This window comes from Planctomonas psychrotolerans (assembly GCF_008642235.1).
Lineage (GTDB): Bacteria > Actinomycetota > Actinomycetes > Actinomycetales > Microbacteriaceae > Planctomonas > Planctomonas psychrotolerans.
In genome coordinates this window covers 1,268,774-1,381,142 of sequence record NZ_SJEV01000001.1, presented here as the reverse complement: position 1 = coordinate 1,381,142, position 112,369 = coordinate 1,268,774, and the positions used below count along the sequence as shown (strand labels likewise).

General features: G+C 68.5%; 112 protein-coding genes and 1 riboswitch (1 of these 113 only partly in view). Of the genes, 47 read left to right on the top strand and 65 right to left on the bottom strand.

The genetic code is table 11. The annotated features are described in order from the left end of the window. The 5 genes from EY822_RS06200 to EY822_RS06180 all read right to left on the bottom strand — a co-directional run. On the bottom strand, window positions 1-460 hold the 5' portion of the coding sequence (locus EY822_RS06200) for an NAD(P)-dependent alcohol dehydrogenase (protein WP_150307471.1). 641 nt of this gene lie to the left of the window's left edge; 460 of the gene's 1,101 nt are visible here — the first part of the coding sequence; the start codon lies at window positions 458-460; the stop codon falls past the left edge of the window. A gap of 155 nt (window positions 461-615) precedes the next feature. Then, the gene (locus EY822_RS06195) at window positions 616-1,545 is read right to left on the bottom strand and encodes a cyclase family protein (protein ID WP_150307470.1); all 930 of its coding nucleotides are present in this window, start codon (window positions 1,543-1,545) and stop codon (window positions 616-618) included. A gap of 41 nt (window positions 1,546-1,586) precedes the next feature. Beyond that, window positions 1,587-2,816: an MFS transporter gene (locus EY822_RS06190; RefSeq protein ID WP_264674005.1), complete on the bottom strand. Its 1,230-nt coding sequence runs from the start codon at window positions 2,814-2,816 to the stop codon at window positions 1,587-1,589. 264 nt (window positions 2,817-3,080) lie between these two features. Next, a complete protein-coding gene (locus tag EY822_RS06185; RefSeq protein WP_150307468.1) occupies window positions 3,081-4,409 on the bottom strand; it encodes an ammonium transporter in 1,329 nt (442 codons plus the stop codon). A gap of 124 nt (window positions 4,410-4,533) precedes the next feature. Next, window positions 4,534-5,286: a TetR/AcrR family transcriptional regulator gene (locus EY822_RS06180; RefSeq protein ID WP_150307467.1), complete on the bottom strand. Its 753-nt coding sequence runs from the start codon at window positions 5,284-5,286 to the stop codon at window positions 4,534-4,536. Window positions 5,287-5,497: 211 nt separating this feature from the next. Between EY822_RS06180 and glnT the strand changes: the two genes are divergently transcribed. From glnT to EY822_RS06155, 5 genes are all read left to right on the top strand, one after another. After that, window positions 5,498-6,859 (top strand): type III glutamate--ammonia ligase, encoded by a 1,362-nt coding sequence (glnT, locus tag EY822_RS06175; protein WP_150307466.1) that lies wholly within the window; start codon window positions 5,498-5,500, stop codon window positions 6,857-6,859. 6 nt (window positions 6,860-6,865) lie between these two features. Next, entirely contained in the window at window positions 6,866-7,855 is a 990-nt protein-coding gene (locus EY822_RS06170; protein WP_150307465.1) for an alpha/beta fold hydrolase, read from the top strand. A gap of 78 nt (window positions 7,856-7,933) precedes the next feature. Next, on the top strand, window positions 7,934-8,239 hold the full coding sequence (locus EY822_RS06165) for an ArsR/SmtB family transcription factor (RefSeq protein WP_150307464.1): 306 nt from the start codon (window positions 7,934-7,936) through the stop codon (window positions 8,237-8,239). Window positions 8,240-8,420: 181 nt separating this feature from the next. Next, window positions 8,421-8,717: a hypothetical protein gene (locus tag EY822_RS06160; RefSeq protein WP_150307463.1), complete on the top strand. Its 297-nt coding sequence runs from the start codon at window positions 8,421-8,423 to the stop codon at window positions 8,715-8,717. 279 nt (window positions 8,718-8,996) lie between these two features. Then, a complete protein-coding gene (locus EY822_RS06155; protein WP_150307462.1) occupies window positions 8,997-9,890 on the top strand; it encodes a DUF808 domain-containing protein in 894 nt (297 codons plus the stop codon). A gap of 44 nt (window positions 9,891-9,934) precedes the next feature. Here the strand turns inward: EY822_RS06155 and EY822_RS06150 are convergent, their stop codons facing one another. The 3 genes from EY822_RS06150 to EY822_RS06140 form a co-directional block, all read right to left on the bottom strand. Further along, window positions 9,935-10,810, bottom strand: a complete 876-nt coding sequence (locus tag EY822_RS06150; protein ID WP_227497066.1) for a GNAT family N-acetyltransferase — start codon at window positions 10,808-10,810, stop codon at window positions 9,935-9,937. Between the two features lie 8 nt (window positions 10,811-10,818). Continuing rightward, on the bottom strand, window positions 10,819-11,385 hold the full coding sequence (locus EY822_RS06145; protein WP_150307460.1) for a hypothetical protein: 567 nt from the start codon (window positions 11,383-11,385) through the stop codon (window positions 10,819-10,821). Between the two features lie 132 nt (window positions 11,386-11,517). After that, complete coding sequence (locus tag EY822_RS06140) at window positions 11,518-11,805, bottom strand: DUF1905 domain-containing protein (protein ID WP_150307459.1); 288 nt, start codon at window positions 11,803-11,805, stop codon at window positions 11,518-11,520. Between the two features lie 160 nt (window positions 11,806-11,965). Here EY822_RS06140 and EY822_RS06135 point away from each other — a divergent pair, with 160 nt between their 5' ends. Then, window positions 11,966-12,616 (top strand): maleylpyruvate isomerase family mycothiol-dependent enzyme, encoded by a 651-nt coding sequence (locus EY822_RS06135; RefSeq protein ID WP_150307458.1) that lies wholly within the window; start codon window positions 11,966-11,968, stop codon window positions 12,614-12,616. A gap of 37 nt (window positions 12,617-12,653) precedes the next feature. On the opposite strand, the gene EY822_RS06130 is transcribed toward EY822_RS06135, so the two are convergent. Continuing rightward, window positions 12,654-13,217, bottom strand: coding sequence for an XRE family transcriptional regulator (locus tag EY822_RS06130; protein ID WP_227497065.1), 564 nt, complete (start codon window positions 13,215-13,217; stop codon window positions 12,654-12,656). Between the two features lie 22 nt (window positions 13,218-13,239). On the opposite strand from EY822_RS06130, the gene EY822_RS06125 reads away from it, so the two are divergent. Together EY822_RS06125 and EY822_RS06120 are read left to right on the top strand one after the other, a co-directional pair. Then, window positions 13,240-14,193 (top strand): DMT family transporter, encoded by a 954-nt coding sequence (locus EY822_RS06125; protein ID WP_150307457.1) that lies wholly within the window; start codon window positions 13,240-13,242, stop codon window positions 14,191-14,193. A gap of 380 nt (window positions 14,194-14,573) precedes the next feature. Then, window positions 14,574-15,791 carry a mandelate racemase/muconate lactonizing enzyme family protein gene (locus EY822_RS06120; RefSeq protein ID WP_150307456.1) on the top strand — a complete coding sequence of 406 codons (1,218 nt, stop codon included), beginning with the start codon at window positions 14,574-14,576 and terminating at the stop codon, window positions 15,789-15,791. Window positions 15,792-15,990: 199 nt separating this feature from the next. Here the strand turns inward: EY822_RS06120 and EY822_RS06115 are convergent, their stop codons facing one another. Then, a complete protein-coding gene (locus EY822_RS06115; RefSeq protein WP_150307455.1) occupies window positions 15,991-16,944 on the bottom strand; it encodes an SDR family oxidoreductase in 954 nt (317 codons plus the stop codon). A 32-nt stretch (window positions 16,945-16,976) separates the two neighbouring features. Continuing rightward, window positions 16,977-17,612, bottom strand: coding sequence for a DUF3159 domain-containing protein (locus EY822_RS06110; RefSeq protein ID WP_150307454.1), 636 nt, complete (start codon window positions 17,610-17,612; stop codon window positions 16,977-16,979). A gap of 334 nt (window positions 17,613-17,946) precedes the next feature. On the opposite strand from EY822_RS06110, the gene EY822_RS06105 reads away from it, so the two are divergent. Further along, window positions 17,947-18,762 (top strand): helix-turn-helix transcriptional regulator, encoded by an 816-nt coding sequence (locus EY822_RS06105; protein WP_227497309.1) that lies wholly within the window; start codon window positions 17,947-17,949, stop codon window positions 18,760-18,762. Between the two features lie 70 nt (window positions 18,763-18,832). Here EY822_RS06105 and EY822_RS06100 read toward each other — a convergent pair whose 3' ends face one another. The 5 genes from EY822_RS06100 to aztB form a co-directional block, all read right to left on the bottom strand. After that, window positions 18,833-20,281 carry a threonine/serine exporter family protein gene (locus tag EY822_RS06100; protein ID WP_227497064.1) on the bottom strand — a complete coding sequence of 483 codons (1,449 nt, stop codon included), beginning with the start codon at window positions 20,279-20,281 and terminating at the stop codon, window positions 18,833-18,835. Window positions 20,282-20,365: 84 nt separating this feature from the next. After that, window positions 20,366-22,006 (bottom strand): BCCT family transporter, encoded by a 1,641-nt coding sequence (locus EY822_RS06095; RefSeq protein ID WP_150307452.1) that lies wholly within the window; start codon window positions 22,004-22,006, stop codon window positions 20,366-20,368. A 60-nt stretch (window positions 22,007-22,066) separates the two neighbouring features. After that, window positions 22,067-24,238, bottom strand: a complete 2,172-nt coding sequence (aztD, locus tag EY822_RS15560) for a zinc metallochaperone AztD (protein WP_319803495.1) — start codon at window positions 24,236-24,238, stop codon at window positions 22,067-22,069. 2 nt (window positions 24,239-24,240) lie between these two features. Then, window positions 24,241-25,494 (bottom strand): ABC transporter, encoded by a 1,254-nt coding sequence (locus EY822_RS06080; RefSeq protein WP_150307451.1) that lies wholly within the window; start codon window positions 25,492-25,494, stop codon window positions 24,241-24,243. A 67-nt stretch (window positions 25,495-25,561) separates the two neighbouring features. Then, window positions 25,562-26,431: a zinc ABC transporter permease AztB gene (gene aztB / locus EY822_RS06075; protein ID WP_227497063.1), complete on the bottom strand. Its 870-nt coding sequence runs from the start codon at window positions 26,429-26,431 to the stop codon at window positions 25,562-25,564. A 77-nt stretch (window positions 26,432-26,508) separates the two neighbouring features. Between aztB and aztA the strand changes: the two genes are divergently transcribed. The 4 genes from aztA (at window position 26,509) to EY822_RS06055 (ending at window position 30,472) form a co-directional block, all read left to right on the top strand. After that, window positions 26,509-27,168, top strand: a complete 660-nt coding sequence (gene aztA, locus EY822_RS06070) for a zinc ABC transporter ATP-binding protein AztA (RefSeq protein WP_150307450.1) — start codon at window positions 26,509-26,511, stop codon at window positions 27,166-27,168. Between the two features lie 153 nt (window positions 27,169-27,321). Further along, window positions 27,322-28,614, top strand: a complete 1,293-nt coding sequence (locus tag EY822_RS06065; RefSeq protein ID WP_150307449.1) for an ABC transporter substrate-binding protein — start codon at window positions 27,322-27,324, stop codon at window positions 28,612-28,614. Next, complete coding sequence (locus tag EY822_RS06060) at window positions 28,611-29,567, top strand: carbohydrate ABC transporter permease (protein WP_150307448.1); 957 nt, start codon at window positions 28,611-28,613, stop codon at window positions 29,565-29,567. The genes EY822_RS06065 and EY822_RS06060 overlap by 4 nt, the downstream gene beginning before the upstream one ends. Window positions 29,568-29,575: 8 nt before the next feature. Then, complete coding sequence (locus EY822_RS06055; RefSeq protein WP_150307447.1) at window positions 29,576-30,472, top strand: carbohydrate ABC transporter permease; 897 nt, start codon at window positions 29,576-29,578, stop codon at window positions 30,470-30,472. 7 nt (window positions 30,473-30,479) lie between these two features. Here EY822_RS06055 and EY822_RS06050 read toward each other — a convergent pair whose 3' ends face one another. Further along, window positions 30,480-31,475, bottom strand: a complete 996-nt coding sequence (locus tag EY822_RS06050; protein WP_150307446.1) for a DMT family transporter — start codon at window positions 31,473-31,475, stop codon at window positions 30,480-30,482. A 73-nt stretch (window positions 31,476-31,548) separates the two neighbouring features. On the opposite strand from EY822_RS06050, the gene EY822_RS06045 reads away from it, so the two are divergent. Further along, window positions 31,549-32,109, top strand: a complete 561-nt coding sequence (locus EY822_RS06045) for a CGNR zinc finger domain-containing protein (RefSeq protein WP_150307445.1) — start codon at window positions 31,549-31,551, stop codon at window positions 32,107-32,109. A gap of 86 nt (window positions 32,110-32,195) precedes the next feature. Here the strand turns inward: EY822_RS06045 and EY822_RS06040 are convergent, their stop codons facing one another. Continuing rightward, window positions 32,196-33,473, bottom strand: a complete 1,278-nt coding sequence (locus tag EY822_RS06040) for an MFS transporter (RefSeq protein ID WP_227497062.1) — start codon at window positions 33,471-33,473, stop codon at window positions 32,196-32,198. 986 nt (window positions 33,474-34,459) lie between these two features. Between EY822_RS06040 and EY822_RS06035 the strand changes: the two genes are divergently transcribed. Further along, window positions 34,460-35,737, top strand: a complete 1,278-nt coding sequence (locus tag EY822_RS06035) for an MFS transporter (RefSeq protein ID WP_150307443.1) — start codon at window positions 34,460-34,462, stop codon at window positions 35,735-35,737. Window positions 35,738-35,767: 30 nt separating this feature from the next. On the opposite strand, the gene EY822_RS06030 is transcribed toward EY822_RS06035, so the two are convergent. The 6 genes from EY822_RS06030 to EY822_RS06005 form a co-directional block, all read right to left on the bottom strand. Next, the gene (locus tag EY822_RS06030) at window positions 35,768-36,610 is read right to left on the bottom strand and encodes an ATP-binding cassette domain-containing protein (protein WP_150307442.1); all 843 of its coding nucleotides are present in this window, start codon (window positions 36,608-36,610) and stop codon (window positions 35,768-35,770) included. Then, window positions 36,607-37,413 carry an ABC transporter ATP-binding protein gene (locus EY822_RS06025; RefSeq protein ID WP_150307441.1) on the bottom strand — a complete coding sequence of 269 codons (807 nt, stop codon included), beginning with the start codon at window positions 37,411-37,413 and terminating at the stop codon, window positions 36,607-36,609. The genes EY822_RS06030 and EY822_RS06025 overlap by 4 nt, the downstream gene beginning before the upstream one ends. Further along, window positions 37,410-38,324, bottom strand: coding sequence for an ABC transporter permease (locus EY822_RS06020; protein WP_150307440.1), 915 nt, complete (start codon window positions 38,322-38,324; stop codon window positions 37,410-37,412). The genes EY822_RS06025 and EY822_RS06020 overlap by 4 nt, the downstream gene beginning before the upstream one ends. Further along, a complete protein-coding gene (locus EY822_RS06015; protein ID WP_150307439.1) occupies window positions 38,321-39,382 on the bottom strand; it encodes an ABC transporter permease in 1,062 nt (353 codons plus the stop codon). Before EY822_RS06015 ends, EY822_RS06020 begins: the two co-directional genes overlap by 4 nt. Before the next feature lie 4 nt (window positions 39,383-39,386). After that, window positions 39,387-40,979 (bottom strand): ABC transporter substrate-binding protein, encoded by a 1,593-nt coding sequence (locus tag EY822_RS06010; protein ID WP_227497061.1) that lies wholly within the window; start codon window positions 40,977-40,979, stop codon window positions 39,387-39,389. A 108-nt stretch (window positions 40,980-41,087) separates the two neighbouring features. Further along, window positions 41,088-41,450, bottom strand: a complete 363-nt coding sequence (locus EY822_RS06005; RefSeq protein ID WP_227497060.1) for a hypothetical protein — start codon at window positions 41,448-41,450, stop codon at window positions 41,088-41,090. Window positions 41,451-41,500: 50 nt separating this feature from the next. On the opposite strand from EY822_RS06005, the gene EY822_RS06000 reads away from it, so the two are divergent. Then, window positions 41,501-42,517 (top strand): alpha/beta hydrolase, encoded by a 1,017-nt coding sequence (locus EY822_RS06000; RefSeq protein WP_150307438.1) that lies wholly within the window; start codon window positions 41,501-41,503, stop codon window positions 42,515-42,517. Here EY822_RS06000 and EY822_RS05995 read toward each other — a convergent pair. Then, window positions 42,505-43,578 carry a hypothetical protein gene (locus EY822_RS05995; RefSeq protein ID WP_150307437.1) on the bottom strand — a complete coding sequence of 358 codons (1,074 nt, stop codon included), beginning with the start codon at window positions 43,576-43,578 and terminating at the stop codon, window positions 42,505-42,507. The two genes, EY822_RS06000 and EY822_RS05995, sit on opposite strands and share 13 nt — an antisense overlap. A 78-nt stretch (window positions 43,579-43,656) precedes the next feature. Between EY822_RS05995 and EY822_RS05990 the strand changes: the two genes are divergently transcribed. The 9 genes from EY822_RS05990 to EY822_RS05950 all read left to right on the top strand — a co-directional run bounded on the left by EY822_RS05990 (window position 43,657) and on the right by EY822_RS05950 (window position 52,488). Beyond that, a complete protein-coding gene (locus EY822_RS05990) occupies window positions 43,657-44,244 on the top strand; it encodes a DUF1349 domain-containing protein (protein WP_150307436.1) in 588 nt (195 codons plus the stop codon). A 79-nt stretch (window positions 44,245-44,323) separates the two neighbouring features. Next, window positions 44,324-44,998 carry a GntR family transcriptional regulator gene (locus EY822_RS05985; RefSeq protein ID WP_150307435.1) on the top strand — a complete coding sequence of 225 codons (675 nt, stop codon included), beginning with the start codon at window positions 44,324-44,326 and terminating at the stop codon, window positions 44,996-44,998. Window positions 44,999-45,058: 60 nt separating this feature from the next. Beyond that, window positions 45,059-46,066 (top strand): 1-aminocyclopropane-1-carboxylate deaminase, encoded by a 1,008-nt coding sequence (locus EY822_RS05980; RefSeq protein ID WP_150307434.1) that lies wholly within the window; start codon window positions 45,059-45,061, stop codon window positions 46,064-46,066. Between the two features lie 104 nt (window positions 46,067-46,170). Beyond that, entirely contained in the window at window positions 46,171-47,223 is a 1,053-nt protein-coding gene (locus EY822_RS05975; protein WP_150307433.1) for a LacI family DNA-binding transcriptional regulator, read from the top strand. A gap of 153 nt (window positions 47,224-47,376) precedes the next feature. Continuing rightward, window positions 47,377-48,657 (top strand): extracellular solute-binding protein, encoded by a 1,281-nt coding sequence (locus EY822_RS05970; RefSeq protein ID WP_227497059.1) that lies wholly within the window; start codon window positions 47,377-47,379, stop codon window positions 48,655-48,657. Beyond that, window positions 48,654-49,592 carry a carbohydrate ABC transporter permease gene (locus tag EY822_RS05965; RefSeq protein WP_150307431.1) on the top strand — a complete coding sequence of 313 codons (939 nt, stop codon included), beginning with the start codon at window positions 48,654-48,656 and terminating at the stop codon, window positions 49,590-49,592. The genes EY822_RS05970 and EY822_RS05965 overlap by 4 nt, the downstream gene beginning before the upstream one ends. A gap of 2 nt (window positions 49,593-49,594) precedes the next feature. Next, complete coding sequence (locus EY822_RS05960; protein ID WP_150307430.1) at window positions 49,595-50,503, top strand: carbohydrate ABC transporter permease; 909 nt, start codon at window positions 49,595-49,597, stop codon at window positions 50,501-50,503. Next, on the top strand, window positions 50,500-52,089 hold the full coding sequence (locus tag EY822_RS05955; RefSeq protein ID WP_150307429.1) for a glycoside hydrolase family 43 protein: 1,590 nt from the start codon (window positions 50,500-50,502) through the stop codon (window positions 52,087-52,089). Before EY822_RS05960 ends, EY822_RS05955 begins: the two co-directional genes overlap by 4 nt. A gap of 117 nt (window positions 52,090-52,206) precedes the next feature. Beyond that, window positions 52,207-52,488 (top strand): hypothetical protein, encoded by a 282-nt coding sequence (locus EY822_RS05950; RefSeq protein ID WP_150307428.1) that lies wholly within the window; start codon window positions 52,207-52,209, stop codon window positions 52,486-52,488. Window positions 52,489-52,633: 145 nt separating this feature from the next. Here EY822_RS05950 and EY822_RS05945 read toward each other — a convergent pair whose 3' ends face one another. After that, window positions 52,634-53,467: an aldo/keto reductase gene (locus tag EY822_RS05945; RefSeq protein WP_150307427.1), complete on the bottom strand. Its 834-nt coding sequence runs from the start codon at window positions 53,465-53,467 to the stop codon at window positions 52,634-52,636. Between the two features lie 147 nt (window positions 53,468-53,614). Between EY822_RS05945 and nhaA the strand changes: the two genes are divergently transcribed. After that, window positions 53,615-54,979 (top strand): Na+/H+ antiporter NhaA, encoded by a 1,365-nt coding sequence (gene nhaA / locus EY822_RS05940; RefSeq protein WP_150307426.1) that lies wholly within the window; start codon window positions 53,615-53,617, stop codon window positions 54,977-54,979. 392 nt (window positions 54,980-55,371) lie between these two features. On the opposite strand, the gene EY822_RS05935 is transcribed toward nhaA, so the two are convergent. Next, window positions 55,372-55,614: a zinc-ribbon domain-containing protein gene (locus EY822_RS05935; RefSeq protein ID WP_150307425.1), complete on the bottom strand. Its 243-nt coding sequence runs from the start codon at window positions 55,612-55,614 to the stop codon at window positions 55,372-55,374. 259 nt (window positions 55,615-55,873) lie between these two features. Here EY822_RS05935 and EY822_RS05930 point away from each other — a divergent pair, with 259 nt between their 5' ends. Together EY822_RS05930 and EY822_RS05925 are read left to right on the top strand one after the other, a co-directional pair. After that, window positions 55,874-56,239, top strand: coding sequence for a hypothetical protein (locus tag EY822_RS05930; RefSeq protein WP_150307424.1), 366 nt, complete (start codon window positions 55,874-55,876; stop codon window positions 56,237-56,239). Between the two features lie 50 nt (window positions 56,240-56,289). Then, the gene (locus EY822_RS05925) at window positions 56,290-56,937 is read left to right on the top strand and encodes a dienelactone hydrolase family protein (protein WP_150307423.1); all 648 of its coding nucleotides are present in this window, start codon (window positions 56,290-56,292) and stop codon (window positions 56,935-56,937) included. 99 nt (window positions 56,938-57,036) lie between these two features. Here EY822_RS05925 and EY822_RS05920 read toward each other — a convergent pair whose 3' ends face one another. From EY822_RS05920 to EY822_RS05910, 3 genes are all read right to left on the bottom strand, one after another. After that, window positions 57,037-58,041, bottom strand: coding sequence for an aldo/keto reductase family protein (locus EY822_RS05920; RefSeq protein ID WP_150307422.1), 1,005 nt, complete (start codon window positions 58,039-58,041; stop codon window positions 57,037-57,039). A gap of 85 nt (window positions 58,042-58,126) precedes the next feature. Then, a complete protein-coding gene (locus tag EY822_RS05915; protein WP_150307421.1) occupies window positions 58,127-58,804 on the bottom strand; it encodes a class F sortase in 678 nt (225 codons plus the stop codon). A gap of 35 nt (window positions 58,805-58,839) precedes the next feature. After that, a complete protein-coding gene (locus EY822_RS05910; RefSeq protein WP_150307420.1) occupies window positions 58,840-59,559 on the bottom strand; it encodes a CHRD domain-containing protein in 720 nt (239 codons plus the stop codon). Window positions 59,560-59,793: 234 nt separating this feature from the next. Between EY822_RS05910 and EY822_RS05905 the strand changes: the two genes are divergently transcribed. Next, window positions 59,794-60,333 carry a sigma-70 family RNA polymerase sigma factor gene (locus tag EY822_RS05905; RefSeq protein ID WP_227497058.1) on the top strand — a complete coding sequence of 180 codons (540 nt, stop codon included), beginning with the start codon at window positions 59,794-59,796 and terminating at the stop codon, window positions 60,331-60,333. After that, entirely contained in the window at window positions 60,326-61,111 is a 786-nt protein-coding gene (locus EY822_RS05900; protein ID WP_150307419.1) for a hypothetical protein, read from the top strand. The genes EY822_RS05905 and EY822_RS05900 overlap by 8 nt, the downstream gene beginning before the upstream one ends. 8 nt (window positions 61,112-61,119) lie before the next feature. On the opposite strand, the gene EY822_RS05895 is transcribed toward EY822_RS05900, so the two are convergent. Next, on the bottom strand, window positions 61,120-62,646 hold the full coding sequence (locus EY822_RS05895) for an FAD-dependent monooxygenase (protein ID WP_227497057.1): 1,527 nt from the start codon (window positions 62,644-62,646) through the stop codon (window positions 61,120-61,122). Window positions 62,647-62,782: 136 nt separating this feature from the next. Between EY822_RS05895 and EY822_RS05890 the strand changes: the two genes are divergently transcribed. Both EY822_RS05890 and EY822_RS05885 read left to right on the top strand, forming a co-directional pair. Then, window positions 62,783-63,478, top strand: a complete 696-nt coding sequence (locus tag EY822_RS05890) for an SOS response-associated peptidase (RefSeq protein ID WP_150307418.1) — start codon at window positions 62,783-62,785, stop codon at window positions 63,476-63,478. Next, window positions 63,475-63,843: a TraR/DksA family transcriptional regulator gene (locus tag EY822_RS05885; RefSeq protein WP_150307417.1), complete on the top strand. Its 369-nt coding sequence runs from the start codon at window positions 63,475-63,477 to the stop codon at window positions 63,841-63,843. Before EY822_RS05890 ends, EY822_RS05885 begins: the two co-directional genes overlap by 4 nt. 13 nt (window positions 63,844-63,856) lie before the next feature. Here the strand turns inward: EY822_RS05885 and EY822_RS05880 are convergent, their stop codons facing one another. Continuing rightward, the gene (locus EY822_RS05880) at window positions 63,857-65,953 is read right to left on the bottom strand and encodes an MMPL family transporter (protein WP_150307416.1); all 2,097 of its coding nucleotides are present in this window, start codon (window positions 65,951-65,953) and stop codon (window positions 63,857-63,859) included. Window positions 65,954-66,035: 82 nt separating this feature from the next. Between EY822_RS05880 and EY822_RS05875 the strand changes: the two genes are divergently transcribed. After that, window positions 66,036-66,527, top strand: coding sequence for a MarR family winged helix-turn-helix transcriptional regulator (locus EY822_RS05875; protein ID WP_150307415.1), 492 nt, complete (start codon window positions 66,036-66,038; stop codon window positions 66,525-66,527). A 19-nt stretch (window positions 66,528-66,546) separates the two neighbouring features. On the opposite strand, the gene EY822_RS05870 is transcribed toward EY822_RS05875, so the two are convergent. Then, a complete protein-coding gene (locus tag EY822_RS05870) occupies window positions 66,547-67,065 on the bottom strand; it encodes a DinB family protein (RefSeq protein WP_150307414.1) in 519 nt (172 codons plus the stop codon). Window positions 67,066-67,280: 215 nt separating this feature from the next. Between EY822_RS05870 and EY822_RS05865 the strand changes: the two genes are divergently transcribed. Continuing rightward, window positions 67,281-67,715, top strand: a complete 435-nt coding sequence (locus tag EY822_RS05865) for a DUF4383 domain-containing protein (protein WP_150307413.1) — start codon at window positions 67,281-67,283, stop codon at window positions 67,713-67,715. Between the two features lie 96 nt (window positions 67,716-67,811). Further along, the gene (locus EY822_RS05860) at window positions 67,812-68,357 is read left to right on the top strand and encodes a hypothetical protein (RefSeq protein ID WP_150307412.1); all 546 of its coding nucleotides are present in this window, start codon (window positions 67,812-67,814) and stop codon (window positions 68,355-68,357) included. A gap of 39 nt (window positions 68,358-68,396) precedes the next feature. Here EY822_RS05860 and EY822_RS05855 read toward each other — a convergent pair whose 3' ends face one another. Then, window positions 68,397-69,695, bottom strand: coding sequence for an ATP-dependent DNA helicase (locus EY822_RS05855; RefSeq protein WP_150307411.1), 1,299 nt, complete (start codon window positions 69,693-69,695; stop codon window positions 68,397-68,399). A gap of 112 nt (window positions 69,696-69,807) precedes the next feature. Here EY822_RS05855 and EY822_RS05850 point away from each other — a divergent pair, with 112 nt between their 5' ends. Then, window positions 69,808-70,839, top strand: a complete 1,032-nt coding sequence (locus EY822_RS05850; RefSeq protein ID WP_150307410.1) for a hypothetical protein — start codon at window positions 69,808-69,810, stop codon at window positions 70,837-70,839. 62 nt (window positions 70,840-70,901) lie between these two features. Here the strand turns inward: EY822_RS05850 and EY822_RS05845 are convergent, their stop codons facing one another. From EY822_RS05845 to EY822_RS05780, 14 genes are all read right to left on the bottom strand, one after another. Next, window positions 70,902-72,869, bottom strand: a complete 1,968-nt coding sequence (locus EY822_RS05845) for a cytochrome c oxidase assembly protein (RefSeq protein ID WP_227497056.1) — start codon at window positions 72,867-72,869, stop codon at window positions 70,902-70,904. 107 nt (window positions 72,870-72,976) lie between these two features. Further along, on the bottom strand, window positions 72,977-73,264 hold the full coding sequence (locus tag EY822_RS05840) for an HU family DNA-binding protein (protein WP_150307409.1): 288 nt from the start codon (window positions 73,262-73,264) through the stop codon (window positions 72,977-72,979). A 108-nt stretch (window positions 73,265-73,372) separates the two neighbouring features. Continuing rightward, complete coding sequence (rpsN, locus tag EY822_RS05835) at window positions 73,373-73,678, bottom strand: 30S ribosomal protein S14 (RefSeq protein ID WP_150307408.1); 306 nt, start codon at window positions 73,676-73,678, stop codon at window positions 73,373-73,375. 2 nt (window positions 73,679-73,680) lie between these two features. After that, window positions 73,681-73,848 carry a 50S ribosomal protein L33 gene (gene rpmG, locus EY822_RS05830; RefSeq protein WP_011187086.1) on the bottom strand — a complete coding sequence of 56 codons (168 nt, stop codon included), beginning with the start codon at window positions 73,846-73,848 and terminating at the stop codon, window positions 73,681-73,683. Then, window positions 73,848-74,084, bottom strand: a complete 237-nt coding sequence (gene rpmB / locus EY822_RS05825; protein WP_150307407.1) for a 50S ribosomal protein L28 — start codon at window positions 74,082-74,084, stop codon at window positions 73,848-73,850. The genes rpmG and rpmB overlap by 1 nt, the downstream gene beginning before the upstream one ends. Window positions 74,085-74,255: 171 nt before the next feature. After that, a complete protein-coding gene (locus tag EY822_RS05820) occupies window positions 74,256-75,944 on the bottom strand; it encodes a BCCT family transporter (protein ID WP_150308782.1) in 1,689 nt (562 codons plus the stop codon). Between the two features lie 284 nt (window positions 75,945-76,228). Continuing rightward, window positions 76,229-76,624: a Fur family transcriptional regulator gene (locus EY822_RS05815; protein ID WP_150307406.1), complete on the bottom strand. Its 396-nt coding sequence runs from the start codon at window positions 76,622-76,624 to the stop codon at window positions 76,229-76,231. After that, window positions 76,621-77,421, bottom strand: coding sequence for a metal ABC transporter permease (locus EY822_RS05810; RefSeq protein WP_150307405.1), 801 nt, complete (start codon window positions 77,419-77,421; stop codon window positions 76,621-76,623). Before EY822_RS05810 ends, EY822_RS05815 begins: the two co-directional genes overlap by 4 nt. Beyond that, window positions 77,421-78,299: a metal ABC transporter permease gene (locus EY822_RS05805; RefSeq protein ID WP_150307404.1), complete on the bottom strand. Its 879-nt coding sequence runs from the start codon at window positions 78,297-78,299 to the stop codon at window positions 77,421-77,423. The genes EY822_RS05810 and EY822_RS05805 overlap by 1 nt, the downstream gene beginning before the upstream one ends. 5 nt (window positions 78,300-78,304) lie before the next feature. Next, a complete protein-coding gene (locus EY822_RS05800) occupies window positions 78,305-79,108 on the bottom strand; it encodes a metal ABC transporter ATP-binding protein (RefSeq protein WP_150307403.1) in 804 nt (267 codons plus the stop codon). Then, on the bottom strand, window positions 79,105-80,364 hold the full coding sequence (locus EY822_RS05795; RefSeq protein ID WP_150307402.1) for a metal ABC transporter solute-binding protein, Zn/Mn family: 1,260 nt from the start codon (window positions 80,362-80,364) through the stop codon (window positions 79,105-79,107). The genes EY822_RS05800 and EY822_RS05795 overlap by 4 nt, the downstream gene beginning before the upstream one ends. 137 nt (window positions 80,365-80,501) lie before the next feature. Continuing rightward, window positions 80,502-80,672 carry a CsbD family protein gene (locus EY822_RS05790; RefSeq protein WP_150307401.1) on the bottom strand — a complete coding sequence of 57 codons (171 nt, stop codon included), beginning with the start codon at window positions 80,670-80,672 and terminating at the stop codon, window positions 80,502-80,504. Between the two features lie 134 nt (window positions 80,673-80,806). Continuing rightward, window positions 80,807-81,937 carry a glycosyltransferase family 4 protein gene (locus EY822_RS05785; protein WP_150307400.1) on the bottom strand — a complete coding sequence of 377 codons (1,131 nt, stop codon included), beginning with the start codon at window positions 81,935-81,937 and terminating at the stop codon, window positions 80,807-80,809. A 586-nt stretch (window positions 81,938-82,523) separates the two neighbouring features. Beyond that, entirely contained in the window at window positions 82,524-83,972 is a 1,449-nt protein-coding gene (locus tag EY822_RS05780) for an HNH endonuclease signature motif containing protein (RefSeq protein ID WP_150307399.1), read from the bottom strand. Between the two features lie 542 nt (window positions 83,973-84,514). Between EY822_RS05780 and EY822_RS05775 the strand changes: the two genes are divergently transcribed. Further along, on the top strand, window positions 84,515-84,910 hold the full coding sequence (locus EY822_RS05775) for a VOC family protein (protein WP_150307398.1): 396 nt from the start codon (window positions 84,515-84,517) through the stop codon (window positions 84,908-84,910). Between the two features lie 62 nt (window positions 84,911-84,972). Here the strand turns inward: EY822_RS05775 and EY822_RS05770 are convergent, their stop codons facing one another. Genes EY822_RS05770 through EY822_RS05755 form a run of 4 tightly spaced genes read right to left on the bottom strand, consistent with a single transcriptional unit; the run spans window position 84,973 to window position 89,645 of the window. Continuing rightward, window positions 84,973-86,373, bottom strand: a complete 1,401-nt coding sequence (locus EY822_RS05770) for a dihydrolipoamide acetyltransferase family protein (protein ID WP_150307397.1) — start codon at window positions 86,371-86,373, stop codon at window positions 84,973-84,975. 51 nt (window positions 86,374-86,424) lie between these two features. After that, window positions 86,425-87,408: an alpha-ketoacid dehydrogenase subunit beta gene (locus EY822_RS05765; protein ID WP_150307396.1), complete on the bottom strand. Its 984-nt coding sequence runs from the start codon at window positions 87,406-87,408 to the stop codon at window positions 86,425-86,427. A 2-nt stretch (window positions 87,409-87,410) separates the two neighbouring features. After that, the gene (locus EY822_RS05760; protein ID WP_150307395.1) at window positions 87,411-88,535 is read right to left on the bottom strand and encodes a thiamine pyrophosphate-dependent dehydrogenase E1 component subunit alpha; all 1,125 of its coding nucleotides are present in this window, start codon (window positions 88,533-88,535) and stop codon (window positions 87,411-87,413) included. A gap of 9 nt (window positions 88,536-88,544) precedes the next feature. Further along, window positions 88,545-89,645, bottom strand: coding sequence for a histidinol-phosphate transaminase (locus EY822_RS05755; protein ID WP_227497055.1), 1,101 nt, complete (start codon window positions 89,643-89,645; stop codon window positions 88,545-88,547). A gap of 97 nt (window positions 89,646-89,742) precedes the next feature. Here EY822_RS05755 and EY822_RS05750 point away from each other — a divergent pair, with 97 nt between their 5' ends. After that, window positions 89,743-90,147: a phage holin family protein gene (locus EY822_RS05750; protein WP_150307393.1), complete on the top strand. Its 405-nt coding sequence runs from the start codon at window positions 89,743-89,745 to the stop codon at window positions 90,145-90,147. Here EY822_RS05750 and EY822_RS05745 read toward each other — a convergent pair. Together EY822_RS05745 and EY822_RS05740 are read right to left on the bottom strand one after the other, a co-directional pair. Then, window positions 90,119-91,612, bottom strand: coding sequence for an alpha/beta hydrolase family protein (locus EY822_RS05745; protein ID WP_150307392.1), 1,494 nt, complete (start codon window positions 91,610-91,612; stop codon window positions 90,119-90,121). The genes EY822_RS05750 and EY822_RS05745 overlap by 29 nt on opposite strands. After that, complete coding sequence (locus EY822_RS05740; protein ID WP_150307391.1) at window positions 91,609-91,881, bottom strand: hypothetical protein; 273 nt, start codon at window positions 91,879-91,881, stop codon at window positions 91,609-91,611. Before EY822_RS05740 ends, EY822_RS05745 begins: the two co-directional genes overlap by 4 nt. A gap of 195 nt (window positions 91,882-92,076) precedes the next feature. Here EY822_RS05740 and purB point away from each other — a divergent pair, with 195 nt between their 5' ends. Continuing rightward, a complete protein-coding gene (purB, locus tag EY822_RS05735) occupies window positions 92,077-93,462 on the top strand; it encodes an adenylosuccinate lyase (RefSeq protein WP_150307390.1) in 1,386 nt (461 codons plus the stop codon). Window positions 93,463-93,548: 86 nt separating this feature from the next. Here purB and EY822_RS05730 read toward each other — a convergent pair whose 3' ends face one another. From EY822_RS05730 to EY822_RS15335, 3 genes are all read right to left on the bottom strand, one after another. Beyond that, window positions 93,549-93,791, bottom strand: a complete 243-nt coding sequence (locus EY822_RS05730; RefSeq protein WP_150307389.1) for a hypothetical protein — start codon at window positions 93,789-93,791, stop codon at window positions 93,549-93,551. 2 nt (window positions 93,792-93,793) lie between these two features. Next, a complete protein-coding gene (locus tag EY822_RS05725) occupies window positions 93,794-94,417 on the bottom strand; it encodes a DUF308 domain-containing protein (RefSeq protein ID WP_227497054.1) in 624 nt (207 codons plus the stop codon). Between the two features lie 336 nt (window positions 94,418-94,753). Next, the gene (locus EY822_RS15335; RefSeq protein ID WP_227497053.1) at window positions 94,754-94,927 is read right to left on the bottom strand and encodes a hypothetical protein; all 174 of its coding nucleotides are present in this window, start codon (window positions 94,925-94,927) and stop codon (window positions 94,754-94,756) included. 71 nt (window positions 94,928-94,998) lie between these two features. Between EY822_RS15335 and EY822_RS05720 the strand changes: the two genes are divergently transcribed. The 3 genes from EY822_RS05720 (at window position 94,999) to EY822_RS05710 (ending at window position 99,212) form a co-directional block, all read left to right on the top strand. Further along, window positions 94,999-96,645 (top strand): MDR family MFS transporter, encoded by a 1,647-nt coding sequence (locus tag EY822_RS05720; protein WP_150307388.1) that lies wholly within the window; start codon window positions 94,999-95,001, stop codon window positions 96,643-96,645. Window positions 96,646-96,728: 83 nt separating this feature from the next. Further along, window positions 96,729-97,580 (top strand): SMP-30/gluconolactonase/LRE family protein, encoded by an 852-nt coding sequence (locus EY822_RS05715; protein ID WP_150307387.1) that lies wholly within the window; start codon window positions 96,729-96,731, stop codon window positions 97,578-97,580. 144 nt (window positions 97,581-97,724) lie between these two features. Further along, a complete protein-coding gene (locus tag EY822_RS05710; RefSeq protein ID WP_150307386.1) occupies window positions 97,725-99,212 on the top strand; it encodes an NCS1 family nucleobase:cation symporter-1 in 1,488 nt (495 codons plus the stop codon). Between the two features lie 54 nt (window positions 99,213-99,266). On the opposite strand, the gene EY822_RS05705 is transcribed toward EY822_RS05710, so the two are convergent. After that, window positions 99,267-99,590: a DMT family transporter gene (locus EY822_RS05705; RefSeq protein ID WP_150307385.1), complete on the bottom strand. Its 324-nt coding sequence runs from the start codon at window positions 99,588-99,590 to the stop codon at window positions 99,267-99,269. A 10-nt stretch (window positions 99,591-99,600) separates the two neighbouring features. After that, a riboswitch (guanidine-III (ykkC-III) riboswitch) is annotated at window positions 99,601-99,666 on the bottom strand. A 76-nt stretch (window positions 99,667-99,742) separates the two neighbouring features. On the opposite strand from EY822_RS05705, the gene EY822_RS05700 reads away from it, so the two are divergent. Then, window positions 99,743-100,729, top strand: a complete 987-nt coding sequence (locus EY822_RS05700) for a squalene cyclase (protein ID WP_150307384.1) — start codon at window positions 99,743-99,745, stop codon at window positions 100,727-100,729. Window positions 100,730-100,772: 43 nt separating this feature from the next. On the opposite strand, the gene EY822_RS05695 is transcribed toward EY822_RS05700, so the two are convergent. From EY822_RS05695 to EY822_RS05665, 7 genes are all read right to left on the bottom strand, one after another. Then, window positions 100,773-101,519, bottom strand: a complete 747-nt coding sequence (locus tag EY822_RS05695) for an HpcH/HpaI aldolase family protein (protein WP_150307383.1) — start codon at window positions 101,517-101,519, stop codon at window positions 100,773-100,775. 105 nt (window positions 101,520-101,624) lie between these two features. Next, complete coding sequence (dnaB, locus tag EY822_RS05690) at window positions 101,625-103,004, bottom strand: replicative DNA helicase (protein WP_150307382.1); 1,380 nt, start codon at window positions 103,002-103,004, stop codon at window positions 101,625-101,627. A gap of 438 nt (window positions 103,005-103,442) precedes the next feature. After that, window positions 103,443-103,895 (bottom strand): 50S ribosomal protein L9, encoded by a 453-nt coding sequence (gene rplI, locus EY822_RS05685; RefSeq protein WP_150307381.1) that lies wholly within the window; start codon window positions 103,893-103,895, stop codon window positions 103,443-103,445. 11 nt (window positions 103,896-103,906) lie between these two features. Next, window positions 103,907-104,170 carry a 30S ribosomal protein S18 gene (gene rpsR / locus EY822_RS05680; RefSeq protein WP_150307380.1) on the bottom strand — a complete coding sequence of 88 codons (264 nt, stop codon included), beginning with the start codon at window positions 104,168-104,170 and terminating at the stop codon, window positions 103,907-103,909. A gap of 78 nt (window positions 104,171-104,248) precedes the next feature. Then, entirely contained in the window at window positions 104,249-104,773 is a 525-nt protein-coding gene (locus EY822_RS05675; protein ID WP_150307379.1) for a single-stranded DNA-binding protein, read from the bottom strand. Window positions 104,774-104,776: 3 nt separating this feature from the next. Next, entirely contained in the window at window positions 104,777-105,214 is a 438-nt protein-coding gene (gene rpsF / locus EY822_RS05670) for a 30S ribosomal protein S6 (RefSeq protein WP_150307378.1), read from the bottom strand. Between the two features lie 231 nt (window positions 105,215-105,445). Then, complete coding sequence (locus tag EY822_RS05665) at window positions 105,446-106,870, bottom strand: CCA tRNA nucleotidyltransferase (protein ID WP_150307377.1); 1,425 nt, start codon at window positions 106,868-106,870, stop codon at window positions 105,446-105,448. Window positions 106,871-106,961: 91 nt separating this feature from the next. Between EY822_RS05665 and EY822_RS05660 the strand changes: the two genes are divergently transcribed. From EY822_RS05660 to trxA, 4 genes are all read left to right on the top strand, one after another. Then, on the top strand, window positions 106,962-109,187 hold the full coding sequence (locus tag EY822_RS05660; RefSeq protein ID WP_150307376.1) for a DUF6049 family protein: 2,226 nt from the start codon (window positions 106,962-106,964) through the stop codon (window positions 109,185-109,187). Next, window positions 109,180-110,802, top strand: coding sequence for a murein biosynthesis integral membrane protein MurJ (murJ, locus tag EY822_RS05655; RefSeq protein ID WP_150307375.1), 1,623 nt, complete (start codon window positions 109,180-109,182; stop codon window positions 110,800-110,802). Before EY822_RS05660 ends, murJ begins: the two co-directional genes overlap by 8 nt. Window positions 110,803-110,912: 110 nt before the next feature. Then, the gene (gene trxB / locus EY822_RS05650; RefSeq protein WP_150307374.1) at window positions 110,913-111,932 is read left to right on the top strand and encodes a thioredoxin-disulfide reductase; all 1,020 of its coding nucleotides are present in this window, start codon (window positions 110,913-110,915) and stop codon (window positions 111,930-111,932) included. Window positions 111,933-111,992: 60 nt separating this feature from the next. Next, a complete protein-coding gene (trxA, locus tag EY822_RS05645; RefSeq protein ID WP_150307373.1) occupies window positions 111,993-112,313 on the top strand; it encodes a thioredoxin in 321 nt (106 codons plus the stop codon). The last annotated feature ends 56 nt before the right edge of the window (window positions 112,314-112,369 follow it).

The window sequence follows — 112,369 nt, the reverse complement described above, 5'->3', positions numbered from 1 at the left end:
TGACGACGCTGCGCTCGGCGACGTTGCTGACCGAGGCGAACGACGACTGGCCGAAGAAGTGGGAAGAGACGGCCGTACCGTCCTCCGCGGTGAACGCGGTCGACCCATCGGTGCGGGAGCCGCCGAAGTCGAGGTCATAGAGGTGGATGCAGTACGAGGGGTGGCCGGAGACGCACGAGGAGCACACACCGCAACTGGAGAAGCTGAGCAGCACATGATCGCCCACGTCGACGCTCGTCACACCGTCACCCACCGCGACAACGACCCCGGCGCCCTCATGCCCGAGCACGGCGGGCAACGGCGTGGGATACACCTGGTCGCGCACAATGGCGTCGGTGTGACACACACCCGACGCGACCATGCGCACCTGCACCTCAGTTGCGCGGGGAGCGTCGAGCGTGAGTTCCTGGATGACGAGTGGTTCGCCCTTCGTCTGAGCAACAGCAGCCGTTACCTTCATGGTGTCTTCTCCTTCGACCACGCTTCCGTGGTGCGCTAGTGACCACCAGTCTGCGCCTGTCACGCGACGCATGGGTTCGGGGGTGCTGATCCATCCGCGCTTGTTCTTGCCCGTCAGCACATAGGTGAACGATTCCTTTTCGATGGGCCATTCCGTCACGGGGTGGTTCGAGGCGCTTTGGCGAAAGCGCGTACCGGAAAGGTGCCGAACTTCTCGATCTTCGGCGGCACAGCGGTGAACAGCGCCCCACTCGGCGGAAGGTCTCCGAGATTGGTGAGGTGCTCGACCACGGGGATCCCGGATGCCAGGAACACCGAGTGCGCCGGACGAGCACCCTGTGCGTCGTCGGACATGTCGTCGACGTTCACCGAGTCGATTCCTACCAGCGTCACGCCCTGTTCCGCGAGGTAGTCCACGCCGTCGCCGGCGAGGAACGGTGCGTCGATGCCGTACGCAGGAGTACCGAAGCGGCGATCCCATCCGGTGTGCAGCAGTACGGCCTTCCCCCGCACGTCGCGGTCGTGGAACACGGACGCGGGAATGCCGCGCGTCCTGGCGTCGGTCAAGTGGAACACCTCGGTCGGTAGATCAACGACCGTCTCGAGTGACACCGCTGCGAGGTCGGCACCGTCCGCATAGCGGTGGAATGCGGTGTCGATGTAGGTTCCCGTGTTTCCGGGCAGTGACACGATGTCCATCACGAACGTCGTCCCGGCCGCATACCTGCTCTCGGCTTCCGCGCGGGTGAGAAGCGGACTGATCACCGGGGCGGGCACGCCGGGGAGGGTGACAAGGCCCTCCCGGATGGTGTGGCTCAGATCAACAAGCCGTTGCGGCCCACCCGGGACGGTTGCACCGGTCACAGCGATACCTCGACTACCGCGGTGCTGCTCGGCGACGATGTGGAGACCGGTCAGCTGCACCTCGCCGACGAGGGTGAGACCGAGATGCTGCACCAGCAATCGGGCGACCTCCGCCTCAGAGACGTTCGCGCCAGCGACGTCGAGACGGAACCCCTCCGCGCTCAACCCACCGCCGTTCACGAAGGAGATACGGGCATCGAACACGGCACGGTAATCATCCACGGCGCGAACCTACCAGCGACTCGGGTCGGGCACCGGCAGCGTCACCTCTCACCTGCGGATGGTTCAGCGGCCATCGTTGCGGAAGTCTTTGGGACTGGCGGACTTGGGCTTCCTCGCAAGGTTGCTGTCGCGACGAGGCAACAAGCGACGAACACGGCGGCGCCGACCGCAACAGGGATCACGAGGTCGATGGCGCCCAGCACTCCCCCGAGGGCGGAACCCGCTGCAAGACCTAACAGCCCAAGCACTCGGGCAGCGCCGCCGACCCGACCGAGCAACTCGTCGGGTACGAGCCGCTGGCGCAGGGAAAGAGCGCAGATGCTCCAGACCACCGCGTGAAGTATGTAGAGCGCCAGAAGTAAGCCCGCGACGTACGGGTTGGTCGTGAGAGCAAGCCCCCCGAGAGTCACCGCACCCAAGAGCAGACTGCCTGCGATCGTCCACCGATATCCGAGAAGTTTCCGCAGACGTGGGGTGAGGAACGAGCCCAACAACCCGCCGAGAGCAGAAAAAGCGAGCAACAGGCCGTAACCCGCGCCATCCAGCTCGAGTCGTTCCTGCGCGAAGAGGACGAGGATGGAAAACGGCAGCATGTAGCCGACGCTTGCAAGTGCCCCGATGAGCGCCAGACTGCCGACAACACGGTGGCGCCTCAGCCAGATGATTCCCTCGCGCGCCTCGGTATACACGGAGGCCCGGATCGCAGATGCCGTGACGGACGGTCGCGACAAGTGTCGGACCGGTAAGGCAAGGGCGACGAGCCCGGCAAGTGCCCACAATCCGCCCATTGCAAAGACCGGCGCGGACGCTGCCAACCCGAAAAGGAACCCCCCGAGTGGTGGGCCGGCGAATTCATCAGCGACGAGCTGCGCGGCCGCGATCCGCCCATTCGCGGTGTCGAACTGTTCACGATCGACCAGGGAGGGCACGATGGCGACCGCGGCGCTGTCCGCCATGCTCTCCAGCGTCCCGACGACGGCCATCGCCGTGTAGAGGACCAGCAGCGAGGAGACACCAACCTGAAGCGTCAGCGCCAGTCCCAACAGGGTGACGCCACGCAGTACATTCGCCGTGACCATCAAGGTGCGCCGGTCGATCCGGTCGACCCAGACGCCGATCGGTAGCGCGACCAGGAGACGGACCAGCGCGTAGACCGTGGCCAGTCCCGCAACAAGGCGGGGATCATCGGTCATCGAGGCTGCAAGTAGCGGCATGGACACGAACGCGACACCGTCAGCGAGGTTCGACAGAGCATTCGCGCTCCACAGCACGCCAAACCTACGACCAAGTGGCATCCGTCAACCCTAGGGACGCACCACCGAGTGAAGCTATCGGCCGCGATTCAGCCGGGCGCTCACTGCATCTGATGGAGAGTCGCTGACGGACGCCTGTCCGCATCCGTACGGGCATCATTCGCGCAACACACGCACAGGGCATCGTCGATCAGCTGCTCCACGAACATGTCGACTATGTCGAGTGCTAGCCCCGACCGCGCTTCGATCCCGCCTCCGCTGCGACGATGGTCGCGTGGCCACCTAGAGGGCAGGGTCCGCTTCCAGGGTGTGCAGTTGTTCGGCATGGCCGCGCGGGGAATGGGCCTTGTCGGAGCCGTTCTCGTAGGCGTTCTCCGCGTGCAGTTCGATGTCCAGCCCGCGTGCCTCGACCTCGTCGGGCACGCGGATGCCCATCGTCTTGTTGAGGACCGTCGCGAGGACCCACGTCACCGTGAACGTATAGACGAGCACCGCGAGGATCGCGAGCGCCTGCCGACCGAGGAGGTCGAAGCCGCCCCCGTAGAGCAGGCCGGCACCGCCGCTCGGCGCCTCCGGCGTCGCGATGAGCCCGATGAGCAGACCGCCCACCACGCCCCCGACGAAGTGCAGCGCCGTGACGTCGAGGGCGTCGTCGACGCCGAGCTTGTACTTGAGCGCGACGGCGAAGTAGCAGACGGCACCGGCTGCACCGCCGATGGCCAGCGCTCCGAGGGGAGTGACCGCACCGCAGGACGGCGTGATGGCGACGAGGGCGGCGATCGCCCCGGAGGAGGCACCGAGGGTCGTGGGATGTCCGTCGCGAAGGCGTTCCACCAGGAGCCAGACGCAGACGCCGGCACAGGTTGCGGCGACGGTGTTGAACACGGCGACTGCCGCGTTGTTGTCGGCGGCGCCGAGACCGCTGCCGTCGAAGCCGATCCACCCGGTGAACAGCAGTCCCACGCCCAGCAGGGTAAAGGGCAGATTGTGCGCCTTCGGCTGAACGGGCCAGGTGCGCCGCTTGCCCAGGACGATAGCCAGCGCGAGGGCGGCCACCCCCGAATTCACGTGGATCGCCGTGCTTCCGGCGTAGTCGATGGCGCCCAGCGTGTTGGCGATCCAGCCGCCCTGAACCGCTCCGTCGGCCGAGTCGAAGGCGAAGACCCAGTGCGCAACCGGGAAGTACACGAGGGTGACCCACAGTCCCGCGAAGACGAGCCAGGCACCGAACTTCATGCGGTCGGCGGCGGCACCGGCGACGATCCCGACGGTCAGTCCGGCGAACATCAGATGCAGTGCCGCCAGCGCGAGCGGCGGCAGCGCCGCGTCTGCGGGAGCGGTGAGCAGTTGCCCGAGTCCGACGTATTCGAGGGGATCACCGAGGAGACCGATGCCCCCGATCGAATTGCCGAAGACTGCCGAGTAGCCGAACACCACCCAGAGCACTCCGACCACGCAGAACGCGCCGAACACCATGAGCATCATGTTCATCGTGGTCTTGCGGCTCACCATGCCGCCGTAGAAGAGGGCGAGTCCCGGAAGCATCAGCGCCACGGCGATGACCGCGGTGAGAATCCACGCCGTGTTGCCCGCTATTGCAGCAGTGTCCATTCGAATCTCCATGACCGTGAGAAGCATGCGTTCCGCGTCGATCGCGGGCACGAGCGTTTCGATACGCTATCCAAATGGTCGGTGGCAGCCTTTTCGATGCCGTATCACCGTCGTTACAAGCGCGTTAACTCTCGGCCGACGCGCTTTCGGCCGGAGCACTCTCGGCCCGCGCGTTCTCGACCGGCGTGCTTTCCGCCGCCCGCAACCCCGCCGCCTGGCTTCGGACCGCCGGAAGAGCCTCACGGTCGGCGAGCAGTGAGGCGAGCGTGGTGTCGGCGCTCAAGCTCGAGACTTCGTCGGCGGTGTAAGCCCGGAGGCCCGGGAGCGGCTGACGGAAGTGGCGCTGGAGGCCTTCGCCGAGCCCGAGGGCAGCGGTCGCGGCCACGTCGGGATCGACGGGGCGGAGTTCCCCGGATTCCGTCCCCTGCCGGATGATCGACGCGGTGAGCCGGTGCAGTTCGCTGTAGTCATCGAAGAACGCACCGAAGTTCTGCGGTTGCGAGCGGGCGACGCGCTCGAACTCGTAGAAGTCCAGGGGCGACGCGCACAGCTGAACGGCGTCCGCGTGGAGCACCGCGTAGAGCCGCGCGGCCGCAGCATCCCGCGCGTGGTGCAGGGCCTTCGCCACCGAGAGAGAACCGCGGTTGTCTTCCAAGAGGGCCTGGAGGATGTGCTCCTTGCGCGCGAACCAGTAGTAGACCGAGGACTGCCGAAGCCCGGCATTACGGGCGATCTCGCTCATCGTCGTCTCCGCATACCCCTTGGCAACGAAGAGCGCCGTCGCCTCGCGGATGACGTCCAGGCGCGGAGACTCCCCCACGGATCCGCTCAGCCGGGGTCGACCCGCAGTGGCTCTCGCGCCGTCCGTTGATGCCATGCTCGCTCCTCGCGTCTTCCGGTGTGCAGCCTATGCGGTGCGGGCGCCCCGTTCCGCGCTGTGACGATAGCCCGACACCGAAGCCTCGACGGCAGAGTTTACGGAGCGGAAACAAAATCGACACTGTATAGAAACTGCGGAGGCGCATCCTTTTCCATAGGTTATCGAAACCGCGCGACGAGAGCTGCGGGGATACGAACAGGAGATCAACATGAGTGTGACAACTGCAGACGCAGCTGTGGAGACCGTGCAGCGCAAGCTCCGGGAGGCGGGCGTCAAATACGCGATGTCGAGCTTCGTCGACCTCCATGGCAACATCAAGACGAAGTTCGTGCCCCTGTCGCACCTGCCTCGGATGGCAGCGGGCTCCGAGTTGTTCACCGGCGCCGCCCTCGACGGGTTGCCCCAGGACATCAGCGACGAGGAGCTGTCGGCGCGCCCCGACCTCGATAGCGCCGTGCAGCTGCCGTGGCGCAAGGAGGTCGCCTACTTCTCGAGCGACCTCTACCACGAGGGCAAGCCGTTCGAAGCCGCGTCGCGCAACATCCTGAAGCGCCAGCTGGAGGCCGCGAAGGAGCTCGGGTTCACGTTCAACCTGGGGATCGAGACCGAGTTCTTCGTCCTCAAGGACACTCCCGAGGGGCCGGTCGAGGTCAGCGACCGTGACAACCTGAGCAAGCCGTGCTACACGGCTCCGGCCGCGCTCGACAACTTCGATTGGCTCACGGAGATGGTCGAAGCGATGAACGACATGGGGTGGGGCGTCTACTCCTTCGATCACGAGGACGCCCAGGGCCAGTTCGAGATCGACTTCACGTACTCGGATGCCCTCACCATGGCCGACCGCGCGGTCTTCTTCCGCCTGATGGCGAACGAGATGGTGCGCAAGCACGGCTACTTCGCCACATTCATGCCGAAGCCGTTCGCCGACCGCAGCGGATCCGGTGCCCACTTCAACATGTCCCTCGCCGATCTCGAGACCGGGCAGAACCTCTTCGAGACCGACGACGATCCCCGCGGCTGCGGGATCTCCGAACTCGGGTACCAGTTCATCGCTGGTGTGCTCAAGCACGCCCCCGCCATCTGCGCCGTCATCGCCCCGACCGTCAACAGCTACAAGAGGCTGGTGCGCAAAGGCAGCATGTCGGGGTCCACCTGGGCCCCCGTCTTCGTCAGCTACGGCAACAACAACCGCACCAACATGATCCGCGTGCCCCTCGTGGGAGGACGGGTCGAATGCCGCGCCGCCGACATCAGCGGCAACCCCTATCTCGGCGCCGCGATCATCCTCGCCGCCGGCCTCGAGGGGATCCGGGAGAACCTCGACCCGGGTGAGCCGCACACGGAGAACATGTACAACTACACCGAGGCCGAGATCATCACGAACGGACTCGGCCTCCTGCCGCGCAGCCTCGGAGAGGCCATCGAGGAGTTCGCCGCCGACAGCCTGTCCCGCGACGTGTTCGGCGAAAAGATGTACAACGCCTACATCGATTACAAGAGCCAGGAATGGGACGAGTACCAGGCGCACGTCTCGGAGTGGGAGACCAAGCGGTACCTGAAGTTCTTCTGATCCCCGATGCGCTCGAATTTCAGCCTCGGCAGGCTCGAACTGGTCTCCGGTTCGAGCCTGCCCTCGGCACAGCTCAGCTATGAGACCCACGGCGAGCTGAACCCCGAAAGGAGCAACTGCATCCTGCTCCCCTCCTATTACACGGGTACGTCGTCGAGCTACGAACCGTGGATCGGACCCGGCCGGATCTTCGATCCGGCACGGTGGTTCATCGTCGCGGTCGACCTCTTCGGCAACGGCGTTTCGACGTCTCCGTCCCGGGCCAGCACGGAGATCGCCGGAGCGCGCTTCCCCGATGTCGACATCGTCGACAACGTGATCGCCCAGCACCGGCTTCTCACCCACCTCGGAGTCACCCGGATCCGCTTGATCGCGGGCTGGTCGATGGGTGCGCTCCAGGCGTACGAGTGGGCGGTGCGCTATCCGGAGTTCGTCGATGCGATCCTTCCGATCGCCGGAGCCGCACGATGCTCACCGCACAACATGGTGTTCCTCGAAGGCGTGAAGGCAGCGCTTCTCGCCGACCCGGCATTCCGGAACGGCTGCTACAGCGATCCTCCCGTTCAGGGCCTCCGAGCATTCGGGACCGTGTACGCCGGGTGGGCCTACTCCCAGGAGTTCTTCCGACGGGGCACGTACCGGGAGCTCGGATACTCATCGGTGGACGCGGTCCTCCGAGGGTGGGCGGCCGACCATGAACGCGAGGACGCGAACGATCTCCTGGCCTGCCTCGGCACCTGGCAACGGGCTGACATCGGTAAGCACCACTCGAGCGGGTTCGAGGGCGCATTGCGGCAGATCGCCGCGCGGGCCATCGTGATGCCGGGCAGTTCCGACCTCTACTTCCCGCAGGCCGACAGCGAGCGGGAAGTGAGCCACCTCCCGCGAGGCGAGTTCCGTCCGCTGGTCTCCGAACTCGGTCACGTCGCCGGTCGCCCCGGCATCCGAGCCGCTGAAACAGCGCAGATCCGCGCGGCCGTTCAGGACCTGCTGTAGGACGGCCGCAGCCCACGGGGTTCGTCGATCCCCCATCGGCGCATAACTCCGCATGCATGGATGTGCTTACCTAGAGGAATGACCGACGTCCGACCGAACGACGGCAGTATCGCCCGGGCGGCCGAACTGTTCAAGATCCTCTCGTCGCCGTCGCGCTTGACCATCCTCACCCTGCTTGCCAAGAGTCCGTCTACGGTGAGCCACCTCGTAGCGATGACGGGCCAGTCTCAACCCCTGGTCTCCCAGCACCTCCGCACACTCCGCGTGGCGAAGGTGGTCACCGTCGACCGTGTTGGTCGTGAAGCCACCTACTCGATCGCCGATACCCACGTGACGCACGTCGTGGAGGACGCCATCAGCCACGTGCTGGAAGACACGCCCTAGGCGATCCGCTGGTTGTTCGGTCGCTCTGTCGACGCCGTTGACGCACTCCACACCGTCGACGCACTCCAGCGGCCGATGACCAATTGCGAACCATTCCTGATTGCATAAACGAATTGCTATCTGTTTATGAGTGTGTTTGGCTGGGAGCATCCCCCTCCCGCCGACACCCCGAAGGAGCACCATGTCCCTCACCGAGATTCACGCCGAGCACGCGGTCACCGACCATCAGCACGGCGACGACTGCGGCCACGAAGCCATCACCCACGACGACCACACCGATTACCTGCACGGCACTCACCGCCACGCCCTGCACGGCGACCACTACGACGAGCACGAATCGGAGGCGGAGCACACCACCGACGCGCACATCCACGGTGCCGACTGCGGCCACGAGGCCGTGAGCCACGATGACCATGTGGACTACGTGCACGACGGGCACAAGCACGCCGAGCACGACGGCCACTACGACGAGCACTGACCTCGCGTCGACATGAGCTGAGGCTCGGCCGAGGAACTCGAGTTCCGGCCGAGCCTCAGTCCGTGCAGTAGGCGAGATAGCCTTTCGGCCCGCCGAGCACGCCCACCCAGGGGCCGATCCGGAATGAAGATGCTTGGTGACGACGCCCGGAGCGCGCCGAGTCCCGACTGCTCGACATTCAGACTGGCGGGCGTCGGCATACCGCATCCGTCCGGCTACTGTGTACAGAGCCGCCGTCGCTATGACGGCAGATCAAGGCCCTCGTCTAAGGAGAAACGCATGTCGGTCGGCTTGCTTGCGATAGTCGATGACATCCTCACCGCCGCCCTCAAAGCGAGCGCGAAGACCGCGGGCGTCGTCATCGACGATGCGGCCGTCACGCCGCAGTACGTCCAGGGCCTCACACCGGCGCGAGAACTGCCCGTCGTATGGCGCATCGCGCTGGGCAGCCTCTTCAACAAGTTCGTCATCATCATCCCGATCGCGCTACTGCTCTCCGAATTCGCACCATGGGTGCTGCCGTTCCTCCTCATCATCGGTGGCACCTACCTGTGTTTCGAGGGTGCCGAGAAGGTCACGGAATGGTTCGGCGTCCACCACAGCAGCGACGCGACGGAGGCGCGGGACGAGCGCAAGCTCGTCTTCGGAGCGATCCGCACCGATCTCATCCTCAGTACCGAGATCATGCTCATCGCGCTTGACAGCCTCGATCCCGATTTCGGTTTCGGGATGACACTCGGAGCGCTGGCGAGCATCGGCCTCGGCATGACGGTGCTCGTGTACGGCGCCGTCGCGCTGCTGGTGAAGATCGATGATGTCGGGTTGCGACTGATGAAGAGCCCGTCGAAGCAGGTGCGCCGTACCGGTGCACGCATCGTCGCGTCGATGCCTGCCGTGTTCCGCTTCATCAGCATCGTCGGCACGGTCGCCATGCTGTGGGTCGGCGGGCACCTGGTCATCGCGAACATGGGAGAGACGTTCTGGAGCGCGCCCTACGACCTGCTGCATACCGTGACGCACGCCATCGAAGCTGCTGGCCCGGTTGTCGTCTGGGTGGCGGACACGGTGATGTCCGCCATTTTCGGGCTTGTTCTCGGCCTGATCATCGTCGCCATCACGCTCGGGCTGTCACGCCGAACCCGACGCAATCAGGCCGACACCGTCGCCCACTGATCCCGGAGGGCGTCCTCTTTCGGCGGACTCGACTCCGTCGTGAGTCAGACAGTGCGGCGCCAGTCGGCGACCTCGGGGTGAGCGGAGAAACCGGCCGCTTGGTACGTGGCGACCGCGCCTCGATTGGAGCTCTCGGCGCACACCGTGGCGCTCGATGACCCCATCTCCCGAAGCGCCGCTGCGGCTGCGCGCGTCATGATCGTGCCGTACCCGCGACCGCGGTGCTCCTCGTGCACCCCCATCGGTTCGATGAGGCCGGGACGCCCGACGCCCGCCGACCACACCGCCGCAACAGCGACCGCATGGCCGTCATCGTCGTGGACCGACAGGATGCGCGCCGAAGCGAGGAAGGGACTTTCCGTCGCGGCCCGCCATCCGGCCACGAACGCACGCTGCCGATCGTCCGGCATCGGAGTCCCGCGAAAGGCCGACCAGTGCACAGACACCCACTCGTCGGTGCGATCCGGATCGACGGTATCGACCCGGAGGCGCGAAGGCTCGACGGGCGCTGCCAGATCGCGGTGGAGCGGAATCCATGGCTCGTCGGGCACCCACCCTGCCTTCGCGAGTTGCTCGCAAAGGGCCTGCGCGCCGCGCGCCTCGATGGTCGCGTTTCCTGCATCGATCACACCGGCCGCCGGATCACCGAGATCCGCGACGATGCACCGGGCGAGAGCCGCGTCGCGCTGAGACACCGGGTCCATGGCGAAACGCATCAGGTCGGGACCGTCGCGGAGCGCAATCGCCAGGATCGAGTCGCCGTCCGCCCACACCCGTATCGCCGCGGCGGTGGCGGCGGGTCCCCGAAGCGAGTACCAGCCCAGATCTCCCGGATGCAGCTGCAGTGGGCCCCCGTCGTACTGCCACCGCTGCAGCACGAGGCGAAGGTGCTCGAGCTCGACAACGGCGGGGGTTCCCACAGCGACACTCAAGAGCTCGCACCCTCGTCCCCTGGGGTCCCGGATCGTTCGAGGCCCTTGCGGAGCTCGTGCACCGCCGCGCGTCGAGATCGCGTCTCGAAGGGTGCGTAGATCGCCATTGCCGCGAATATCGCCACTCCGAACCAGGGCAGGAGCCCGAGTTCTGGCGCTGCGCGGGTGAGCGCGAAGACCGTGTTGAGAATGGCGGCAGCGATGAGGATGGCGGTGTACCACCGCGCGCGGTGGATGCTGACCTCCTGCAGGTCCAGGAGCGCCGACCATTCCTGGGGGTCCGCGTCATCGGGCAGTCGACGCTTGCGGAGCGCGGTCTGCAGCGACCGGGCCTTCGTGTAGCCGCCGGCGTCCTCCCACCAGCGCGAGATGAACCACGTCATACCGGCGCCGAACAGGGATCCGGAGATCGCGCCCATGAGTACGCGACCCCCCCAGGGCGTCGGCGACCCGCTGAGCACGGGCTGGAGGAGCCCCATGAAGGTTCCGAAGAAGATGGCCGACACGATGAATACTGTCCACCGCGGGTGGCGTTCGACCTTCTCCGGCCTCGTTCCTGTCATCCCCGAAAAGATACGGCATCTCATCGCTGGGCCAGGTTCGAGATGGAGTACGGCGCGCCCAGCGGTACTGACCACGCAGGGGTGCCGGAATGCGCTGCCCGCTTGGATCGACGGCGCGCGCTCCGCGCGCGATCAGGGAAGTCGCTCCATCAGGTGCACGGTGACCGGGTCGCCCAGTTCTTTGCCGAGCTTCTTCCGTAGCTTCGCGCTGACGGAGAGCATGTGCCCGCCGGACCCGGTCGGCATCAACCCGGCCGTGACCGGTTCACCGTCGATGCTGGCGACGACCTTCACGGCCTTCCCCGTGCCGAACAGCTCGACCGAACCGGGGATCTCGACGCACGACCAGAGGTCGCCCTTCACGGTGATGCCTATCGGCGCGGTGAACGTGAGGTCGACGGGGCCGGGGCTTGTACTCACGAGGTGCTCCTCCTGCTCGGTCGCCGCGTGTCCTTGGATCGGAGCCTATCGAGGACAGGAAAAGCGCTCCATGTCCGGCGGATGAATCCCACCCGCACGCTGCATATCGCCGCGAAACAGAAGCCTGCGAGCACCACAGCGGCTGTGCTTTCGTTACGGTATGGCTTCTCGGAAATGGTCGGCGGTCTGGACAGCGGTGCACGAGGAACGGCGAGCGCTGAGCGCAGACCTCTCGAAGGTTCCTGCGCAACGGTGGGCGGAGGCGTCGCTCTGCCCGGGATGGGACGTTCACGACGTCGTGGCACACCTGATCGATACGGCCAAGACGACCCGGCTCGGTTTCGCTCGCCGCCTGGTGGCGGCTCGGTTCGATTTCGACCGTGACAACGCGGTCGGCGTCGCTCGCGAACGGCGCGCAAGCCCCGCGGAGACCTTGGCGGAGTTCGACCGGGTCGTGACGATGACGAGAACGCCGCCGGCTGCGCCCGCGACGCGTCTCGTCGAGGCCGTCGTGCATGGCGAAGACGTGCGTCGACCACTGGGGGTGCGGCGCGAGTACCCACTGAATCGTGTGCTTCCGGCGCTGAAGTATCAGATCCGCACGTCCGGCTCGATAGGCGGCGGCGAGGAGCGCGCGGCAGGCTTCCGACTGCTCGCCGTCGACGCTGATTTCTCGTCGGGTGCAGGCCCCGAGGTTCACGGCACCGCGCTGGCGCTGCTGCTCGCGATCTCCGGGCGTCCCCTCGAGCCGGGCGAGCTGTACGGACCGGCGGCACCGGACTTCGCACATCAGCTCTCCGTGCGGGGCTGATCGCGCGGCCGGGGAGTGCGGCGGCGATGGGGGCCGCTCAGCGCACGACGACGCGGGTGAAGAGAGCGAGCCGGTCACCCGTGTTGACGTAGGAGTAGTGCTGCGACGTTGGGAACGCGAAGTGCTCGCCCGTCTGCATCTCGGAAACGCCGCTCTCGTGTTCGATGCGCAGCGACCCCTCGGAGACGAGAATCAGCTCGGACCACCCGACCGGGTCGGGTTCGGCGTCGTAGCGGTCACCGGGTTCGAGCGCCCACGCCCAGAGCTGCGCGTCCGTGCTCGCGGGAACGGACGCCAGCAGCGTCGCCATGCTGCCGGGGCCGGCTCCCCTCCACACGATCTCGCTGATGTCGGAACGCGGTGCGGCGGGCGCGGCCACGAGATCGATGAACGTGACGCCCAATGCATCGGCGAGGTGGTCGAGTCCGGTCAGGCTGATATTCGCCTCGCCCGCTTCGAGCTTCACGACCGTGCGGCGACTGATGCCCGATCTGTCCGCCAGCGCAGCCTGGCTGAGGTCCGCCGCCAACCGGAATCGGCGCACGTTCTCGCTGACATGCGCCAACACCCGCGAGCTCACCCCGGTTTGCATGTGCATCATTCTGCACCATACAGTGTGCACTATGTTGCACACTTGGTCGCGATGGCGTCTGTTGTCCCGGCAGGAGACGGCGCTCGTTCTGATCACCGCCGTGTGGGGGGCGACCTTCCTGATCGTCCACATCGCGGTGCAGTACAGCGGACCGTGGTTCTTCGTCGGCACCAGGTTCCTCGCCGCCGGTATCATCAGCGCCCTCCTCTTCGCGCGCCTCCTTCGGTGCATCACCGGAAAGGAGGTCGCGGCCGGAGCGGCGATCGGTTCGATGATCTTCCTCGGCTACGGGCTGCAGACCGTGGGGCTGCAGACGATCAACAGCAGCACGTCCGCGTTCATCACCGCCCTCTACGTTCCGATCGTCCCGGTCCTGCAGTGGATCGTGTTCAGGAAACCGCCTCGGTTCCTGACCTGGATCGGCGTCGCGCTCGCCTTCGCCGGCCTCATCCTGCTGGCCGACCCGGGAAGCGTCGGCTTCACCTTCGGCACGGGCGAGATCGCGACGGTCATCAGCACTCTCCCGATCGCTGCCGAGATCATCCTCATCGGCTGGTTCGCCGGCAAGGTGAACCTCGGCCGGGTCACCGTGGTGCAGCTGCTCGTCGCAGGGTTTCTCGGGTTCCTGACCATGCCCGTCGTCGGAGAGCAACTGCCGACGTTCTCCTGGGTGTGGGCGGGAGCGGCGCTCAGTCTCGGCGCCGCCAGCTGCCTCATTCAGCTCACGATGAACTGGGCCCAGCGGTCGGTGTCGCCGACACGGGCCACGATCATCTACGCCGCCGAACCCGTGTGGGCGGCGATCATCGGAAGGGCGGCGGGCGACCGCCTCCCACCCGTCGCGATCATCGGCGCCGTGTTCATCGTTGCCGGAGCCCTCGTCAGCGAACTCCGCCCTCGGAAGGGAACCGAAAACCCGAGCGCCTCCGCCGGGAGCATTGATGAGACCGCGCTCGCCTCCGTGCAACTCGAGCGAACGGACTGACCCACGATCGGTCCGTCACAATCTCCGGCGGCCGGGGGTGCTCCCGGCAACCACGCCGGCATGAGCTGCAGCACGTCGGGAACCGGCCAAGAGCCGGTCGTCATCACGCCGGGCAGGCCTTCGCTGCCGCATGGCGTCGCTGTCCAGCAGTCTCCGCGTCACGACTTCGCGCACGTGTGCCGCGGTTCGACGAGCCAACAAGCCCCTTCATGCACCAGCCGGGGTGTCGCGGGATGCGGCGTGGCCGTCGACGTCGCCCCGTCGATACGATCATCCCGGTGGCGTCCATGGTCACGCTTCCCGCCGTCGCGTCCGACTTTTTCGCTCGGAAATTCGTCGTTCCCGGGACGACCGCCAGCGCTCTCAAGGGATAGGGACACATGAGAATCACCACGCTTCGCACCGTCACGGTCGATTTCTACCGGACCAACCTGATCTTCCTCGTCGTCGAGACGGACGAGGGGATCACCGGTGTCGCGGAAGCGACGCTGGAGGGTCAGGAGTTCGCCGTGCACGGGGCGGTCCGGCTCCTCGAGCAGGCGGTAGTCGGCAAGGACCCGACCCGGATCTCGCAGCTCATCTACGAGACGGCCCGGAACGGGTACTGGCGCGGCGGTCCCGTCACGGGCACGGCGTTCAGCGCGCTCGAGATGGCCCTGTGGGACATCTCAGCGCGCGCCCTCGGCGTTCCCGTGCACCGTATGCTCGGCGGCGCGATCCGGGATCGCGTCCGCGCGTACGCGAACGGTTGGTTCTCGGGAGCGTCGAAGCCCGAGCACTTCGCGGAAGCCGCGGTCGCCACCGTCGCGTCAGGGTTCCGCGGCTTGAAGTGGGACCCTTTCGAGGCCACGGACCTCCACCTCACCGACCGCGATATCGACCGCATGCTGGAGCCCGTCGCTGCGGTGCGGGACGCGGTCGGCAGCGACGTCGAACTGTTCATCGAGGGCCACGGCCGGTTCGACGTGCCCACAGCGATCCGGGTGGCCCGGAGGCTCGAACAGTTCAACCCGATCTTCTTCGAGGAACCGTGCCCGCCGGAAGGAGTCGACGCGATGATCGAGATCCGCCGCCACTCTCCTGTGGCGATCGCCGCGGGAGAGCGGTGGTACGGCCGTCAAGGATTCGTCTCAGCCCTCGAGCGCGGCGCCGTCGACTTCGTCCAGCCCGACGTGACGCACGCGGGAGGCTTCCTCGAGTTGTCCTTCATCTCCACTCTCGCGGCTCACCACTACGTGCCCTTCGCTCCGCATAACCCCAGTGGCCCCCTGAGCACCGCGGCGACGCTGCAACTCGGCGCGACGCTACCGAACTTCCGCTACCTGGAGATCATGGCCATCGACGTCCCCTGGCGATCCGACATCTCCAATGAGCGCCTGCAGCTGACCGCTGACGGCGACGTGATGATCCCGGAGGGGGTCGGGCTCGGCATCGAGCTCGACTTCGACGCGATCGCCGAGCACCCGTACGCCCCGCACCCCATGCGCATCTTCCAGGACGCGATCGCGGATATCCGTCCCCCGGACGCACGGTCCTACTTCACTCGTCCACCACAGGACGACGCGACGGTCGGTGAAACGGCTGCAGTACCCGAGTGACTCCGTGGAGGGGACCAACGCCCACGAGAGTGATGGGCTGCTCGAGGGCGGCGAGCTCAGCGCTGACATTCGCGCGGTTCGAGCTGCCGGGTGTCCGGTCCGCTCGTCAACGGGGCTGACGGGATGCGCTTCCATCCCGGCGTCACCGCGAGGATTTCCCGATCGCCCTCCGCCATGGCGGCGGAGGGCGATCGGCAGGTCAGGTCGTCCGCGCAGAGGTGGTGAAGGACACTCCGGCGAGTTCCTGGGAGACCCGCCAGACGCGCTCGGCCTCGTCGGCGCTGCGCAGCGGGCGGTAGAGCGGCTGCTCCCCCGGGCCGCCGCCGAGGTGGCCCGGTCCGGTGGGGCCGTAGAGCCGGCCGCCGTGGGAGTGCGGTGACGTTGCGGCGTACAGGGCGGGCAGCTGGGCACTGTCGACGGTGCCCACCAGGATCCCCGCGCGAGAAAGCCTGCGGATCACCGCGATCTGCGGAGTGTTGCGCTCGCGCTGCAGTTCCGGACGCGCGGCGAGCAGGCTCGTCGGGGCGACGCCCGGGTGGGAGAGGTTGCTGGTGATGCCCCACCCCTCGGCCCGGCTGCGCCGTTCGAGCTCGAGACCGAAGAGACCGAACGCGATCTTCGACTGGCTGTATGCGCGCATGCCGTGATAGCTGGTCTCCCAGTTCAGGTCCGCCCAGTTGATCGCACCGCTTCTGGCCGCGACGCTGATCTGCGAGGTGACGCGTGCGTTCCCGGCACGCAGCAGGGGTAGCAGGTGTGCGACCAGCGCGACGTGTCCGAGGTGATTGGTGCCGAGCTGCAACTCGATGCCGTCGGCGGTCGTCTGCCGTTCGGGCGGAGTCATGACTCCGGCGTTGTTCACCAGCAGGTGCAGCGGATTCTCCTCGCCGATGAGCTGCCGCCCGAGGGCGGCGACGGACGCGAGCGAGGACAGGTCGAGATCGCGGAGGGAGACCCGGGCCGACGGATGCTCGGCGCGGATGCGATCGAGGGCGGCTTCTCCCTTCCTGCGGTTGCGGACGGGCAGGATCACGTCGGCTCCGGCGGCGGCGAGCTGGCGGGCGATGCCGTAACCGATGCCGTCGCTGGCGCCGGTGACGAGGGCGCGGCGACCGGTCAGGTCGGGAAGGGTGAGGTGCGGTGTGCGAGTCATGGTCGTTTCTCCTGGGGTGGGGTGGTGCGTGGTCAGCGGATGGGGGGAAAGGCGGGGTCGTTACGGAGGAGAGTGGTGGCAGAGGAGCCGGATGCGCCCGCGATCCGACGGGCCAGCACCACGGTCACGGCGAAGTGGAGCGCGAAGACCGTGGTGGACGTCACCTGCACCACCGCCAGGGCTCCGGGTTGATCGGCGGTGTAGAAGACGATCCGTATGGCGAGGTTCACCACCGCCAACCCCATGCCCACGAGCGTGCTGGCGGTATACAGGCGGCGCAGGGGGCGGTGCGTGCGCCAGCCGCGGGGTGCGCCGGAGAGCGGATTGACGATCAGGCCCATCAGGGGGCGCCGTGCGACGAGCGAGACGGTGTAGGCGACGACGAACAGGACTGGCAGCACCATGCTGGGCAGGAAGAAGGCACGGGCCTCCCCGGCCAGCGCCGCGACCGTCGCGCAGATCGCGGCGACCACGAGTCCGGCTACCGCTGCCGCCGGGGACTCGCGCCGCGCAAGGCGCAGCACGCAGGCGGCCACCGCGGCGAGCGCCAGTGCGATGATCGCCGGGGCGAGTCCGGCGGCGAGGTCCGTCACGACGAAGGCGATGGTCGGCGCTGCGGCGGACGCGAGTCCGATCGGTCCACCGATGCGCTCCAGGGTCCGCTCCATCGTCGCACGGGCTACGGAGGTCTCTCTCGGGTCGGGAAGGCCGAGCGCTCGACGGGCCCTCGTGCTGGGACTCCGCGTTTCGGCCGCGGCAGCGGGTCCGCCGGGGTGGATGGATTACTGGTTCACTTGTTCCTCCAGGGTCACGGGCTGTGAACCGAGCGTCTACGACCCGACGGGCGGTAGCCACGGCCTGACGATCCGCCCCTCCGAGCACACCCTCCCGGACGTCATCTCCGGCATGGGGGGATCAGGAGGTCGTGGCTGACCAGGGGACGGGGAGGTAGAAAGGGGTCACCAAGAGGAGGGAGCACCCGTGGCGATTGACAGGACGGGAATGGCGCAGTTCCTGCGCCAACGCCGGGAGGCCCTGCAGCCGCGCGACGTCGGCTTGCCGCACGGTCAACGTCGACGTACGTCGGGCCTGCGACGGGAGGAGGTCGCCGCGCTGTCCAACATGTCGACGGACTACTACGCGAGGCTCGAGCGGGAGCGCGGACCTCAGCCCTCGGAGCAGATGGTCGCCTCCATCGCGCAGGGTCTGCACCTCAGCGTCGACGAACGCGATCATCTCTTCCGCCTGGCGGGCCACCACCCGCCTGCTCGTGGAGCGGCCAGTGATCACGTCAGCCCCGGCCTGCTCCGCATCCTGGACCGCCTCGTCGACACTCCCGCGGAGATCGTGACCGAGTTGGGAGAGACGCTCCGTCAGACTCCCCTGAGCGTGGCCCTCACCGGGGATGCCTCCCGCTACACCGGCCCGGACCGGAGCCTCGGATACCGGTGGTTCACGGACCCCGGCACGCGGAGCGGGTACGTGCCCGAGGACCACGAGTTCCTCTCCCGCCTCTATGCGTCGCACCTGCGCGAGGTCGTCACCCGCCGCGGCCCCGGCTCTCGCGCGGCTCACCTCGCCGAACTCGCCCTGGCGAGAAGCGAGGAACTGCGACACTTGTGGGATACCCACGAGGTGGGGGTCCGCCCGCACGACGGGAAACGCCTCATGCACCCGATCGTGGGCCGGCTGGAGTTGCACTGCCAAACGCTGCTGGATCCCCAGCAGTCGCACCTACTCCTCGTCTATACCGCAGTTCCCGGCAGCGAGGACTACGACAAGTTGGAGTTGCTCTCCGTCGTAGGGTCTCCCCAGTGACGTGCCGTCGAGACACCCGGGCTGCACCTGGACGTGCCGTAGCGGCGCACGCCCGAGGCCGGGTCCCGCGCTAGCGAGCTCCTCGAGCCCGCTGACCCGCGAGCATGTCCGAGCGATCCAGGCCGAACGTCCGGCGGGCCGCGAAGCCGCCGATGGTGGATCCCGCCGCGAGCCCGATACCGGTCGCCAGCGCGATCACCATCGCGGGAAGCGCCTCGGTCACTCCGTACTCGGAGTCCATGAACGCGTACAGCGACCGGTAGACGGCGAGTCCGGGGATGAGGCTGATGAGGCCCGCCATCGTCATGGCACTCTCGGGCACCTTGAGCCAGCGGTAGGTGAGGTATCCGATGACACCGGCGACGACCCCGGCGATCCCCGGGGCGAGTCCAGGCTGGGAGGCGAGGGGAAGCACGAACCAGTACACGGTGAACACGAGACTGGCCACGGTGGCCATGAGTGCGACGTACCGCAGTCGCACGTAGGAGGTGAGGGCGAAGCCGACTCCGATGAGCGCGGATCCCACCACGCCGGGCACCAGGCGGATGTCGTCGCCCAGCGAGGTCCCGACGGCCACGGGCAGCCCCATCCGCAGTGCCGCACCGAGAACGATCGAGATCCCCACGGCGAGACCCAGGGTGAGCATGAGCACTTCCATACCGCGTGCTGTCGCCGTGACGTAATACCCGTCGATGGCGTCACGGGCCGAAGCGGTCAGGCCGACGCCGGACAGCAGCGTGATGATCCCGGCGATCACGATGACGGTCGGGCTGTTCGATCCCGGCAGCTCGATGCCCACCGAACGCAACCAGAAGATGAACACGGCGATGCTCGTCGTCGCCATAGCCGCCGCCATCTGGGCGAAGAAGGCCGGTACCAGCAGTTTTCCGAGCTGGCGCGTGATGATGTCGGAGAGAATCGCCGATGCCGCGGCAACGAGCACCAGCACGAAGCTCACGTCGAACATCACCACGACCCCTGCCGCAAGAACGGCCTTGCCTGCGGCGACGACCCAGCGACGGTACGGATGCGGACTGGTCAGGATCGAGGTCAACCTCTCGCGTGCCTCCTCGACACTGACCGTGTCACCGGGCCCCGTGATGTCGTCGATGAGGAGGTACACGTCCTGCAGACGCGAGTAGTCCGTCGTGCGCACCTTCACGATCCGCATCACGGAGATGGGGTCTTCGTTCATCCCGCGATGGATCGAAACGGTGATCGAGGTGAAGGTGATGTCCACGTGCATCGCGCTGATGCCGTAGGCATTGCTGACCCGCAGAACGGTGGCCACGACGTCGGCAGCGGAAGCGCCGGTGGCCAGCATCGCCTCCCCCGCACGCAGGCACAGGTCGATCACCAATCGGGCGTGCCGTTGCGGCATCTGATCGTCGCCGGCGACGACGGAGATGACCTGGGTGGGGGCATCCAATCCGCGAATGGCGCCACCGGCGAGCTTCGAGATCGATCGGCTCACACGGTTCCGGAGAACGTCCCGTCGTTCGTTGGTGCTGTCAGTCACCGACTCAGAGTACGGGCTGTTCGCACCGTGCACCTTCGGGGCGTGAGACCGGACGGAGCGCGGAGCGATTCGCGCTCGCCGGCGTCATTTCCGCCGCCACAGACGATGACCCGATGGGGCGAAGACGCCGCGTTCGGTCGGCTCCTCGACCTCGAGACCGTAGTAGTCGCCGATGCGTTCCATCAGCGCGGCACGCTCGGCCTTGTCGTACGCTCGCAGCTCGCGGTTGAAGGCCACCACCGTCGACCAGCAGATGGCGATCATGACGACCGAGAACGGGAGGGCGATGACGATTGCCGCCGTCTTCAGCCCCTCCAGCCCGCCGGAGAGCAGAAGGGCGATGGCGAGCAGCGACGTGACGCAGGTGAAGAACACCCGCACCACCCTTTTCGGCTCGAGTTGTCCGCCGACGGCGATCATGCTCATGACGAGAGCACCCGAGTCGGCCGAGGTGACGAAGAACACGGCGATGAGCACGAGGGCGCCGACGATGAGCACGGTGCCGCCGGGGAGTTGCTGGAGCGCGGCGAAGAGTGCGCCCTCGATGTCGACGGCCCCGCCGGCACCGACGAGGCCGCCGTCGCCTTCGAGTTCGGAGTAGAGGGCGGTGCCGCCGAGCACACTGAACCAGAGGAAGGTGATCAACGTCGGCACGAGGATGACTCCGGTGACGAACTGTCGCACGGTGCGCCCGCGCGAGATGCGGGCGATGAAGATGCCCACGAACGGCGACCAGGAGATCCACCACGCCCAGTAGAACGTCGTCCAGGCACCCTGCCAGGCCTCGCCCTCAGCACCCGTGAACGCGTTGACCGTGAAGCTGAGTCCGATGAAGTTCTGCAGGTAGAGGCCGATGGACTGCACGAAGTCGCGCAGCAGGAACTGGCTCGGGCCGACGATGAGGATGAAGAGCACGAACAGCCCGGCGAGCGCGAGGTTGGCGTTCGAGAGGAGCTTCATGCCCTTCGTCACCCCGGAGAGGACGGAGATGAGGGCGAGGCCGCTGATGACCACGATGATGGCGATGTTGAGCAGCTGGGAGGACTCGACGAGCCCGATGCTCTCCAGACCGGCGCTGATCTGCAGTACGCCGAGCCCGAGCGAGGTCGCGACACCGAACAGGGTGCCGACGAGCGCGGTCACGTCGACGGCGTGACCCCAGCCGCCGCGCACGCGCCTCCCGAGTACCGGCTCGAGAGCCCAACGGATCGACACCGGTCGGCCCCGGCGGTGGATCGCGTAGGCGAGGGCGAGCCCGATCACCACGTAGATCGACCATGCGTGCACACCCCAGTGGAGGTAGGTCTGGGAGAGAGCCTGCTGCGCGAGCTGGATGTCGGTCCCGGTGACGCCGGGACGCGGCTGAGCGAAGTGGCTGAGCGGTTCGCTCACACCGTAGAACACGAGCCCGATGCCCATGCCCGCGGCGAAGAGGAGCGAGAACCACGACCTCAGGGAGAACTCCGGTTCGTCGTCGTCCTTGCCGAGCTTGACGTTGCCGTAGCGACTGAATCCCATCCAGAGGCAGAACGCGACGAAGAACGCGGAGAGCAGCACGTAGTACCAGTTGAAGTTGCTGACGATGCTCGCCTGCACGCCGTCGAAGGCCGCCTCGGTCGCATCCGGCCACAGCATCGCGAACGCGACGAAGACCACCACGATGCCGGCGGCGGGCCAGAACACCCATCGCTGAACAGCGGGCGTCGTACTCTCTCCGGAACTCATTTACCCAGCGTAGAACGGGGGCGCGCATCCGCCCCACACCGGGGGCGGATGCGCACGGTGTCAGCCCGCGGCGACCGCGATCTCGTTCGGGGTCACGTCGAGCTCACCGGTCGCCACGACATCACCGGTGGTGAGGTCGACGGCGTGGACGCTGTTCGCGGCCGGTTCCGTGACGTAGGCGATGGAGCCGGAGATGACGATGGCGGGGTGCGGGTCCTGCCACTCGACCGGTCCCTCCCACGCCTCGATGACGGGGAACGACTCGACGATCTCGGATGCGGCGGGGTCGAGCACGTGGATCGAGCCGTCGCTGCCGAGGATGTAGGCGAGGTCATCCGGTCCGCGCGCGATGTCGCGGAAGGTGTACTCGGCACCGTCGGGAAGTTCGACGACCTCGAGAGTCTGGGCGGCCGTGTCGATCACCGTGACGGCGCTGAGCAGGTAACCCTCCGCGTCGGGGTCGTCCTTGTAGTCGCCGACGACGATCGGGCTGGTCTCGCTCACGTAGGCGTTGCCCATCCGCCCGTAGGGCTGATCGGGCGCGTCGAGCTTCACGATCTCACCGTCGGAGTAGACGAGCGCACCGTTCTCGCACCCGAACACGACGGCTTCGTTCGCGGCGGTCCCTTCACCGTGCACGCCGGGGCACTGGTCGCTCTGCGCGACCACGGCACCCGACGCGTCCTGCACCGTGATGCCGTTGCGTCCGTCGGCGTTACCGACGGTGGTGAGGAACGTGCCGTCCTCCAGGATCACGGATACGCCGTGGTGCGCCTCGACGCCCTCGATCGTCTCGGTCTCCGGCATCGCATCCGACGCCAGGTCTGCCGTGTCGAAGACGGTCGTGTCACTGGTGCCGTCGGCGTAGAGGACCGTCTTGCCGCCGTGTCGCACGACGTGTCCGGGGGCGTCGGCGGAGAACACGAGGTCGGTGAGCACGGGATCGTCGCCGGAGCCCGCGCCGGTGTCGAGCACCTGGAATCCCTCGCTCATCGTGACCATGACGTGCCGGTCGTCCCCGGCGGGATTGAGCCGAGTGAACTCCTCGGAGTCGACGTCGGCGACCGGCTCGAGGGTCTCACCGTCGAGTACGACGATGCCGCCTTCGTAGGCGACGGCGAGGCGTGGACCGGACGTGGCGGTCGAGCTCGAGCTGGTGCCGGCCTCGGGCGCGGAGCCGGCGGCGCCGTCTCCGGACGAGCAGGCCGCGAGGGTGGTGACCGCTCCGATCGCCAGCGCGGTGATGCCCGCGCGGCGGAGATGGGAAGTACGCATGGATGCCTCTTTCTTCTTTCCTTGGTGGTGGCGGGCTGTCACGCGGGAGAGCCCTGTGGTGATGCGCTGCGTGTTGGCGCGCATCATGGTCAGGTAGTCGGGGGCACCGCCTCCCGCTTCGGTGAGCGATTCGGTGAACAGCTCGACGACCTCGACGTGCACGTTCGCCTCGCTCGCGAGGGCCTGCACGAGGCGGTCGGGCGAGGACGACTCCGCGAAGATCGCGGGAACCCCGGTCTCCTCAACGGCGGTGACGAGGTCGGCGAGATCGGATGCCGACGGCGCGGCGAGCGTGGTTCCCCCGGGGATGACGGCACCGACCACCTCGAAGTCGAAGCGCTGCGCGAGGTAACCGAAGACGTGATGATTCGTGACGAGAGCTCGTCGTTCGCGCGGGATCGCCGCGAACGCGTCGGCCATCTCCGCGTCGAGCCGGTCGAGCTCGTCTCGGTAGGCAAGGCTGTGGGTTTCGACACGGGTGGCATCGACGCCGTCGAGTTCGGCGATCACGGGTGAGAGGGCGTCGACGACGTCGAGCATCCGGCCCGGGTCGGTCCAGAAGTGCGAGTCGGGCATTCCCGCCGCGTCGCCCTCGCTGTAGTCGAGCACGTCGATCACGTCGCCGGCGACGAACGTCGGCACGTCGCCGGCCTCAGCCGCGTCGAGGTGCTGCTGCAGGCCCTCCTCGAGACCGAGGCCGTTCGACACGATGAGGTCGGCCGAGCGCATCCGCGCCGCTTCCTTCGCGGAGATCTCGAACGAGTGCGGGTCGGCGTTGGGCTTCATCAGGGTCAACACCTCGGCCTGGTCGCCGACGAGTTCTTCGACGACGTTTCCGAGGATGTTGGTGGACGCGACGATGAGGGGGCGGTCATCCGCCGCGGGAGCGCACCCGGCGAGGCTTGCGACTGTGACGGTGACCGCGGCGAGCGCAATGGGAGAACGGAGCGACGGCATGCTCACCGTCCCGTCTCGGCGGTGAACACCGGCGGGGTGGTCGTGTCGAAGGTGCGGGCGATGCGGGCGCCGTCGGCGAAGTCGATCTCGAAGAGCCGGTGCTCGCTGGGGCCGCTCAGGTACGCCCGCTGCTGATCGGCGATCAGCGCGGGCGTGCGGCCCGCGCCGAGCGAGTCCGCCACGAGCACCTCGGTGGTGGCGAGCACCGATCCGTCGGCACCGTTCAGGACGAGCACCCGTCCCTCGGTGGTGAGCGCGAGCACGTGCTCCTTCTCATCATCCACGGCCGTCACGCTGACGAGAGGTGCGGGAGCGGGGAGCAGCGTCCAGGACGACTCGCGCGTGTCGAGCATCCAGATGGCATCCGGGCCGGCCAGGGCCGCCACCGTCGGACGGCCCTCCCGGTTGTCGAAGGCGGTGGCCGCCGGGGCGGTGGTGCCGTCAGGGTACGGGATCCGCTCGATGACCAGCTCCTCGTCCTGCACCGTCGCCAACAGGGCGCCGTCCCGGCAGCCGATCACGGCACCCACCCGCGTCGTGATGGTGCCCGACGCATCGACGCAGGGTTCCTCGAGCCCGGTCGGTGTCCCGTCGGCGGTGTAGCCGAGCACGGCGCCGGCCGATTCGCCTTCCGCCCGGGTGACCAGGGCGAAGGACCCGACGGGGACGACCATCCCGGAATGCGGGTCGGTCTCGATGCGGAATCGCTCGGTGATCTCGCCCTTCGAGAGCGCCTCGGTGTCGAGGAGCACGGCCTCGCCCGAGGCGGCGAAGAACAGCCCGGTGCCTCCGGATGTCGACAGGTTCGTCGTCCCGACCGCCGCGGGGCCCTCACCGTCGACGGCGCCGATGAGGAGCGGGTCGGCGCGGTAGTAGTGGAAGTGGTCCACGTGGTCCCACGTCCAGACCCCGCTGTCGATGACCTCGAGTCCCGCATCCGTCTCGGCGAACAGGTAGCGGCCGTCCGTGGTCATCCCGCTCGGCTCCCCGATCGCGCCGATCTCGACGACGCTCTCGTCGAGCAGATCGAGGTGCCGCACGGTTCCGCCCGGGTCGATCGTCGTGAGACCGAGTTGCGGTTCGGCTACCTCGGCGGCACCGGAGACCGCACCGTGACCATCCCCGGAGGTCGTGTCATCGGTGCCGTCGACGCTGGCTGAGCCGCCGGTGCTGGCGGCGGGCGGTGCACCGGCACAGGCGGTGAGGCCGAGCGCGAGGCCACTGGCCACGGTGAGGGAGATAAGGCGGGAGGGCACGAAGTCCTTTCAGGACGTGGTGGTCAGCGAGGTGGTGGTCGGGCACGTGGCGGTCGAGCCGCGCTGATCAGGCGGCCGCGGTCACCGCCGAAGCGGACCGCGATGATCGCAGGCGGTCGGAGACCGCTCGATACAGCCAGGAGGCACCGGCGAGAGAGATGGCGGCCGCCGCGACCGAGGCCCCTGCGGCGGTCGCCGCATGCCACGACACGAGCAACCCGGTAACGACGGCGGCGATCCCGAATACGGCGGCGAGGAGCATCCGGGAGGGGATGCGGGTGGTCCAGTGCCCGGCCGCGACCGCAGGAGCGAGCAGCAGGCCGACCACGAGGAGGGAACCGACCGCTTGATAGGACGCGACGACGGCGAGGGTGACGAGCCCCACGAGCGCGGCCTGCGCGGCACGGGGCCGCAGGCCGAGCACGGCGGCGATGCGTGGGTCGAGCGCGAGGGCGACGAGGGAGCGGTGCGCGATGGCGGCGACCACGATCCCGATCGCGGCGGCGGCGGCGAGCAGCACGAGGTCGATCGGAGCGATCGCGAGGATGTCGCCGAAGAGGATCGACGTCGCATCGGTGGCGAAGCTGCCCGAGTGGGAGATGATGATGACGCCGAGAGCGAGCATCGACACGAACAGCAGGCCGATGCTCGTGTCGTAGGAAAGCTTGCCGCGACGTTGCAGCGCCCCGATGCCGAGACTCATGACGATCGCACTGAGCGCGCCGCCTGCCAGTACAGGCAGTCCCAGCACGGTCGCGAGCGCGACGCCCGGCAGCATCCCGTGGGCGAGGGCCTCGCCCAGGAAGGCCATTCCGCGGATGACGACCCACGTGCCGACGATGCCGCACAGGATGGCGACGAGGCTGCCGCCGACGAGTGCCCGCTGAAGGAAATCCAGCGAGAACGGCTCGAGCAGGTCGGTGGCGGGGAGGGTCACGCTGCCCGACTATACCGAAATGATAATGGTTCTCATAATCGTTCCGACTCCTCCCGCCCGCCTTCTAGTGTTGAGGGGTGACGCGCTCCCCCGCCCCTTCCACCCCCGTCGTGCGCCTTCGTGGCGTGCGGGTGTCCTTCTCCGACCGGGAGGCGATCACCGATGTCGACCTCGACGTCCAACCCGGCGTCGTGACCGTGATCGCCGGTCCGAACGGGGCAGGGAAGTCCACGCTCCTGGAGGTGATCGCCGGCACGCGCTCGCCGTCGTCGGGTACGCGCACCGCCACCGACGCGATCGCCTTCGTGCCGCAACGCACCGCCGTCTCCGACCGGTTGCCGGTGACCGTGCGCGACGTGGTCACGGTCGGCGCATGGGGACGCACCGGGCCGTGGCGGCGGTTGGACACGGACTCCCGCGCCGCGATCGATGACGCTATGGACCGACTGCGGATCACAGGGTTGGCTCAACAGCCCTTCGCCTCGCTCTCCGGCGGACAGCGGCAGCGGACGCTGCTGGCGCAGGGGCTCGCCCGGAAGGCCGACCTCCTGCTGCTCGATGAGCCGACGACGGGTCTCGACGCGGACAGCGCTGACCGCATCCGTTCCGTTCTGCGCGCCGAGGCCGATCGGGGCGTGGCGGTCGTCTGCGTGTCGCACGATCCCGCCGTCATCGCCGCGGCCGACCACGTGGTCCGCCTCGCCGAGGGGCGCGTGGTCGCGCACGCCGAAGCCTGACGCGCGATAGACGCTTCTCGGCACACAATGCTGAGAACTGTACGAATTTCCCCACGCTTGCTTCCAGCACGGAGGAGACTCCAGATGGCCCTCTGGGTGAACCAGACGCGAGCAGTATCCCGCGATGGTGGGCCGGGGACGCGAGGACGGGTCATGGACTTCAACAGGCGTGTATTTCTGGGAGCGGCCGGGGCCGTCACGGCATCCGGCGTTCTGGCGGGCTGCGCGGGATTCTCCCGCCCATCCGGCTCGTCCGGCGCAGACGAGCTGAGCTTCACCACCTGGGGAAGCGAGGCGGAGGAGGCCGCGTTCCGCGCCAGCATCGCGGCGTTCGAGGAGGCGAACCCGGGCACGAGCATCACGCTCAACCTGGTGCCGTACGAGCAGATGTTCGAGAACATCGACGCGCAGCTGCAATCGAACACTGCCCCCGACGTGTTCCGCGTGGACTACAGCACCCTCGGTGCTTATTCGAGCCAGGACCAACTGCTGGACCTGAGTTCCTACTTCGACGTTGCTGATGCGGATGCCTTCATCCCGGCGTTCTGGCGGGCGGTGCAGTTCGAGGGCACCCCGTTCGGCGTGCCGCATCAGACCGACACCTCGGCGGTGCTCTACAACCGTGCGGCCTTCGAGGCGGCCGGGATCACGTCGGTTCCTGACACTCTCGAAACAGCCTGGACCTGGCAGGAGTTCGAGCAGGTGGCGCAGCAGTTGCGCGACTCGCTCCCTGCCGACCGGTATCCTTTCGCGTACAACTGGCAGCAGGCGGGTGTGACGCGCTGGCTGAGTTGGCTCTTCCAGGCCGGCGGACGGTTCCTCGAGGACGACCTGGTCACCCCGGCGATCGACTCGCCCGAGGGACGCAAGGCCCTCGACTTCACCAAGAGCTTCTTCACGAAGAACTTCGTACCCGCGAACAGCTCGGTGAAGTCGTCGACCTACGCCAGCGACAGCTTCTACTCGGAGACGTCCGCAATGCTCTTCGCCGGCAACTTCCTGCTGCCCGACGTCGACAGCTTCGCCAACTTCGAGTGGGGCGCCACTTACATGCCGCGTGACGTCCGCGCCGCCAGCGACCTCGGTGGCAACGCTCTCGTCGCCACGGCGAGTACGGAGAAAGCAGAACTCGCCGCCGAGTTCCTCGCGTTCATGGTGAGCGAGGAGCAGATGCGCAACTTCTGCGCCGCCACCACCGAACTGCCCACCCTGCAGAGCCTCGTCGGCGCAGACATCGACTTCGCCACCCGGCCGGACATCATGCCGATCTTCGTCGAGCAGGCGACGACCATTCAGGAGTCGGATGTCGCGCAACTGGCCTCCCCCGACATGGCTTCCATCAACACCGTGCTCAGCGACCAGCTCGAGCTGGCCTTCACGCAGGGGCAGAGCACCGATGAGACGCTGGCCAAGATCTCCGAGGGGATCGCGGCGGCGACCGCATGACCACGCCCGTTCTGGAGGAGGCCGCCGCCGCTCCGGGCGGGACGCCACGGGCCGCGCCGAGCCGACGACGGGCATCCCGTCGCCGAGCACTGAATGATGCGCTGGCCGGATACACCTTCCTACTGCCCAACCTCCTCCTGCTCGGGGTGTTCCTGTTCCTGCCGCTCGTCTGGGCCGTGCGGCTGAGCTTCGAGCGGACGGGAGGCTTCGGCGACGGCGAATTCGTCGGACTGGACAACTACATACGCCTGTTCGGTGACCCGATCTTCTGGCAGTCCACCCTCAACACCGCACTGTTCACTGTGCTGACGGTGCCACTCAGCATGATCATCGGATTGGCCCTCGCCGTGCTGATGAACTCGGTGCTTCCGGCACGCGGACTATTCCGCACGATCATCGTGCTGCCGATGGTGATCTCCGGCGTCGCCACGGCGCTGGTCGGGGTGCTCATCTTCGATCAGAACATCGGCATTCTCAACAAGCTGTTGCGCTTCGTCGGCCTCGGAGCGGCGCCCTGGCAGTCGGACGGCGCCGCGGCGATCCTCTCGGTCGTGCTCGTGACGTTGTGGATCCGCTGCGGCTTCAACATGCTCATCTACCTGGCCGGGCTGCAGGGCGTGTCACCGGAGCTGTACGAGTCGGCGCGTCTGGACGGCGCGGGCGCGTGGAACCAATTCCGATACATCACCGTGCCGATGGTCGGGCCGTCCACGTTCTTCCTCCTGATCATGAACGTCATCTACTCGTTCCAGGTGTTCGACATCGTCTACGTGATGACGGGCGGCGGACCCGGCTACTCCACGTCGGTGCTGGTGACCTACGCCTATCAGAACGGGTTCGTCACCCGGGACCAGGGTTACGCGGCCGCGATCGGCATCGTGCTCCTCCTCATCACCCTCACCTTCACCTTCGTGCAGTGGCGAGCCAGCCGCACCCGCGATCTCGTCGAATAGGCCGCGCGATGACCACCACCACGCCCACCCTGGCCGTCGCAAGCGCGGCGACATCGACCTCGCCCGCGCGCCCGCGGAAGCGCGGCCGGGGAGCACGGATCTCCTACATCGTCCGCCTCCTCGCCGCAATCGCCGTCTCCATCGTGCTGTTGTTCCCGCTGTACTGGATGATCGTCGTCGCGTTCTCGTCGAAGCAGGAGCTCCTGTCCCGGGACCTCCGGCTCTGGCCCCGCGAGTTCACGATCGCGAACTTCACGACGGTATTCGACACCTTCCCCACCGTCACCTGGTTCGGCAATTCCGTGGTCATCGCCGTTTTCGTCACGGCGCTCACGGTGCTCGTCAACCTGCTCGCCGGTTACGCGTTCGCGCGCCTGCGCTTCCGCGGCAGCAATCTCCTGTTCCTGCTCGCGCTGAGCACGCTGATGCTGCCCGTGCAGGTGATCATGGTGTCGCAGTTCAAGCTCGTCACCGAACTCGGCATCTACGGGACCTACTGGGCGGTCATCCTGCCCACCGCGGCGACCGCGTTCGGCATCTTCCTCGCGCGCCAGTTCATCATCGGCATCCCCGAGGAGATCATCGAGGCCGCGCGCGTGGATGGTGCGGGCCACTTCCGGGTCTTCGCGCAGATCGTGCTCCCGCTCTGCAAGCCGCTCATCGCCGTGCTCATTCTGCTCACGTTCCTCTCCACCTGGAACGACTTCGCCTGGCCGCTGATCGCGCTGAAGCAGAGCGAGCTGTACACCCTGCCGATCGGGCTGCTCTTCCTCAAGGGGCAGTACGGCACCGATTACGGCGCGATCATGGCCCTCGCGCTCGTGTCGGTGCTTCCGATGATCATCGTGTTCCTCGTTTTCCAGCGCTACTTCGTGCAGGGCTTCGCGCGGAGCGGCATCAAGTAGGGCGCCGTCAGGGGGTCCGGACGCCACGCCGTTCCGGGCTCCCGTCGAATGGTGGGGTGTGCCCGACGGCTGCTCCGCCGACGGGGAGCGGCGCAACCACTCGTGAGTCGAAGCGGACGGCGACGATACCCGCCACGATGAGCACTCCGCCCACGAGCTGCAGCGCCGTCAGCTCCTCACCGAGCAGCAACCACGCCCACGCGCCCGCGGCGGCAACCTCGAGCAGGCCGGTGAACGAGGCGAGGCGACTGCCGAGCATCGAGCTCGCCGTGATCCCCGATCCGTACGCGATCGCCGTGGCGATGACGCCGACCACCGCCATCGGCACCCACCACGGCACCGTATTCCCGAGCACCGTGACGTCGGCGGTGGATGCGGTGAACGGCACGAGCCCGGTGAGGCCGAGAAGGCCGAGCAGCACCGCCGCGACGAGGAGGCCCGCGGCCGCCAGCGCCAGCGGGGGGAGGTCGTCCGTCTCCCACGCGGCGATCGCGAAGTAGCCCGCGCAGCCGACCATCGCGCCGAGCGCGAGGAGGACGCCGATCGGGTCCACAGCGCCGCCGCCCGACGGCGACACCACGAGAGCGAGGCCGGCGGCCGCCGCCACCGACCCGAGGAGCACCGGCAGCGCAGGCCGCCGCCGCGTGACGGCCCAGGCCACCGCGACAAGCAGCAACGGCGCCATGAACTCGATGAGGATCGCGGTGCCCACGGGGATCCTCTCAATGGCGCCGAAATACAGCACCTGTGCACCGGCGACGCCTACGAGCGCCATTCCCAGCACACGCCGCCACGCGTGCACCACGGGCCGCAGGTCGCCTCGCAGTTGTACGAGCGCGACAGGTGTGAGGAGTAAGCCGCCGATGACGGCGCGCACTGTCACCGCGGCGACCGGGCTCCAGCCCGCCGCGAGCAACGGCTTCACGAACGCGCCCGAGAGACCGAAGGACGCGGCGGCAACGACCGCGAGTACGAGGCCAGTGGTGAGGTGGCGGCGCTCCATGGTGCACTCGTTCCGTCAGAGGTGAATGAGCTGATGGTCCTGACGCTAGACTCGTAGGTGATAAGGAGTCAAATTGCTTTTTGCCCCTGACACGGAGGACGTGCTCGTGTTCGACGCCGTCGTCCTCAACACGGTCGCCGGCGCCAGCCGCTCCGGCGAGGACGAGTTGATGGAACCGGGCCACCTGACCGACTTGCTGACACGCCATGGCTTCTCGGGCCGCTTCGACAGGGACGACCGCGAGCTGCAGGAGGTGCGACGCGCCCGCGCACGGCTCCGCACCATCTGGTCGCTCGACCGCGACGCCATGGTCGACCCGGTCAACGAGCTGCTCGCTCGCCACCGCGCCTCCCCGCGGCTCGTGCGGCACGACGATCTCGACTGGCATTTGCACGCGACGCCGCAGGACGCACCACTCGCCGACCGGATCCTCGTGGAGGCCGCGATGGCGCTCGTCGACGTGATTCGCTCCGACGCGGCCGACCGCCTGCGCGCGTGCGCTGCCGATGACTGCGACGGCGTACTCGTCGACCTCTCCCGCAACGGATCCAAGCGGTTCTGCAGCGTCCGTTGCGGCAACCGCATGAACATGCTCGCATTCCGCGAACGCCAAGCACGGGATCCGCTCGGCTGACGGGGCGGGGAACCGGCCCATCCACTGCGCGTGCAACGGTGGATGGGAGAGCCGCGGTCTATCCGGCGAGGGCGGAATCGTCGCCGTCAGCGTCGGTTACGGCGACGCAGGCGCACCGTCGCGGTGATGCCGCATCCGGCGAAGAGCGCGATGCCCCCGGCGATCACGAGCAGCGGACTCGTCCAGCCGTTCGTGGCCTCGTATGCCGCACCCACGGCGGTCGGGGCGACGGACGCAAGGGCGTAACCGACGCCCTGCACCATGGCGGAGAGCCGCCGGGCGTGCGGATCGGAGACGGCGAGCTGCACCACGATCATGAAGACCAGGGTGATGCCGCCGCCCTGAGCCACACCGCCGAGTAGCGCCCACGCCGCCCAGCCGTCGGGGGCGAAGATGAGGCCGAGCGGGATGGTCGACCAGAGCGCGCTGAGGGTGATCATGGCGGGCAGGACACCCGCGCGCGAGGCCAGGATCGGTATGCCCAGCGCGCCAACCACGGCGGCGATCTGGAAGATCGACGAGCTCGATCCGGCCGCCGCGCTCGACAGGCCTTGCTCGTCGGAGAGCAGCTGCGGGAACCACGCCGTCATGCCGTAGTAGGAGAACGACTGTCCCGCGAAGGCGAGAGCGAGCAGGATCGCTGTGACGCTGCGCCAGGTGGAGCTCTGGGCGGCCGTGCGGGCCAGGTCCACCGGCCGGGTCGACACGGCCACCGTCTCGATCGCTCCGGTCTCGACGGCGGGGCGGATCGGCCCCCACCTCATCGCCGCTCGCGGACCCACGGCGCCCAGCCACGCGACCGCCGCGAGAACGGCGAAGGCGACCCAGGTGCCCAGCGCGGTGCGCCAGCCGAACGCTTCCGCGATCGGTGCGGTGGCGATCGACGTGATCATCGAACCGACGTTGAGCGCTGACGTGTACAGACCGGTCACGAGGCCCACCCGGGACGGGTCGACATCGCGCCGGATGAGCACCGGCACCACCACGTTGCCGATGGTGATGAAGACGCCCATGAGCACGGTGCCCGTGAAGACCGCGGGCGTATCACCGGACGAGCGGACGATGGTGCCGAGCGCGACGCCGAGGATGGTGATCGTGGTCGCGGCATTCGCCCCGGCACGTCCGATCAGGAATGACGCGAGCGGCGTGACGAGCGCGAAGCAGAGCACCGGGAGGCTCGTGAGGAGCCCGGCCTGGGATGCGTCGAGGTCGAGCTCTTCCGAGATCGAGCCGACGATCGGGGCGACGGCGATGATCGGGCCGCGGAGGAGGAATCCGATCGCGATTATGCCGAGGAGCAGCAACCACGGATGCGCTACTCGCGTGCGAATGGTGCCCTCCCGGAGATCGTGGCCATCGATCACCCTACGGGTTCGTGGCGCGCGCGGCAGACGCAAAGGCCGTCTAACGGCCGGCGTTATTCTGTGTCGACGCGGGCGGCTCCGCTTCCGTGGCGCTCTGGTCCGAGTGAAATGCGGGGTCGGCCGTCTGCTTCAGAAGCATGCGGAAAATCCACACGTTCGACGCCAATGCGGTGAGGATCACAACCATGAGCAGCCATCCGGGGGCCCATCCGAACACAATGTCCGATACCCAGAAAAGGCCAACTATTGCGAGTACCCCAAGTAGCACCCATGACGAGCGCGACTGCTGAAGGAACCCTGACATGGCCCCATCGTCACATGAACTAGGAGTGCGCCCGTAGAGCGGGTCGAATGAACGCTCTCGAAAAGGGGAGGACAACGGAGGAAAAAGATACTTCAGCGCCCATCGTCGGATTGCTCCGCGGTGGATTCTCGGAGCTGGCGCGAGTCCGTCTTCCGGACGCCGACATGACGCACGCATCCGGAGCGATTGAACGGTACGAATAGTGCGACGACGTATCTAGCGAACGATCATGGTCGATAGTCCTCGGGCCGCTGAGGCGGAATGTCGGGGCGCAACAGCGGCGCATTAGTTCGCTCAGGTTGAGCAGCGCTCAACGCCGATCCCAGAACCCCGAGACCTACCTCGACCACACGCAATAAGACGCGGCTGGCTACGCGGGCGAATCTCCACAATCTGGATCGCATCAGTGCCTCCTTCTCCTTGGTACACCTTCCGCAGAGAAACCGCGTCAAACTCACCCGATCCGCTCCTCACTCGAGTGCGGAGTTGGGTCCCGAACGGCCACATCCCGCGGGTTCGGACGCCGTCGTGCTCGAGCATGACACAGTCGAAGTTTCAATCGGCCGGCGCCCGCGCGGAGCGCCCCGCTCCTTCCGGAAGGCACACCGACGGCGGTATCGTGCACGGGATGACCGCGCTCCACTCCCCCGCCCGCCGCCCCGCCGGAATGCGCTGACCCGCGATGGACGCCGCCCCTTCCCTCGACCTCCGGGCTGTTCAGGCCCGCACAGTGCGCGTGCTCGTGCTCGGCCAGATCCTCGGCGGGCTCGCCATCGGGTCGACCCTGTCGATCGGGGCGGTGCTCGCGACGGAGGTCTCCGGTTCGGAGGCGTGGGCGGGTGCCGCGGCGACCATGAGCACGCTGGGCGCGGGTCTCGTGGCGATTCCCCTCGCGCGGGTGGCGAGCGCGCGTGGTCGGCGGGTGTCCCTCACCGCCGGGGTGCTCGCCGCAGCGCTCGGCGCCGTACTCACCGTCGTCGCGACGATGATCACCTCCTTCCCCCTCCTGCTGCTCGGCTTCGCCCTGCTCGGAAGCGGTGCGGCGGTGAACCTGCAGTCGCGATTCGCCGCCACCGACGTCGCCAGCGCGCAGCACCGCGGCCGCGACCTGTCGATCGTGGTCTGGTCGGCCACCATCGGCGCGGTGGCCGGACCGAACCTGTTCGGACCGGGCGCCGCGATCGCCGACGCGCTCGGCATGCCGCCCCTCACGGGATCGTTCGTCATCGCCGTGGTCGCGCAGGTGCTCACCGCGCTCGTCTTCTTCGTCGGCCTCCGCCCTGACCCGCTGCTGGCGAGCAGAACCCTCCTCGCGACCGCACCCGTGGTGACTGAGCACGGGGCCGTGCGGGTGCGGTCGCTCGTGATCTTCGCGATCGCCGTCATCGGGGTGAGTCACGCCGTGATGGTGTCGGTCATGTCGATGACGCCGGTGCACCTCGTCCATCACGGCGCGGCACTCACCGTCATCGGTCTCACGATCAGCCTGCATGTCGCCGGCATGTTCGCGCTCTCCCCGGTGTTCGGCTGGCTCAGCGACCGCGTGGGACGGGTGCCCACGATCCTGCTGGGCCAGGTGCTGTTCGCGATCGCCCTGATCACCGTCGCCGTCGGCTCGGCGAGCACGACACTGGTGACGGTCGGACTCGTGTTCCTCGGCCTCGGCTGGAGCGCATCCACCGTGTCCGGATCGGCCCTCGTGGCCGACCTCGTTCCGGGGTCGGCGCGCACCCGGGTACAGGGGCGTACCGACCTGGTGATGAACTTCTCCGGGGCGATCGGGGGTGCGACGGCCGGTCCGGTGCTCGCTCTCCTCGGTTATTCCGGTCTCGCGGGAGCCGCCGGTGTGCTGGTGGTAGCCAGCGCCGTCGCGTGCCTCGTTCTGATCTTCAGGGCCGGATCGCCCGCGACACCACCGGCCACCCGGTCGACGGAGGCGTCCGCGACCACCGCGACCTAGCGATCGGACGCGACTTTCGGTCTCCGTCCATCAGACGCGATCGAGCGCCTCGCGGATGCTGGCCGACCACTCCGCCGGAGCTTCCGCCGCCGGTGCCGCGGGCATCCGGCCTAGCCCGTCGGGATGCGGGATGGCCGACAGGAGAGCCCGCGTGTAGGGGTGCACGGGGTCGGCCCAGATCGTCTCGCTGCGCCCGGACTCCACGATCCGCCCGCGATACATGACCGCGGTGCGGTCGGCGATCACGCGCACCACCGACAGGTCGTGGGAGATGAACAGCATGCCCGCGCCGGCGTCGAGGCAGAGCTGACGCATGAGTCCGGCAACCGCCGCCTGGCTCGAGGCGTCGAGGGCCGAGATCGGCTCGTCGGCGACGATGAGGTCGGGTCGCGCGGCCAGCGCGCGGGCGATGGCGATGCGCTGACGCTGGCCGCCGGAGAACTGGTGCGGGAAGCGGGACGCCATCGCCGCATCGAGTCCCACCGCCTCCAGCCACTCCTGCGGCGTGGACCCGGCCGCGCCGCGCAAGCGTGCGGCGGCGATCCCGTCAGCGATCTGCGCATCCACGCGCTTGCGCGGGTTGAGCGAGGAGTTGGGATCCTGAAACACCATCTGGATTGCCGTGAAGCGTTGAGGCCGCCGACGCAGCCCGAGTGGCGGGACGGTCTCGCCCCGGTAGTCCACCGTCCCCGACGCCGGCTTCTCCATGCCCACGACCGCCCGGGCGGTGCTCGACTTGCCGCATCCGCTCTCGCCGACGAGCGCCAGCACCTCGCCGGGCTCGATGGTCAGCCCGATGCCGTCGACGGCGCGCACGGTCGTGCGTCCGGCGTACTCGACCACCAGGTCGTCGATACTCAGCAATGCGCTCATTCGACGTCCGTCCCCTCGGGGTTCGTCCCCGGCCCGTCGGGCATCGCGGCGAGGAGCGTGCGGGTGTACTCGTGCGCCGGGGAACGGAACACCTGCTCCCGCGTGCCCGCCTCCACGACGACGCCGTGCCGCATCACCGCCACGTCGTCGGCGATCGCGCTCATCACCCCGAGATCGTGGGTGACGAGCAGCACCGCGAGGTCGCGCTCGATCGCGAGATTTCGCAGCAGGTGCAGAACGCCGGCCTGAACGGTCACGTCGAGCGCGGTGGTCGGTTCATCGGCGAGCAGCACGTCGGGGTCGCAGGCCAGCGCCACCGCGATCGCGATGCGCTGCCGTTGTCCACCCGAGAACTGGTGCGGGTAGCGGTGCAGCGCACCCTCCGGGTCGGGCACCCGCACGCGGTCGAGCAACTCGGCGGCGCGGGCCTTGGCGGCACGCCGGTCGAGTCGCAGGTGGCGGCGCATGTGATCGGTGAGCTGATGGCCGACGGTGAGCTGGGGATGGAGGCTCGCCGACGGGTCCTGGAACACCATCGCGATGCGGCGTCCCCGCACCTCGTTGAGCTGCTTGCGGCGCAGACCCACGAGTTCGGTGGTCCCGAGTCGGATGGATCCGCTCACGCTGGCGGTGCGGGGCAGGAGCCCGAGCACCGACATCGCGGTCACGGTCTTGCCCGACCCCGACTCGCCCGCGAGTCCCTGCACCCGTCCGGCACGGAGATCGAGCGTGACGTCGTGCACCACGGGGGTCGACCCGAACGCGATGCGGAGCCCGTCGATGGCGAGGACCGTCGCGCTCATGAGGCCGCCGCCGTTCCGCTCGGCGCCGCGTCCGACTTCGCCGTGGGTGCCGTGGCGACGCCGGCCGCCTGGCGCTCGCCGCTCGACACCGGGTCGAGCACGTCGCGCAGGGAATCGCCGATGAAGTTGAAGGCGAGCACCACCGTGAGGATCGCGAGCCCGGGGAAGGCGCCGATCCACCACGCGTCGAAGTTCTGGATGGCGCTCGAGATCATCGAGCCCCACTCGGCCGTGGGCGGCTGCGCGCCGAGCCCCAGGAAGGAGAGCCCGGAGAGCAGCAGGATCGCGGTTCCCACGTCGAGCGTGGCGAGCACGACCACGGGCCCGGCGATGTTCGGGAGGATGTCGACGAGCAGCGAGCGCAGCGGGGAGAAGCCGAGCAGCCGGCCGGCGAGCACATAGTTCTGCTGGCGCAGCCCGAGCACGAGACTGCGGGTGACTCGCGCGTAGGCCGGCCAGGACACGACGATCGCGGCGAGCACCGCGTTGAACAGCGACGGGCCGAGCGACGCCGCGACGACCATGGCGAGGATCACCGTCGGGAACGCCATGACGAGGTCGGTCACCCGCATGAGCACCTCGTCGATCCAGCCGCCGAAGTAGCCCGCGACCGCGCCGAGCACCGTGCCGAGAACCAGGGAGACGGCGACCAGCAGCAGCGCGAGCGGGATGGTGACGCTCGCCCCGGTCATCAAGCGGGAGAACACATCGCGGCCCACCGCATCCGTTCCGAGCAGGGTGTCGACGCCGGGTTCCTGCAGTCGCGGCAGCCCCTGCGCGTTCGGCTCGTACGGCACCCAGAGCGGAGCGGTGATCGCCACGATCACCCAGGCGATCGCGATCACGATGCCGAGGATGGCGAGCGGGGAGACCCAGGCGCGCGGAATCGGAAGCCGGCGTCGGCGGATCATCCGAGCCTCACCCGCGGATCGAGGAAGCCGTAGAGGAGGTCGACGACGAAGTTGACCACCAGGTAGATGACTCCGACGACGAGACCGACCCCCATCACTCCGGGGAGGTCGAGGCTCGTCGCCGAATTGTAGGCGTAGGTGCCGAGGCCTGGCCACGCGAACACGGCCTCCACCAGCACGGTGCCGGAGAGCAGGGACCCGAAGGCGATCCCCACGACCGTGAGGATGGGCAGCGATGCTCCGCGCAGCACGTAGTCGAGCACGATCCGTCCGCCACCGAGGCCCTTCGCCCGGGCGGCACGCACGAAGTCCCGATCGAGCACCTCCAGCACCGACGTGCGGATGAAGCGCGTCAGCAGGCCGATGGTGAACAGGGAGAGCACGAAGACCGGCAGCGCGAGGTGGGCCATCGCGTCGAAGAAGCCCACGCTGTCCCCGTTCAGCAGGAAGTCGACCGAGTAGAGCCCGGTGACGGTGGGCGGCGGGGTGTACTGCGGCGACAGGCGGCCCGACCCGGGAGCGATCCCGAGACCGAGGAAGAAGAAGTTGAAGGCCACGAGCGCGAGCCAGAACGTGGGCACGCTGAGTCCGACGAGCGAGACCACGCGCACCACCTGGTCGGTGACGAGGCCCCGACGGTAGGCGGCGAGGGTGCCGAGCACGACGCTCACCACGAGGCTCACGAGAATCGCGCCGACGGCGATCTCGACCGTGGCCGGCACCGCAGCAGCGAGGTCGGTGGTGACGGGTCGACCCGTGGTGAGGGAGGTGCCGAGGTCGCCCTGCATCAGGTTGCCGAGGTAGGCCAGGTACTGCAGGGGCAGCGGCTGATCGAGGCCGTACCGTTCGACGTACGCGGCGACGGTCTGAGGATTACTCGCCGCGCCCTCGCCCAGCGCCGCGGCGACGGGGTCCCCGGGGACGAGGTTGGTGAGCACGAACGTCACGATCGTCACACCGAACAGCAGCAGCACCGATGTACCGAGCCGGCGGATCAGGTACCCGACGAGGGGGGACCTCGTCGGCCGCGCCGGCGCCGGAGCGTGCGCGAGCGTCATGCGATCAACTCGCGGGGCTCAATTCGGCGATGTCCATGGTCCACACCGCGTTGTACACCGCACCCTCGACTTCGTCGGTGGTCGCGATGTTCGAGCCGGGCACGATGAGCGGCACGAAGGGACCGGAGTCCTGCATCGCCGTGGCGAAGTCGGTGAAGGCCGCCTCGCGCTCGTCCGGGTTCGTCTCCGCAGCGGCCTGCGCGGCGAGTTCCGCGATCTGCGGGTTCATGTCGGCGGTCCACCCGGCACGGAGCCCGACCTTCAGACCGGGGCCGAAGGGGAGGAAGTTCGCCGAGTCGGCGTAGTCGGGACCCCAGAACCACATGCTGAAGGCCTCGGTGCCGTTGACGTAGGCGTCGAGCTCGGTGGTGAACGGTGCGGGCGCCAGTTCGACCGCGATGCCCGCGGCCTGGAGCTGGGACTGCACGCGCTCGGCGAGCGGCGTGAACTCGACGCCGCCGACCGGGTAGTCGTTGGGGTACTGCAGGCGAACAGTCTGTCCGGCGTAGCCCGACGCGGAGAGCGCGGCGGTCGCGGCGGCGAGGTCCTGCGTCACGCCGTCGTCGAGTGCACCGAGGAACGAGGTGGGGATGACGCCCGTGGCCTGGGTGGCTCCGGATCCCGCCAGCTCGAGCAGCGAGTCGTAGTCGAGGGCGTAACGCACGGCCTCGGCGAACGCGGTGTTCGCGGTGACGCCGCCCACGGCCGGGTCCTGGTTGACCAGCAGGAAGATGGTCTGGCCGGAGGGGACCGAGTCGACGGTGAGGCCGTCGGCGAGATCGGAGACCTGGTCGCCGTTGAGGTCCATGGCGACCATGGTGTCGCCGCCCTCGAGGTTGATCTTCTGCGTCGCGCTCTCGGTGACGTTGCGGATGACGACGCGGTCGTAGGCCGCCTCCTCGTCGCCCGTGTACTCCTCGTTCTTGGTGAGCACGACCTGCGACGTGAGGTCGAGCGAGTCGAGCACGAAGGGGCCGGATCCCGCGGACTCCCCGTCGAGGTAGGACTGAGCGTCGTCGGATCCGTCGATGGCGCCGCCGTTCTCCTGCACCACCTCGGAGTTCACGATGCCGAGCGCCGGGTTTGCGAGGATGGCGGGCAGCTGCAGTAGCGGAGTCTCCGTGGTGAACTTCACCGTCTCGTCATCGACCTTCTCGATGGTGACGCCCGAGAGGAGGAAGTTCGGCTTGGCGTCGACCATGCCCTGCACGCGCTGGAGCGAGAAGACGACGTCGTCCGCGTCGAGGGCGCTTCCGTCGGAGAAGACGTGGCCGTCTTCGATGGTGAAGGTGAACTCCGTCGCCTCCTCGTTCTGCTCCCAGTCGGCCAGCCCGGGAACCGGGGTGGTGACGTCGGACCCCTCGAAGTCGACGAGTGTCTCGTACAGGGCCTTCGCCACCATGTTGCCCGTGGGGTCGTAGGTGTTGCCGGGGTCACCGGTCTCGATCGAGAATGCGGTGTCGATCACCAGCGATCCGCCGCCGGATCCACCCCCCTCGGTGTTCGTGGCGGAGTTGCCTCCACCGGAGCATCCGGCGAGCGCCAGGGCCGCTACCGCGGCCGTGGCGAGGGTCGGGATACGACGGGTGCTGCGCACGGAAGTGCCTCCTGGGGGTTGTTCGCGAGCGTGGAGTTCCCGCGTCGCTGGGAATGAGAGTGTCACGAACGGCGACGGTGTGTCCAATGCGCGCGATTCGCCGCGGGGTCAGGGCATCGACACGCACACGCTCCGGTGCAGCTGTCCGTCCTTCTCGAAGTCCTCGACGAGATAGAGGAAGCCGTCGTCGCGCGTCTCGAGCACGCTCTCGGCCGATCCGGTCACCACCTGGCCGTCGTTCACCCGGGCGTGGGCGAAGCTCACCTCCACCCGGTCGCCGGTGACCCGGCCGACGAACCTCCCCGTGCTCACGGTGTCGCCCTCGTACTCGCCCCACGTGAGTGCGCCGGCTTGGTGATACGTGAACCGGGTGGGGGAATCCGGGTTCACCGTGCTCGCGGTGGAGGAGATCATCCGGAAACGCATGCCGTCGAGGATGTCCGGACGGGGGGCGGGGGCCTGTGCTGTCATCCCGATACCGTAGACCGTGAGCGCGACGACGCTCACGAAGGGGGGTTGCCGTGCCGATCATTGCTGCGCCGGAGCCCGGTTCTCTCGGGAATCGATTCCGATCGCCGGAGTCCGCGGGTCGCTCCGCCGTGCCGCACGGCGCCACGGCGCACCTCGGCCTGACCTACGCCATCGCAGAGGGCTATCGGGAGCTCGGCATGGATGTCTACGTGCCGAGCGGTCGCACCACTCCGGTGCCCTGCGTGGTGTGGATCCGCGGCGGTGCCTGGCTGAGTGGCGACCGTCGCTACTTCCCCGACATCTGGCCGCCGGGCGCGGTGCTCGACACGCTGATCTCCCGCGGGTACGCGGTGGCGACGATCGACTACCGGCATTCGCGTGAAGCGTCCTTCCCCGCGCAGCTGCACGACGTGAAGTCCGCCGTGCGATACCTGCGCCACTTCGCAGGGGAACTGGGGATCGACCCGTTGCGGTTGGCCGCGTGGGGCGAGTCGGCCGGAGGACACCTCGCCGCGCTCGTCGGGCTCGTGTCCGGGCGCTTGGACCTCGAGGGCGAGGAGGGGGTGCCGGGTACGGACAGCGGAGTCGCCGCCGTGATCGACTGGTACGGCCTGAGCGACATGACGATCATGCCGCCCTTCCACGATCCCGCCGAACTGGCGGCCTCAGGACTCGACCCTGCCGAGTACCCCGAGGAGCCCCTCGACACCGTCCTGGCGGGAATCGCCGACCGGAATGCCGCGGAGCGCGACCTCTCCCCCGTGACCCACGTCTCCGCGTCCGCGCCGCCCTTCCTCGTCGTGCACGGCGAGGCCGACGCCCTCGTGCCGCTCTCCCAGAGCGAGCTCCTGCGGGATCGCCTGCGGGCAGCCGGGTCGCGCGTCGAGTACTCGGCGGTGCCCGGTGCCGACCACGGCTGGATCGGGGCCGAGCTGGAACCGCTCGTCGACGAGGGCATCGCGTTTCTCGACTCCGTTCTTCGCCCGCGTCCCGGCTCCGCCGCACGCCTCGGGGATGACCGACCCGCTCCCGCGGATGCCGGCGGGAACGACGCTCAGCGGAGGTAGGCCGCGACGAGAAGGCTGCCGCGCACCTCCCCGAGCCGATCGACGATCCGCTCGATGAGCAGGTCCGTCACCCCGGACGCGACGATGTCGTACGGACCCAGGGGCAGCAGCTTGCCCACGCGGATGCGGATCACCTCCCATCCCGCGGCGCGCAGCAGGCGGTCCTTGCGCCGATCGATGGGCTCCCGGCGACCGACGTGCTCGAGTCCATCGCGGCCGACCGTGTCGTACTCGATCGCCACCCGGAGCTCCGGGAGGAGGATGTCGGGCCACACCTCCACATGGGAGAAGAACGGTCGCGCGACGCGGACGGCGTTCTTGCCGAGGTCGACGTCGAGCCGCGTGGCGAGACGGGCGCGGAGGTCCGCCTCGGCGCGGGAGGCGGGCTTCGGCGCCCAGCCGCTGACGAACGCCTCACCCACGGCCATCCGGTCCGCGCCAGCACGGGCATGCCGGCACACCCCGCACCGTGACCCGTCGATCACCTTCCCGACCGACGCGTCGTAGTTGCCGTGCCCCTGTGGGCACACCCACGAATAACGGGCGTCCGGCCGGGACTCCTCCGCGAGCGCGGAGCGGCGCCCGGGACTCACCAGCGCGAGAAGCGCTTCCCGGGTCATGGCGCTGCCCGACAAGTGCCGACAGAGCGGGCACGCTTCGTCGGTTTCGCTGGGCGACCCGACGCGCCGGGAATCGAGCGGATGCCCGCACCGGTACCGGTCCACCGGTGCCGCTGTCGTGACGGGCGACCGGCGTCTCGTGGCGAGCGCGGTGCAGTCCGGGCACCAGGTGGACCGGCGCCGTGATCCGCCGGGGCGTGAACGCTGCTCCTCCGGCGTGGCCACGATGCGGTGACCTGCGTCGCACACCCACACGAGCAGCACATCGGCGGCGGGCGGCACCTGGGTGAGGGTGATCCCGGAGTTCAGATCGGGGTGGTACTGCCGGATGAGCACGGGGAAGCGGCCCCATTGCTCCCGGTACGTGCCGACGGGATAGGGCACACCGGTTCCCTTGGACCACTGACGGCGTGCCCACCACGCGTCGACGCTCTCCGGCATGGCGACAGAGTAGGCACCCCCACCGACATCCGATCCCGGACATGGCCGTCGGGCGCGCAGCCTGCCAAGCTACCGACCATGACGAACATCTCCTGGGCGGCCGGGCAGTGGACGAATGACCCCGCAGACGTCCGCGAAACGCCCGATGGCCTGCGCGTGACCGCTCGAGAGGGCAGCGACGCATGGCGGATCACGTCGTACGGGTTCGTACACGACAGTGAGCACGCTCTCCTCGCCGCTTTCGAGCAGGAGTCGGCGATGGAGGTGCGGTTCCGGCTCGATTTCGCCGGTCAGTTCGATCAGGCCGGGATCTTCGTGCGGGTGGACGAGGAGAACTGGATCAAGGCGGGCGTGGAACTGAGCGACGGGATGGAGAGCCTCGGCGCGGTGGTGACGCGCGGATCATCGGACTGGTCGCTGTCGCCGGTCCCCGATTGGGCGGGCGAATGGGTAACCATCCGCGCGAGCCGTTCCGGAAATGCCCTGACCGTGCGCGCCCGGGTGGACGCCGAACCATGGCGCCTCGTGCGGGTCGCTCCCCTGGCTGCCGACGCAGCGGTGCAGGCGGGGCTCTTCTGCTGCGCACCGACCCGCGATGGTTTCACCGTGCTCTTCTCCGGGTGGCGCAAGACGCCGGCCGACGAGAGCCTGCACCCGGACGCGTAGCCGACCCGGGACCGGTCGCCAACTCGAGCGCGGTGCGAAGAAATTTGACGCCGCCGTCCACCTGTGACCAATATATTGCATGCCGATTCCCCGAAACGAAGCGCGCCGCGCCTCGCGCTCGCTCCTGAGGGACGACGTGTACATCACCCTGCGCGACGCCATCGTGCGCGGCACGTTCCTCCCCGGCGAGCAGTTGCGGGACGTCGAGCTGGGCGAGTGGCTCGGCGTCAGCCGCACCCCGGTGCGCGAAGCACTGCTGCGACTGGAGCGCAGCAGTCTGGTGATCGCCCGGCCCGGACGCTCCACGGTCGTGGCACCGCTCGATCTCCGCGCCACGCTCGATGCGAGTTCCGTCGCGGCAGAGCTGCACGGGCTCGCCGCCCGGCTCGCCGCTCCCCGCCTCACCGGCGATGAGCTCGACCGGATGGGGGCGTGCAACCGCGGCTTCGCGGCAGCGCTCGACGCCGGTGACCCCACGGCCGCCCTTGCGGCCGACACTGACTTCCACGACGTGGCCGTGGCTGCGAGCGGCAACGGGATGCTGCGGGAGTCGCTCGAGCAAGCCACGCCGCTACTCCGTCGCGTCGAAATGATCCGGTTCGGAAGCCTCGCCGGTCGGGCGTCCGTCGAGCAGCACGACCGCATCCTCGCCGCTTTCGCTACCGGTGATGCGGATGCGGCGGCCGCCGCGGCTCGGGAGAACTGGCTGACGCTCGAGCAGCACCTGCTCGGACTGAGCGTGCAGCAGCTCTGACCCGCAGCATCGACAACCCCGATCAGCCCAGCGACCCCCCCCCCAGAACCAGGAGCCACCATGCCGTTGACCGACTTCGAGCGTTACTCCCTCACCTTCGGTCCCTCGCCGGTCCATCCGCTGGCGCGCCTCTCCGAGCACCTCGGCGGGGCAAAGATCTGGGCGAAACGAGAGGACGTGAACAGCGGTCTCGCCTACGGCGGCAACAAGACGCGCAAGCTGGAGTACCTCGTGCCCGACGCGCTCGCGCAGGGCGCGGACACGCTCGTGTCGATTGGCGGATACCAGTCCAATCACACGAGGCAGGTGGCTGCGGTGGCCGCGAAGCTCGGACTGAAGGCGGTGCTCGTGCAGGAGAACTGGGTGGACTGGCCCGACTCCGTGAACGACCGCGTGGGTAACATCCTGCTCTCCCGCATCATGGGCGCCGAGGTGCGCCTCGACCCGGCCGGCTTCGGCATCGGGATCAAGACCAGCTGGCAGCGCGCGATCGACGACGTGCGCGAACGCGGAGGCACGCCCTACGCCATTCCCGCGGGAGCATCCGATCATCCGCTCGGCGGTCTCGGTTTCGCCAACTGGGCCGACGAGGTGGAGCGGCAGGAGCGCGAGCTCGGCGTGGTCTTCGACACGATCGTCGTGTGCAGCGTGACCGGGTCGACCCACGCCGGCATGATCGCCGGGTTCGCGGGACAGGACCGCCCCCGTCGGGTGATCGGCATCGACGCGTCGGCGAAGATCGCCGAGACACGGGACCAGGTCGCGAGGATCGCGCGCAACACGGCCGCGCTCATCGGACTCGATCGCGAGTTGCGCGACGACGAGATCACCGTTCTCGAGGGCTGGGCGGGTGACCTCTACGGCATCCCCGTCGAGTCGACGCTCGACGCCATGCGCCTTACGGGCCGACTCGAGGGCGTCATCCTCGATCCGGTGTACGAGGGCAAGTCGATGGCCGGCCTCATCGATCTCGTCACCTCGGGCGACATCCCGAAGGACAGCACCGTTCTCTACGCGCACCTCGGCGGGCAGCCCGCCGTGAACGCCTACAGCGCTCTGTTCCGCTGAGCCGCCTGCCGGTGCTCACCGCGAGTGCTACGGTGACCGTCGGGTGCCGAGGCGGAGTGCTCGACCGTAGCCTCCGGCCGTCGAGAGGGTGGCAGGGGTAGCGGATGGCGCGACGCGCGACGGTGTACGACGTGGCGCAGCGCGCCGGCGTCTCGATCGCCACGGTCTCGTTCGCCTTCACGCGACCCGAGAAGGTGAAGCCCGAGACGATCCGCACCGTCATGGTGGCGGCCGACGAGCTGGGCTACGTCCCGAGCGCGAATGCCCGGGGACTCGCGCGGGGCCGCACCGGCGCAATCGGGCTGTACGCCTACGACTACGTGCTGGACCCGCCGGCCGACGAGCACGCCGCCGAGGGGTACGAGCGCTCCGCGCGACTGTTCCCGCTCTACGCCGACGAGGTGCAGCGCGGCGTGCAACTGGAGTGCCGGAGCCGGGGACTCGCGCTGATGATCGGTGGCAACCGAACGCCCGCTCACCTCCCCCACGTCATCGAGGTGGCCGGTCGCGTCGATGCTCTGATCGCCTTCGCCGGCGCTCTCTCGGTGCCGCATCTCGAGCAGGCGGCGGCGCGTATGCCCGTCGTGGAGCTTGGCGGCGAGGTGCGTGTCGCCGGCGCCCACACCGTCCTCGTTGACAATCGACAGGGCATGGCCGACCTCACGGCGCACCTGGTGCGCGTGCACCGCTACGAGCGCTTCGCCTATCTGGGCGAGCTCGGTACGCCGGAATTCCGCGCCCGGCGCGAGGGGTTCGAGTCGACCCTGGAGGAGGCCGGTGTTCCCGTGCCACCCGTACTGCCCGCCCACCCGGGTGATGATGCCACCACGTCGGCGTCGGTCGCAGCGCTGCTGCGGGAGGGTCCGCTTCCGCAGGTCCTCGTCTGCGACACCGACCAGGCGGCCGTCGTCGCCATCGACGCCCTGCGGCGTGCCGGGCTCTCCGTCCCGGGGGACGTTGCCGTCACCGGCTTCGACGGCATCATCGCCGGCCGACTTCTGCAGCCGATTCTCACCACGGTGCGCCAGCCCATGGCGGCGATCGGCCGCGCGGCGGTGCGCCTGCTGGCGGACGCCCTCGACGGGGCCGAGCAGCCCACGACGAACGAGGATCTCGTCGCCACGTTCAGCGCAGGTGGCACCTGCGGGTGCGACTGACCGCTGCATCGACCGCTGCGGTTCGCGATTCGTGCTTGCGCCGCAGAATCTAAGCGCATAACCTAGGGCGCGATCGACCGCGATGGGGCCTCCGTCGCTGAATCCGGTGCTGCGCACACGCGCCCCACCGCATCTCGACCGACAGGAACAATGATGATCCGCACCAAGCTCACCACCACAGCGGCTGTCACGGCCGCCGCCGCCCTCCTCCTCACGGGCTGCGGCCGGAGCGCTGACGGCCCCGCCGCCGGCGAAGCGCTCGAGCTCAGCGACGACGCCGCCGCCGGCACCGTCACCGTCTGGGCGCAGGGCACCGAGGGTGAAGCCCTGAAGGAGTTCGTCGCCCCGTTCGAGGAGGCGAATCCCGATGTCGAGGTCGAGGTGACGTCGATTCCGTGGGACTCGGCTCAGAACAAGTACCAGACCGCCATCGCGGGAGGTTCGACGCCCGACATCGGCATGCTCGGATCGGACTGGCTGCCCGGGTTCGCCACGGCGCTGACCCCCGTCCCCTCTGAGATCGACACCTCGGGGATCTTCCCGTTCGCCGTCGAGTCGGCGAACATCGACGGCACCCTCCTCGGCGTGCCCTGGTACGTCGAGACGCGCGTCATCTTCCACCGCACCGACCTCATGAAGGAGGCGGGCTTCGAGGAGTTCCCGACCGACTGGGACGGGCTGAAGGAACTGGCGCGCGCGTACAAGGAGAAGGCCGGCGCAGACTTCGGCATCGCCATTCCCGCCGGTGGCTGGAACGGCTTCATCGGCACCCTGCCGTTCGACTACTCGGGCGGAGCCGAGGTCATGGATGCCGATCAGCAGGAGTGGACCATCGACACTCCCGAGATGGTGCAGTCGCTCGAGTACCTGAAGTCGTACTTCGACGAGGGCCTCGCCGACAACCGCCCGAGCACCGAGACCGGGTCCGCGTCGGCGAACCTCGTGTCGGGATCCGTCCCGATGTTCCTCAGCGGACCGTGGGATATCGGTGGCCTCGAGACGGCGGGCGGTCCGGGATTCGAGGACAAGTTCGACGTGGCGATGATCCCCGCGGCACCGGGTGCCACCTCGAAGTCCTTCGCCGCCGGCGCGAACCTCGCCGTGTTCAAGGGGGCCGAGAACCCCGATGCGGCGTGGAAGTTGATCGAGTGGCTCAACCAGCCCGAGGTGCAGGTGGACTGGTTCGAGACGGTACGGGACCTCCCGGCGCAGCAGTCCTCCTGGGAGGATGACGCCCTCACCAGCGACCCGATGATCGCCGTGTTCGGCGAACAGCTCGAGAGCGTGGGAATCGCCCCGACGGTGAGCACGTGGTCGGAGGTGTCGGCGGCAGCGGATACGCAGATGGAGCGGATCTTCCGCGGCGGCGCGGACGTGCAGGAGACCCTCACCGAACTGCAGGCCACCGCGGACGGTCTCGGGACGTCCCGATGACAACGGCCGCACCCGTGGCGGCTCCCCCGGCTCCGCGCCGGGGGAGCCCCGCGGGACGCAGCCAGCGACGTCGCACCGCGCTCGTCGCCTACCTGTTCGCCCTGCCGTTCGTCGCGAGCTTCGCGGTGTTCATGGCGTTCCCTCTGATCAGTTCGCTCGCGATGTCGTTCACCGACTTTCGCAGCACCGACATCCCGTCGCCGTTCTCGGTGAACGTCGTCGGCTTCGACCAGTTCGCGGCCCTGTTCGCCGACGAGCAGTTCCGGCGGTCGATGCTCAACACTGCCTACTTCGTGCTCGTCGGCATCCCCCTGACGATGATCGTCGCCCTCGCTCTCGCCGTCGCTCTGAACAACGGCATCACGCGGTTCCGCACCGCCTTCCGGGTCGGTTTCTACACGCCGGTCGTCACGAGCATCGTGGCCGTTGCCGTCGTGTGGCGGTTCCTCCTGCAGCCCGACGGGCTGATCAACACCGTGCTCGGCTCCGTGGGAATCACCGGTCCCGACTGGCTCGGTGACCCCGCATGGTCGATGCCTTCGATGATCATGCTGGCCGTCTGGCGCAACACCGGAACCCTCATGGTGATCTTCCTCGCCGGGCTGCAGGGGGTCTCCGCCGAGGTACTCGAGGCCGCCGAGGTCGACGGTGCGGGTGCATGGCGACGGTTCCTCCACGTCACCCTGCCCATGCTGCGACCCACCCTGCTGCTCGGCGCCATCCTCCTCTCGGTCGGCTTCCTGCAGTTCTTCGAAGAGCCCTTCGTCATGACCAAGGGCGGACCGCTGGACTCCACCCTCTCCATCAGCTACTTCACCTTCAACCAGTTCGGGTTCGGCAACTACGGGACCGCGTCCGCCGCGAGCTACGTGCTGTTCGTCGCCATCGCGTTGCTCAGCATGTTCCAGTTCCGGGTACTGAGAAGCAAGGACTGACGATGACCGCACAACTCGCCCCCGTCGTCGCGAGCGCCGAGGTGGCGCCCGATCCCGCGCCGCGTTCCCCCGTCCGCCGCGCCCGACGGTCGCGTGGATCCGCCGGCCGGATACTCGTCTACGCCATCCTGCTCGTCACCCTGGTCGGCACGCTGATCCCCTTCGTGTGGATGTTCCTCGGCTCGGTGAAGACCGAGCAGGAGCTGCGTCAGCGGCCGCCCACCTGGTGGCCGCAGACTTTCACCTGGGACAACTTCGCCGCATGGTTCGGTCGGCTCGACATCGGAACTTTCTTCGTCAACAGCATCGTCGTGGCCGTATTCACGGTGCTCGGCACGCTCCTGTTCTGCTCGATGGTCGGTTACGCCCTCGCCAAGCTGGAGTTCCCGGGCAAGCGCCTGCTGTTCGGGCTCGTCCTGGTCACGCTGATGGTGCCCGGGGTCGTCACCTTCGTGCCGCTCTTCGTGGTCGTGAGCCGACTCGGCCTGGTGAGCACCTACGTGGCGTTGATCCTGCCGTTCCTTGTCGGACCGCTCGGGGTGTTCCTGATGCGTCAGTTCATCGGCGAGATCCCCGATTCGCTGATCGAAGCCGCGCGCATCGACGGTGCCAGCGAGATCCGCATCTTCCTGCGCATCGTGCTGCCGCTGTGCGGTCCCGCCCTCGCGACCCTGGCGATCCTCACCTTCCTCTCCTCCTGGAACAACTTCCTGTGGCCGCTCGTGGTCGCGCAGTCCGAGGACATGTACACCCTGCCCGTGGCGCTGTCCCTCTATTCCGTCGGGCAGAACGCGACCAACTACGGCGTACTGCTCGCCGGATCGGTATTGGTCATCACCCCTGTACTGCTGCTGTTCCTCGCGCTGCAGAAGTACTTCATCCGCGGCATCACCACGACAGGAATCAAATGATTACCATCACCTCCGAGCCCGGCGCCACCGGCACCCGCACCGACGCCCCGAACGAGGAGGGGCGGGAGCCGCACGCCGTCGACGGACTGGTGTCGACGGGCGTTCACCCGATCATTCCCGGTTTTCACCCCGACCCGACGGTGTGCCGGGTCGGCGACGACTATTACCTCGCGCACTCGTCGTTCGAGTACAGCCCCGGGGTGCCGGTCTGGCACAGCCGTAACCTTCTGCACTGGACCCTGCTGGGTAACGCCCTCGAACGCGCGGACCAGCTGCCCGCCGGTCACGCGGCGGCGAGCGGCGGCGTGTATGCACCTACTCTGCGACACCACGACGGCCGCTTCTGGCTGATCACGACCGACGTGTCGACGGAGGGTCAACTCGTCGTGTGGGCCACGGATGCGGCCGGGCCGTGGAGCGCGGCCCTCGCCCTCCCGGACGTGCGCGGCATCGACCCCGACCTCGCCTGGGACGACGAGGGGCGCTGCTGGGTGACCTACGCCTCCGGCGCGCCGGGAATCGAGGGCATCGTCCAGGTGCAGGTCGACCTCGGCACCGGGAGAACCCTCTCCGATCCGCGGGTGGTCTGGGCGGGTACCGGGCTGGCGTTTCCCGAGGCGCCGCACCTGTACCGCGTGGGGAGCTGGTGGTACCTCGTGATCGCGGAGGGCGGCACGGAGCGGGGGCACAGCGTGACCGTGGCGCGGTCGACGCGACCCGACGGGCCCTTCGTCCCCGCACCGTCCAATCCGCTGCTCTCCCACCGCAGCACCACGCACCCGGTTCAGAACACGGGCCACGCCGACTTCGTGCAGTTGGGCGACGGCAGCTGGGCCATGGTCTACCTCGGCGTCCGGCCCCGCGGTATCACCCCCCTCTTCCACGTGCTCGGTCGGGAGACGTTCCTCGCCGGGATCGACTGGTCCGATGGCTGGCCGTCCGTCGATGAGGACCGTTTCGTGCGGCGTACGCCGGACACGTCGTTCACCGAGCCCTTCGGTGGGCCGCGTCTCGATCCGCGGTGGGTGTCGCCCGGCGAGGCGCCTATGGACTTCGTGACGGTGGACCCGACCGGCGGAATCACCCTACGAGCTGGGATCGCCGCGAACGGTGCGCGGAGCGCGCTGACGACGCGCATCCTCGATCTCCGCTGGTGTCTCGAGGCCGACGTGGACGCCGGCACCGGTGTCGGCGGCCTTCTGCTCCGACTCGATGACCGGCACTGGTGCGAGATACAGGCGAACGGTGAGATGGCACGCGCGGTGGTGTGCATCGGACCGCTCGAGGCCACCGTCGGGCCCGAACTGGCAACGGGCAGGGGGCCGGTCACCGTGCGAATGGAATCTCTCCCGTCGGAGTCGGCCGGTCCGGACGACATCGCTCTGTCGATCGTCGTCGACGGGCGCGAGATGCGTCTCGCCCGGATCGACGGACGGTACTTCTCGACCGAGGTGGCCGGCGGTTTCACCGGTCGCGTCGCCGGGGTGCGCGCCGTGACGGGCACGGTCGGAGTCAGTGAGGTGAGGTACACGGGATACGACCGCGCCGACATCGCCGCCGCTGCGCAGCGCGACGCCCTCGCCTGACCCCCGGTACGCATCCGGGCCGCAGCATGCGTACCGTGGAAGGAAACGTTCGCGCCCCAGCGCCGACCCCCTGTTTCGCCGCGGCCGAAGAGCCGCGGCATGCGCGAAGGAGAACCGATGACCACCAACGACGAGACCTCGACCGGCACCCCCACCGCCGACAGCGGTGAAACGCACGACGACCTGTTGCACGACGTGATCGAGGGAGCCGAGAAGCTCGCACACGAGGTGGCCGACAACAGTGTCGACGTGCTCGAGACGGCCGCGCTCATCGCCATGGAGGCGTCGTCCACGCTGCAGGACTCCTACAAGCGTCGCCCGGTGCTCATGCTCGGTGTGCTCGGCGGCATTGCGGCCGCCCTGCTGGTCGGCATCGCCGCGCTCGCCCGTCGCCGCTAGTCCGGGCGAGGAGAAGCGGGCCGGCGACCGCACCCGCACTCGCATTAACACGCGCGGCTGAACTGCTGACGCAGCGCGGGGACGCAGCGACGGCGGTTCCGCCCGTCGATGCGTCCCCGGTCGGGCTCGCGCCCGGCGCGTACGGCTAGTTGACCTCGAGCGGGTTGCCGCCCACGCGTCGGTTCTCATCGAGAGCGTCGATGGCCGCCATCTCGTCGCCGCTCAGCTCGAAGCCGAAGACGTCGAAGTTCTGCGCCATGCGGTCGCGCGAGTTCGACTTCGGGATGACGATGTTGCCGGTCTGCAGGTGCCACCGCAGCACCACCTGCGCGGGCTGCACGTCGTGCGCCTTCGCGGCATCCTGGATCGCCGACATGCCGAACAGGTCGTACTTGCCCTGCCCGAGCGGGCCCCACGCCTCCGTCTGGATGCCGTGCTGCGCCTGGAACTCCTTGAGTTCGCGCTGCTGGAAGATCGGGTGGAGTTCCACCTGGTTCACGGCGGGCACGACATCGGTCTCGGCGAGCAGGGTCTCGAGGTGCGGCACGAGGAAGTTGCTCACTCCGATCGCCTTCGCGCGACCATCCGCGGCGAAGGTCTCGAACGTGCGCCACGTGTCGACGAAGAAGCCGTTGGCGGGCATCGGCCAGTGGATCAGGTAGAGGTCGAGGTAGTCGACGCCGAGCATGTCGAGGCTGCGGGCGAAGGCCCCCTCCACATCCCGCTCCTTGTGGTGGTCGTTGCGCAGCTTGGTGGTGAGGAAGATCTCCTCGCGCGGGATGCCCGACGCGCGGATGGCGGCACCCACCTGGGTCTCGTTGTTGTAGCCGGTGGCGGTGTCGATGTGCCGGTAGCCCACCGACAGGGCGTCCTCGACGACGCGCTGGGTGTCGTCGGGGTCGACGAGGAACACGCCGAAGCCGAGCTGGGGGATCGTGGTGCCGGAGTTCAGAGGAAGAGAGGGAACTGAATTCGTCATACGTTCGAGCGTACAGACCGGCCGGCGGGCACGGGTGATCACGTCTCACATCGGTTGGACGACCGGCCGCGACTACAGTGGGAGCAGGTGAGCCGGGAAGTCTGGTCGGCAGAGCGTTCATCGACCCAAAAACCAGCAGGAGCCCCCATGGCCGAAGATAAGCCTGTCCGATCGTCCGGATTGCCCTCGCGGGGCACCTATTCAGAAGCACTCCGGATCGGCGAGATCCTCCGCAAGGAGACTGTCGGCGGCATCCTGCTCGTCATCGCGGCCGCCATCGCCCTCCTCTGGGCGAACTCGCCCTTCGCCGACAGCTACTTCGCGCTCCGGGACTTCCGGGTGGGCTACGAGCCGTGGCACCTCGAGCTCAGTCTCGGCGCCTGGGCCGCGGACGGCCTGCTCGCCATCTTCTTCTTCCTCGTCGGCCTCGAGCTCAAGCGGGAGTTCGTCGCCGGCGACCTCCGCAACCCCAGCCGCGCAGTCGTGCCGGTGGCCGCCGCAATCGGCGGAGTCATCGTCCCCGCGGTCTTCTACGCGGTCATCAACATGACCAGCCCCGAGACCCTTCGCGGCTGGGCGATCCCGACCGCCACCGATATCGCCTTCGCCGTGGCCGTGCTCGCCATCGTGGGATCGCACCTGCCGAGCGCGCTTCGCATCTTCCTGCTCACCCTGGCCGTGGTCGATGATCTCATCGCCATCTCGATCATCGCCATCTTCTACTCAACCGACCTCGACTTCGTGCCGCTGCTGCTCGCGCTCATCCCCCTCGCGCTCTACACGGCACTGGCCCAGAAGTACCGGCGGTTCTTCGGCCTGAAGCCGGCGGCCGCGTGGTTCATCCTGCTGCCGATCGGCTTCGTGGTGTGGGCGCTCGTGCACGCCGGCGGCATCCACGCCACCGTCGCGGGTGTGCTGCTGGGCTTCGCGATCCCCGTCATCCGCAGCAAGGCGAGCGGGGGTCCGACGGCGGGACCGGGACTGTCGGAGCTGTTCGAGCACCGCTTCCGGCCGCTCTCGGCCGGGTTCGCCGTGCCGGTGTTCGCCTTCTTCTCCGCCGGCGTGGCGGTGGGCGGCTGGGACGGCTTCGTCTCCTCGCTCACCGACCCGGTGCTGATCGGCATCGCCGTCGGCCTCGTGCTCGGCAAGCCGATCGGCATCGTCGGCACCACCTGGCTGCTCACCAAGCTGACGCGCGTGCGCCTCGACCCGGCCCTGCGCTGGGTGGACCTCATCGGGGTGGCCCTCCTCGCCGGCATCGGCTTCACCGTGTCGCTCCTCATCGCGGACCTCAGCTTCGGCCTCGAGAGCGCGCACAACGACCACGCCAAGGTGGGCATCCTCTCCGCGTCGCTGCTCGCGGCGTTCCTCGCGTCGATCATCCTGCGCGCCCGCAACAAGCGGTACCGCAGCATCGAGGAGCAGGAGCGGGTCGACAGCGACCTCGATGGCGTGCCCGACGTCTACCAGCAGGACGAGGCCGCGGGCCGCTCCGGCGGCGACACCGTCTGACGCGGTCTGCGGTCCCCGGGCGGCGGCCCCGGGACCCGTCCGCGGTGCCGGCGCCCGACCTACCGACCCCGGCAGCCCCCTCGATCATGCGAGCCGCCCCCGGCCTGTGCGTAATCACCGTGGGGAGCGGAGGCCTTCGCATAGTGATCCACCTTCCACACCTCCCCGTTCTGGGTGACGATGAGTGCAGTGCGACCGAGGAAATCGAGCGACGTCGGCCGATCCAACCCCTCGACCACGACCTCGAAGCTCCCATCGCGATTCACTCGGAGCAGTTCGCCGCTGTCGGGCAGGGCCGGGGACGCGGCCGGAACGTTGCCAGGGGAATCATCCTCCTCCGAAAATGATGAGTCAACCTCATTATCGCCTGGTTGGACGAGTCGAGCATCGGCTCAGGAAGGCGACCAGGCGAGCGCGTTGTCGACCTGCGGCTTGGTCAGCTGCGTCGTCAGCCCGCAGTTCGAGCACTCGTTCCAGTGGCTCGTCGATACCGGGAACAGCGGCACGAAGAAGAGCGTCACCCGGGTCACCCGCTTGAACACGCGCTGGGCTGCGGAGACCCCGCAGTTGCTGCAGACGAACACCACCATCGTGAGCACGGTTTCACCGGCGCGGGTGCCGAAGAGGAGGAACATGGGTCCGATCGTAGGCTGCGGGCGGCTCCCGTGCTCCCGTGTGCAGCGGGGTTCCCCTCGTCGCCGGAGCGTGGTAGCGGGCGCCCGTCGGGATCGCGTGCTCGACACGACGCCGTTCCGGCGTCCACGCGAAGCCGTTCGACGCTTGCACGGACACGCCGACTTGTCCATCCCGAGAAAGAACCGGCGAGATCTGGTGAACTGAGCGCTATTCCGCGCAGTGTCGCGCTCCCCGCAGAGAGAACCGGAGCACGACACCATGAATGACATCGCACGCCACGACTGGCGGGACCCCGAGGCACCCCTCGACCACCGCATCCGCGCTGCCCGAGCCGATGTGGTCCGCCACCTGCTCACCATTGCGCTGAGTGATCCGTTCTGGGAGAGCATCACGGTGCGGTACGTGCCGACGGGTGAGCTCGTGTTCACCAATCTGGCTGACTACGCTGCCGACGCCCGGCGCGACGGTATCGTCGCCGACGCCCTGCTCCTGGCGGTGGCGGAGCACATCGACTTCCTCCGCAGCTGTGACGGACGGAGCGACGGCATACCGGAGGACGCGACGGTTCCCGTGCTCGGCGGCGTCACCGTGTACCGCGACAGCGTGCTCGACGAGGCCGCCTGACCGGTCTGCTCGGCTAGTGTCGGTACTGCCATCGCCTCGGAAAGGATGTCATGGGCAGCATCGTTGACATCCCCTCTCCCGGGGTTCCGCTCGAGTACGGCCGGCGTGGCCGCCCGGCAGTGATCGTGGTGCACGACTGGTACGGCCGCCTCCCGTGGCTCGATTCCTACGCGAACGCGCTCGTGCACACCGGCTTCTTCGTGCTCGTCCCCGATCTTTACGAAGGGCGGGCCACCGCGGACGAGGACTCCGCGGAGGAACTCATGGCCGACGTCGACCTGGCGTTCGCCCTCGCCACCCTGGCCGAGAGCATCGCGGCCGCGCGGGATGCGGGCGCCGAACGCGTGGGCATCATCGGCTTCTCGATGGGCGGCTGGCTCGCCCTGCTGGAGGCTCAGGCCGGAACGGTGGACGCCGTCGTCGCCTACTACGCGACAGTGGGACCCGACGAGCACGGTGTCATCCCCTGCCCGGTGCAGCTGCACTTCGCCGAGGAGGACGAGTGGGGCGAGGGCGAGGACCCCGAGTCGTTCATCGGGCATCTGAAGGAGCACGGCACCCCGGTCACCCCGTACCAGTACCCGGGCACCGTCCACTCCTTCGCGAACGCGAGCATCCCGTCGAAGGTGAACTCCGCCGCGGCGGCCCTCGCATTCAGCCGATCCGCGTCCTTCCTCGGCAGCCATTTGCTGGATTGACCATCGGATCACCCGCTTCCACGACGACGTGCCCGGTTCCGCTGCTCGATCGAAGGATGAGCAGCGAGAAACCGGGCACGTCGGGCGGAACGGTGCCGATTACGCCTCGCGTTTGGGTGGCGAGGTGGTCTTCGACGGGTCGCGCTCGGCGAGGTCCCCGATCGCGTCGTCGATCTTCGACAGGATCTCCGCGTCGAGCTTCACGCCGGCCGCCGCCACATTCGAGGCGACCTGCTCGGGCCGCGAGGCGCCGATGATCGCGGATGCCACGTTCTCGTTCTGCAGCACCCAGGCGATGGCGAGCTGAGCCATGTCGAGGCCCACCTCATCGGCGATCGGCTGGAGCTTCTGCACGCCCGTGAGGTACTCGTCCGACATCCAGCGCTTGATCATGTCCGCGCCGCCCTTGTCGTCGGTGGCACGCGTGCCCGCGGGGAGCTCCTGACCCGGCTTGTACTTGCCGGTGAGCACGCCCTGGGCGATGGGCGACCAGACGATCTGCGAGACACCGAGCTCCTCCGATGCGGGCACCACGTCGGACTCGATCACGCGCCACAGCATCGAGTACTGCGGCTGGTTCGAGATGAGCTGGAAACCCAGCTCCTTCGAGAGCGCGTGCCCGGCGCGCAACTGCTCCGCGGTCCACTCGCTGACGCCGATGTACAGAGCCTTGCCCGAGCGCACGACGTCGGCGAACGCCTGCATCGTCTCCTCGAGCGGCGTCTCGAAGTCGTAGCGGTGAGCCCGGTACAGGTCGACGTAGTCGGTCTGCAGGCGCTCCAGCGACCCGTCGATGGACTCCATGATGTGTTTGCGGGACAGACCGGTGTCGTTGTGGCCCTTGGGCCCGGTCGGACCGAACACCTTGGTGAAGATCTCCAGCGACTGGCGGCGCTCACCCTTGAGGGCCTCGCCCAGCACCGTCTCCGCTGCGGTGTTCGCGTACACGTCGGCGGTGTCGAACGTGCTGATGCCGGCGTCGAGGGCGGCCCGCACGCATGCCGTGGCCGTGTCGTTCTCGACCTGCGACCCGTGGGTCAGCCAGTTGCCGTAGGTGATCTCCGAGATCTTGAATCCGCTGTTACCGAGGTATCGAAATTCCATACATCCAATCTATTCACTCCCCGGCGAGGATGCGGTGAGCGGGAGCACCGGGTGCACGCTCGGCCACCGGCAGACGGGAAGCGCCTCACGCTACGGGCACCGCGAACACGACCCGGTTGTCCCGGTAGTGCCCGACGCCCGCGTCGAAGTATCCGCCGCAGGTGATGAGGCGCAGCTCGTCGGTCGGCGTGGCGCCGAAGACCCGCGCCGTGGGGAACTCCGCTTTCGCGAAGTCGGCCACCTCGGTCACGCTGTACCGGAGCACCGCGCCGTCGACGGTCGTGACGGCGACCTCGGCGCCGACGGTCAGCTCGTGCAGCCGGGCGAATGCGGCCGGACCGGTGAGCGAGTCGACGTGGGCCGCGATCACCGTGGGACCTCGGCCACCCGGCATGCCCCCGCCGGTGAACCACCCGACGGTGGAGAAATCGACGGGGACCTCCATCCGACCCGAGTCGTCGATGCCGAGGTCGAGAAGCGGCTCCGCTAGATCGATGGCGGGAATCGACACCCGCGTCGGCGGGGTGCCCTCGCCGGCGATCGCGACGCCGGGAGTGGCGGCGGGTGCGGCAGCCTGCGGTGCGCTCTCCGTGGTCGTCGGGGGGTGCGGAGTCGGCGGTGCCGCTCCGGTCGCCGCCGCCTCCGTCGGCGTCCGCGTCGACTCCGCCGTCGACTCGGCCGTCGGTGCGCACCCGGTCAACAGGCCGAGGGCGGTGAGCACGGCCGCGAGAGCCGGCACGCCGAGTGCGCGGGTGCGCCGCACGAACGGCGCACCCGCTTCCCTCCGGATCGACTGGATCAGGACTCCTCCACGCGGCGGCGGCGCAGCAGCACGACACCCGCAGCTCCGGCAGCGGCGAGCGCTCCCGCTCCGAGCACACCGGACACCTCGGAACCGGTGCCGGTCGCGGCGAGTCCACCGGCGCCGGTGTCGACGCCGCCGACCGGGACCTGGGACAGCTGACCACGAACCGCGCCCGCGACGAACTCGACGGTGTGCGCATCACCCACGAATCCGGCCGGGTTCGCCTCGATCTGCGCGAGCGAGAAGCCCTCGCCGGTGTCGGAACCCGCCGGGCTGGTCACGCCCGTGGTGAAGGGTCCCTGCAGGCATCCGCTGCTCGTACGGGTGCCGGTTCCGTCATCGACCGGGTTGGGGAACGCGATGCGCGGCGGCCCGGACTGGCCGGCCGCGGCCTCGTGGATGTGCGTGGCGGTCTTCGCCGGGCTCTGGTAGTCGCCGGTCACTCCGGTGAGGGTGATGTCGTAGCAGATGATCTCCTCGTCGGAGTTGATGCGGAAGTCGAACTGCCCCATCGCTCCCGGTTGCCCGGGGGTGAGAACGCCATCGGAGTTCACGACCTCGTCCGGGCTCGCCATGACGGTGAAGGCGCTGGTGAAGGTCTCGGGCTCCTGCACCTGGGTCTCGGCGGATGCCGGTGCCGCAGCGAACAGGGTGAAGGCGGCAGCGGTGGCCCCTCCTACGGTCAGGGTACGGATGAGGTGGTTCTTCGACATGGTTCCTCTGCCTCTCGACGGGCGGCTTCCGGGATGGACGCTGCTTCTCCCCAGGACTTACGCACCGGACGCGTCCCGCGTTCATCCCGGTCGGAAAAACTTTTCGGCGCTCGCCATACACGTGAAGCCACCCGGGTTGTCGGCCTGGATGAACGGAAGCCGTGCGGCGGACGTATGTCCTGAAGCCCCCGGAATGGTCCCCATATGCTGAGAGAGAAGCCGATGACGTTCGTCATGACACGTCCAGCACCGAAGCGGAGCCCGATGAACGCGCAGAACCCGGGGCTGGATGTGCGCGCCGCTTTCGAGGCGCACGGGAGCGCCCTGCTCGGCTTCGCCGTCAATGCACTGAGGGACCACGGTCTCGCGGAGGATTGCGTGCAGGAGACCTTCCTCCGGGCGTGGCGTTCGCGGGCGCACTTCGACCCGTCCCGGGGCAGCCTGCGCACGTGGCTCTTCGCCATCGAGCGGCGTGTGATCCTCGACGTGTTCCGCGCCCGGGAACGAACCCCCCGGCTCGTCCCGCAGAGTGACGTGGCGGAGCCGGCCGGTTCCGGTCCGGACGTGCTCGAGCGCCTGCACATCGTAGAAGGGCTCGCGCGGTTGAGTGCGGAGCATCGAGAGGCGGTCGTCGCCATCCATCTCACCGGGTGCAGCTACGCGGAATACTCCGCCACCTCCGGCGTGCCCGTCGCCACCCTCCGCACGCGAGTCTTCTACGCGCTCCGTGCCCTCCGCACTCACCTCGATGAAGGGGATCCGACCGATGACTGACCAGACGCCCGATCGACGCGCCGAACTGATCGCCGCGGCGCTCGCTCAGGACCTCACCCCCGACGAGCGTGCCGAGTTCGCCTCGCTTCGCGAGAGCGACCCCACCATCGACGACGAGTTGATGCTGCTCGGCGGGCTGCCGGCCGAGGTGCGCGGGCTGGGATCCTGGCGGGAGGAGCAGCCGAGCGACGCCCTGCGGGATCGGATCGACCGGATCGCGGACGACCCTTCCCCGGCGGAACCTGGGCAGGAACAGGATTCCGCCGGCCAGCCGACGTCCCGGTCGACGAGCATCCCGCGGAGGTCTCGCACCGAACACCCGGGCAGCGTCCGCCGCACCGACGGCGCGCGCCGCCGACTCCTCCTGACCACCGGAGCCGCCGCCTGTGTCGCGGTCGGCCTGGGCCTCGGCGTCGCCCTCGCGGCCCTGCAGGACGCCCCGGTCGACGGCCCTCCCGGCACACTGGGCGCGCTCGAGACGGTGGAATTCGTGGGTGAACCGTCGGGTGTGCACATCGCGGGCGACGTGGTCGCACACACCTGGGGCACCGAGACGGTGCTGCGCGCCGATGGGCTGCCCACCGGCGGGCTGTTCGCGGTGATCGTCATCGACGAGGAGGGCCGTGAATTTTCCTCCGGAACGCTGCTCGGCTCCGACATCGCCATCGATTGCCGCCTCAATGCTGCGGTACTGCGGGAGGATGCGGTCGCCGTCGAGATCCGCGGGAACGACGGGACCCGCATCGCCACCGCCGCCCTGGCGCCGGTCGACGCCTGACCCGTCCCCTAGCGCGAGAAGGGCGGGGCGAAGGGCAGCGCGGCCGCGAACACCCGCACCGCATCGCCCGGGAGGGCTTCGGCGGCGACGAACCCGTCGGGCCGCACGAGATAGCACCACCCGGCACGGAGTCGTCGGTTCCCATGCGTTGGGAACACGTGCACCTCGAGCCCCAGGGCGCCGCCCACCCCCTGCACGATGGCGGGGTGCGCGCCTCCGTAGGCGTGCACCTGCCAGTCGAAGGAGCGGAGAACGTCGAAGTTGTCCCCGGTGAAGGGCAACCGTCGACCCACCACCGCGCCGCGTCTGCCTCCCGCGCGCGTCTTCGCCCCGGGATCCAGCCAGTAGTGGACGCGCACCTGCGAGATGTACTCGAACAGTCGCGACGACGCGCGCACCCGGGGTAGCACCCGCGTCGCCACCGGCGCCGCCACCGACACGGCGACCCGGCGGAACGCACGGGCGAGGAGCGAATCGGTGGTCACGAGGCCGAACACCCGGTCGGTGCTCGCGACGAGACGCCTGGCCACCGGGCGGCGCTCCGCCTCGTAGCGGTCGAGGTAGGCGTCCGGGGCCCCACCGACGAGGACGTCGGCGAGCTTGACGGCCAGGTTGTGGGCATCCTGCAGACCGGTGTTCATGCCTTGGGCACCCACCGGCGAGTGCACGTGGGCGGCGTCTCCGGCGAGGAACACGGGGCCGTCGCGGAACCGGGCGGCGATGCGGTGGTGCACCCGGTAGGTGGAGAACCACGCCGCCCGGTCGTAGCGCACGCCGTAAAGGCGGTCCAGCCGACGCCGCACCGCCTCCTCGGTGAGCTCCGCGCCCCGCGCCGAGTCCCGTACGGTGCCGAGCAGCCGCGCGTGGCCGCCCGGACCCATCGGGAAGGTGAGGAGGAATGCCTCGGGACCGGGCCGGAGGTTGATGGCGTCGACGGCGAGCCCTCGCGCGCCGACCACATCGAGCACGTAGAAGGTGTGCTCGTTGGTGATGCCCTCGAACGGGATGCCGCGGAGTCGCCGCACCGTCGACGATGCACCGTCGGTGCCTACGCAGTACCGGGCCGTCACGGTCAGGTGCCCGTCGGGGCCATGGATGATGGCCGACACGCCCTCGGCGGTCTCGTCGAGCAGCTGCACCTCGTGCCGCCACAGCACGGGCACGCCCCGTTCCGCGAGGCTGTCGGCGAGCAGCTGCTCATTCCTGCTCTGCTCGAACACGTGGATGCGCGGATACGGCGTGATCCCGGCACCCAGCTCGCCGAGGGGTACGCGCCCGAACACCCGAGCCCCGAATCCTGGAGCCACCGCTTCGGCACGTGCGCTGCCCGCCAGCACCCGGTCGGCGAGTCCCAGCTGGTCGTAGATCTCCATCGACCTCGCCTGCACGCCGAGGGCGCGGGACTGCACCGTCGGTCCGGCCGTGGAGTCGAGGATGCGCACGTCGACGCCGCGCCGGGCGAGCACGTTCGCGAGCATCAGGCCGGTGGGGCCCGCGCCCACGACCAGCACATCGGTGCGAAGCGACCGGGTCACGAGCATCCCTTCTGCCGCGGCACGGCCGCGACGCCGGAGAACGACTGACATCACTGTAGGACGCCCGGGCGACCGGCGCCGCAGATCGGTGGATCGCCCGGTTTCCCCGGGCGGAGGAGCGCGGTAGCGTCGAGGCATGTGCGGCAGATTCGCGATGAACAAGGAAGCCGACGACCTGATCGCCGCATTCGTGGCCGAGGGCGGGAACGCCGAGGACTGGCTGCCGTCGTACAGCATCGCCCCCACCGATCCCGCGCCCATCGTGCGCGAGCGTCAGCACGACGGAACCGTCGCGCGGAGCGTCGATGTGGCGGCATGGGGCTTGAAGCCCGCCTGGTCGAAGCCCGGTGGTCCGGCCCCCATCAACGCGCGCCTCGAGTCGGTGGCCTCGAACGGCATGTTTCGCGGCGCGTTCGCGAGCCAGCGCTGCATCGTCCCCATGAACGGGTACTACGAATGGCAGAAGCGCGCCGACGGCAAGCAGCCCTTCTACCTGCACGCCGACACCGACGTGCTCGCGGCCGCCGGTCTCTACAGCGCCCGCAAGGAGGGGGACGACTGGGCCGTGACCTTCACGATCATCACCCGGGAGGCGCGCGACGCATCGGGTGAGGTGCACGATCGGATGCCGGTCTTCCTTCCCCCGGATGTGTGGGACGACTGGCTCCGTCCGGAGAAGATCACCGCACCCGACGAGGCGCTCGGGATGCTGGACCGCGCATCGACGGCCGTGGCCGCCTCGATGCGGTCGCATCCGGTGGACCGTGCCGTCAACAACGTGCGGACGGTGAACCGCGAGGACCCGCGCGTGATCGCGCCTCTGCCCGAATGACCGACCAGGCAGCCTCCCCGCCCGCCGGGCCGTCGTCGTCATGGCTGGCGCGGCTGGAGCGCCTCCGGGAGCGGGAGGTCGCAACGGTGCGCGGCCTCGGCGCCGACGTCGAAGCCATGGGACTGGCCCGGCTCGACACCAATGTCGATGACGAGCACGACCCGGAGGGTGTCACGATCGCCTTCGAGAGGTCGCTCACCGATGCCCTGCTCCAGCGCTCGGTGCGCGCGATCGGGGAGATCGACGCGGCGATCGAGCGGGCCGCCTCGGGGACGTTCGGAGACTGCGAGCGCTGCGGTGCTCCGATCGGGGAAGCGCGGCTCGACGCCCGCCCCTACACGCGCTTCTGCATCCGGCACGCCTGAGGGCGGTCGCGGATCACGAGGACGACGGGCCGACCGGCGCGGTCGCTGCGGTCCGGTCGGCGGCGTCCGCCTGCGCGCGCGCCCTCGAGGGCCACCAGAACGCTTCCCCGACGATGAACGCGAGCGCCGGTACGAGAACGGTGCGCACGAGCAGGGTGTCGATGAGGACGCCGATGCAGACGATGATGCCGATCTGCGTGAGGGTGATGAGGGGCAGCACTCCGAGCACCGCGAAGACCGCCGCCAGCAGCACCCCGGCGCTCGTGATCACACCACCCGTCGACGACAGCGCACGGATCATCCCCTCCCGCGTTCCCTGTGTACGCGCCTCCTCGCGCGCGCGGGTGACCAGGAAGATGTTGTAGTCGACACCGAGGGCCACGAGGAAGAGGAAGCTGAACAGCACCACGGTGGTGTCGATGGCGGGGAATCCGAAGATCGACTGGAACAACAACCAGCTCGCGCCGAGGCTGCCGAAGAACGAGGCGACGACCGTGAGGAGCAACAGCACGGGAGCGATGACCGCGCGCAGCAGCAGTACGAGCACGAGGAGCACCAGAACGAGGATGAGCGGAATCACGAGGTTCTGATCGGCCCGCTGCGCCTCGTTCACGTCCAGGGTCTGCGCGTCCAGTCCTCCGACGAGGGCATCGGCACCGTCCAGTTGCGACAGCTCCGCGCGCAACGCCGTCACGGCGGCGAACGACTCCGGGGTCTCCGCTGCCGCGTCGAGCACCACGTCCACCTGGGTGATGCCCCCGTCGGACCGTCCCTCCCGCACGGAGTCGACACCGTCCACCCCCTGCGCGGCTCGAAGAACCCGATCGATCTCCGACGAGTTCGCCAGAACGACGACCGGCGACCCGCTCCCGGCGCTGAACGCGTCGGCGAGCACGTTCTGGCCCACGACAGCCTCCGGTACGGCGGTGAATCGCTCCGTCTGGGCGAGTCCGACCCGAACCTGCGGCACGGCCGCGGCAAGACCGCCGAGCACCAGGACACCCAGAATCGCGACCACAACCGGTCGGCGGGCGACGAGGGTGCCGAGGCGGAACCACACGCCCCGACGAGCCGCGTCGGCGGAACCGAAACGCGGGATGTACGGCCAGAAGAGCCCCCGGCCGAAGATCACCAGGGCGGCGGGGAGCACGACGAGGGCGAACAGCATCGCCACGAGGATGCCCGTGGCGCAGGCCAACCCCAACGCCCGGTTGCCGGTGAGCTGCGCGAACAGGAGCGTGAGCAGGCTGAGCACGACCGTGCCGCCACTCGCGAGGATCGCGGGCCCCGCCCCGCGGAGGGCCCGGGCCATGGCGACGTGCCGGTCCTCCTCGAGGCGCAACTCCTCCCGGTACCGGGCGATGAGGAGTAGCGCATAGTTGGTGCCGGCGCCGAACACCAGCACGGACAGGATGCCGGTGACCGAGGCATCGAGAGCGATACCCGCGGCTGCCGCGACGCGGACGGCGACGATGGCGGCGAGCCCGTCGGCCAGCCCGACGACGGTGAGCGGCACGAGCCACAGCCAGGGACTGCGATAGGTGATGAGCAGCAGCACCGCAACCACGAGCACGGTGGTGAGGAGCAGGGTGACGTCCGCACCGTCGAACACGGCCGCGACGTCGACCGCGAACCCCTCGGGGCCGGTGAGCAGCACCGTCAGCCCGCTCGGCAGATCGGCCGCCGCGATCGATCGCAGGTCGGCTGCCCGCTCGGCCTGGGCCGACACGTCCGACACCGTCTCGAGCGGAACGACGACGAGGGCCGCCGTGGCGTCCTCGGAGACGGTCGGTGGGGGCACGACACCGTCCAGGGACTCTGCACTCAGATCAGCAGCGGCCGCCGTGACGGCGGAGATGTCGGCCGCGCTGAGTACTTCACCGTCGCGGCTGAAAACCAGCAGGGCCGAGGTCGCGTCCGCGCCGGGAAGCGACTCCTGCAGGGCGGCCACCCGCGCGGACTCCGCAGAATCCGGCAGGCCTACACCGGGCGCGGTCTCCGCGGAGGAGCCGGACCCGACCGCGAACACGGCTGCGGAGAGGGCCGCCGCGACCACGAGCACGATCCACGCCGTCTTCCTCGCGGTGATGAACTCGATGAGGCGCTGCATACGGATCGGTCCCTGCTGGTCGATGTTGTTAGACGATCTAATAATACGATCGTTTAGGCACAGTAGCGCTAAACTCGGACGCATGCAACGGGATGGGGCAAGCGGGCGTGTCCCGTCGAGGCCGCTCGGCGTGCATCCGGCCACGACCCTGCTGCGGGACATCGCCGACCTCACCACGGAGTTCGAGCGCCACCTCGGGCGACAGCTGACGGTCAACCCGACCGACCTCGAGGCGATGGATCACCTCATTCGCGAGGGCGCCCTGAGTCCCACCGAGCTCGCGAATCGCCTGCACATCACGACCGCGGCCGTCACCACTGTCGTCGATCGGCTGGTCGCCGTCGGTCACGTGTCCCGTGAGGCGAATCCACGCGACCGTCGTGGTGTGCTTGTCGTTCCCGCCCCGGAGTCGGTGCGGCGCGCGATGTCGACGCTGATGCCGATGATTCTCGGAATGGACGATGTTCTGAGCGACTTCAACGACGCCGAGAAGGACACCATCACCTCGTATCTCTCGCGTGTGGTGGCCGTGTACCGAGCGCAGCTCCCCTCGAAACCCGCCGACTCCGCCTGAACGGAGCCTCTCCACACGATCAGGCGCGCACGTCGTGCAGGTGGTGCAGGTCGTCGTGCAGCAGGTATCGGGCCAGGGTGAGGACCGTGAAGACGGAACCGTTGCTCCGCCGCCCCGGCCGATCGACCGCCGACTCGGGTACCGCCTCGAGGACCCGCGCCAGGTGTTCTCCGGCTGCAGCGAGTTCGTCGGCGACCGTGTGCGGGTCCAGCTCGCTGTACCGGCCCGCGACGGCCGCCGCGTCCTGGTCCCAGTTCTCGAACTCGGGGTCCTCCTCGGCGACCATCCGCTCGAGCCGACCCTCGAAGACACCGAAGACGTCCCGCACGTGCGCCGCGTACTCGAGCGGCGACCACGTGTCCGCATTCGGCCGGTCCCGGACGTCGGCCCGGTCGAGGACGGGCCGCCAGCGCACGATGCTGCCGCGAAGCGCCGCCGGAACGTCCCGAAGGCCGAACGACCGGGCATCGACGTCGCACTCGCGACACCGCCGCTCGAGCACCCAGGTCCAGTCCTTCGTGTCCGCGGGGATCGTCATGAGGCCACGCTACGAAGCGTCCGGTGGCGCGACTATCGCCATCCGCGCCAATAAAGACGCGGTGAGCGCCACAATCGGCCTATTCGGGGGCATCGGGCGATCCCTGCTCGGGCAGGTCGATAACGAAGTGGCTACATACCACCAAACCGATGTGAATCGCGGTACGAATGAAGGAACGCGAGGAATTCTCCCGCACCTATTGGAGGCACACAATCATGAGCTACAACACCACCTCGACCACTCTCACCCGATCACCCAACCGCTTGGTCGCCACGATCTTCGGTGCCGTCTACGTGCTCGTGGGCCTGCTCGGCTTCGCAGCGACGGGCGGCGTCGGCTTCGTCGACACCGAGGGTGGCCTGCTCCTCGGCATCTTCGAGGTCAACCCGCTGCACAACATCGCTCACCTGCTGATCGGCGCTGCACTGCTGATCGCCGGTCTGTCGAACGTGTCGGCCGCGAAGGGCACCAACGTCACCATCGGAGCCGTCTACCTGGTTCTCGGCATCATCGGCTTCTTCATCGCCGACACCGCCCTGAACATCCTGGCGCTGAACACGGCGGACCACTTCCTGCACCTCGCCAGCGCCGTCGTGCTGCTGTTCGTGGGTCTCGGAGCCGACAAGACCGCTCGCCGCGCCACCGTCTGACCCGGTCGGACACCCGAGGACGCCGGGCACCCGCCCGGCGTCCGCAACACACACAGCCGCGGTTCCTGGACCGCTGACGAAGAGGAGCGCCCCACCGTGTCACCGATCACCCGAAGCTGGCTCGGCATGGCCGCGCTCGGCACGGGCATCACGCACATCGCACTCGGTGCGGGCGCTCCTCTTCCTCTCGCTGCCCCTCTGATTCTCGTCGGAGCGACCGAGATCGCCTGGGGCGTCGCCGCGGTGGTCCGGGACCGCCTCCCGCTGGTCGCCCCGGCTCTCGTCCTCTTCCTCCTCCCCCTGTTCGGCTGGGCCCTGCTGATCACTGCCGCCGCCGTGGGGGGCCGCCCCGACTTCCTGGCCGCCCTGCCGTTCCTGCCGATGGCCACCGCCGCCCTGATGGGGCTCTTCCTCTCGGCCATGCTCGCCGTGCACCTTCGTCGCCGCGCCAGCACGACCTCCGACGACGACCCGGTTCCGTCGCCGAGCGCCGGACGATACCTGCTCGGAGTTCTGGCCGGTGGACTCCTCGTTTCAGGACTCACTACTCCCGCGCTGGCCAGTACCAGCGCCGGACTCGAAGCCGTGCCGCACGGCACGCACGGCTCCTCCTCGTCGATCGACGAGCACGGCGGACACTAGCCGCCGCTTCACGATCGATCGGCGGGCGAGCAGTGAACGCTATCCGCCGGTCGACGCGGGTGGTGCCACCCGGATGCGCGTGGCTTCCGACATGAACCGCCGCACGTTCTCGTCCACGATGATGTCAGCGGGGCGCAGCGGACGCGTGAGATAGAGACCGTCCAGCGCCGTGATCCGGCTGAGCGCGACGTAAGTCTGACCCGGGGAGAAGACCCGGGATCCGAGGTCCACCACCGCGCTCTCGTAGGTCTTCCCCTGCGACTTGTGGATGGTGACCGCCCAGGCGAGCCGCAGCGGGAACTGGGTGAACTCCCCCACCACGTCCCGTCGCAACTCCTTCGTGGTCGCGGAATAGGAGTAGCGGTACTTCTCCCAGGTGACGGGTTCCACCTCGTGCAGGTCGCCGTCGACCGTCACGAACACGTTGCTGTCGACCTTCGACACCGTTCCGACGCTGCCGTTGACCCAACGCGAGTCCGCGTCGTTGCGCAGGAACATGACCTGCGCGCCCACCTTCAGGTCGAGCTTCTCGTCCGCGGGGAAGGCGCGTCCGCCGAACTCCCCGCTGACCTCCGCCGTGGCGGTGAGGCTCCGTCCCGGCAGACGGGTGAGCGCCGCAGCGTTGATGCGATTGACGGTGTCGTTGCGGGTGGCGAGGGTGATCGCGCCGTCCGTAGGCGGTACCCGTGCGCCCGTGTCGTTCAGCACACCCGCGATCTCCGCCGTCACCCGCCCGTGCCGCACGGCGTTCAGCATCTCCTTGAAACCCTCTTCGTGCTGCCGGTGGATCTCGGTCAGTTCGTAGATGCGCAGCTCCGCCTCGCGCCAGACCAGCGCGTCGAAGAACCACATCGACCGGTACCGGTCGGCGAAGTACGCGCGCTCGTCGCCGTCCCCCGGCACGGGGGCGAGTTGGTAGGGATCTCCGAACAGGACGACCTGGACGCCGCCGAACGGGTCTTTGCGTCGGCGGGCCTGGCGGAGGCTGCGGTCGATCCCGTCGAGGAGGTCGGCGTTGACCATGGAGATCTCGTCGATGACCAGGGTGTCGATGGTGTTGAGCAGCTTGCGCACGTCGGCACTCTGCTCGATCTCCGAGTCGGCGATCACGCCGATCGGCAGCTTGAACAGCGAATGGATCGTCTGCCCGCCCACGTTCAGGGCCGCAACCCCGGTGGGCGCGCAGATCACGACCTGCTTCTCCGTGTGCCAGGCGAGATGGTTCAGCAGGGTGGACTTCCCCGTGCCCGCGCGACCCGTGACGAAGACGTGGTCACGGGTCTTCTCGATGGCGTCGAACACGGCGGCCTGCTCGTAGGACAGCGGGACGGCGACCACGCGTGCTCCTTCGTTCCGGCCGGGCGAGCTCCCGGCACACGGCCAGCCTCGAATGTTACCCGCTCCTCCCCCGACCACGGCCACGGAGCGGCCGAAGCTTAAGATGGGGTGGATGGCAGCGCACACGCAGGAGACGTCGGGCGGGGTCCGTCGCGCGGTGATCGTGTGGAGTGTCGTGGCCGTGCTGTTCGTCTCGGCATTCGCGGGCGCCGTGGCCATCCTCAACGCCACCGTCTTCAGCGCGCCGGCGTTCGCGCGGTCCTACCTGGATGCGCTGGCCGGATCCGACGGCGGCGCAGCACTGGCGCATCCGGGCGTCGTCGTGCCCGACACCGGGTCGCGGGCTCTGCTCAACGGGGTCGCACTGGGGACGCTCGACGACATCGCGCTCGTGAGCGATGAGGCCGACGACGACGACGGCCGGACCGTCCGCTTCTCCTACACGTCCGAGGGTGCGCCCGGGAGCACCGAGTTCTCGCTGCGGCACGTCGGGCGGAACTTCCTCTTCTTCGACGGGTGGGAGTTCGCGCGGAGCCCCGTGGCCACGGTTCGGGTGCAGGTGCAGCACGCGACGGGATTCACGGCGAACGGCCTGGTTGTCCCGACCGACGGTGATCCGACGCCGATCGCCGAGGACGGCACGGCCGCCGGCGCGGAGTATGCCGTGTTCACCCCGAGCACCTATGTGCTGTCCCACCGGTCCCGCTACGTCGATGCCGGACCCGTCCGCGTCGCCGCGACGGAGCCGGGCGCCGCGCTGGATGCGGTGCTCACGGCCCAGCCGAACGCGATCTTCGTCGAGCAGGCGCAACGCGAGATCAACGCCTATCTGTCCGGCTGCGCCACTCAACGGGTCCTGTTGCCGGCCGGCTGTCCGTTCGGCAAGGCGATCCGTGACCGGATCGAGGGTGAACCCACCTGGTCGATCGCCCGCATGCCGGCCGTGACTCTGCAGCCCTACAGCGCCGACCCGAACGACCGTACCTGGCTCGTTCCCGAGATCGTGGGCACCGCGAACATCGTGGTGGATGTGAAGTCGCTGTTCGACGGCAGCGTGCGCACCCTCGACGAGGACGTGCCGTTCGGCGTCTCCTATCGCGTGACCATCCAGCCCGACGGCACACTCATGCTTCAGGGGCTGTGACCGGGGCCGGTCGTCGCTGGGACACCGCGACCCACTGACTCCGGCAGCGCCGCGGCGAGCGGTCAGCGTCGGCCGGCGAGGCGCGCCAGCTGCGCGTTGTACTCCGCGAGGTCCGCGTCTCCGTTCCGGTCGGCTTTGCGGTCGAGACGCTTCGACTCCTTGTCGTCGCTCCGGCTCCACATGAACGCGACGATGATCGCGAGGGCCACCGTGGGAATCTCTCCCACGCTCCAGGCGATGCCGCCCGCCGCACGCTGGTCCTCCAGGGCGTCGATGCCCCACCCCAGCGCGCCGTACCAGTCGGCGAGCAGCAATCCGGTCGACGTCATCAGCGCCAGCCCGAAGAACGCGTGGAACGCCATCGTGCCGAGCAGCAGGAGCAGTCGCATCGGGTAGGGCAGCTGAACGGGAGAGGGATCGACGCCGATGAGGGCCTGCACGAACAGGTACCCGACGATCAGGAAGTGCACAATCATCCACTGGTGGCCGATGTGGTCGGTCGTCGCCCAGCTGAAGAGCGGCGAGTAGTAGAAGAGGATGAGCGACCCGGCGAACAGCACGGCCGCGACGACCGGGTGACCGACGAACGCCGCGAAGCGGGAGTGCACTCCGAGCAGCACCCATTCGCGACCGCCGCGACTCCCGTCGGCACGACGCGTGGCGGCACGCATGACGAGGGTGACCGGCGCGGCCGGCACGAGCAGCAGCGGCACGACCATGCCGAGCGTCATGTGCGCGAGCATGTGCGCACTGAAGAGGTAGTCCTGGTACACGTTCACGCCGCCGTTGGTGACGTAGAACAGCAGGAGCATGCCCGACACCCACAGCACGGTGCGGTGCACCGGCCACGAGTCGCCGCGCTTCCGCAGCCGATGCACTCCGGCCAGATAGAAGAAGACGCCGAAGGCGGTGAGCAGCACCCACAGCACATCGACGTTCCACTCGGTGATGTAGCGGCTCAGGGTGAGCGGTGGGGGGAGCGGTTGTCCGGTCAGGATCTCGGCCGGCGTCGCCTCGGCGATCTCGGTCGCGGGCACCTCCTGCACCGGGGTGGCGGTGCGGGCGAGGGCCGAGGCGACCCCCGAGGCGATGCCCATGAAGGCGAGCTCGACCGTCACCAGCACCCAGAACGGGCCGCGCGAACCGGCCGGGTCCGCGCTGATCCGTCGCAGCATCCGACGGCGTTGCAGTGCGCCGAGCACTCCGAGGACCACGAGGGCGGACACCTTGACGAGCACGAGGATGCCGTACGGCGTGGTCAGTCGGTCGAGGGAACCGAGTCGGATCTCGGCGCTCACGTAACCGGACACCGCTACGACCAGGAACGAGACGAGCGCGACCGTGGAGTACCGGGCGAGCACGGTGGGGAGGCGATCGGGGTCGAGTTGCGGACGGAGCAGCACGATGACGACGAGACCACCCAGCCATACGGCGGCGAAGACGAGATGCAGGCCGAGCGCCGTCACCGCTGCGTCATGACTCTCGGTACCACCGGCGTGGCCCTGCTGCGCCATGGGCACGAGGCCGACGACGGCGAGCCCCAGGACGAACGCGAGCAGGGTCGGATTGCGCACCGCGAAGCACAGCACCGTCACGGTGGCGGCGATCAGCGTGGTGCCCACCCAGGCCTGACCGATCTCGGTGCTCGTGAGCACGACGCCGAGGGTCGACCCGAACGACGGGTCAAGGCTGAGCGGGAGGTTGGTGACCTCGAGGAAGACGAGGAAGCCGGTCGCGGCCGACGCCACGGCCCAGAACGCGGCCGCGCCGGCGGCGATGTCGAGTGCCCGGCCGAACTCCGGCCGCTTCGGGGTCAGCGCGAAGCAGGCGAGGAGCAGGGCTCCGAGCGTGACCGCGACGCCGAGGTTCACGAGGAGCTTGGCGACGGGAAGTCCGAAGCGGACGATCGGCCCGGGGTCGAGGAGGGGAAGCGGGGCCGCTGCACCACCGAAGACCAGCGCGGTCAGCAGAGAGACGAACGCGACACCGACGAGGAGTGCCGGACCGATGATGCGAACGGTTCTGGCCATGACCCACCAAGCCTAAGCGACCCGACTGATCATCACCCCCGGTGACCGCCGTTAACGACGGAAGGGAACGCCTTCCGGCGTCCCCCTCCGTGCAGAAAAAAAACGAACTACTTGACGGCAGCCTTCAGCTTGCTTCCGGCCGAGATCTTGACGCCCTTGCTCGCCTTGATCTCGATCGGCTCACCCGTCTGCGGGTTACGGCCGGTGCGGGCGGCGCGAGCGGTCTGCTCGACGGCGATCCATCCCGGGATCGTGACCTTGACGCCCTTGGCGACGTTGTCCGACAGCGTGGAGAACAGAGCGTCGAGGACGCCGTTCACGGCAGCCTGGCTCTGGCCCGACTCCGCGGCAACTGCGGCGACGAGATCGGTGCGGTTGAGGGTGTTATCTGCCATGGGTTGTCCTCCTAGGACGAAAGTGCCATTCGGTGGGAACAGCCTTCAGTGTTCGTGTCTGTGATGCGGCCGAGGAAGGCCTGGCGGTCAGGTACGACCGCTCAAAACCTACCAGCTTGACTTGGTGATTCCGGGCAATTCTCCCCGGTGTGCCATGTCGCGGAAGCGCACACGGGAGATGCCGAACTTGGCGAGGTTTCCCCGCGGACGACCGTCGACCGCGTCGCGGCCCCGGACACGGACGGGCGACGCGTTGCGCGGCAGCTTCTGCAGACCGACGCGCGCGGCCTCGCGGGACTCGTCGGTCCCGTTCGGGTCGACGAGCGCCTTCTTCAGCTCGAGGCGCTTCGCGGCGTAACGCTCGACGATGACCTTGCGCTGCTCATTGCGGGCAATCTTGCTCTTCTTCGCCATGGTTAGCGCTCCTCGCGGAAGTCAACGTGCTTGCGCACTACGGGGTCGTACTTCTTCAGCACGAGACGGTCGGGATTGTTGCGACGGTTCTTGCGGGTCACGTAGGTGTACCCGGTGCCTGCCGTCGAACGGAGCTTGATGATCGGACGGACGTCCTGCTGCTTGGCCATTAGATCTTCACCCCGCGAGCCTGGATGTCCTTGACGACCTTCTCGATACCACGAGCGTCAATGACCTTGATTCCCTTCGCCGACAGCGTGAGGGTCACGTTGCGACGGAGCGAGGGAACGTAGTACGTCTTCTTCTGCACGTTCGGGTCGAAGCGACGCTTCGTCCGTCGGTGCGAGTGCGAGATGTTGTGCCCGAAGCCGGGAATGGCTCCGGTCACTTGGCAGGTTGCTGCCATGATCTTCCTCCAATACCGCAGAGCGCGATGCCCTGCCCAAGATGTCTTGTCTGCGTGCTCGAGTCGCCGGTACGGCGCAACGAAAGTGTAGGCACGCGGTCCGCGAGGGAGGAGCCCCCACGGCCAACGTCAAATACTACGTGGTCGGGGGACTCCTCCGCAAACGTGGTCCTACGCGCGAGGACGGTCCAGGTGTCCGTCGTCCTCGGCCTGAGCCTCGGTGCCGCGCTCCGTCGGCGAGGCGATGACGGTCAGCTCGAAGTCATCCCCGTGCTGTTCGACGCCCTGCACCACCGCGTCGCGCATCATGCTCACCGCCACCTCGCCCCGCACGATCAGCGGGTCGGTGCGGAGTTCCTTCCACAGGGCGAAGGCGATGAGCAGCATGATCACCACGAAGGGCAGCGACGCGACGATCGTGAGGTTCTGCAGACCGGTGAGCGCTTCCGCGCCACCGCCGCCGATGGCGAGCATGATCGCCGCGACGGCGCCCATGAGAACGCCCCAGGTGACCACGACGGGCTTCGTCGGGGAGATCGCCCCCCGCTGGGACAGCGTTCCAATGACGATAGACGCGGAGTCGGCGCTGGAGATGAAGAAGATGCCGACGAGGAGCATCACGAGAATCGAAGTGACGCTGGCGAGCGGATAGGTGGCGAGCAGCTGGAACAGGGTCGAGTTGGAGCTGACCGCACCGTCGACGGTCACGTTCTCACCCGACTGCTGCGCGTGAATCACGGATCCCCCGAAGATCGAGAACCAGACGAGCGCGACGAGGGTCGGCGCGAGCAGCACACCCGTGACGAACTCCCGGATGGTGCGACCGCGGCTGATGCGCGCGATGAACATGCCCACGAACGGCGTCCACGAGATCCACCACGCCCAGTAGAAGATGGTCCAGCCCGACAGCCACTGGCTCATCTCGTCACCGGCGATCCCGGTGCGGGACGCCATGGTGGTCATGTCTCCGATGTAGCTTCCCACCGTGGCCGGGATGAGGTTCAGGATGAACAGGGTCGGGCCCACCACGAAGACGAACACGGCGAGCACGAGGGCGAGCACCATATTGGTGTTCGACAGCCATTGGATGCCGCGGGCAACACCGGAGACCGCGGATGCGACGAAGGCGATGGTCAGCACGGCGATGATGCCGATGAGAAGCGGTGTCCCGATGTCACCCACCCAGCCGTTGAACTGCAGGCCGGCGGCGATCTGCGTGGCCCCGATACCGAGGGACGCCGCGGAACCGAACAGGGTGGCGAAGATCGCGAGCATGTCGATGATGCGCCCGGCCATGCCCTCGCTCTTGCGGCCGAAGATCGGCCAGAACACGGAGGAGAACAGCTGCCTGCGGCCCTTGCGGAACGTGCCGTAGGCGATCGCGATGCCCACGACCGCGTAGATGGCCCACGGGTGCAGGCCCCAGTGGAACATCGAGGTGGCCATCGCCGTGCGCACGGCCTGGGCGCTCTCGGCCTCGGTCGTTCCGGGCGGTGGGCTCATGAAGAAGCTGAGCGGCTCGGCCGACCCGAAGAACATCAGGCCGATCCCCATGCCGGCCGCGAACATCATCGCGATCCATGAGACGGTGCGGAACTCCGGGCGCTCGTCGTCGGCGCCCAGTCGGATCCGCCCGTACTTGCTCGCGGCGAGCCAGATGACGAACACCACGAAGGAGCTCGTGGCGATCACGAACAGCCAGCCCGTGTTCCGGATGACCCAGCCCTCAGCGGTGGAGGAGACCAGCGACAGACTGTCGGTGCTGACGAAGCCCCAGACGACGAAGGCGACGGCGAGAACCGAGGTGACGCCGAAGACCATGCGGTCGACCTTGGGGTGCTTGGGGTCGTACAGCGCCATCGACGCCGCCGTGCGGGCCTGCAGGAGGCGGTGGCCGGAGTGGTCGACGGTCGCCCGTCGCGGCTCGGGCGGCGTCGCGTCGCGGAATCGGCCGAGCCTGCGGCTCGGCGTCGTGGGATCAGGTTTCGTCACTGCTGTCGTCTCTTCCGTCGCGGATGGCGCACAGCACACCGGGTGCAGCAGGCGTGGGCGGGGAACAGCCTGCAACCCTATCCACAGGTTGGGTCAGCCCGAAATCGGGCGCCATGCTCGGAACCGCCGGACAATGCCCGCGACAGGTCGGGTCAGGCCGTCGTCGCCCGGGTGCACGCGGCACAGAGGCCGAACACATCGACGATGTGCTGCGGTTGGCTGAACCCGTTGGCCGAGGCGACCTGGGTCGCCCAGGTCTCCACCGCATCCGCCTCGATCTCGACCGTGAGGCCGCAGTTGCGGCAGATCAGGTGATGGTGATGACCGTCCGTGGAGCAGGCTCGGTACAGCGCCTCGCCCTCCATCGACTGGAGGGAATCGGCCTCTCCGCCGTCGGCGAGATCGGAGAGGGCACGGTAGACCGTCGCCAGGCCGATCGGCGATCCGCCGTCTCGGAGCGCCGCGTGCAGACCCTGCGCGCTGACGAACCCGTCGGTCGTACCGAGGGCCTCTCGCACAGCCTCGCGTTGCCAGGTGTTCCGCTTCATCGGACCCACCGTATGCCCCGTAGCCGGGAGAATGCGACAGCGCCGAGGAAGAACGCGGCCGCGGTGAGGGCGATGGCCGCACCGGCGCTCACGGCGAAGGTTCTGGACAGCAGCACACCGGTCACCGCGGACACGGCTCCCACGACCGGCGCGATGGCGAACACCTGCATCGACGTGCGGGCCAGCACGAGCGTGGCGGCGGCGGGAGCGGCCAGAAGCGCGATGGCGAGGATGGATCCGACCGCCGGCATCGACACCACCACGGTGGCGGTGACGAGCCCGAGGGTGATCAGCTCGATCGTCCACTCGCGGTAGCCGGCAGCCCGGAAGCCCGTCGGATCGAAGGTGGAGTAGAGGATCTCCTTGCCGGTGAGGGCGAGCGTGACGATGGCCACGGCCAGCAGCGCACCGGCGATGCCGATGTTGGCGGGCGTCACGGTGAGGATCGATCCGACCAGGAAGCCTTCCACCTGCACGGGTACCGACGGGTTCGTGGCCTGCAGCAGCGCCCCGAGGGCGAATCCGGTCGTGAGTACGATGCCGGATGCGACGCTGCCGCCCACGCGGCTGATGCGGCCGAGCACGGTCATCACCGCCATCAGCATCACCGCGGCGACCGCCGCTCCGAAGAGCACGTTCACCCCGAGCAGCGCGGCCGCGACCGCTCCGGGGAAGGTGGCGTGCGTGAGCGCCTGGGCGAAGAACGCGCGCTTGCGCAGCACGACGAGACTGCCGACGAGCCCGGAGAGCGCACCGAGCACCGCCGCCGCGAGAAGCGCGCGCTCGAAGTACCCCATCAGGCACCTCCCGCCGGGGTGCTGTCGGGTCGCGGTCGACTGCGGTCGATCCCCAGCCGCACCGCGAGGGCGACGACGTAGCCCAGCACGAGCACCGCGACCACGGTGGCCCCGGCGGGCAGGTTCACCCCACCGCGCAGAGAACCGGCGAAGCTGATGCTGAGACCGACCCAGGCGGCGAGGATCGCGGCGAGCGCGGCCAACGGGAACAGGAGGACCAGCCGATCGCTGAGCAGTCGCGCGAGCGCCGCGGGCACGATGAGCACCGCCAGCACGAGCAGGTTGCCGACCGCACTCGACGCGGCCACCACCACGAGAGCGATGGCCAGGTTGAGGACGAGGTCGAGCAGGAACGGTCGATAGCCCGCGGCCGAGTTCCCGTTCGGGTCGAATGCTCGGAAGACCTGCTCCTTCAGGGTGAGCAGCAGCAGGAGCACCGCACCCGCGCAGATGAGCAGGGTGTGCAGCACCTCGTCGGCCGAGATGGTGAGCACCCGGCCGAACAACAGGGCCTCGAGCTGTCCGGCATAGTTCGACTGCCGGGATACGACGATGATGCCGACGCTGAACATCGCGGTGAGCACGATGGCGATCGCCGCGTCGGAGGTCGCCGCCCGTCGGGTGACCATCGTGAGCAGCACGGCGGCGACGAGCGCGGCGATCATCGCCCCCGCGAACAGTCCCGTCGCGCCTCCGAACACGAAGCCGATGGCCACGCCGGGGAACACGGCGTGGACGAGGCCGTCGCTCGTGAACTCCCATCCCCGCAGGTTCACCAGCACGCCCACGGTGCCCGCGGCGACTCCGAGCACCGCGAGCACGAGTAGGGCGCGGGCCATGAACGGCAGGGCGAAGGGCGTGAGGAACAGTTCGGCCACGTCGGTCAGTGCCCGTCGTGGCCGGGCGTGACGAACGTGTGCTCGTCGAGTTCCACCTGCACCTCGCGGAACGTGCGCTGCACGTTGTCGAGCGTGAGCACCTCATCCCGGTCGCCGTAGGCCACTTGGGTTCCGTTCAGGAGCAGCACGCGGTCGCAGACCTGCCGGGCCAATTCGAGGTCGTGGGTCGAGACGAGCACTGCGACCCCGCGCGCCTTGAGCAGCATCACGGTCTCGATGAGGGCGTCGCGGTTGACCTGGTCGAGACCGTTGAACGGTTCGTCGAGCAGCAGCAGGCGGGGCTCGGATGCGAGCGCGCGGGCGAGCAGACCACGCTGCTGCTGGCCGCCCGACAGCGTGCCGAAGCGGTCGCGAGCGCGGTCCTGAAGGCCGACGGCATCCAGTGCGGCGTCCACGGCGGCCCGGTCGGCGCGACCGGGGGCGCGGAACCAGCCGATCGAGCGGTAGCGCCCCATCATGACCACCTGGCGCAGGGACACCGGGAACTCGGGATCGAGGTCGTCGCTCTGCGGCAGATACCCCACCGCAGACCGGTCCACCCGCGAGCGCGGTTCGCCGAGAATCTCCATCGACCCCGCGACCAGCGGGAGGAGTCCGAGCACACCCTTCAGCAGGGTGGACTTCCCCGCACCGTTCGGGCCGATGAGCGCGACCGCCTGACCCGGTTCGACCGACACCGTGATGTCGGCGAGCGCCGCCGTGTGGCCGTAGGCGAACGTCGCACCGTCGAGCCGGAGCGCGGTGCCGCTCGGCCGCGGCGCGTCTGCCGGGGAAACTGCGGGGGTCATCCCGTCAGTGTTGCAGTTTCGGGGACCTCGAGTTGCGCCGGAACCTCGAGCGGGGCCGCACCCCACGACTCGACCAGCAGCGTGACGTTGTGCACCTGGGAGGCGATATAGGTCTCGCCTGCACTGCCCGCCGGGCCGAGGGAGTCCGCGTAGAGCGCGTCGTCACCGGCGTAGACGGTGACGCCCGCCTCCGTCGCGATGGTCTCGGCGGTCCGCGGCGAGATGGATGCCTCGGCGAAGATGGCGGTCGTGCCGGTCTCTCGGATCGCGGCCACGAGCTGATCGATCTCCGCGGCGCTCGGCTCGGCGTTGTCGTCGAATCCGGGGATCACGGATCCGACGTAGTGAACGTCGTACCGTTCGGCGAAGTACCCGAACGTGTCGTGATTCGTCACCAGGAGCCGCGACTCCGCGGGCACGGCCTCGATGCTCCCGTCGATCCAGTCCGCGAGCGTGGAGAGGTCGTCGATGTACGCGGCCGCATTCGCCTCGACGGCTTCGGCATCCACGCCGTCGACGGCGGTCAGGCCGGCGGCGATGCTCTCGACCATCGTGATGGCGTTCGCCGGGTCGCTCCAGATGTGCGGGTCGCCGGCACTGTGGTCGTGCGCGTGGTCCTCGTCGGCGGAGGTGTCGGTGCCCTCTGTACCGGCCGCCTCGGTGTCGGCGTCGGTCGCCTCGGTACCGGCCGCCTCATCGGCGTGCTCAGCGTGCTCCGCCTCGGTCTCGCCCGCGTGGTCGTCGTGCGCGTGGTCGTCCTCCGCGTGGCCCTCGCCCGCGTGCTCATCCTCCGCGTGGCCCTCGCCGGCGTGCTCGTCCTCGGTGTGGCCCTCGCCGGCGTGCGCGTCCTCCGCGTGCTCGTCCTCCGCGCCACCGGCCAGGTCTGCGACGGCGATGCCCTCGCTCGCATCGATGAGCACCCCGTCGAAGCCGGACGCGTTGACGGCCGAGTCGAGCCACTCCTCGAGACCGATGCCGTTCTGCACGACGGCGTCGGCATCGGCCATGGCGAGCAGATCGGCGGCGCTCGGCTCGTATCCGTGCGCGCTCTGGTTCGGCTGGATGAGCTGCGTCACGTCGAGGGAGTCCCCGGCGATGGCGCGGGTGAAGTCGGCGATCTGCGTGGTGGTCACCACCACGGTGGGTCGGTCCGTCTCGTCGACGGTGCCCGTGGCGCCCCCGGCTGGCGTGCCCGAACAGCCGGCCAGGACCAGGGAGCCGAGCAGGAGGGGGACGGCCGTGAGCGAGCGCTTCATGCGATCAATCTACGTACAATTGATAATGATTGTCAAAGTCTGGCGCATCGCTCGGTCGCAGGTGCACCTCGCCTGCTCACGACCGAGCCGCCCGACCCCCGAGGGGGATCGAGCGGCTCGTGTCAGTGGGTCGGACGTTACTTGAAGGCGTCCTTGATGTTTTCGCCGGCCTGCTTCACGGACGAGGCGGACTGGTCCTTCTGGCCTTCGGCCTTGAGGTCGGGGTCGTTCTTGTGCTCACCCGTGGCCTCCTTGACCTTGCCCGCGACGTCCTGAGCGGCGTTCTTGATCTTGTCGTCGAGTCCCATGTCGTACCTCCATTCATCGGGCGCATCGGCCCTTTCGTTCCACGGTACGCGCCGACCGAATGCCTCGGCTCCGTGTTCGCTGAGTACGGATCGGGCGAGAACCGACGTGATCGGAACGCCGAAGCCGAGATCGGTCAGGCGCTGGTGAGGGCGTGCGCCTCGATCACCGCGTCGAAGTGGAGCAGCAGCTCATCGCACACGGCAGACCACCCGCGGTTACGTACGCTCGCCACCGCGGCCGTCGAGAAGGCGGCGCGCTTTGCGTCGTCACCGAGGAGGTCGAGTGCATAGAGGCGCATCTCGTTGAGGTTCCCGGGCGGGTACAGCCAACCGGTGCGGGATGAGTTCACGAGATCCACCGGACCGCCTCGCCCCGTCGCGATGACCGGGACACCGGACGCCATCGCCTCCTGGATGGTCTGGCAGAAGGTCTCGAGCTCACCGGGGTGCACGAAGAGGTCGAAGCTCGCCATCGCGGTGGCGAGCTCCTCCCCGCCGAGGAACCCGGTGAAGAGCGCGTCGGGAAGCACCGCCTCGAGCGCGGCGCGCTGGGGGCCATCACCGACGATGACGATCCGCGTGTTCGGAATGCCGGCCAATGCCGCCAGATCCTGCACCTGCTTCTCCACGGCGAGCCGTCCGACGTACCCGATGATCCGTTCTCCGCCGGGTGCCACGGCGGCACGGAACGCGGCGCTGCGCTTGGTCGGCGAGAAGCGCACCGTGTCGACGCCGCGACCCCACACCCGCAGCCGTGGCACGCCTCGCGTGCGGAGTTGGTTGGCGGCGGTGCGGGACGGCGCAAGGGTGCGGTCGGCGGCGCGGTGGATGTTGATGACCCGCTGCCACGCCATGCGCTCCAGCGCGGGCAGGCCGTACCGGCCGAAGTATCCCGGAACATCCGTCTGGTACACGGCAACGGTGGGGATCTGCAGTTGCTGGGCGGCGCGAATCGCCCGCCAGCCGAGCTCGAACGGCGAGGCGAGGTGCACCACGTCGGGATCGAAGTCCGCGAGGATGCGACGCACTCGAGCGACACCGACCGTCGTGACCCGCACTTCGCGGTACCGGGCGAGGGGTACCGATGGCAGCCTGTGCACCGTGACACCGTCGAGCATCTCCGTCAGCTCGCGGTGCGATTCGGACGGGGCGAGCACGAGGACGTCGTCGCCGCGCTGCCGCAGGTGCTCGAGCACCCGCTGGAGGGAGTGGGTCACGCCGTTCACGGTGGGAAGGAATGTCTCGGCGATGATTGCGATCCTCATGGCTTCACGCTCGCCCGTGCCGGTAGCGGTGGCGCGGCAGCCGCGTGGCGGTTCCGCGAATCCTCGGTGAACGACTGGCGGCGGTGCCCGCGGTCCGCGGTCCGCGGTCCCGAGCGAACCCGCGCGGTCCCTGAGCCTGTCGAAGGGACGCGACTGGTTGCGGTCGTGTGGGGGTGCGGAGGTGGCGTGCTGGGGCTCCGCCCATAGATGCCCACCGACCCCCGAGCCCCACCACGCCACCTCCGCCCCCAGCTCTTCGGGGAACGCCCGGTTCTCCGGTGGACGAATACCTCACGAGGGCACGGTCCCTGAGCCGTTCACGGTCCCTGGGCTCGTCGAAGGGACACACCCCATACGGTCATGTCGCTTCGACAGGCTCAGCGACCGTAACTCGAGATCGCGACGCTCGCTGCGGTCCCTGAGCTTGTCGAAGGGACGCATACGTTCACGGTCCCTGAGCTCGTCGAAGGGACGCATACGCACACGGTCCCTGAGCTTGTCGAAGGGACGCTGGCAGCGCGGTCCCGCCGCTTCGACAGGCTCAGCGACCGTGGCTACCGGTCGACGCGACTCCCCCGGCGCGGGACTACTCGGGTGGGATGTCGAGCCGGTCGAGGAGTCGGGTTCTGGACTTGGTCGCGGGTCGCCACGTGCCGAAGTACTCGATCCACGGCGGCGGCTTCACTTCGGGGAGCCCGTGTCGCATGCGGATCTGCCACTGGGAGGTGTCGATGGTCCGGTGATGGAACCAGCACAGCAGCACACCGTTATCCGGATGCGTCGGCCCGCCATCCCGATCAGGGACCACATGGTGGATCTCGCACCATCCGGCGGGGATGGTGCAGCCGGGGATGACGCACCCGCCGTCACGGAGGGAGATCGCGCGTCGTTGTTGAGGGGTGAAGCACCGCTCCGGTGAACCGAGTTGCACGATCCGTCCCTCACTCGTGAGGACGACTTTCTGGATGCCGCCGGTGCAGACCATCTGCCGCACCGTCCGCATCGACACCGGACCCTCCACCCGATCCGACCAACCAACACCCCGGTTCGCCTCGAGGTCCTCGGCCCGGACCGATACGAGCACGGTGGGTGCGGCACCACCGATCTCGGGTGCCTGGCCGCTGCGGGCCATGGCGTCGATGATCGCGACGAAGATGTCATGCCGCTGCTGAGCCGGCGTCCGTAGGTCTTTCCCACCTTCCGCTTCGAACGCCGCCCGTTCCTCGTCAGACATGAATGCGGGTGCGGTGGTGGGGGTGAGGTACGCGTCGAACAGGGTCTTCACCCGTCCTCCGGCTTCCGCCATGAGCCGGAACGAACCGTGCAGTAAGCCGTTGCGTTCCGGACCGAACCGGAAGTCCCGGACCGCCATCGCCCGGTCCTCCGCCGGGTCGAGTCCGTCGGGGTCGAGCTTCGCCTGCCACACCGACACCATGACCCGAAGCGAGTCCGCCGACGCTGGCACCGTGCTGTCAGGGCCGGTGCCGGTGGCAGCGGCGACCAACTCGGTCTCCGCCTTTCCCAACTCGTCGAGAGGCCCGTGGGCGAGGAGCGGGGTGAGTCCCTTGGTGATCACCGTGGCGGCGTCGATACCCATGGTGCCGTCTTCGACGGCCTGAGCCACCAGATCGAATCGTGCTCTCGTGCGGTCGCCGCCCAGGAACGGGTCGCGACGCACATCACCGGCCAGTACTACTCGGCGGCGGGCCGTCGTCCCTGCGACCTGAGTGAGCTGCTCGATCAGATCTGCCGGGGTGCGGCAGCCGCGTGACACGGCCAGCCCACGCGCGCCGCGGGACGGCCGGGAACGATCCGCGACCTCGCCGGCCAGGGTGACGCGCAATGCGTCGACGCGACGGCCGAGGCGCTCGACCTCGGTGACAAGCGCGAGAGTGTCGGCATCGGTGAGGTCCGGAATGGTGGCGCACGGGAGAGCATCGGCGCACTCGGTGGCGAGTGCCCGGATGCGGGCGATCGGATCGCCGATGAGAGACGGTCCGTGCGGTGCCGGGGCTTCCGCGGCCGAGGGGTTCATGCAGGCACTATCGCACGCACCTACGACATTCTCACCCAGAGGTTTGAGCCGGTCAGTTGCCGTTTCTCGGTCGAGCTTGTGGAGGAGAAGAGGGGGGCGGTGGACGGCGCCTTATGTCCCTTCGACGGGCTCAGGGACCGTGCGGGTGGCGTCCCTTCGACGGGCTCGGGGACCGTGGGGGTGCGTCCCTTCGACGGGCTCAGGGACCGTGCGGGTGGCGTCCCTTCGACAGGCTCAGGGACCATATGGGTGGCGCCCCTTCGACAGGCTCACGGGACCGTGGGGTGGCGTCCCTTCGACAGGCTCAGGGACCGTGGGGTGGCGTCCTTTCGAAGGCTTAGGGACTGTGTGGGGTGCGTCCCTTCGACAGGCTCAGGGACCGTGTGCGAACGTCCCTTCGACAGGCTCACGGACCGCGTTGGGCTCGGTGACCGTGTCGGGCGCAGGGACCGGGGTGCGGACCGCGACGGCCCGGGGAGCAACGGGAGGGACCGCGCGAGCGGGCCTTGTCGCGCTGGCACCAGCGGGACTACCGTGAGCGCATGGCACGAGGCGACGTGTTTCCCATCATCAACTGCCGTGACCTCGCCGAGGCCCGCCGCTTCTACCTCACCGTCTTCGGCGCGGCGGAAACGTACCGCTTCCCTGAGGACGGCGAGGCCAGCTACCTCGTGCTCGGCATCGGCACGGGACAGGTGGGACTCGGCGACGGAACCGGGCCGGCGCTCTACGGCGACACGCCCCGACCGGCCACCGGCCACGCGGTCGACATCTGCCTCTACGTCGACGACCTCGCCGGAGTGGTCGACGCGGCACGGCAGTACGGCGCGCCCATCCCGGTCGAGCCCTCGGCGATGCCCTGGGGCGAGACCATCGCCTACATGCAGGACCCCGAGGGCACCATGCTGCTCGTCATTCAGGACGACGCCGACGACTAAGCAATCGTCGCCCGACCGCCCGACCAAGCGACCGGGCGAGCGAGCGAGCGGTCGCGAGCATTTCAGTCGAGCAGGAGGGCCGGCTCCTCGATCACGCTCGCGACATCGGCGAGGAAACGGCTCGCCACATCCCCGTCGACCACGCGGTGATCGAAGCTCGCACCCACCGTGGTCACGAAGCGCGGACGCACCTCGCCGTCCACCACCCACGGCTTCTGCTTGATGGTGCCGAGAGCGATGATCGCGACCTCGCCGGGGTTCAGGATCGGCGTGCCCGTATCCATCCCGAAGACACCGATGTTGGTCAGGGTGATCGTGCCATTCGCCATCTCCGCCGGCGACGTCTTGCCGTCCCGCGCGGTGAGGGTGAGCTGCTCGAGCGCCTGCGCGAGCTGCAACAGCGACATCGATTGCGCTTCCTTCACGTTCGGCACGATGAGGCCCCGCGGCGTGGCCGCCGCCACACCGAGGTTCACGTAGTGCCGAACGATGATCTCGCTGTCGGTCCAGCTCGAGTTCACCGTGGGGTTACGGCGCACCGCCCAGATGATGGCCTTCGCCATGATGAGCAGCGGCGACACCTTCACGCCCGCGAAGTCGGTCGAGTTCTTCAGTCGCTTCGTGAACTCCATGGTGCGGGTCGCGTCCACGTCGACGAACACGCTCACGTGCGGCGCCTGGAACGCGCTCGTCACCATGGCCTGCGCGATCGCCTTGCGCACGCCCTTCACCGGGATGCGTTCCTCCCGGTCCGCTGACCATTCCGGCGTCTGCAGGTTCTTGAAGACGCTGGCCTGCGACGCTTTGCGGATGACGTCGTCGCGAGTGATCTCGCCGAGGAGTCCGGTGGCGTCGACCTCGGCGAGGTTCACCTCGAGGTCCTTCGCGAGCTTGCGGATGGGCGGCTTGGCGATGATCGGGCCGACCGAGGCCGCCGCGGGAACCGACGTCGGGATCGGAGGGCGCCGGGTCGAGGCCGCCTGCGACGGGGCCGCCGACCCGGAGGCCGCATCCGTCCGGCGTCGCCGCGTGGTCGTCTCCGGCCGGTTGCCGTAGCCCACGAGCACGGCTCCGGATCCCTCGTCCTCGCGGGACACGCTGGCCGCGGTATCGGCCGCGGCCTGGTCGAGCTCGGCGGCGGATTCCTCATCCATCACCACCGCCTCGGTGGGCAGGGCCGACTGCGCCGGGGTCGCGGCGGGTGCCTGAACCTGCGCGCCCGCGTCGGACGAGATCGCGATGATCGCGGTGCCGACGTCGACGGTCTGGCCCTCCTGCACGAGGAGGTCGGACACCGTGCCGGCGAAGGGCGACGGCAGCTCGACGAGCGACTTCGCCGTCTCGATCTCCACGATCACCTGGTTCACCGCGATCTCGTCGCCCGGCTGCACGCGCCAGGACACGATCTCGGCCTCGGTCAGGCCCTCGCCGACGTCCGGCAGGTGAAAGTGTGAATCCGTCATCGCGACTCCCGGGGGAACTGTGGGTGGAATGGGGTGAGCTGGGCTGGTCGATCAATACGCGAGCGAGCGGTCCACCGCGTCGAGGATGCGATCGGCATCGGGGAGGTACAGCGTCTCGAGCTTCGCCGGCGGGAACGGCGCGTCGAAGCCGGACACCCGCAGCACAGGTGCCTGCAGCGAGTAGAACGCGCGCTCGGTGACCGTCGCGGCGATCTCCGACGCGATGCTCACGAAGCCGGGTGCCTCCTGCGCCACGACGAGACGACCGGTCTTGTGCACCGACTCGAGGATGGGGCCGTAGTCGATGGGCGAGAGCGACCGCAGGTCGATCACCTCGATGCTGGTGCCCTCCGCCGCGGCGACCTCGGCGGCCTGCAGCAGCACGCTGACCATGGCGCCGTGGGCCAGCACGGTGACCTCGGTACCGCTGCGGACCACCCGGCTGGCGTGCAGCGGAGCGGCGCTCGCGGCGAGGTCGACCTCCCCCTTCGGCCAGTACCTGCTCTTCGGTTCGAAGAACATGACCGGGTCGTTCGATCGCACGGCCTCCTGGATCATCCAGTAGGCGTCGTTCGGCGTGCTCGGGCTCACCAGACGGAGACCCGCGGTGTGGGCGAAGTACGCCTCGGGGCTCTCCTGGTGGTGCTCGATCGCGCCGATGTGACCGCCGTAGGGAACCCGGATGACCACGGGCATCTGCACCTGGCCCTCGTGCCGGTTCGTCATCTTGGCGAGTTGGCTGGTGATCTGGTCGAAGCCGGGATAGATGAAGCCGTCGAACTGGATCTCGCAGATCGGCCGGTAGCCGCGCATCGCCAGACCGATGGCGGAACCGATGATGCCGGACTCGGCGAGCGGGGTGTCGAGCACGCGGGTGCGGCCGAACTCCGCCTGCAGACCCTCGGTGATGCGGAAGACACCACCGAGCGCGCCGATGTCCTCCCCCATCAGCATGACCTTGCGGTCGTCCTGCATCGCCTTCCGCAATCCGGCGTTCAGCGCCTTCGCCATCGGCATCGTCGTCAGATCGGCCATGGTCAGTTCCCTCCGGCCGCGGGGTCGGCGTAGGTCGCCTCGTACCGTTCCAGCCACTCCTTCTGTTCAGCGAGCACCGGATGCGGCTCGGAGTAGACGGAATCGAACATCTTGTCCACGGACGGCGACGTCAACGTGAGCGTGCGGCGGCGGATGTCGGCGGCGAAGTCGGTGGCCTCCTCGCGCACCCCGGCGAAGAACGCGTCGTCCGCACCGAGGCCGCGCAGGTAGGCCTCGAGCCGGGCGATCGGGTCGCGCTCGATCCAGTACGCCAGGTCGTCGGAGTTGCGGTACTTGGTCGGGTCGTCGCTCGTGGTGTGCGCGCCGATGCGATAGGTGAGCGCCTCGATGAACCCCGGTCCGCGACCCGACCGGGCGTCGTCGAGGTATTTCGCCGTGACCGCGTAGCTGGCGAACACGTCGTTGCCGTCGACCTGCGTGCTGGGTACTCCGAATCCGCGGGACCGCTGATAGAGGGGAACACGGGACTGCGTGGAGACGGGCACCGAGATGGCCCAGTGGTTGTTCTGCAGGAAGAACACCTGAGGCGTCTGGTAGCTCGCGGCGAAGACGAACGCCTCGCTCACGTCACCCTGGCTCGTGGCACCGTCGCCGAAGTACACCAGCACGGCGGTGTCGGTGTCCGGGTTCCCCGTGCCGCACGCGCCGTCGAGATTCACGCCCATGGCGTATCCGGTGGCGTGCAGCGTCTGGGACCCGATGACGAGCGTGTAGAGGTGGAAGTTCGTCTCCGCGGGGTTCCAGCCGCCGTGGGTATGGCCGCGTAGCAGTTCGATGATGCCGAGCACGTCGACGCCCCGGATCATGGCGACCGCATGTTCGCGGTAGGCCGGGAAGATGTGGTCCTGGGCGCGGGTGGCCCGGGCGGAACCGACCTGCGCACCCTCCTGGCCGATGCTCGGCGGCCAGAGCGCAAGCTGGCCCTGGCGTTGCAGGTTGGTCGCCTCGACATCGAAGGCCCGGATCACCGACATGTCGGTGAAGAACTGCCGGTAGTCGTCTTCGGTGAGCCGCTCGAAGTAGGGGAGGAACTCCTCCGCGGATTCGCTGGGCTGCAGTGCGCCCTCTTTCGAGAGCAGTGACACCGTCGTTTCGGATTCCGCCATTCGACTAACCTACCGGCGCGCCGGGTGCTCCCCCGTGAGGGTCTGGACAATCTCCCCCGTGGCCTTTAGGAGTTTCCCGACAGACTCGGGCTCGCCGATGCTGATCCGGATGCCCTCCCCGGCGAACGCGCGCGCCACGATGCCGTGCTCGGTGAGCACGGCTGAGGCGCGTTCCGTGTCCGCTGCCGTGGGCAGCCAGACGAAGTTGGCCTGCGTCGCTGGAAGCCGCCAGCCCTGGTCGGAGAGCGCTTCCGTCACCCGCTCGCGCAACCGCACGATCTGCTCCACTCTGTCCAGCAGTTCCGGCTCTGCGGCGAGGGACGCGAGTGCCGCGACGGTGGCATGCGCGGTGACCGAGAGCGGTATGGCGGTGGAGCGGGCGGCGTTCAGCACGGCGGCAGGCCCCACCGCATAGCCCACCCGGAGCCCGGCGAGTCCGTAGGCCTTCGAGAAGGTGCGGAGCACCACGAGGTTCGCGTATCGCGCCAGCAGCGGGATGCCGTTCACGGCCGCAGGATCGCGCACGAATTCGATGTAGGCCTCGTCGAGCAGCACCAGCACGTCGGACGGCATGCGGCTCAGAAATGCCTCGAACCGGTCGGCCGTCACCACGGCGCCGGTCGGGTTGTTGGGGCTGCAGACGAGAAGCACCCGGGTGCGCGGCGTCACCGCCGCCGCCATCGCGTCGAGGTCGTGCGCCCCGTTCTCGGTGTTGGGTACCCGGACGCTCGTGGCCCCGGCCACCGTGACGAGACCCGGGTACGCCTCGAACGACCGCCAGGCGTACACGACCTCGTCGCCCGGTCCAGCCGCGGCGGAGATGAGCTGGGCGAGCAGCGACACCGACCCGGCACCGACGTGCACCTCGTCCTCGGTCACGCCGTGGCGGGCGGCGAGCGCGTGTCGCAGGGCGCTCGCGGCGGCATCCGGATACCGGTTGATGGACCGAACTCCATCGATGGCGGCGAGCACGCTCGGCAGCGGCTCGTACGCGTTCTCGTTGGAGGAGAGCTTGAATGCGTCCTCGGAGGCAGGATTGCCCTGGCGATAGGCGGGCAATGCGACGATCTCCGGCCTCAGTCGTACTGTCGGCACCTCCGGGTGGCTCACGACGACACAGTCTAGAGGGGCCGGGCCATCGTCATCCGGGCCGCTGTCGTCGTTCGGGCGATGCCGGAGGACGCCGGGGCGATGCCATAGTGGGAGCATGAAGTTCCTGATCTCGACGGTTGTCAACGCCCTGGCGCTGTGGCTCACCACCCAGATCGTCGCGGGCACGGGAGTGGTGCCGTATCCGCCCGGCGACACCCTCGCGACGGTGCTCACCTATCTGCTGCTCGGTCTGCTCTTCGGCGTCGTGAACGGCGTGATCGGCACCGCCATCAAGATCGTCGCGTTCCCGCTCTACATTCTCACTCTCGGCCTCATCGCCCTCATCGTGAACGGCCTGCTGTTCCTGCTCGTGGCCTGGATCTCCGACCTGCTCGGCTTCGGTCTCACGGTCGACGGCTTCTGGTGGGGAGTGCTGGGTGCGTTGCTCATGGCCATCTTCAGCTGGATCATCGGTCTGCTTCTCCGACCCCTCACCTCCCGTTCCCGCGCGCGGGACTGAGCCCGGAACCGGTGCCGAGTTCGGTGCCCGTACCGGCATCCGGGATCACCCGGTCGGCCCGCCAGTACGTCACCGACTCGGCAGTCGTCCCCTCGAGGAACGTCGCGACCCCCTCGCGGGACGCCACCAGTCGCGCCTCCTCGGAGGAGTCCATCAGTTCCGCGGTATGCCGGTAGTCCTCGAGCGCGTGAGCGGCGAAGACGGTGTCCGACGGCGCGCGGTCGGCATCCATCACCGAGCGCCGCACGACGAGCGGGTCGGCGGTCTCGTCACCCGCGGGCGGATGGCCGCCGAGGGCGGCGAGCACGTCCTCCGTGTGCTCCACGGTGACCACGGGAACGCCGTCGGGTGCGGCCGCCTGCCCCACCGGTGATCCCAGAGTCACCACCTGAGAGACCGTGAAGCCCCCGCGCTCCGTCACCTCGCGCGCCGCGACGCCACCGAGCGAGTAGCCCGTGATCAGGACCGGGTCGCGGGAGCCGATCCCGGCCTGCTTCATGGCGCTCTCCACGGCCCGCACCGCCCCGGCGTCCTGACCTGTCACCGCTCGCACGCTCGAGGTGGCGTCCCAGGGTTCCCGCCGGGAACGCATTGACGAATCGACCATGCCTCCGACATAGACCACGTATCGCGGCGTGCCTCCCGCGCCGGTGTACCGCTCGATGCGCACCTGGGCCCCGCCGGGCGATGCCGACGGTACCCGGGCGGCGAGGTCGCCGAACCCGCGCGGTGCGGCGACGCGCGGGGAGGGCGACGACCTCGCCCCGGCGTCTCCCACCCGGTGCACCCGCACGGGCGTCTCCCGCAGCACTCCCCAGCCCGCCGCACCGGCCATGAGCACCGCACCGGTCTCCGGCACGCCGAGGAGCCCGAGACCCTTCTCGCCCAGTACGGCGCGCGCGGAGGGCGGCACGTACACCGCGCCCATCCCGAAGTCGTCGATCGAAGAGACGCCGGTGCGCACGAGCCCCGCCACGAGGGCATTGTTGGTGACGCGCGGATTGGCGCGCAGCCAGTCGAGCAGCGCCGCTCCCGCCCGATCGGGGCCGCCCGCGGCGATGGTGACGCCCGCCGCCGCGCTGAGCAGGCCGAGAGCGATCGCCGGACCGTGCAGGGCGACGAGGCCGGGCAGCACCATCCCGGCGACGTACGCGGCGTCGGCACCGAGATCCCGCTGCACCCGAGACAGCGAGCGCTCGAGCGCGCCGTACCGCTCGGCCGACCGGCGGAGTCCCGCGGCCAGGTCTTCGCACTCGGCCGCCGCCTCGTCGATCGCCCCCGCCGCCCACAGCACGCTCTGCGTCACACGCGCGTCGATCTCCTCGCCGAACGGCCAGCCCGCGAGTCGCCGCCTGCAGTCGACGAGGTCCTGCCGCAGACGCTCCAACGCCTGCGCCTGCTCGAACAGGTCGTCCGTGGCGACGGCGGTGCTTCCGCCTCCACCGACGAGGAGCGTGTCGCTCACCGTGGCGCTCCCAGCCGTGCCAGAGCCACGCTCGCCGCCGATGCCCCGCCGGCCAACTCCCGGACGGCGCTCTCGAGGGTGTCGTCGAGGTGCAGCAATCGCTCCGTGTAGCGCCGGGACGCGAGGGACCGCCATTCACCGGCGTTCCGCGGGACCGTGCGACGGAGATCCGTCATCATCGCCATGAGGTGCCGGAGTGCGTCCCGCTGCTGCTCCAGCACCATGCGGTGGCGCGCAAGCACCGGATCCGCCCCTTCTACCGCCGTCACGCCGCCTCCTTCCGGTTCCCGCAACAGGGTGCCGCCGACGGGAAGCGACGAACTCCCGGATCGACCGATCCGGGGAACTCCCCGGCCCTCGACCACCTGTGCAGAAGCGGAGCCCGTTCTTGACAGAATGGGAAGCACGCCCGTCCCGGGTGGATCGACCGCGGCATGCCCCTCGCGACTAGGAGATCGATGTCCATGAGCCCGCTTCCCCCGCAGGTGCTGAGTCCTCTCGACGGCCGCTACTACCCCGCGGTGCGCGAGCTCGGCGAGCACCTCTCCGAAGCAGGACTCAATCGCGCCCGTGTGCACGTCGAGGTGGAATGGCTCATCTTCCTCACCGACCGCGAGCTGTTCGGGTCGGCGACGCTTCCCGCCGAGGCCCAGGCCGACCTCCGCCGGTTGGTGTCCGATTTCGGTCAGGCCGAGATCGACGAGTTGGCCTCGCTGGAGGCGACCACCCGGCACGATGTCAAGGCGGTCGAGTACCTCGTCCGCCGGAGGCTCACCGCCCTGGGGCTCGACGGCATCGCCGAGCTGACGCACTTCGCCTGCACGAGCGAGGACATCAACAACCTGTCCTACGCCCTCATCGTCGAGTCGGCGGTCCGCGACGTCTGGCTGCCCAAGGCTCGCACGGTGGTCGAGGCGCTGCGGGCCCGTGCCGTGGAGTTCCGGTCGGATGCGATGCTCTCCCGCACGCACGGCCAACCGGCAACCCCCACGACCCTCGGCAAGGAGCTCGCGGTGTTCGTGCACCGTCTCGAGCGCATCCTCGCCGCGGTCGACAGCACCGAGGTGCTCGGCAAGTTCAGCGGCGCCACCGGAACCTTCGCGGCGCACGTGGCCGCCGACGCGGATGTCGACTGGCCGGCGCTGTCGAGGGAGTTCGTGTCGTCGCTCGGACTGACCTGGAATCCGCTCACCACGCAGATCGAGTCGCACGACTGGCAGGCCGAACTGTACGGGCGGATCGCGCACGCGAACCGGGTGCTGCACAATCTGTGCACCGATGTGTGGACGTACATCTCGCTGGGCTACTTCCGGCAGATCCCGCAGGCGGGCGCCACCGGCTCGTCGACGATGCCGCACAAGATCAACCCGATCCGCTTCGAGAACGCCGAGGCCAACCTCGAGCTGTCGAGCGCGCTGCTCGACTCGCTGGCCGGCACCCTGGTGACCTCGCGTCTGCAGCGCGACCTGACCGACTCCACCAGTCAGCGGAACATCGGGGTGGCGTTCGGCCACTCGCTGCTCGCTCTCGACAACATCGCTCGCGGGCTCACCGAGATCGACGTGGATCGCGCGCTGCTCGCGGCGGACCTCGACGGCAACTGGGAGATTCTCGGCGAGGCGATCCAGACCGTCATCCGGGCCGAGATCGTGGCGGGTCGCAGCTCGATCGCCGATCCGTACGCCGTGCTGAAGGAGCTGACCCGCGGCAAGCGAATCTCGGGCGAGGACCTGCGCGAGTTCGTGTCCGGTCTCGACATCGGGAGCGACGCGAAGCGCCGCCTGCTCGAGCTGACGCCCGCGGGCTACGCCGGACTCGCCTCGGACCTCGTGGCCCACATCGAGCGCTGACGCGGCGCCGAGCGCACGCCCCCGGAGACGCGGCACGCTGCGGGCGGTGTGCAGCCCGAGGCGTGGTGTGCAGCCCGAGCCCGGCGTCAGTGTCCGGAGCGGTCCTGCTCGTCCAGGTCGGTGAGCTCCGAGCGGTTCGGCTTCATGGTGAGCGTGAGCATCGCCAGCACGACGAGCGAGGCGATGAAGACGATGCCGAGGAAGATGCCCGCCAGCACGAAGTCCCGGGTGCTCACGAGCACGACGACCCCCGTGAACAGGGCGAGCAGGAAGGAGAATCCGACCAGCTCGAGCGGCCGGAGGCGGTCCTTGCGACTGGGGGTTACCACGTTCAGTTCTCTCCTCGGGCAGGCACGGGCTTGACTGTTTCCCACTTCAGGGAGAGGGCGGCGATCATGAGGAACACTCCGAGAATGGCGCCGTAGACACCGAGCAGGCCCACGCCGAACACGGATGCGGTGACGACCCCGTCGATGCCACCGTCGGCACGGAAGGTCTGGGCGTAGTCGGGCGGAAGCACGAGGAAGACGATTCCGACCAGCGCGGTGAGCGCGCCGGATACGATCCAGTCGCGCGCAGCAGTGAGCCGTCGTCGTGTCGAGAGCCCGGCGTAGAGCTCGAGGAACCCGGTCACCACGGCCCAGACGCTCACCAGGTACAGATAGAACAGCAGACCGGCGGAGGAGGCGAGAAGCGCCACGACACCGACGCCCAGCGTGATCGCCGCCTGTCCGAGCAGCACGGTACGCGGTCGACCCGTCGGCATGGATGCCCTCGCCAGCACGCCCGTAGCCGCACCGGTGATGACGGCGAAGACACCGAAGGTGAGCAGACCGAAATCGGCGGAATGGCCGGTGGAGAAGGTCGTCACCGCGGCGAGCGCGAGCGCCGGGATGGCCCGGGCGAGTGGCACGCGCCAGTAGCTCATCCCGAGCGCGACGTGGTCCACGGACACGACACGACCTCTCCTCTTGCGAAGCCCTCAGCCTACCGGCTGTCTCCTGAACGGCCGCCCGAGCCCGGCCTCCCGGTGACTTTCCATGCATAAGGTATAGATTTGCACTTGTGTAAAATTGCAGATTCTGCAAAACTATAGAGGTGATGGTGGCGGGTTCATGCGAGGACGAGGCTCTGCGCGCCCGCCGCGTTCACCCTCGCCGACGTCGCAGATGACCAACTCCTCGTCAGCGTGGCCGCGCTGGTCCCGGACCATCTCGTCCGCCCTCGGCGAGGAGACATCGGCCGAGCGCCGCACCGAGGTGCTGCGTCGCCATCCCGAGCTCAGCCGTGCTCAGACCCCCGCCTCCTCGTACTCGAACAGCGGATCAGTGCGGTCGTCGCCGAACGCCTGCGGTCCCCCCGCACCTTCGACCCCGCCGAGATCGACATCGATTTCGCCGCTTCGATGCTCGTCATGCTGTGCGCCGGCCCGGTGCGGTCCGCTCTGCGTGCGCGGGCGCAGCACGGGCGCAGCCAGAGCGACGCTGTCTTCGTCTCCGCGGTGGAACTGCTTCTTCAGGTAATCAGAAAGGTCTCATGACAACCGCAACACCCGCTCGCCCGAGGGGCAAGCAGTCCGCCGACTCCACGCGGGGCATCGTCCTGCTCTTCGTGGGGCTCATGCTGTCGATGCTGCTCGCGTCCCTCAGCCAGACGGTGCTGAGCACCGCCCTCCCCACCGTCGTCGGTGAACTCAACGGCGTCGACCACATGCTGTGGGTGATGACGGCGTTCATCCTCGCGTCGACGATCATGATGCCGGTCTACGGCAAGCTCGGCGACCTCATCGGCCGCAAGGGCCTGATGCTCGCCGCGATCTCCCTCTTCGTGGCCGGGTCCGTGGTCGGTGCGCTCGCCGCGGACATGAACTGGCTCATCGTGGGCCGGGTCATCCAGGGCCTCGGCGGGGGCGGCCTGATGATCCTTTCCCAGGCGATCATCGCCGACGTCGTGCCCGCGCGCGAGCGCGGAAAGTACATGGGGATCATGGGCGCCGTCTTCGCCGTGTCATCGGTGGCCGGGCCGCTCCTCGGCGGCTGGTTCACCGAGGGCATCGGCTGGCGCTGGACCTTCTGGATCAACGTTCCCCTCGGGGTCCTGGCCCTCCTCGCGACCATCTTCTTCCTGCACCTGCCGAAGGGCACGACCAGTAGGCCGAAGATCGACGTGGCGGGCATGATCACCCTCGCGGTGACCACCACGGCCTTCATCCTGATCGCGTCGTGGGGCGGCAAGGACTTCCAGTGGACCTCACCCACCATCCTCGGGCTGATCGTCCTGACCCTCGTCGCCGCCGGAGCGTTCGTCATCATCGAGCGCCGCTCCGCAGAGCCGATCATCCCGCTGCACCTGTTCCGCAAGCGGAACTTCAACCTGACCACCGCCGCCGGCCTGCTCACCGGGATCGCGATGTTCGGTGCCATCGGCTACCTGCCCACCTACCTGCAGATGGCCTTCGGTGTGGACGCCACCCAGGCGGGCCTCCTGATGATTCCGATGATGGCAGGACTGCTCATCACCTCGGTCGTCGCCGGTGTCGTCGTCAGCAGGACTGGACGGTACAAGTGGATGCCGATCGTCGGTTCCCTCGTGGTCGCCCTCGGCCTGTTCCTTCTGTCGACGCTCCGCACGGACACCCCGCTGTGGATGCTGTGCGTGTACATCGCGGTGCTCGGAATCGGCCTCGGAACGAGCATGCAGATCCTCGTGCTCATCGTGCAGAACACCTTCCCCGTACGCGAGGTCGGCACGGCGACGGCCTCGAACAACTACTTCCGGCAGATCGGCGCCTCACTGGGCAGCGCGGTGGTCGGGAGCCTGTTCACCACGCGCCTCACCAGCATCCTGAGCGAACGCCTTCCCGCGACGCCCGGCACCGGCGAGAGCCCGTCGAACTCGCTCACGCCCGCCTCCGTGGCGGCGATGCCCGAAGAGATCCGCTCCATCATCACCACCGCGTACAACGAGGCGCTGACCCCGCTGTTCCTCTACATGGTGCCGCTCGCCCTGCTCGCGTTCGTCCTGCTGCTCTTCGTGCGCGAAGAGCCGCTCGCCACCTCGATCCAGCGCGACGTGCCCGCGGAAGCCCTCGGGGAGGGCAACCTGACCATCTCCTCCACCGACGCTCCCGCTGCGTCTCCCGCCGGCGACCGTTCCCTCGCACGGAGTGGCCGCTCCGGCTAGCCTCGTCCCACGGTGCTGCGGCCCCGCCACCCTGCGGGGTGCGGGGTCGCCGTGCGTCCACCATCACAACGAAGGAGTGCGCCATGAGAGCCGAACAGGTGACCGAGTCCGTGGCCTACCACGGTGAAGGGCCGGTCTGGTCCCCGAGCTGGGGCGGGCTGCGCTTCGTCGACATGCTGGCGGGTGACGTGCTCTCCCTCGCCGCCGATGGGTCGATCGCACGGCACTCCGTGGGCAGTGACATCGCCGCGGTCGTGCGACCGCGACAGGGCGGTGGCGCGGTGATCGGGATCGAGCGCGGGTTCGCGCTCGAGAACGCGGATGGGTCGATATCGGCGCTCCCCCCGGTGTGGAACGACTCTTCTATTCGTATGAACGAAGGGGCATGCGACCCCGACGGGCGCTTCTACTGCGGATCGATGGCGTACGACCAGGAGGAGGGTGCGAGTGCGCTGTACCGACTCGACCCCGACGGGTCGGTGCACACCATCCTCACCGGGGTGACCGTGTCCAACGGTCTCGACTGGAGCCCGGACGGGCGCCTCGCCTACTACAACGACACCGCCACGAAGCAGGTCGCCCTGTTCGACTACGACCGCGACGCGGGCCTGACCGGCCGGCGCACCTTCGTACGGATCGCGGACGAGGACGGCCGCCCCGACGGGCTCACCGCCGACTCCGCGGGCGGCGTCTGGGTCGCGCTGAACGGTGGCGGCCGCGTGCACCGGTACACGGCGGATGGCGTGCTCGACCAGGTGGTCGAGGTGCCCACTCCGCAGGTGACGGCGTGCACGCTGGGTGGGAGCGAGCTGACCGAGCTGTACATCACCACGTCGCAGGAGGGCATGGAGCCCGGGTCCGACCCGCTCGCCGGTGCCCTCTTCCGGGTGACGGTGCCCGTTCCGGGCAAGCCGGTGCTCGCGTTCGCCGGCTGAGCATTCCCGCCCTCACTTCCCCCCGCATCCGGTCCCGCCGAAACGCACTTGTCACACTCGCGAAACGGGCCCCGAACCTCCCGCTCCTAGCGTTGCGTCACGGGCCCGCTCGATCGAGCGGCATCCGGTGCTGAGGAGGCAGACATGACGCTCGAGAAGGACGCCGTTCGGACCGGATACGACCTGGTTGACCCGCACGGGTCGCTCTACAACGAGGACCTCGCGCCGCTTCCGCAATCCCGTCGACGCTGGGGATCATTCGAGATCTTCAACGTGTGGACCAATGACGTGCAGAGCCTCGCCGGCTACACCCTCGCAGCCAGCCTGTTCATCACCGCAGGCATCAGCGGGTGGTGGGTGTTCGCCGCGATCGTGCTCGCCGGCGTGTTCGTGATGTTCCTGGTGAACCTGTCGGGCACGCCCAGCGTCAAGTACGGCATCCCCTACCCCGTGATGGCGCGGACGAGCATGGGCATCCGCGGCGCCCAGTTCCCGGCGCTGGTGCGCGGAATCGTCGCGATCTTCTGGTACGGCGCGCAGACGTACTTCGCGTCGACCGCGGTGGCGCTCGCCCTCAACGCCATCCTCGGAACGCCGGGCGGAGGCACCTTCCTCGGGATGACGGCGGTCGACTGGGTTTCCTACGTGATCGTGTCGGCGATCCAGGTGGTGCTGTTCATCCGGGGCATCGACTGGATCGAGAAGTTCCTGAACTTCGCGGGCCCGGCCGTCTACGTCGTGATGATCGTGCTGCTCGCCTTCATCTGGATGCAGGCGGGTGACCGGCTACTCCCCGCCGTGGGCAGCATCTTCGACAACGACTCCGTGCAGGGCTGGGCGGCGGTGCTCGCGTTCGTCGGCGTCATTGGCACGATGATCGCCTACTTCTCCGCCGTGATCATCAACTTCGGCGATTTCGCCCGCTTCTCCCGCACCCAGAAGGGCATGCGGCGCGGTAACCTCCTGGGCCTCCCGGTGAGTCTCGCCTTCTTCACCTTCCTCTCCCTGTTCATCACGGCGGGCGCATACATCGTCTACCAGGGCGGCGAGGGCGAGCCGCTCACCAATCCGGCGGACATCGTGGCTTTGACGGGCAGCGTCCCGCTCACGGTGATCGCGGCGCTCACGTTCCTCGTCGCCACCATCGGCATCAACCTCGTCGCGAACTTCATTCCTCCGGCGTACGACCTCTCCAATCTGGCGCCGCAGCGGGTGAGCTTCCGCAAGGGCGGGTACATCGCCGCCGGAATCGCGTTCTTCATCGGAGCATTCTGGGTGTCGGTGATCAGCCAGGTGGGCCTGCCCGCGTTCGTCGACACGCTGGGAGCCGTGCTGGCCCCGCTGTACGGGATCATGATCGCCGACTACTACCTGCTGCGGAAGCAGCGCCTCGATGTGTCCGACCTGTACTCACCGGCGCAGACCGGCAAGTACTACTTCTCCCGCGGCTGGAACACCCGGGCGATTCTCGCCTTCCTGGTGGCGGCCATCTTCTCCGTGTCCGCCGTGTGGGTTCCGGCGCTCGCGGCTCTCAGTGGTTTCGCGTGGGTGATCGGTGCGCTGCTCGGCGGCGCGCTCCACCTGCTCGTCATGCGCACGCACGTCATCGAGTTCAGCGACTCGGACGCCTGACGACGGAACGCGCTGGTGAAGGAGGCGCCGTCGACGCCGCGAACGCCCGTCGCGTCAGGCGCCATCCTCGACGAGCTTGAGGCCGATCACGCAGCCGATCAGCCCGACGAGCAGCGCGATTTTCAGCCAGGACACGCTGGTGTCCCCCGTCACCATCGACCAGGTCACGGTGAGTGCCGCTCCGATGCCCACCCACACGGCGTAGGCGGTGCCGATCGGGATGCCGCGCATCGCGAACGCGAGGCCGGCCATGCTGAACGCCAGCGCAACCCCGAAGGTGACGCTCGGCCAGAGCTTGGTGAACCCCTCCGACTTGCCGAGGGCCGTGGCCCACACCGCTTCCAGCACACCGGAGAGGACGAGGACGATCCAGTACATGACACGGCTCCTTGGCCAGTCTTGTCGCAGTCCGGGTACTGAACCGTCGTCCGGGGCCGCGGATGCCGCGGGCCAGCCGTCAGTGTAGCAACGAGCGGGTCGGTGGAACCTGCGTCTAGCGATGCGCCTTCGCCCGGGGCTAGCGTTGCGCCATGGTGAGCGACGACGTGCTGAGCTGGCTGCTCGACTCCGATCCCGCACTGCGCTGGCAGGTCGAGCGCGACCTCGCGGGTGCTCCGGAGTCGGTATGGCGGGCGACACGCGCCCGCGTAGCGACGGAGGGCTTCGGTGCGCGGCTCCTCGCTCTTCAGGATGCCGACGGACAGTGGGCGGGCGGGGCGTACTTCCCCGCGGACTTCGACTTCGCCGGTCCGGAAGCCGCGGATGATGCTGGTCAACCGTGGACGGCGACGACCTGGTCGCTCAACTCCCTGAGGGAGTGGGGGGTCGACGCCGCGGTGCTCGGAGACACGGCCGAGCGCATCGCCGCGAACTCGAGGTGGGAGTACGACGACCTGCCCTACTGGGGCGGTGAGGTCGACTGCTGCATCAACGGGTACACGGTGGCGAACGGCACCTGGCTCGGCGCCGATGTCTCGGGGCTGACCTCGTGGCTCCTCGAGCACCGGATGTCCGACGGCGGGTGGAACTGCGAGTGGGTGGAGGGGTCCACCGTGTCGTCGTTCCACTCCACGCTCAACGTGCTCAAGGGGTTGCTCGTCGCGGAGTCCGGCACCGGGAGCTCGGACGACGTCCGCGATGCCCGGCGCGGCGGCGAGGAGTACCTGCTGAGCCGCCGCCTCTCCACGCGTCTCTCGACCGGCGAGCCGGTCGCGCCGTGGGTGTCGCGGTTCGCCTATCCGTTCCGCTGGTTCTACAGCGTGCTGAACGCGGCCGAGTACTTCCGCGATGCGGCCATGCTCGACGGCAGGTCGCCGGATCCGCGGATGGCCGATGCGATCGAGCAGATCCGTGGCGCCCGGCAACCGGATGGCACCTGGCTGCAGGAGCGGCGGCATCCTGGCCGGGTGTGGTTCGAGGTGGACGTGGACGTCGGCGAGCCGTCGAAGTGGTTGACCCTTTCCGCCACGCGCGTGCTGGACTGGTGGGACGCGGCGCAGCGGGGCGACTCGCGCTGACCCGTCCCGGGTTGCGGATGAGCTTCGGTGTCCGGTGTCCCCGCTACCGGCCGTCGTCCCGAACGGCGCGCACCGCATGCTGGGCGCCCGTGACCGCGGCGTCGAGGTCGCTGATCACCGAGAGAAAGTCCGCGCCCCTGTCCTGGAACGCGCGCGCCCGATCGAGCGACCCGGCGAACGCTCCGAAGCGCACCCCGGCAGCGTCCGCCGCGGCGGCGATCCGGTCGAGCGGATTCCCCGGCGACGTGTCGGCGAGGAGCGCATCGACCGTCGTGCCGAGCGCGAGGGACAGGTCGAACGGACCGACGAACAGCATGTCCACCCCGTCCACGGCGGCGATGTCCTCGACCTGATCGAGCGCCCCGACGGTCTCGATCATCGGCACGACGATGACGCCCGCGTTGGCCGCTTCGAGGTCGTCCGGTGCACCGAACGGGGTTCGGATCGGACCGAAACTTCGGCGTCCGAGGGGTGGGAAGCGGGCCGCTTCCACCGCTCGCCGGGCGTCGTCGACGCTGTCGACCATCGGGACGATGATTCCGGCGGCTCCGGCGTCGAGGGCCCGGCCGATGAGACCGAAGTCGAGGGCACGGGGGCGCACGTACATCCGGGTGGCATCGGCCCCCGGCGTCCAGTGCACGAGGTCGAGCACGGTGAGCACCGAGTCGTCGTTCCACCGACCGTGCTGGGCGTCGATGCACACCCAGTCGAGCCCGGATGCGGCGAGGCCCGCAACGATCGGACCTGATCCGGCGAAACTGAACGCCCCGTACTCGATTCGCCCGCTCATACCGGAACCGTACGCCCGGTGGCGCGCTCCCGCGCGCGCCGAGATCGGTCGCCGCAACCTTCGGACATCAGGCCGCGACGGCGTCGCTCCGGGCGAACAGTGCGGCTAGTGCCCGGGGGGCATGTCCACGAAGCGCGAGAAGTGACCGTGGAAACCGACCGTGATGGTGCCCGTCGGCCCGTTGCGGTGCTTGGCGACGATGAAGTCCGCCTCACCGGCCCGCGGGTTCTCCTTCTCGTAGGCGCTCTCCCGGTGCAGCAGGATCACCATGTCGGCGTCCTGCTCGAGCGAGCCCGACTCCCGGAGGTCGGAAATGGCGGGCATCTTGTCGGCGCGCTGCTCCGGTCCTCGGTTCAGCTGCGACAGGGCGATGACCGGCACCTGGAGCTCCTTCGCCATCAGCTTCAGTGCACGAGAGAACTCGCTGACCTCCTGCTGGCGGGACTCGACGCGCTTGCCGCTCGTCATGAGCTGCAGGTAGTCGATGACGACCAACTTCAGCCCGACCTTCTGCTTGAGCCTGCGGCACTTGGCCCGGATCTCGACGAGCGTCATGTTGGGACTGTCGTCGATGTAGAGCGGGGCGTCGTTGATGCGGCCGCGCGTCTGCGCGATGGTGGTCCAGTCGCGGGCGTCGACCGTGCCCTTGCGCATGTTCTGCAGCGGAATGGATGCCTCGGCGCTCATCAGCCGCATCGCGATCTCGCTGCGGCCCATCTCGAGGGAGAAGAAGATCGACGGCATGTCGTGGCCGATGGACGCTGCGCGGGCGAGGTCGAGCGCGAGCGTCGACTTACCGAGAGCCGGGCGCGCGGCCACGATGATCAGTTGGCCGGGATGGAAGCCGTTCGTCAGCTGGTCGAGGTCGGCGAAACCGGTGGGAACACCGGTCATCTGCCCGTCCTTGCCGGCTGCCGCCTCGATCTCGTCGATGGCTGCGGTCACGGCGTCGGTCAGCGGTACGTAGTCCTCGGCCTCGACTCCGCCGGTCACCCCGTAGATCTCGGCCTGCGCGTAGTTGACGAGGTCCACGACCTCGCCCTCGCTGGCGTAGCCCATCTGCACGATGCGGGTGCCGGCCTCGACGAGGCGTCGGAGCACGGCCTTCTCGGCGACGATCGACGCGTAGAAGCCGGCATTGGCGGCGGTCGGCACCACGCTCGTGAGCGTGTGCAAGTAGTCGGCGCCGCCGGCTCGGGCCAGGTCGCCCGTCTTCGTGAGCTCGTCGGTGACGGCGATGACGTCGGTGGGCTCGCCGTGGGAGTACAGCGAGAGGATCGCGTCGAAGATGATCTCGTGCTTGGGGATGTAGAAGTCGATCGCCCGCACCGACTCGACGGCGTCGGCTACCGCGTCCTTGCTGAGCAGCATTCCGCCGATGGTGCTCTGCTCGGCGAGAAGATCGTGCGGTGGCGTGCGCTCCGGCCCCGACCGCCGTTCCGCGCCCTGACTTTCCGAGGCGAGACCGAGATGAGCAATGGACACGCGGGCCGTTCCTTCCGTTGTTTCGAGGGGCAGATATTCGAGCCTCACTGCTGTCTAACAGCTACCCCCGACAGCCACCCGCCGGTGCGTCCTGCCCGAGCTGGAGTGCCTCTCGAAGGGACGCTGCCCCACCCTAGGGATCGGCCGAGGTCCCGACCAAATGGCCCTGTGGACACGGCTGTGAGTAACTTTGGCGACACGCCGCCGTTCGTGTGCAAAGCATGTGGATAGATCTGTGCACAACAGAACAATTCTCGCTCTGAATACGCCTCTGACCGGCACCCGAAGTTTCCCCCACCTGTGTGTAGAAACAAGCTTGCAGCGATGGTTGAAGGTTGGGATAACCGTGCCGGGCCTGTGCACAAATCTTGTGTTTCCCCGCCCGTTAACGCCGAATAGCGGTGGGTTTCCCCACCGCTATTCGACTTGCGGAACGTGCTACTTGGCTGCTACGACCTGCAGGGTGATCGTCGCCACGAGCTCGTCGCGGAGGCGGATCGTCGCCTCGTGCGTGCCCGTCAGCTTGATCGCGTTCGCGATCTCGATCTTGCGTCGGTCGAGCGTGCCCACTCCGGCCGCGGAGACCGCGTCGGCGATGTCGCTCGTCTTGACCGAACCGAACAGGCGACCGCCCTGGCCGGCCTTGACGGCGAGCTTGATCGGTCGGGCCTCGAGCTTCGCCTTGAGGTCCTGCGCCTCTTCGATCGTCGCAAGCTCGCGAGCGGTGCGGGCCGCCCGGATCTGCTCGACCTGCTTCTCGCCACCGCGGGACCACGCAACAGCGAAGCCCTGGGGGATGAGGTAGTTGCGGGCGTAGCCGTTCTTGACGTCGATGACGTCTCCGGCCGAACCGAGTCCGGAGACCTCGTTCGTGAGAATCAGTTTGGACATTGCACTAACCCCTAACGGCCTGAGCCTGCGTAGGGAAGCAGTGCCATCTCACGCGCGTTCTTGACTGCGCGGGCGATGAGACGCTGCTCCTGCACGGAGACACCGGTGATGCGGCGGGCGCGGATCTTTCCGCGCTCGGAAACGAACTTGCGAAGCGTGGCGACATCCTTGTAGTCGATGACACCGACGCGAACTGACTTTGCCGGGGCGGCGTTCTTGCCGTCCTTACCCTTTCGGATCGGCTTGCGGCGGTCGCCGCTGCTCTTTCCTGCCATGATGAGTCTTTCTTTCCTATCCCCGACGGCCGCTGCGGCCGCGCAAGAGATCGTTGACTTGTGAAGGGGACGGGACCGTTAGAACGGGGTCTCGTCGTTGAAGGCGCCGGGATTGCTCCAGCCGTCGCCCGAAGAGGACGAACTCTGCGCGGGGCCGCCCCAGGGCTCGTCGGCCGACTGGTTCGACGATCCGCCACGGTTGCCGCCGCCGACGCTGCCGCCACCCGCGTTACCGCCGCCCGACGCGCGGGTGACCTGCGCGGTGGCGTAGCGGAGCGAGGGGCCGATCTCGTCGACCTCCAGCTCCATGCTGGTGCGCTTCTCGCCCTCTTTGGTCTCGTACGAGCGCTGCTTGAGTCGACCGGTGGCGACGACGCGAGAGCCCTTGCTCAGGGAACTCGCGACGTGCTCGGCGAACTCGCGCCAGACGCTCGCGCGGAGGAAGAGCGCGTCGCCATCCTTCCAGTCGTTGCTCGCTCGATCGAACGTGCGCGGAGTGGACGCGATGGTGAAGTTGGCGACCGCCAGACCGTTCTGCGTGTACCGCAGCTCCGGGTCACTGGTGAGGTTGCCCACCACGGTGATGATGGTTTCGCCGGCCATGAGCTAGTTGCCTTCCGAGGTTCCGGCCGGGGCTGCAGGCGCTGCGGGAGCACCGGCGACGGCGGCCGTCGGAGCGGCGGAGCGGCCCGTCGCAGCGGCCTTGCGGGCCGCCTTCTGCTCGGCGAGCTCCTTCGCGGTGGCGACCTGGGCGATCGCCTCCTCCGCGCGCAGCACCTTCGTGCGCATGACGGCCTCGCTGAGCTTCAGCTGGCGGTCGAGCTCCACGGTGGCGTCGGGGTTCGCGGTGAGCGCGATGACGGCGTAGATGCCTTCGGTCTTCTTGTTGATCTCGTACGCCAGACGACGGCGTCCCCAGACATCCATGTTGTCGACGGTGCCACCGTCGTTACGGATTACGTTGAGGAACTTGTCGAGGCTCGGAGCCACGGTGCGCTCGTCGATCTCGGGATCGAGGATGACCATCAACTCGTACTGATGCATGACTAACCCACCTCCTTCGGACTAAAACGGTTGCAGACGATCTGCAACAGGAGGGTATATCGCATCGTTGAGCCGCGGAGGCCGGAGAACCCGGCACGCGGACAACCTGTACAGCCTAGCCGATGTGGAGGACTGGCCTCAACCGCGAGGAGGGTCCGGCCCGTGGCCGAGGCGCCGTAGTGCATCCCTTCGACGAGCTCAGGGACCGTATGGAGACCGGGGCCGTGAGGGTCAGCGCTCGCTCCACCAGGCGAGGAGGCGACGAGTCGCCTCCTCCGTGCCGAGCGGTCCCTCGTCCAGCCGGAGTTCCATCAGGAAACGGTAGGCGGCACCCACGTCGGGTCCCGGGGCGAGCCCGAGCACCGCCATGATCGCCTCGCCGTCGAGGTCGGGCCGGAGCGCCGCCCGACCCTCCTGCTCCTGCAGGTCGCGTATCCGGTCCTCGAGGTCGTCGTAGGCGAACGAGAGGCGATCGGCCTTGCGGGTGTTCCGTGTGGTCACGTCGGCGCGGGTGAGGATGTGCAGGCGGTCGAGCTGGTCCCCGGCATCCCGCACGTAGCGTCGCACCGCGGAGTCGGTCCAGGCTCCTTCGGTGTATCCGAAGAACCGCAGGTGCAGCTCGATGAGTCGGGCGACGTCGCGCACGGTGTCGTTGTCGTACCGCAGTTCCCGCAACCGCTTCTTCGCCATCTTCGCGCCCACCACGTCGTGATGATGGAAGGTCACCACTCCGCCGGGCTCGAGGCGTCGGGTCGCCGGCTTGCCGATGTCGTGCAGCAGGGCGGCGAGGCGCAGCACGAGATCCGGTGCCTCGCCCGGGTTCCGGCTCTTCTCCAGCTCGATCGCCTGGTCGAGCACCGTGAGCGAGTGCTCGTACACGTCCTTGTGATGGTGGTGCTCGTCCTGGGTCAACTGCAGCGCCGGCAGTTCGGGCAGCACCCGTGCCGCGAGCCCGGTCTCGACCAGGAGCCGGAGGCCGGCGCGCGGCTCATCGGTGCGGAGCAGCTTCGACAGCTCCTCGTTCACCCGCTCGACGGAGATCCCGTCGATGCGGTCGACCATCGACGTGATCGCCGCGAGCGCCTCCTCGTGCACCTCGAAACCGAGTTGGGCCGCGAACCGGATGGCACGCAGCATGCGCAGCGGGTCGTCGCCGAAGGATCGCTCGGGTGCCGCCGGAGTGCGGAGCACCCCGGCCAACAGGTCCTCGACTCCCCCGCAGGGGTCCACCAGCACCATGTCGGGCAATCGGAGGGCCAGAGAGTTGACGGTGAAGTCCCTGCGCTCGAGATCGTCTTCGAGACGGGTGCCGAACTCCACCTCGGGTTTGCGCGACTCCCCGTCGTACGCGTCCGTGCGGTAGGTCGTGATCTCGGCGGTCTGCCCGTGCAGTCGAGCGGCGATCGTGCCGAACTGCCGCCCGATGTCCCAGTGCGCGTCGGAGAGAGGAACGACGATGTCGAGTACCTGGTCGGGCGTGGCGTCGGTCGCGAAGTCGATGTCGGTGGCCACGCGTCCGAGGAAAGCGTCCCGCACCGGTCCGCCCACGAGCGACAACTCGTATCCCGCCGCGCGGAACGCGGAGGAGAGGGTCGAGACGGCGGGCGACGACGCGAGGGCGTCCAACTGTGCCAATGCCGTTGCGACGCTCTGCATCCAGCAAGTGTAGGTCGGAGCAGCATCGCCGGACGCGCTCCCGATGCGTCGCACCGAGGTTCCCCATCGACCGCCCTTTAGAATCGGACGAATGGAGGCCGTGCCGGAATCGTGCGCCGGCCGACGCCCGAACAGGTTCGTCAGTGCCGCGCTCGTCGTCGCCGCCCTCGTGTGCTCGTTCGTTCTCGCGTCGGTCGTGACACCGGCGACCCCGGCGAGGGGTGCGGTCGAGGGCGTGACCCTGCGAATCTTCCCCGCCTCGGCCGAACTCGGTACGGAGGACACCCTCGACGTGACGGTGTCGATCACCAATGGCACGGACGCCCCGCTCGAACCCGGGGACGTGGACGTGTACCTGAATCGGTCCGTGCTTGATTCGCGCGAGAACGTGACCGAGTGGCTCGCACCCGACAGTGCCGACAGTCGGCCGGGAATCCGCATCGCCCGCGTGGCGACGCCGCTGATCGCACCGGGCACCACGGCCACGGTGACCGCCGAGCCCGTACCCGCCGACTCCCTGGGCCTCGGCACCTATTCATCCGCGTTCGGGCCCCGCGGTCTCGCCGGCCGGTTGCTCATCGAGGGCACCGAGTATGCGACCGGGCGCGGAACGGTCGTCTGGTCGCCGTCGTCGTCCTACTCCCCCACCAACGTGGCCGTGCTGGTGCCGCTCACCGTGCCGCCCACGGCCGACGGCCTCATCGACGCCGAGGCCCTCGCCGCTTTCACCGAACCGGCAGGCACCCTGACCCTCCAGCTGGGCACCATCCTCGCGCGGCCCAACATCGCCGTGGGCCTCGACCCCCGCATCCCCGCATCCATCCGCGTCCTCGGCTCGGACGCGCCCCCCAGCGCCGTCGCCTGGCTGGAGCGACTCGCCAGCGCGTCCAACGAGATATTCCCCCTCGCGTATGCGGATGCGGACCTCGCCCTGCAGTCTCAATCGGGAGCACCCGGACTGCTCGCACCGATCACTCTGGACCACGAGGTCGATCCCGCCCGCTTCGAAACCCCGCCGGCCGAGGTCGAGGAGAACATCGGGGACGACGACGCCGTGGGCCAGGACGACACCGAGAATCCGCTGAGCAGCGGAACGGGTGCCGAGAGCACGCCGTCGCCGGAGACCACGGAAGGGCCGGAGTCCACGGGCGAGACAGGCACCCCCGCCGACCTCGCCCCCAGCACCGAAGACCTGCTCGCGTGGTCGTATACCCGAAGCGGCATAGGCTGGCCCGCCGCCAACACGGTCATCTCCCCCGATCTCGCCGCGTTCGCCGCGAGCGGGATCACCACCACGGTGCTCGACGAGGCCAACGTCGACCTCCCCTCGTCGGCCACTCCCGGTCCCCTCGCCGAGGTGGGTGACATGTCGGTACTGGTCGCCGACACCGATCTCTCGGCGCTGCTGAACGCAGCGGTATCCGCCAGCAGCGACGTCGAGGTTCAGGACACCGTCTCGCGGATCGCCGCCGTTCTCGCCACCATCACGCGCGAACAGCCCGGCAACACCCACTCGGTGGTAGCGACACTCGATCGCGGCTGGGCGGCCGGCCCCCGGGTGGCGGAGGTGCTTGCCACCGTAAGCGCGCTGGGCTGGGCGAACACGGCACCTCTCGCCATCGCGATGGCGGCGGATCCGGTCACCGCCACCCTGGTGGACTCGCCGGTGGTCGAGGAACGGCGGGCCGCCGCCGCCGCGCTCCTCGCCACCGAGACGGCGGTGGCCGCGTTCTCCACCATCCTCGAACGCCCGGAGCTCCTGACCGGCGAACTGCGGTTGCAGATGCTGGCCCTCCTGTCCGTGGGCTGGCGGGACGCCCTGCCGGGGTGGACCGACGCCGTGGCGGCGACCCAGGCGGACGCCGCGGAGATTCTCGGATCGGTGCGGATCAGCGAATCGAGCACCCTGCAGATCGTCGGTGACAACGTCGAATTGCCGGTACGCGTCGAGAACGACCTCGACCAGCCGGTCACCGTGACGGTCACGGGTCGATCCCTGAATTCGCGTGCCGAGATCGAGGGATCGGCCACGGTCACGGTGCCTCCCGATGCGACGGGCCTGGCTCGACTCCCCGCCCGCTCGGTCTCGAACGGCGGGTCGACCATCGCCATCACGATGTTCAGTTCGGACACCCCGCCGCTCGTGCAGATCGGCGAGACGCGCCTGGTGGACGCCGAGATCCGGGCGGGATGGGAGAATGTCGCGATCGTCATTCTGGGGCTCGCCGTCGCGCTCCTCTTCGGTTTCGGCCTCGTGCGCAGCGTCCGGAACCGCCGCAGGCAGGATCGTGAATCAGGGGGGAACACCGATGGCTAGTGGAATCGGTCGCGCCAGCGCGCTCCTCGCATCCGGCACGCTGGTCTCCCGGGTGCTCGGATTCGTGAAGATCATCGTGCTGGCCCAGACCATCGGTGTGGTCGGCAGCGCGAGCGCCGACGCCTTCGGGAACGCGAACCAGTTGCCCAACAACATCTACGTGATCGTGGCGGGCGGTGTGCTGAACGCGGTGCTGGTGCCCCAGGTGGTGCGGGCTGCCAAGCATGCGGACGGCGGCCGAAGCTACATCAACCGACTCGTCACCATCGCCCTCGTCATCCTGGCCGGCACCACGGTGCTGGCCACCGCCGCCGCACCCGCGATCGCCTACCTCTACGGTGTGACCCTCGGACCGGAGCAACTGGCCCTCGTCACGGCATTCGCGTTCTGGTGCCTGCCGCAGATCTTCTTCTACGGCCTGTACGCCGTGCTCGGTGAGGTGCTCAACGCACGCGGGTCGTTCGGCCCGTTCACCTGGGCGCCCGTGCTGAACAACGTGGTGGCGATCGCCGGACTCGGCGTGTTCAGCCTCCTGTTCGGCGCCGACCCCGACGGCTCCCGCCCGCTCGCGGAGTGGACGGTCGACAAGATCGCCGTGCTCGGCGGCAGCGCGACCGCCGGGGTGGCGGCGCAGGCGCTCATCCTGTTCTACTTCTGGCGCCGCGCCGGCCTGCAGTACCGCCCCGACTTCCGCTGGCGCGGCGTGGGTCTCGGCAAGGCCGGCCGGATCGCCAGTTGGACGCTCGGGATGCTGATCATCACGCAGATCTCCGGAGTGGTGCAGACCAATGTCGCGAACCTCGCGTTCGGCGTGGCCGCGTCGATCGCCGCGCTGCAGACGGCGTGGCTCATCTTCATGCTGCCGCACTCGGTGGCGACCGTGTCGATCGCCACGGCCTACTTCACCCGGATGAGCGAGCACGCGTCGAACAACGACCTCACGGCCGTGCGATCCGACTTCTCGGCAGCAGTGCGGGTCATCGGCATGATCATCGTGCTCGCCACCGCCGTGCTCGTGGTCGTGGCGTATCCGTTCAGCCGGGTCTTCGAATCGGGTTTCGAGAACGTGCAGGGTCTCGGGAACGTGTTGATCGCCTACCTCTTCGGTCTCACGGCGTTCAGCGTGCTGTTCATGATCCAACGGGCCTTCTACACGCTCGAGGACACGAAGACACCGTTCTTCTTCACGCTCTTCCAGGTGGTGCTCTTCATCCTCGGCGCGCTCCTGTGCACCCTCCTTCCGGTGGAGTGGATCGCCGTGGGGCTGGCCGTCGTATCGACGATCACGGGTGGCCTCCAGGCCCTGCTGGCGGCGTACCTGCTGCGCAAGCGGCTCGGCTCGCTCGACGGGCACCGCATCCTCCGCAGCCTCGTGCAGTTCACCGTGGCCGCGATCGTGTCGGCTCTGGTCGGATTCATCGCCCTGGTGGCCCTCGGCGGCAACCGCGCGGACGGGCTCGCCCTCTCCAGCGTGGTCGGGGCGCTCGTCACCATGATCGTCGTGGGCACGGTGATGACCGTCGTCTACCTCGCCATCCTGCGCCTCATGCGTTCCGCGGAATTCGCCACACTGGCGAATCCGGTGATCGCCCGCCTGCGCCGCCTCGATCCCTGACGACGCGGCCGCCCGCCGCCTGCCCGCCCGGAATAGCGGATAGCGTGGGAGCGTTGTACCCCCCGATGGCCGGGCGTCCCCGCCATTTTCCGCCCGTGAGGAGAGACTTCGTGCGTCAGATCATCATCATCGGATCCGGACCCGCCGGTTACACCGCGGCGATCTATGCGGCTCGCGCCAATCTGGCACCGCTCCTGATCGCCAGCTCCGTGGAAGCCGGGGGCGAACTGATGAACACCACCGAGGTGGAGAACTACCCCGGATTCCCCGAGGGCGTGCAGGGTCCGGAGCTCATGGAGCACTTCCAGGCTCAGGCGGAGCGATTCGGCACCGAGGTGCTGTACGACGACGTGACCAGCGTGGATCTCTCCGGAGAGGTGAAGAAGGTCACCGTGGGATCGGGAGAGACCCTCGAGGCTCTCGCGGTGATCGTCGCGACCGGATCGGCTTACCGCAAGCTCGGCATCGAGTCCGAGGACCGCCTGAGCGGCCACGGAGTGTCCTGGTGCGCAACCTGCGACGGGTTCTTCTTCCGCGGCAAGGAGATCGCCGTGGTTGGTGGCGGTGACTCCGCCATGGAGGAAGCCACGTTCCTCACCCGGTTCGCGTCGAAGGTGTATGTGGTGCACCGCAAGGACACCCTGCGCGCCTCCAAGATCATGCAGGACCGTGCATTCGCGAACGAGAAGATCGAGTTCGTGTGGAATGCCACAATCGACGAGATCCTCGGGGCCGACAAGGTCACCGGCGTCGTGCTCAATGACACCCGCACCGGGGAGAAGCGCACCCTGGACGTCACCGGGCTCTTCGTGGCCATCGGTAACGACCCGCGCGTGCACCTGTTCCACGGCCAGTTGGATCTGACCGAGGAGGGCACGCTCGCCGTCGAGGGTCGCTCGTCGCGCACCAACCTGCCCGGAGTGTTCGCGGCCGGAGACGTGATCGACCCCACCTACCGTCAGGCCATCACCGCCGCCGCCTCGGGCACGGTCGCAGCACTCGACGCGGAGCACTTCCTCGCCACCCTGCCCGAGGAGCTCCTCGCACCCGCCGACGGCGACTCGAGCCCCACTTCCCCCGCGTCCGGCAGCACCGTAACGGCCGACGGCCAACTGGTCGGCGCGCCGTAACCCGTCCTCCGGCTCGGGCGTCCTGCCCGGTCCGGCACACGAATCAATAGAAGGAGAACCATGTCCGCACTCAACGTGACCGACGCCAGCTTCCAGTCGGACGTCCTCGACGCCGACACCCCCGTGATCGTCGACTTCTGGGCGGAGTGGTGCGGCCCGTGCAAGGCCGTGGCCCCCGTGCTCGACCAGATCGCCGCGGAGAACCCCGGCGTCAAGCTCGTGAAGCTCGATGTGGATGCCAACCCCGAGACGGCGATGAAGTACCAGATCACGTCCATCCCGGCGATGAAGGTGTTCTCGGGCGGAGAGGTCGTCAAGACCGTCATCGGCGCCAAGCCGAAGCCGGCACTCGAGCAGGAGTTCGCCGAGTACCTGGGCTAGGCCCTGCACCAGCCTGTCCGTCCTGGACCCCGGTCCGGCGCGGATAGGCTGGTTCG

Bases quoted from the DNA above. Each gene is read 5' to 3' on its own strand.
- EY822_RS06185 (WP_150307468.1), bottom strand. From the start codon at position 4,409: ATGGACACTGCTGCAATAGCGGGCAACACGGCGTGGATTCTCACCGCG.
- EY822_RS06180 (WP_150307467.1), bottom strand. From the start codon at position 5,286: ATGGCATCAACGGACGGCGCGAGAGCCACTGCGGGTCGACCCCGGCTG.
- glnT (WP_150307466.1), top strand. From the start codon at position 5,498: ATGAGTGTGACAACTGCAGACGCAGCTGTGGAGACCGTGCAGCGCAAG.
- EY822_RS06170 (WP_150307465.1), top strand. From the start codon at position 6,866: ATGCGCTCGAATTTCAGCCTCGGCAGGCTCGAACTGGTCTCCGGTTCG.
- EY822_RS06165 (WP_150307464.1), top strand. From the start codon at position 7,934: ATGACCGACGTCCGACCGAACGACGGCAGTATCGCCCGGGCGGCCGAA.
- EY822_RS06160 (WP_150307463.1), top strand. From the start codon at position 8,421: ATGTCCCTCACCGAGATTCACGCCGAGCACGCGGTCACCGACCATCAG.
- EY822_RS06155 (WP_150307462.1), top strand. From the start codon at position 8,997: ATGTCGGTCGGCTTGCTTGCGATAGTCGATGACATCCTCACCGCCGCC.
- EY822_RS06145 (WP_150307460.1), bottom strand. From the start codon at position 11,385: ATGACAGGAACGAGGCCGGAGAAGGTCGAACGCCACCCGCGGTGGACA.
- EY822_RS06135 (WP_150307458.1), top strand. From the start codon at position 11,966: ATGGCTTCTCGGAAATGGTCGGCGGTCTGGACAGCGGTGCACGAGGAA.
- EY822_RS06130 (WP_227497065.1), bottom strand. From the start codon at position 13,217: ATGATGCACATGCAAACCGGGGTGAGCTCGCGGGTGTTGGCGCATGTC.
- EY822_RS06125 (WP_150307457.1), top strand. From the start codon at position 13,240: ATGTTGCACACTTGGTCGCGATGGCGTCTGTTGTCCCGGCAGGAGACG.
- EY822_RS06120 (WP_150307456.1), top strand. From the start codon at position 14,574: ATGAGAATCACCACGCTTCGCACCGTCACGGTCGATTTCTACCGGACC.
- EY822_RS06115 (WP_150307455.1), bottom strand. From the start codon at position 16,944: ATGACTCGCACACCGCACCTCACCCTTCCCGACCTGACCGGTCGCCGC.
- EY822_RS06110 (WP_150307454.1), bottom strand. From the start codon at position 17,612: ATGGAGCGGACCCTGGAGCGCATCGGTGGACCGATCGGACTCGCGTCC.
- EY822_RS06105 (WP_227497309.1), top strand. From the start codon at position 17,947: ATGGCGCAGTTCCTGCGCCAACGCCGGGAGGCCCTGCAGCCGCGCGAC.
- EY822_RS06095 (WP_150307452.1), bottom strand. From the start codon at position 22,006: ATGAGTTCCGGAGAGAGTACGACGCCCGCTGTTCAGCGATGGGTGTTC.
- aztD (WP_319803495.1), bottom strand. From the start codon at position 24,238: ATGCCGTCGCTCCGTTCTCCCATTGCGCTCGCCGCGGTCACCGTCACA.
- EY822_RS06065 (WP_150307449.1), top strand. From the start codon at position 27,322: ATGGACTTCAACAGGCGTGTATTTCTGGGAGCGGCCGGGGCCGTCACG.
- EY822_RS06060 (WP_150307448.1), top strand. From the start codon at position 28,611: ATGACCACGCCCGTTCTGGAGGAGGCCGCCGCCGCTCCGGGCGGGACG.
- EY822_RS06055 (WP_150307447.1), top strand. From the start codon at position 29,576: ATGACCACCACCACGCCCACCCTGGCCGTCGCAAGCGCGGCGACATCG.
- EY822_RS06050 (WP_150307446.1), bottom strand. From the start codon at position 31,475: ATGGAGCGCCGCCACCTCACCACTGGCCTCGTACTCGCGGTCGTTGCC.
- EY822_RS06035 (WP_150307443.1), top strand. From the start codon at position 34,460: ATGGACGCCGCCCCTTCCCTCGACCTCCGGGCTGTTCAGGCCCGCACA.
- EY822_RS06030 (WP_150307442.1), bottom strand. From the start codon at position 36,610: ATGAGCGCATTGCTGAGTATCGACGACCTGGTGGTCGAGTACGCCGGA.
- EY822_RS06025 (WP_150307441.1), bottom strand. From the start codon at position 37,413: ATGAGCGCGACGGTCCTCGCCATCGACGGGCTCCGCATCGCGTTCGGG.
- EY822_RS06020 (WP_150307440.1), bottom strand. From the start codon at position 38,324: ATGATCCGCCGACGCCGGCTTCCGATTCCGCGCGCCTGGGTCTCCCCG.
- EY822_RS06015 (WP_150307439.1), bottom strand. From the start codon at position 39,382: ATGACGCTCGCGCACGCTCCGGCGCCGGCGCGGCCGACGAGGTCCCCC.
- EY822_RS06005 (WP_227497060.1), bottom strand. From the start codon at position 41,450: ATGACAGCACAGGCCCCCGCCCCCCGTCCGGACATCCTCGACGGCATG.
- EY822_RS05995 (WP_150307437.1), bottom strand. From the start codon at position 43,578: ATGCCGGAGAGCGTCGACGCGTGGTGGGCACGCCGTCAGTGGTCCAAG.
- EY822_RS05990 (WP_150307436.1), top strand. From the start codon at position 43,657: ATGACGAACATCTCCTGGGCGGCCGGGCAGTGGACGAATGACCCCGCA.
- EY822_RS05985 (WP_150307435.1), top strand. From the start codon at position 44,324: ATGCCGATTCCCCGAAACGAAGCGCGCCGCGCCTCGCGCTCGCTCCTG.
- EY822_RS05980 (WP_150307434.1), top strand. From the start codon at position 45,059: ATGCCGTTGACCGACTTCGAGCGTTACTCCCTCACCTTCGGTCCCTCG.
- EY822_RS05975 (WP_150307433.1), top strand. From the start codon at position 46,171: ATGGCGCGACGCGCGACGGTGTACGACGTGGCGCAGCGCGCCGGCGTC.
- EY822_RS05970 (WP_227497059.1), top strand. From the start codon at position 47,377: ATGATCCGCACCAAGCTCACCACCACAGCGGCTGTCACGGCCGCCGCC.
- EY822_RS05965 (WP_150307431.1), top strand. From the start codon at position 48,654: ATGACAACGGCCGCACCCGTGGCGGCTCCCCCGGCTCCGCGCCGGGGG.
- EY822_RS05960 (WP_150307430.1), top strand. From the start codon at position 49,595: ATGACCGCACAACTCGCCCCCGTCGTCGCGAGCGCCGAGGTGGCGCCC.
- EY822_RS05955 (WP_150307429.1), top strand. From the start codon at position 50,500: ATGATTACCATCACCTCCGAGCCCGGCGCCACCGGCACCCGCACCGAC.
- EY822_RS05950 (WP_150307428.1), top strand. From the start codon at position 52,207: ATGACCACCAACGACGAGACCTCGACCGGCACCCCCACCGCCGACAGC.
- EY822_RS05945 (WP_150307427.1), bottom strand. From the start codon at position 53,467: ATGACGAATTCAGTTCCCTCTCTTCCTCTGAACTCCGGCACCACGATC.
- nhaA (WP_150307426.1), top strand. From the start codon at position 53,615: ATGGCCGAAGATAAGCCTGTCCGATCGTCCGGATTGCCCTCGCGGGGC.
- EY822_RS05935 (WP_150307425.1), bottom strand. From the start codon at position 55,614: ATGTTCCTCCTCTTCGGCACCCGCGCCGGTGAAACCGTGCTCACGATG.
- EY822_RS05930 (WP_150307424.1), top strand. From the start codon at position 55,874: ATGAATGACATCGCACGCCACGACTGGCGGGACCCCGAGGCACCCCTC.
- EY822_RS05925 (WP_150307423.1), top strand. From the start codon at position 56,290: ATGGGCAGCATCGTTGACATCCCCTCTCCCGGGGTTCCGCTCGAGTAC.
- EY822_RS05920 (WP_150307422.1), bottom strand. From the start codon at position 58,041: ATGGAATTTCGATACCTCGGTAACAGCGGATTCAAGATCTCGGAGATC.
- EY822_RS05910 (WP_150307420.1), bottom strand. From the start codon at position 59,559: ATGTCGAAGAACCACCTCATCCGTACCCTGACCGTAGGAGGGGCCACC.
- EY822_RS05905 (WP_227497058.1), top strand. From the start codon at position 59,794: ATGACACGTCCAGCACCGAAGCGGAGCCCGATGAACGCGCAGAACCCG.
- EY822_RS05900 (WP_150307419.1), top strand. From the start codon at position 60,326: ATGACTGACCAGACGCCCGATCGACGCGCCGAACTGATCGCCGCGGCG.
- EY822_RS05890 (WP_150307418.1), top strand. From the start codon at position 62,783: ATGTGCGGCAGATTCGCGATGAACAAGGAAGCCGACGACCTGATCGCC.
- EY822_RS05885 (WP_150307417.1), top strand. From the start codon at position 63,475: ATGACCGACCAGGCAGCCTCCCCGCCCGCCGGGCCGTCGTCGTCATGG.
- EY822_RS05880 (WP_150307416.1), bottom strand. From the start codon at position 65,953: ATGCAGCGCCTCATCGAGTTCATCACCGCGAGGAAGACGGCGTGGATC.
- EY822_RS05875 (WP_150307415.1), top strand. From the start codon at position 66,036: ATGCAACGGGATGGGGCAAGCGGGCGTGTCCCGTCGAGGCCGCTCGGC.
- EY822_RS05870 (WP_150307414.1), bottom strand. From the start codon at position 67,065: ATGACGATCCCCGCGGACACGAAGGACTGGACCTGGGTGCTCGAGCGG.
- EY822_RS05865 (WP_150307413.1), top strand. From the start codon at position 67,281: ATGAGCTACAACACCACCTCGACCACTCTCACCCGATCACCCAACCGC.
- EY822_RS05850 (WP_150307410.1), top strand. From the start codon at position 69,808: ATGGCAGCGCACACGCAGGAGACGTCGGGCGGGGTCCGTCGCGCGGTG.
- EY822_RS05845 (WP_227497056.1), bottom strand. From the start codon at position 72,869: ATGGCCAGAACCGTTCGCATCATCGGTCCGGCACTCCTCGTCGGTGTC.
- EY822_RS05840 (WP_150307409.1), bottom strand. From the start codon at position 73,264: ATGGCAGATAACACCCTCAACCGCACCGATCTCGTCGCCGCAGTTGCC.
- rpsN (WP_150307408.1), bottom strand. From the start codon at position 73,678: ATGGCGAAGAAGAGCAAGATTGCCCGCAATGAGCAGCGCAAGGTCATC.
- rpmG (WP_011187086.1), bottom strand. From the start codon at position 73,848: ATGGCCAAGCAGCAGGACGTCCGTCCGATCATCAAGCTCCGTTCGACG.
- rpmB (WP_150307407.1), bottom strand. From the start codon at position 74,084: ATGGCAGCAACCTGCCAAGTGACCGGAGCCATTCCCGGCTTCGGGCAC.
- EY822_RS05820 (WP_150308782.1), bottom strand. From the start codon at position 75,944: ATGGCGCTGTACGACCCCAAGCACCCCAAGGTCGACCGCATGGTCTTC.
- EY822_RS05815 (WP_150307406.1), bottom strand. From the start codon at position 76,624: ATGAAGCGGAACACCTGGCAACGCGAGGCTGTGCGAGAGGCCCTCGGT.
- EY822_RS05810 (WP_150307405.1), bottom strand. From the start codon at position 77,421: ATGGGGTACTTCGAGCGCGCGCTTCTCGCGGCGGCGGTGCTCGGTGCG.
- EY822_RS05800 (WP_150307403.1), bottom strand. From the start codon at position 79,108: ATGACCCCCGCAGTTTCCCCGGCAGACGCGCCGCGGCCGAGCGGCACC.
- EY822_RS05795 (WP_150307402.1), bottom strand. From the start codon at position 80,364: ATGAAGCGCTCGCTCACGGCCGTCCCCCTCCTGCTCGGCTCCCTGGTC.
- EY822_RS05790 (WP_150307401.1), bottom strand. From the start codon at position 80,672: ATGGGACTCGACGACAAGATCAAGAACGCCGCTCAGGACGTCGCGGGC.
- EY822_RS05785 (WP_150307400.1), bottom strand. From the start codon at position 81,937: ATGAGGATCGCAATCATCGCCGAGACATTCCTTCCCACCGTGAACGGC.
- EY822_RS05780 (WP_150307399.1), bottom strand. From the start codon at position 83,972: ATGAACCCCTCGGCCGCGGAAGCCCCGGCACCGCACGGACCGTCTCTC.
- EY822_RS05775 (WP_150307398.1), top strand. From the start codon at position 84,515: ATGGCACGAGGCGACGTGTTTCCCATCATCAACTGCCGTGACCTCGCC.
- EY822_RS05770 (WP_150307397.1), bottom strand. From the start codon at position 86,373: ATGACGGATTCACACTTTCACCTGCCGGACGTCGGCGAGGGCCTGACC.
- EY822_RS05765 (WP_150307396.1), bottom strand. From the start codon at position 87,408: ATGGCCGATCTGACGACGATGCCGATGGCGAAGGCGCTGAACGCCGGA.
- EY822_RS05760 (WP_150307395.1), bottom strand. From the start codon at position 88,535: ATGGCGGAATCCGAAACGACGGTGTCACTGCTCTCGAAAGAGGGCGCA.
- EY822_RS05750 (WP_150307393.1), top strand. From the start codon at position 89,743: ATGAAGTTCCTGATCTCGACGGTTGTCAACGCCCTGGCGCTGTGGCTC.
- purB (WP_150307390.1), top strand. From the start codon at position 92,077: ATGAGCCCGCTTCCCCCGCAGGTGCTGAGTCCTCTCGACGGCCGCTAC.
- EY822_RS05720 (WP_150307388.1), top strand. From the start codon at position 94,999: ATGACAACCGCAACACCCGCTCGCCCGAGGGGCAAGCAGTCCGCCGAC.
- EY822_RS05715 (WP_150307387.1), top strand. From the start codon at position 96,729: ATGAGAGCCGAACAGGTGACCGAGTCCGTGGCCTACCACGGTGAAGGG.
- EY822_RS05710 (WP_150307386.1), top strand. From the start codon at position 97,725: ATGACGCTCGAGAAGGACGCCGTTCGGACCGGATACGACCTGGTTGAC.
- EY822_RS05705 (WP_150307385.1), bottom strand. From the start codon at position 99,590: ATGTACTGGATCGTCCTCGTCCTCTCCGGTGTGCTGGAAGCGGTGTGG.
- EY822_RS05700 (WP_150307384.1), top strand. From the start codon at position 99,743: ATGGTGAGCGACGACGTGCTGAGCTGGCTGCTCGACTCCGATCCCGCA.
- EY822_RS05695 (WP_150307383.1), bottom strand. From the start codon at position 101,519: ATGAGCGGGCGAATCGAGTACGGGGCGTTCAGTTTCGCCGGATCAGGT.
- rplI (WP_150307381.1), bottom strand. From the start codon at position 103,895: ATGTCCAAACTGATTCTCACGAACGAGGTCTCCGGACTCGGTTCGGCC.
- rpsR (WP_150307380.1), bottom strand. From the start codon at position 104,170: ATGGCAGGAAAGAGCAGCGGCGACCGCCGCAAGCCGATCCGAAAGGGT.
- EY822_RS05675 (WP_150307379.1), bottom strand. From the start codon at position 104,773: ATGGCCGGCGAAACCATCATCACCGTGGTGGGCAACCTCACCAGTGAC.
- rpsF (WP_150307378.1), bottom strand. From the start codon at position 105,214: ATGCATCAGTACGAGTTGATGGTCATCCTCGATCCCGAGATCGACGAG.
- EY822_RS05665 (WP_150307377.1), bottom strand. From the start codon at position 106,870: ATGCAGAGCGTCGCAACGGCATTGGCACAGTTGGACGCCCTCGCGTCG.
- EY822_RS05660 (WP_150307376.1), top strand. From the start codon at position 106,962: ATGGAGGCCGTGCCGGAATCGTGCGCCGGCCGACGCCCGAACAGGTTC.
- murJ (WP_150307375.1), top strand. From the start codon at position 109,180: ATGGCTAGTGGAATCGGTCGCGCCAGCGCGCTCCTCGCATCCGGCACG.
- trxA (WP_150307373.1), top strand. From the start codon at position 111,993: ATGTCCGCACTCAACGTGACCGACGCCAGCTTCCAGTCGGACGTCCTC.